This is a genomic window from Spirillospora sp. NPDC048911 (genome assembly GCF_043198015.1).
Classification (GTDB): Bacteria; Actinomycetota; Actinomycetes; order Streptosporangiales; family Streptosporangiaceae; genus Spirillospora.
On sequence record NZ_JBICUD010000003.1, the window covers coordinates 788908 to 904250 of the forward strand.

Sequence of the window (115343 nt, forward strand, 5' to 3'; positions counted from 1 at the left end):
GGCCAGGATTCCGATGATCTGCTCGGGACCTCGCGTCATGACCAGGCCGACCAGCTCGTCCCGTCCGACGCCTTCGCGCCGGAGCCAGGCGGCGGCGTGGCGGGCGTGCGCGAGGAGTTCGCCGTAGGTGAGCGTCTGGCCGGACGTGATGATCGCGGGTGCGTCCGGCGTCCGTTCGGCCTGGGCCAGGAAGGCGTCGGGGAGCATCTCGCCGGAGGGCTCGACGGTCGTCGCGTTGGCCTCGTCGCGGCGGGCGCGCTGGGCGGGCGGCAGCAGGTCGAACGTGGTCGCCGACCAGGCGTCAGGGGTGAGGAGCCGGTGCAGGAGGGTCTCGTAGCCCTGGACGAGATCGGCGAGGAGGTTGTCGGGGAAGAGCTCCTCGACGCCGTCCACCTGGACGACGAGGCCGCCGTGCTGCTCGAACGCGAAGACGTTCACCCAGACCTGCGGGGTCTGGCTGACGGTGAAGACGCGCGGGCCGAAGAGCTCGAACGCCGAACCGTCAAGGTCCTTGTAGGGGTAGCCGATGGCGCTGTTGAAGGTGAACGGCATCCGGGCCTGGACGGGCCCGTAGCGCCTGCCGATCTCCCGCATCACCTCGATGCCGGAGAAGTGGCGGTGGTCGAGGTCGCGGCGCAGCCTGGCCTGGAGGGCCTGGGCTCTGCCGGCGAAGGTCTCGTCGTGGTCCAGGGCGACCTCGACGAGCATCGTGTCCGAGAAGGCCCCGATCGTGTCGAGGATGTGGGGGTGGATCGGCGGGCGGTCCGCGACCGTGGTGGTGATCGTGAAATGCGGCCCGGCGCCCCAGGCGGCGAGCGTCTCGGCGTACGCGGCGAGGAGGAGGCCGGAGGGGGTCAGGCCGTGCTGGACGGCGTGTGCTTTCAGGCGTTCCCAGGACGTCGCGTCCAGCCGGACGGTGCGCGGGACGAAGGTGGGCGCGGCGATCTCGGCCGGGCTCGTCCGGAGCGGGAGATCGGGGTGCGCGGGGAGATCGTCCAGGCGTTCGTACCAGTACGCGCGTGAACGTTCGGCGGGCGGGCGGGTGCGCGCGGTTTCTAGGGCCTTGATGTACGACTCGAACGGGGCGGCCTCATGCTCGGTCGGGTCGCCGTTGCAGGTGTCCCACCATTCGCGCATGAACAGCATCGCGCTGATGCCGTCCATCGCCAGGCCGTCGTTGCTGATGTGCAGCACCATCCGGTCGTCGGCGAGGAGCGTCACGTCGACCGCGACGAGGGGCGGCCGGTCGAGGGGCAGCTTGCGGTGCGAGAGCTCGTCGCGGAGGCGGAGGAGCCGGTGCCGCTGCTGGTCTTCGGTGAGGCCGCGCAGGTCATGCCGGGGGATCTGGAGGGCCGGTGCCTTCTTCTCCTCGATCTGCCCGTCCGTGGTGAACGTGGTGCGCAGCATTCCGTGGCGCTGGACTACCGCGTTGAGGGCTGCCTCCAGGCGGTCCAGGTCCCAGTGGCCCTCGATCTCCTGGTAGACGTGGTTGGCGACGTTGCCCATCTCGAAGATGTCGTCGCGGCCGAGGAGATAGACGCGCTGGAGCTGGGTGAGGGGGAAGCGCCGCTCGTCCGCCTCGGCCCTGGCGGCGAGGTGCGAGATGAGCTCGGCCTTGTTGGCCTTGATGCGCCCGATCAGCTCCGGGTCCATGCGTTCGCGCGGGCCTTGGAGGCGCAGGTCGGAGCCGGTCGCGGTGATGCGCAACCCGCGCGACTCGATCTCCTCGACCAGGCCGGCCTGGCTGGGGCTCATATCCGCATCGCCTCCGCTCGGTCGTCCAGGAGGACGGCGAGGGCGGTCACGTCGGCGGCGCCCATGAGCTCCTCGCCGGTGATGTCGACGCCGAGCTCTTCGAGGATCTGGTACTGCAGTGCGACCGTTTGCAGCGACTCCAGGCCGAGCTCGTTCAGCGGCCGGTCGTCGTCGAGCGGTGCCTGCTCGGGAAGCTGGAGGGTCGTCCGGAGGAGTTCGCGAAGCCATGGAAGCAGCGGCGCATCCGCGGGCTCGCTCGCGTGGTCGCCGGGGCCAGAGCGTTCGCTCCCGTGGTCAGGGGGTTGTGCGCCGAAGAAGGTCTGCCGGGCGAGATCGAGACGGGTTTCCTGAGGTAGGAGCGGTACTTGTGATGGCCAGGCCACCGGCGCCGGCATGCCCAGCGACGCGGCGAGTCGTTCCGAGAAGCGAGGCATGACGGGCGCCGCGCAGTGCGCGAGCAGGTTGACGGCGGCGAGTTCGAGGGCGATCGCCGTTCGGGTCTGGTCGGCCCATCGGGTGCTTCCGGCGATCGGTCCCTCTTCGCGGGCGAACCGGCGGGCGTCCTCGACCAGGCGGTGCAGCTCGTCCGCCGCCCGGTTGAGCGAGAAGCCGTCCGGTCCGAGGCTGCTGGTAAGGCCTTGAAGCCGTTCACCCAGCCGGGTTTGGAAGGCTCGATGCTCAGGGGTCCAGTCGCCTGGCGCCGGGGCGATGCCGCCGTACAGCTTGTCGACGCGGGCGCCCAGATCGTTCAGCCAGTGCTGCCACTTGCCGATCAGGTCCTCGCGCAGCGCGGTCTCGTACGCGTCGCGCGAGAAGTTGGTGCGGCGGCCTTCGGGGCGGGAGCGGGAGAGGAAGAACCGCACCGCGTCGACGGTGTCCGGGCTGAGGATGTCCTTGCCCCAGATCGCGTGGCGCCTGCTCGTCGAGAACTTCTCTCCTTCAAGGAGGTAGAACTCGTTGACGTGGTAGTCGATGTCGGGCGACCACTCGGGATGGGCCAGCCGGTACAGCACCGGATAGAGAATCGCGTGGTAGAAGCTGTTGTCGTAGCCGAAGAAATGGACGATCTTCCAGTCGGGGGAAGGCGCGTCCGCTCGCCATCCGTCCTGTTCAAGCCGTGCGCCGAGGGCCTGGATGCCGTACAGGAAGCCGTACGACATCTCCGGCCACACCCAGATGACCTGCCCGTCCACGTCCGTCGTCTCAATGGGTGGTACGCCCCAGCTGGACGGATGCGTGATGGGGACGTCCAAGCGTTCTCTGTGGAAGAGCCTTTCGGCCAACTCCTTGAGCCGCACGGGGACGCGACCGCTCGCGTGGTGCTCGGCGACCTCGTCCGCGAACTCGTGGAGCGGCAGCGAGTAGCGACGCTGAGATCCCGATCGCGGCGGGGCGTCGGACTTCCCTGACCGCGGCTCCAGGAGGTCGGCGCAGAAGTTGGGCTCGCCGCACTCCTCGCAGATGTTGCCGCCGGCGGGCGCACGGCAGGTGGGGCAGCCACCGGAGACGTCGACCTCGTAGAGATAGTCGCCGGTCTCGGCGTCGAAGAGGGCCTCGTTCTCGGCGGGCCTGATCCTTCCTGAGGCGGCCAACCTCGAAAAGAACGCCTGGAGGCCTTCGCGGTAGGCGGACGCGGTGTTCGTCACCGTGTACTGGTCGGGCCGGATGTCCATGAGCGCGAGCGTCTCGGCGATCTCCGCGCTGTAGTGGGCCGCGGTCTCGGCCGGGCCGCGCCCGTCGCGCCGGGCCCGGTCGACCACGTAGCTCTGGTAGTCGTCGCTCCCGGTCAGATGCCAGGCGTCCGCGCCGTTCATCCGCTGGAACCGGACGAACGCGTCGGCGCCGAGGTACGGGCCTGACAGATGCCCGAGATGCAGATCGCCATTGGGGGTCGGTGGAGTGGAGAAGACGAAGATCGGCTTACTGGTGCTCATGCATGCCTCCGTCCCGGCGGGCGGATGTCGATGATGTCGTCAGTGATGCGCGGGCTCTCGCGTGGCGGGCTCGTCGGGGGCGGCGGGTTTGTCGGACGCGGCGTCGAGGGCGTCGAGGGCTTCGGCCGCGAGACCGGGGGCGAGCCGCACGCCCGAGCCGGAGCCGCCGCGCACGACGGCGAGCCCGGGGCGTTCGGGTGAGGTCGTGACCACCGGCAGCCGGTGATCGGTGTAGAGGTCGCAGAAGGCCCGGCCGCCCGTGGCCGCCGCGGCGGCCACGGGGCTGCGCCGGCCCAACGCGGCCCGCCCCTGTCGCAGGTCATCCGCATTGGGCCGGCCGTCGCAGGATTCCGGATCGGTGTCCCATTCGTTCCGGTAGAAGCTCACCAGCGCCACACCGGCGGTCAGCGGCACCAGGAAGAGGTCATCGTCGACGAAGTAGACGAGGGGGTCGTCCAGGCTCACCGGCAGCCGGGCATGCAGCGCCGCGATCCTCTTCCGGCGCGCGCCCGGGGCGTCCGGCAGTCCGTCCACGGGCGGCGTCCACGCTCCGCAGGCCATGACGACGCGGCGCGCGTTCCACTCACCGTGCTCGGTCCGCAGCCGATAGCCGTCGCCGGTCGCCTCGACGCCGTCGACGCGCTGCCCGAGCTGGACCTCGGTGTGCCCGGCGGCCTCGGTGACCAGGGCCTCCGCGAGCGGACGCGCCGCCACGACGAAGCCTTCGCCGTCATGGGTGACCATGACCTCGTCCGCGTCGATGCGCAGGTCGGGCATCATCCCGGTGACACGTTCGCGTTCGTCCGGCGTGGTGGGGCGCAGCGTCGTCCCGACGACGCGTCCGCCGAACGCCCCCAGCCCGCTCCCGCGCATCACGTAGATCATCCGCACGGGCCGCAGGAAGGGGCCCGCGGCACGATCCCGCAGCGCCGCGTACCGTTCACGACCTGCCCGCACGAGCTCGCGATGCTCGGCGGTGGCGGCGAGCGGAAAGCTCACCCCCGCCGACCAGGCCGTGGCGCCCGCGCCGATCGCGGCCCGCTCCAGCAACACCACCCGCCAATCGGGGTGCCGCCGCAGCGCCTCGTGCACCACGAACGCCCCGATCACCCCGCCGCCGACCACGGCCAGATCCGCGGTCACGCCGCCGCGTTCCGGGGCGGTCGCGCCGCCTTCCGGGGCGGTCGCGCCGCCGGCGGCCGGGCCGGTCACGAGGCGGCCCACCAGACGCTGAACAGCCGCAGCCGATCCTCGCCCGTGTTGGTGATCTGGTGCGGCACGCGGCTGGCGAGGTAGACCATCTCGCCCGGCCCCACGTCCATCCGCGCGTCTCCGGACACGACGGTCCCGGTGCCTGACCGCACCATCCAGAGCTCCGCGACGTCATGCAGGTCGAGCTCCGACGTGCGGCCGGGCGGCACCTCGAACCGCGAGGCCTTGAACGGCCACTCCCCCACGGCGGCCTCCTCGATCACCATCCCGCTCTCGTAGCGCTCGGGTGTCCGGTAGCCGATCCTCTCCGGCTCGTTCACAGGGCCCGCACCTCCGGTTCGTGGGCCGCGGGCCCGCCGGCGCCGGGAACGTGCCAAGCGAGGGTCGCCTGCTCGTCCTCGATCCGGTACACCGTGCGCCCGTGGATGGAGTTGATGATCCGCGCGCTCCGCCAGGAGGCGAGGCTCAGGTTGGCGTCGGCGATGCCGTGGCTGCCCTCGGCCGCGTTCTGGACGTAGAGCCGCAGGTCGCCGGGCCCGTCCCAGTCCAGCGAGTAGTCCCGCCGCACCCGCAGCCGGCCGTCGCCGTCGAGCAGCCGTCCCCGCAGAGGCTCCAGGTACTCGGGGAACTCGGACCGGTAGCCCGTGCAGCAGATGACCACGTCCGCGCCGAACGTCTCGATCGCTCCGGTGTCGTCGTCCTGCAGCGCCACCACCAGGCGGCCGTCGTCCTCGCGCAGGAGATCGACCATCCGCCGGCAGGCCAGCAGCCGGTGCCGGAACCGTGCCGGCATCAGCACGTCGAGCTCGTACAGGCGCCGGTAGATGTCGCGCAGCAAGGATTCGGTGACGCCGTCGCTCGCCATTCGCTGCCGGGCCAGCAACATGCTCCGCCGTTCCTCCGGCAGCCCATGGAAGTGATCAACATACGCCGGATGGAACCACTCATTGGTGAACGGCGAGTCGTCCAGCGGCAGAAAACCGACCCGGCTCGACACCCAAGTCAATGAGGCCGGCAAGGCATCAATCGAAAGCAAATGATTGACGACCTCCGCCCCGCTCTGCCCGCCGCCGACCACGACGACATCCCGTCCGCCGACGACCGGCGCGGCGTGAATCAGCTCGCTGCTGTGCAGGACGGACGACCCCCGCAACTTGGCGGCGAAGGGGGGCATGACAGGCTTGCGCCCCGAGCCGAGCACGACATTGCGAGTGGCGACCGGCTCGGCGTCGGCGCACCGCACCTCGAACAGCCCGTCACGCAGATCCACCCGCTCCACACGATGCCCCCACCGGACACTCTTGAGCTGATCGGCGGCCCATTGGTAATAGCGCTCGAACTCCTGCCGCGAGCACCGGTCGGCATTCGCGATGAGGAACCGGTAGAGCCGGCCCTCCTGCGCGAGGTAGCCGAGGAACGAGAGGGGGTTGCTGGGATCGACCAGCGTCACGAGATCCTTGAGGAAGGAAACCTGCAGTTGAGCGCCCGGGACCATGATCCCGCAGTGCCACCGGAACGACTCCTCCGCCTCGAAGAAGCGGGCCCGGAACTCCAGCGGTTCGGCCAGGGCGGCCAGGCTCAGATTGGACGGCCCCAGCCCCGCGCCGACGACGTCGAACTCCTCCACTGGCCACCCTCCATTCCGCAATTCGTGGTCGCCCGGATACCGAGCGCGTTGAACGCAGCGACGAAAGTGGGTGGGAAAAATCTGGCCAAAATCATCGACCTGTGCATGTCTTTCTACCTCCATGGGAGGGACACAGGCGTCACTCTGACATGCGATACGGGCCCTGAAAACCCCCTCCGCCACAACGACGGGATTCCTCCACCGATATCCCCGTCTGCTAATCAAACAATCAACAACTGCACGTTTAGCACTGCCTATGCCCACCCGCCCCAAAAGGCGAAAATCCGCCTCGTCACATATAAATGATCAACGCGATGACCTGGGGGTCATCACGCCTTACCAGATGTCAAGCTCTAAAAATTTCCAACGCAAAATTATCGAGTCTCAACCATGACCACCGTCGATTGTGTAAATCCTCCATATGGCCGGGGCGGACGCTGGCTGCTAGCAACAAACGCCGGTCACAGAACCGAACCAGGCCATTACTCGGACTGCCGGACCCCAAAAGCGGCCGGCCACCCCGAACTCATATCCAACTGGATATCGATCGTTGACCAATACCAATATTGGACATCAAGCGAGCCCCTCTGGTCTGCTGGGACACCATGCAGCACATCCGCTCCCAGCGGCTCCGGGCCAAGCTGGGCATCTCCGCCATAGCGATATCGACGATGTTCACCGGCGTCGCCTGCACCGCACAGGACACCACCGCCACGCGCACCGCGAGCAGCAGCCAGGCCAAGGTCGATGTCACCAAGGAACTGAAGAAGCTCGAAGAGTCCTACAACGGGCGCATCGGCGCGTACGCCATCGACACCGGCACGGGCAGGGTCGTCTCCTACCGGGCGAACGAGCGTTTCCCGAGCGACTCGACGTTCAAGGCGCCCCTCTGCGGCGCGATCCTCCAGAAGGCCCGCACGTCCGACCCCGGCCTCCTCAACCGGATCCTGCGCTGGACCAAGGAGGAGACCGTCGCCAACTCCCCGATCACCAGCTGGGGCAGGAGCCCGGTGGGCGGCCTGACCGTCTCGCAGCTGTGCCAGGCGACGGTCACCACCAGCGACAACACGGCCGCGAACCTGCTCCTCAAGCAGATCGGCGGCCCCGCCGGAATGACCCGCTACTACCGTTCGCTGGGCGACAAGGTCAGCCGGCAGGACCGCTACGAGCCCGACCACAGCTACTGGAAGGTGGGCGACAAGAAGGGCACCATCACCCCGGCGTCCATGGCGAACGACCTCCGCCAGCTGACCCTCGGATCCGCCCTGGCCCCGCAGGACAGGCAGCAACTGCTCAACTGGATGCGAGGCAACTACACCGGCAACATGCACATCCGGGCCGGCCTCCCGAACACCTGGCTCATCGCTGACAAGACGGGCCACGGCTCCTACTACGGGACGGGCGGAGACATCGCCGTCGTCCAGCCCCCGTCCGGCGCCCCCCTGATCATCGCGATCTACAGCCACCGCGACGCCGAAGACGGCGTCTCCGACCCCAAGATCTTCGGAACCACCGCCGCCATCCTGACCCGAGCCCTAGGCAAAACCTCCTAAAACACCCCGGCCGGGCACCCCTCACCGGTGCCCGGCCACCACTCAGCGCGCTCACCGTTCCTGACGCCACAACAGTCTCGGTTTCTTCTTCACGCTCAACGCCGGAGCGGGACCTTAGAGACGAAAGGGACGGTTCGAGCGGGAGGTTCGCCGGTGGCGCAGCCGGATGCGGCAGGTCCGCCAGGCGGGGACGCCCCGGCGTCCTTCGAGGACTTCTACCACCGGCACTACGCCACGTTAATCAAAGCGGCCCTGGCGCTGGGGGCCACCTGGGACGAGGCCTCCGAGACCGTCGACCAGGTCATGCTCGAGGCGTGGAAACGATGGGATGACCTTAGGCAGCCCCTCGCATGGGCGCGTCGCGCAGCCTTCCACGATCTGCTGAAGATCAAACGGCGCGAGCAGCGGCACCAAGCCGACCCCCTCGATCTCTGCCCGGAAGAGCAGGGCCACGAGGCCTCCATGAACATCTGGGCGGACCGGCAATGGGTCCTGCAACTACTTGAGCGTCTGCCTCCAGCCCAACGGGAGGTCATGGCGCATGTCTTCGACGGCCTCACCCCGGCTGAGACCGCTGAGTATCTGGGCAAGACGCAGCCGAACGTCCGCAAGAATCTGCAGCTCGCCCGAGAACGACTCAAACGCGAACTCCGCAAGGCAGGCGACCATCCGGCGTGCCGCCAACTGTGGGAGGAGGAATCCGGTGAGTCACGATGACGAGGTCTTCCGCGCGTCGCTCCACGAGAAGACCCGCGTTGATGCCACCGACGGCCTTGATCTGGCCGACCTTCTCTCTGACGTCCTCGACCTAGTCGATGACACCGTGGATCCCTGTCTGGGCGATGCCGAGGTACAGCGCCGCCTGCACGAGCTGGTCGGTGGAGATCAAATCCTCCAATTCCCGTCCAGGGACGGAACCACATCATGCACGAGCCAGGCACCGGTCACCGGGAGTCGGGCTCTCGCCGCAGCCGAGCCCGTTCCCGCCATCGTCCCCTGGATCGACCGTCCACACCGCGTCGGTCCGACGGTGCGTCGCATGCTGGTGGGTTCACAACTGCGCATGTTGCGGAAAGCACGCGGTATCTCCACGACGCACGCCGGTCTCGAAATCCGCAGCTCACCCTCCAAGATCAGCAGGATGGAGGTGGGCCAGATCGGGTTCAGGGAACGCGACGTCGACGACCTGCTGACGCTGTACGGCATCACCGACTCCACAGAGCGAGCGGCCCTGCTCGATCTGACGGCAGAGGTCGACAGCCCAGGGTGGTGGCATCACTACAGCGAAGTGCTGCCCTCCTGGTTCGAGGTCTACCTCGGCTTGGAGGAGGCCGCCTCGCTTATCCGCTCCTACGAGACGCAGTTCGTCCCCAGCCTTCTGCAAACCAGGGAGTACGCCCGCGCAGTGCTACGGCTCAGTCACCCGAACCTCACCGACGATGACGTACAGCGCCGCCTGCAAGCACAGATGGCCAGGCAGGAACGCTTCCCGAGGCTGTGGGCGATCGTGGACGAGGCGGTGCTGCGCCACCCGGTCGGTGGACGCGACGTGATGCGCGGTCAGATCGAGCACCTCATCATGATGCTCAACCGAAGGAACGTCGCCCTTCAGATCATGCCGCTCTCAGTCGGCCGGCATGCGACCACGGGCGCCCCTTTCACGATTCTGCGGTTCGCCCATCCCGGGCTCAACGACGTGGTCTACGTCGAGCAGCTCACAAGCGCGCTCTACCTTGACAGATCGGAAGACGTCGACGCCTACGTACAAGTGATGAACAAGGTATGCGTCACCGCCATGAGGCCGGACAAGACCCTGAAGACGCTCACCGAAATCCTCGGCCAGTTCGATTCCCTTCCGGAGGGCGCCTGATGCCGGGGCGCCGACGCATCGCGAACGGCCAGGAGGCCCGAACATGAGCTGGCCAATCCTTCCTCCGACCGGACGAAGCCTCGTCGCCGCCACCGCACTCCTGGTGCCGGCCCTGCTCGCACTGGCTCTACTTCCCTCGTTGCTCGTCTGGCCCTTCCTGACAAAGACTCGCCAAGATCGACTCACCGCGATGCTCAACCTGGTCCTCGCATCGACCTCAGAAATACTCACCCGGGCCAAAGGAGCAGCGCCCTGATCGTTCGTGAACGTTCGAGGTGCCCCTGCTCGGCTGCTACGACCGAACGCCCGATGTGCCATGGTTCACCGGGTTGAGAGGAGACTCCAAGAGTCGCGCATCCCGGCAGCGCTCATTGTCCGGACTGGAACCGGGTCAGCACACGCTCGGCTTGGTCCATCATCTCGCGGACGATTTCGGCGGCGGGCTTGATGTCGTGGACGAGCCCGACTCCTTGGCCCATCAGCCAGGGCATCTCCTCCCAGTCGGCCTTTGTCTCGGGTGTCGGCGGCAGCACGCTGAACTTGCGCAGCACGGTCTCGGCTCCGCCCAGCACCGTCGTGCCGACCTGTTCGAGCGCGTCGCGGTCGGTCGGCACCTCGTCCAGCCGGTCGTTCCACTCGGCCACCACACGATCGCGCTGCACCCGCATCGGATTGAACTCCGGCCATTCCGGGCCGAAGATCGAGCTGAGCACCGCGTCCTCCCCCGACGACGAGAGCAACCGCCGGTGGTGCTCGGGATTGACGTTGGCCTCCGCCGAGGCGACCAACCGCGTCCCGACCCAAACACCATCGGCCCCCAGGCACAAAGCCGCGGCGACCTGGCGTCCGTCCGTGATCCCGCCTGCGGCCAGGACCGGCACGTGCTCCCCCACCGCGTCCACGACGGCGGGAACGCCGACCATGGTGGGCAAGCCACCGAGGTTATGCCCGCCGGCCTCCCACCCCTGAGCGACGATGACCTCCACCCCGTCGTCGACGGCGAGCTTGGCCGCGTCCGCGGAGCCGACCTGCTCCCACACCGAGACCCCGGCCTCGCGCAGCTGCTTGAGCTGATCGCCCGGCGGATGCCCCCAGTGATAGGAGACGATCGGCACCCGCTCCTCGGCGCACACGCGAACGAGCTCGGCGTTGTCGAAGTACGTGATCAGGTTGACGTTGAACGGCGCCGCTCCGACGCCCTCCCGGATCCCCTGGATGATGCGCCGCAGCACGTCCGGCGGAGTGAGGCCGGCCCCCACCGCGCCGATGCCGCCCACGCCGGTGACCGCGACCGCCAGATCAGGAGTACCGCCCGCGAAGGCCATCCCAGCGCAGGCGAACGGGTACGCGATGTCGAACTTCTCGGTGAACCTGGTGGACAGTACGCTCATGACGACTTCTCCCCTGAAGCGCGGAATGCGCCTACGCAGACTCCCACCGAGCGGCGGTACGAGCCAGGGGACGGGATCTCAGCCGCTCCGGCTCCCGCTCGCCCGCCACTCCTCGGCGTCCGCGGTATCGCGGTATTCGAGGAGATGGTTTCCGGAGATCTTGGCGAGCTTCGCCCGGACCTGGGCCGGAGTGGCGTAGAAGAACTCGCGCCGCAGATTGACCTGGTTCACCCTCTGCCGGGCGAACGCCTTGTGCAGCTCACCTTCGAGCCCGACCGCGTCCTCGCTGAAGATCATGGCGTGCACGTCGAACCGGAACGGCACCGACGCGTCGCCGAGCTCCCGTACCCGGTCCATCGGCTCCAGCCGCCGCGTCATCCCGATCTTGACCATGTTCTCTCCGAACGCGCCATAGTTGGAGATCACATAGACATAGCCCGCGCGGATGTTCGCCTCGCGGGCTTCAACGTCGGTGATCGCGCCCCCGAGCTCCTCCAGCTTCGCCCGGATCTCCGCGACGCCCGCCGCGCCTGGCTCGAGTCTCTCGAGCGCACGCCGCAGATGCGCCTGCTCCTTGAGCAGCCGTTCGCGCTCTCGCTCCAGCTCGCGCTGCGCCTTCTCGGCTTCCCGCTGGGCCTCGCGCGCGGCACGGTTTGCCTCTTTCTCCTCCTCCACCTTCGCCTGGTAGTCGGCCACGAGCTGCAGTTCACGGATCCGGAGGCGGTGGTATCCGCGGTCAACCTTGATCATCAACATGGCGCCGAGCTTCTCGATGGCGGTCACGGCCTTGTCGAGACGCTCGCGGGATGAGGCGAGCTTGTGCGGCCGCATCGTCCGTACCAGGTTGTCGGCTTCGGCGTTGTACGCGCGCAGCATGAGTTTGGAGAACTCTTTGACCATCTTGCGGCCCTTGGCCGCCGACCCGTCCACGAGCCAGTTGTTCGTCGCGGTGACCGCGTCTCCTTGCCGCACCATATTCTTCATGTCGCGCCGAAGGCCGGCCAAAGCGTCCTTGTAGGCGACGGCGTCGTCGAGCGGATGCTGGAATTGGTACACCCCCGCCGACTGGAGCAACGCGATGTCGTCGGTTTCGACGATGTCCTTTCGCGCAGCGGACAGCTTGCGCTCCAGACCGCGAACCTCTTCTTGGAGATGCGCCTTCTGGCGAGAGAGATCCGCGAGCTCCGCGGCCAGTTGCGCTTTCGCCGCATCCCGTTCCCTCGCCTGCCCGGCCTGCGCCTCCGCCCACCAGTGGGCGATCTGCTGGTCGGCCCCGGCGCGCATGGCCTCGGCCTCAGCCCGCAGCCGCTCGATGCCCAAGGCCACGTCCCGGTACTGCATGACGCCGACTCGATCGATCCATGCGTTCAGCTGAACGTTGTCATTGTAGAGAGCCTGGTTCTGAGCTCGGAGGTGATGGACTTCGGCTTCCACGCCCTGAACCTGACGTCCTTTACCAAAAACCATGACAGGCGCCCCTCTGTGCCGCGTACCGAAGGCTCCTGACATCTAAGCACTCAATAGGGCCGGTCGTCCGAGAATTGCCAAGATCAGCAATTCGCGCCACTCGACGCCATGCAGAGGGCCGGGATAATTGTCTATCAATGAGCTGAGCCACTTGTGGTCACGTCTCGTGTCAACGGTTCCGCTGAGCCATGCGTCCGCGCTGTCGCGGCTGGCGGAGGGAGGCCATCGTTGGCCGTTGTGGGGGTGATGCATGGCCCTGCCGCGTGATCCCAGGCAAACTCGGCGTATCCACAGCGGTGGCTCTGGGACGGGGTGACGGAGTGCGGACGCCGATGAGCGACCCCCAGCGGGTGGGGCCATACAAGATCATCGCACGGCTCGGGTCGGGCGGGATGGGGTGGGTGTACCTCGGCCGGTCGCCGGGCGGGCTCGACGTGGCGGTGAAGGTCGTGCGGCCCGAGTACGCGTCGGATCCGGCCTTCCAGAAGCGCTTCAAGCGCGAGGTGAACGCGGCGCGGTCGGTGAGCGGGGCCTTCACCGCGGCCGTGGTGGACGCCGATACCGAGGGCGATCCGCCGTGGCTGGCGACCGAGTACGTGCCCGGGCCGTCGCTGACGGAGGTCGTCCAGGCGTCCGGGGCCTTCCGGGAGCCGGTCGTGCGAAGGCTGGGGGCCGGTCTCGCGGAGGCGTTGCTGGCGATCCACGCCGCGGGGCTGGTGCACCGGGATCTCAAGCCGTCGAACATCCTGCTCGCCGACAACGGGCCGCGGGTCATCGACTTCGGGATCTCGCTCTCCGATGAGGACACGCGGATGACGCGGGAGGGCCTCATCATCGGCACGCCGTCCTATATGTCGCCCGAGCAGATGAGGGGCGGGCAGGTGACCTGGGCCTCGGACGTCTTCTCGCTGGGCGGCGTGCTGGCGTTCGCGGCGACCGGCAAGACCCCGTTCGGGGAAGGGACGAGCGCCATGTACCGGATCGTTCACCAGCCGCCGTCCCTCGACCAGGTGCCGCCGGGGTTGCGCGACCTGATCGGGCGCTGTCTCGGCAAGGCCGCCGCGGAGCGGCCCAGCCTGGAAGATCTCTTGGACGAGTTGCACGGCGAGGCGGCCTGGCCGCCGCCGGCGGTCGCGGAGCGGATCCGGACCCGTACCGAGGAACTCGCCGCCAAGGGCGGCTCGCAGGCCGGGACCTCGATGCGCTCCCTGCTGTTCCTGCATGCCCAGGCGCTCCTCGACGCCGGGCTGACCGACCAGATGGTCAGTGAGGCGGTGTCGCGTGGCAGGTCATGAGGCGTTCGGCGGGCAGGCCGCCCTGGAGGTGGGCGCGCACTGGCAATGGATGATCGAGAATTGGGCCACGCGCAATGGCATTCGCGCCACGACCGAATCGTCCTCGGTCAGCGTGGAAATCGATCTTCCAAAGGCGGACCGCGTCGCCACGATGCGATTCACGACCGCCAGCAGATTGCTCGTCGCGTTCATCACCGACGACCGTTCGCTCGAACGTGATCGATTGGCGCTCGCGGCGGCGGCGGCGAACGCCTGGAACACCGAGCAGCTCATCCCGATGCTCTCCGTGTGGGACGTGCGCGGGCCCCATCCCTTCCTGGCCGGGGTGTGCGTATTGCCGCTGACCAGCCAGATGAGCCAGCCGGTATTCGACGATCTCGCGGATCACTGGCTGTCCCAGGTGCGGCAGATGTTCACGCGGTGTCATCAGGTCTTCGGGCTCTAGAAATTCGTGCCGAATGCGGGAAACTGATCAGGCGCATTATGTAGGTCTTGTCGTACAATCAGGAGCCTTCACGACCCAAAGGGGGCACCATGGGTCAGGGGATCTTCAGCACTGCGATCCGGGGGACCTTTCTCGCAATGCTGATCTTCGCTCTGCTGCCACCCGGGAATGCCGTGTCGGCCTCGTCGGCGGACGACTGCGGGGGCGGCTACAGCGCGCGGCTGCCCTGCCTGATGAAGCAGGCGTCGGACGCGAAGGGAAAGCCGGTCACCGCCACCCTCACGGCACCGCTGCCGATCGACAAGCCGATCAGCGATCCGAACGCCTGGCGAGAGTTCAAGCAGAACCTCAAGGACGGCAATTTCGGGGTGCAGTTCCCTGCTCGCGGCAAGGACGACCAGGCCCCTCCCCAGCCGGGCCAGCCAGGGCAGCCGGGGCCGGCTGCGGAGACCGGTGCCGGCGGGACCGTTCTGCTCGTGCTCGCGAGAAAAGAGAATCGCCTCGTCTCTCCTGACATCACGGTCAGCGCGCTTCCCCCGGACGCGATGAAGGCGCTCCAGGACGCCAAGCTCTGTGACCGCATCTGCGACGCCATCGGCAAGAACCCCCGGCAGTCAGGGCAGAACCTCATCGAGGCCGGTCTCGCCACGAACATCCTGGACAAAGGGCCGAGTGAGAGCCAGGGCCGGGAAGATGGCGGCGGGCATTCCACCTTCTGGTTCCTGGTCGCCTTCGGGGTCGTCCTGGCCTTGCTCGGGTGGCTGCTCCTCATGGTGCGCCGAAACTCGGGAAGTGCCCGCCGTCCCGCCTATGCCACCGGTACGGAGACCACGACACATCAAGGGCGCCTTCCGCCCGCGATGCCTATGAATCCGGCCTCCCACCTTGGACCGGCCCCGGCTCCGGCCGTCCCGGCCCAATGGGAGAGCCGCCGGATAGCGATGCCGCCCGGCCCCAAGCGCACAGCCACCGTGCGCACCGCGCTTCACCCCCAGGGCTACGTCGAGCTCGACCAATGCCTCTACCGCGCCGTCTGGGCCGACCGGGTGGCGCCGCCGCCCGCGCTGGGCGACAACGTCGACGTCGTCGAGGGGACGGGCCAGGACGCCGAGATCCTCTTCGCCTTCGCACGTCCGGCGCGAACGCGATCAGGCCCGCGGCCCGGCGACGGCCCCGGTCCCGGCCGGCGCATCGACCACCGCCCCATAGACCAATGACCACCGGACGACGATCGGCCGGCCGCCCAGCCGAACCAGGAGCGATCAGCCGCCCAGCGGATCGACGAGCGATCAGTCGCACAGCGGACCGAGAAGCGAGCAGTCGCACAGCGGACCGAGAAGCGAGCAGACGCACAGCGGACCGAGGAGCGACCGGCGGCACCGCGGAACGACAACGGAACACGGGGAGTACAGCACATGCGACGTGACCAGCAACCTCACGGCGGCCGCAGCCAACCGCAAGGGCCGTCAGGGGCGCCGGCGGACTTCGCCCACATCGAGATCGGCAACAACGCGCAGCGGCTCCCGCTCGTGCTCTGCCTCGACACGTCCCATTCCATGCGCGGAACCCCCATCGAGTCGCTGAACGAGGCGCTCCGTTCCTGGACGCGCGACCTGCGCGACGACGTGAGCCTCAGCGCCAGCGTCGAGATCGCGGTCATCACGTTCGGCGGCCAGGGCGTCAACGCCTGGCAGGGGCCGTATCCGCTGCCTCCGCAGGCGCGGGTCAGCCCGTTCGTGTCGGCCGGGGCCTTCCAGCCGCCGCAGCTCATGGCGTCCGGCGTCACGCTGATGACCGAGGCGCTGGAGCTGGCGATGCAGATCGTGATGGCGCGCAAGCAGGAGCTTCGGCAGTCAGGGCTCCAGCACTTCCGCCCGCAGATCTGCCTGGTGACCGACGGCATCCCGACCGACCAGCAGGGTCATCCGACCGACCGCTGGCGGCGGCTGGTGCCCGTCCTGTCGCGCGAGCAGGACGAACGGCGCTTCCGGCTGTACGCCATCGGCGTCGGCGGCGTCACGTCCCATGGCGCGCAGGTTCTGGAGGCCCTCGCGCCCAAGTTCAACGCGCGGCTTGAAGGTTTTCCGTTCCGGGATCTCCTGCAGATGATGTCGGCCAGCGCCAGTGCCGAGCAGAAGGGCGCGGGCGACGAGGTCTTCGAGAAGATCTTCAGCCGCTTCACCCAGCGGCCGGCCTGGGAACACTGAGCCGGGAGGCCGGGAACGTGAACGGACGCGGCGAGCGGCGTACGGCATGGCGGGTGCACGGCCTGAGTGTCACGGGCTACCGGCACCGGCGTGACGGCGTGCCCTGCCAGGACGCCTGGAACGCCGACGACAGCGGGCCCGTGACGGTGCTGGCGGTCTCCGACGGCGCGGGGAGCCGCCCCCGGTCGGCCGAGGGCTCCAAGATCGCGGTCAAGCTGGCCACCGACCACTTCGGCAGGACCGTGTCCGGCCGCCGCTCGGACGCCGCGACCGTTCACGGGCTGCTGCGCACGGCCTTCCGCGACGTGCGCGACGAGTTCCTGCACGAGACCGCCGAAGCCCCCGACGACTTCGCCGCCACGCTCACCGTGGTGGTGATCGCTCCGACCTGGATCGGTCACTTGAGCGTCGGCGACGGCTTCGTCGTGCTGCGCGCGGGCACCGAGGACGGCACGCCGCAGTTCCATCTCCTGCCGACGGCACCGGAAGTGAGCGAATACAGCAACGAGACCGTTTTCCTGACGTCCTCTGACGCCGACAAGTGGGTGCGTACGGCGTGCGTACGTGACACCGGCGTCGACGGGGTTCTGCTGTCCACGGACGGTCTGGCCCAGGCAGCGCTGACCAACTCCTACGGGAGGTCACAGATTCCGAACGCCTCGTTCGCCTCGACCATGCTCGCGTCCCTGGAACGCGCGGGAGACGATCCCCACGGCGATACCGAGGCGCTGGCCGCCTTCCTTCGCTCCGACAAGGTGACCGCCGTCAACGCCGACGACAAGACCCTCCTGCGGGCGGTGCGATCATGACCGGGCCGGTGGGCAGCACACCCGTGACCGGGCCGGGCCCCGCGGTGCTCCTCAACGGCGAGCCGGCGAAGCTCACCGACCGTCCGCTCAAGGCCGGTGGCCAGGCGGCCGTGTTCCCCGTCATCTCGAACGAGGGCATCGTCGTCAAGCTCTACCGCGAGCCGCCCGGAGCCGACCAGGAACGCCGCCTCGAGCGGATGCTGACCATGGCGCCCCTGGGCGGCCGCCCCACTCACTCGTCGCAGCCCCCCGAATTGGCGTGGCCGACGCAGGTGGCCCGTAGCCCAAGCGGCCAATTCCTCGGCTACGCCATGCCGAAGTTCGGCGAGCCCGACCATGTGCAGCTGGTGGCATTGTTCGGGCGCTCGACACGGCTCCGGCACTTCCCGCAACGCGCCGACTGGCGATTCCTGCTCGGCATCAGCTGGAACCTCGCCTTCATGGCGGCCCGCATGCACCAGGAGCACCTGGTCATCGGTGACTTCTCCAGCAACAACGTCGTGGTGGACGGCGACGGGTTCGTGACGTTCCTCGACTGCGACTCCATCGCGTTCACAGATCCGGTCACGAGCGAATACTTTCCCTGCCTCATGCAGACCGCCGACTACAGTGCCCCTGAACGGCAGAAGGGCAGCCCGGCCTCGCCTGCCACAGATGACTTCGCCCTGGCCGTCCTCATCTATCAGTTGCTGACGGGCGGCAACCACCCGTTCGGCGGGGTACGCAGGGACAGCGACTCGGAGGCAACCGTCGCGGACAACATCGCCGCAAGCTGCTCCTACGTCGTGCTGCCGCAGCAGGTCATCGTGCCGCGCGGCGTCATCGATCCCGTGGTTCTGCCACCGGCGCTCCTGGAGCTGGCTCGCGCGGCCTTCGGAGCGGGCGTCATGAACCCTGCCGCAAGGCCCACGGCACGTGACTGGCTACGCGCCTTGGACACCGAACGGAGCCGCGTCCAGATCTGTAGGGATCGTCCACGCCACACCTATGGCTCGCACCTGCAGGGCTGCCCGTGGTGCATCCGTATCGCCGCGACCGGGCAGGACCTCTTCAACGAGGAGCCCGTCCTCGCGTCTGCGCAACCCTTCCCTCCCGCACAGGGCGGCGGCCTGAGCCTGGATCCGACGACCCGCACCGCGTTGATCGTGGTCGGTATCGCCGCGGCGGTGCTGGTCTTGCTCGCGCTCCTAGTCCTACTCGCAGGCGCCTGAGCCTGAGCCCGCCGCCGAATCCGTTCCGGGTCTTCGAAGCGCCCAGAGCCTTCGGAGCTTGCCGGGCCCTACGAGCTTTCGGGGCCTACGAGCTTTCGGGTCGCCACTCGCCAAGGTGCCGGTCGTAGCGGAGCGTCCCCTTGCCCAGGCTCGACAGATCCGCGGAGACCAGCGCCGCGTACGCCTCGTCGGGCAGGTCGGCCTCCAGCGCGATCTGGAGCCGCGTATCGGGATCCTGCAGGACGAGAACGGGCGCTTCGTCAGCCACCTCGCGGCGCCCTTGAGGCCCTTGGCGTCCTTGGCGCCCGCCGATCGCCTGCTTTACCAGGCTCTTCAATCCGAGCGTGGCCTCCTTCGCCAAGGTCGTTCCGATCCCGCTGAGGAACGCGTGCAGGGGCAAGGCCGCCAGCACGAGCCATTGCAGCTCTCCCGGCCCCCGTCGGACGGGCACGACCCGTACCCGCGACTCGACGCCGAGCTCCGCGAACGCCGACGCCACGGCGCGTTCCTCGCCCTCCTCGAACTGCGAGCTGACCAGGATCTCGGCCGTGATTCGCCCGTCACCAACCATCGCCGGCATTCCCCTCCGTGATTCGCCAGATGTGCGCGGTGCTGTCACTTCCGGCGGTGGCCACCCGGTGCCCGTCCCCGCTGAACGTCACCGCACGCAACGAACTCTCGTGGTGGAGCCCGAAGAGCTCCCGCCCATCACCCGCGTCCCACACCCGCGCCACGTTGTCCCACCCGGCAGTGGCCAGCCGACGCCCTTCCGGACTGAACGCCACCGCCCGCACCGAACTGTCGTGCGTGAGCCGCAGCAACCGCTCTCCGCTGCGCGCGTTCCACACTCGCACCGTCTTGTCCTCGCTGGCCGTCGCCACCCGGCGCCCGTCCGGGCTGAACGCCACCCCCGGCACAGAACTCTCATGCTCCAGCCGGACGACCAGACGTCCGCTCACCACATCCCACACACGCCCAATGCCATCCTCACTGCCCGTCACCACCCGCCGGCCATCCGGGCTGAAGGCGACACTCCGCGCCGAGGCGTCGACTGCCAGCCGCGACAACTCCTGGCCGGTGACCGGATCCCACAACCGCACCGACTTGTCCTGGCTGGCCGTCGCGACCGAACGCCCGTCCGGGCTGAACGCCACCCCCGCCACCGCACCCTCATGCCCTAGCCGGACGACCATACGTCCGCTCACCACATCCCACACACGCCCAATGCCATCCTCGCTACCCGTGACCAATCGCCCGCCGTCCGGGCTGAAGGCCACCGAGGTGACGACGTTGAGCCAGCCCGGATGCTTGAACGTCAGGGCCTTCCGGCCGCTGCTCGAATCCCACAACCGCGCCGTGCCGTCACTGCTGGCCGTGGCCAGCCATTGCCCGTCCGGGCTGAACGCCACGCCAATGACGCTCTTGCGGTGCTGGACGGTCAGCTCATCCCGGAACCGCCACTGCGACCGAGCCGAATCCGGGCTGGTAGCCGAAGTCTGTGTCTGCCCCGAGGCCCCTCGTGGCTCCGCCGAGCCGACCTGACTCTCGTCCAAGGCCGCCCGTGCCGAAGCCATCAACCCATCGGGATCGCCCGCATCCGCTTTCTCTTCGGCAGAATCCACGCGGAGCGTGTACGTCGCATGCGGAGGGCGACCCTCGGTAGAGAAGATGCGTCCATCCGTCTCGTCCGTGGCGCGCAGGTAGAGCACCGGAGTGCCCCACTCCAGCGTGTCCTTCTTCACCCGCCGCATATACCGCCGCGCACGCATCACGCTGACGTCCACAGGCAGGCCCTTGGCCACGTACTGGTAGAACATCGTCGCGAACTGGATCGCCGCCGGGTCACTGATCGCGAACTGCATGGCGACGACCGCCTGGATTCCCCTCCGTACAGCCGCCCCCGCCGCGCTGGAGAAGACATCGAGAGCGCTGCCGCGTCCGGTGTCGCAGGCGTTCAGCACAACGAGCCGCAACGTGGGGTGCTCTCCCAAGAGGCGGCTCAGATCGTCCGCCCCGACCTGATCCGTCCCGCCCTGCTCGTTCGCCAGGGAGATGGTGCCCTCGCCGCTTTCGGAATCCCATCCGCCGTGGCCGACGAAGTGGAAAACGTGCCACGGCCCCTGGTCCAAGGCGTCCTCAAGGTCGCCGTAGGTCTGCCCGTCCACCCACGCGAGCTCGACGAGCCCCTCACGTTCGAGCCCGGCCAACGCGTCGCACAGCAGCCGCTGCTCTTCCTTGACCTCCAGCGCGACCTGGTCGCCGGGCCGCGCCACCATCCCGAGGACGCGCAGCCGAGCCGGAACCGGCAGGGGCGGACGCCCCGCCAGCACATGCGGGTAACGCACCAACGGCTGGCTCAGCCCCAGATAGTCATGCCTCACAGGATCGAACAAGAACTCCCAAGGCACCTGCGCGAGCTCGGGTGCCCTGATTCGCAACACCAGTCGCATGACCCCGGCCGCATGAAGATTGTGCGTGTAAAGGCCGTGAATCCGATCATTGATCAGCGCCTCGAAAAGCTGCCGCCCCAATTTCTGCACCGGCTCTTCGTCCTTGGACGCCAGCCGGCGCGTGATCGCCGACGACGCCAGCACGAATCCGCTGATCGCCTCAAGCTCATGATCCAATTCCGCGAGCGGCAACGGCAGCCGCATCGTGGTCTCCGCGTCCCCGCTGGGCGTGCGGACCCGGACCGGATAGATCTCGCCGTCCCCCGGGCTGATCTCGATCTCGAAATTGCGCGTCTGCATCCTCGCCCCTCGGGCGACTACCCCCGCAGTCTCAAATGCGAGCCCTGACCCTGATCGTACGTAATCGCGTAATGAACCGTCACGCGATTGGCACGGATCAGACAGCCGCTTACCCCGCCCACTTTGACCGACCGTACGCTGGCCCTGTGACGAGCATCGACGACCTCGCCGAACGCCTGCGCGCCTTCGCGGCGGAACGCGACTGGGAGCAGTTCCACACGCCCAAGAACATCGCGATGGCACTGGCGGGCGAAACAGGCGAGCTCCTGGCCGAGCTGCAATGGCTGACTCCCGAAGAGTCGTGGAAGGTCATGGACGACCCGGCCGCAGGCGCTCGCCTGCACGCGGAGTTCGGCGACGTCTTCCTCTACCTGATCCGCCTGGCCGACCTCCTGAACGTCGATCTCCTAGAAGCCGCAAACGCGAAACTCCAGCAGAACGCCCGACGCTACGACGCCGACACTTACCGAGGCTCAGCCCGCAAAGCCCCACCCCTCTAGAGCCACTCCCCCACGAAGACCGCAGTGACCGTCCGCCCGTCCTCGTTCCCATGCCAGCTCCAACTGGCCGCGATCGACGCCACGGTCTTCAGGCCACGCCCGGACTCATCGAGTTCGCCCGCGTCCCGCACCACAACCCCTCCCGGACCACCCTGATCAGCGACCGAGACCGCCACACCATTGGCGCCGCGCATGACCTCGACGGTGAACGTCCCGCCCTCGCCCGATTTCGTATGCCGGATGGCGTTCACGACCAGCTCATCGGCGGCCAGCAGCACGTCGTCGAGATAGGGACAGCCGTCCAGCAGGCAGGCGGCGAACCGCCGTACGGTCCGGGCCTGCTCGGGGACGCCGGGAAAGGAGCGTCGCCAGAACAGCGGCACGGGCCCCGCCGCAAAGACCATCGCCGTGGACATGAGCACTCCTGCGGATCGTGCGGAACCGGGGTTGTTCCGCAGTTCCATCGTCACAAGAGGCTGCCATCCGCTCACGAGAAGTAGCCACCAAAGGCCACCGGCACCTTTGATTCGCACAAGCGCCCTCAGAACGTGCGCGCCCCGCACGTCCAGCCCCCGCACATGCCACTCCTGAACGTGCGGAAAAATCTTGAAGCACCACCCCGACCAGCACATTCTCCCTATTCCTGTCCGGATCCGGCCACTCCATTGCCACTGGACGCCGGTTGCAGAAAGTTATTGATCCGTACACATTGTGATCGCGGCTCGTTCAAGGGAGAACGGCCATGCCAAGCCCCTATGTCCGCCGTCGCCGGCTCGCGGTCGAGCTGCGCAAGATCCGTGAAGACCGTGACATGACGGCGGACGGGCTCGCCCGCTTCGTCTACCAGTCCCGCACCAAGATCACTCGCCTGGAGACCGGCGCGGTCCGCCCGGACCTGGCCGAGATCATGGACATGCTCGAACGCCTGGGCGTCACCGGCTCCCACTACGACAAGGTCGTCCGCCTGGCACGAGACGCCGCCCAGAAAGGCTGGTGGGATTCCTTCGGCGACTCCATGGGCGCCCGCCAACGCCTCTACGCCGACCTGGAGTCCGGCTCCGACACCATCCGGGGTTACAACCAGACTGGCTTTCCCGCGGTCTTGCAACTACCTGATTTCATCAAGGCCTTGGTTGAGCTCGATGAGCACCAAGGCCCACTCGACTATCGGCCCGAGCGGATGGCGGACGCTAGGGCACACCGTCAGCGCCGCCTTCTGCAACCGGACGGCCCCTCATACGAGACCGTCCTTGACGAGTCCGTTGTTCACCGTTTGGCGGTGCCCCCACTGTTGATGGCCAACCAGCTTCGCCACTTGGTCGGCGTGATCACAGAGGAGCCGCGCATCTCCATCCGGGTCTTGCTTCACAACTCTCGTGTTCCCGGAGGTTTGCTACCCAAGTCGTCGTTCTTCCTCTACACCTTCCCCGAGCCAGCCGACCCGACGATGGCGGTCGTCGACACCGTCACGACCGATCTTGTTCTCACCGACCGACGCGAGGTGGCCCGATACACCAGGCACTACGAACGGCTTCAAGAAGCCGCACTCTCGACAGCTGACAGTCTTGGCTTCCTCAGTCGGGTAGCCGACCGGCTGACAAACGAGGCAGGATCGGGGGCATGACCAAGCACTACACCGGCTGGCGCAAATCAAGCCACAGCGACCCCAACGGCGAGTGCGTCGAAGTCGCCAATGGCCCGGACGGCAGCATCGGCCTCCGTGACTCCAAGCAACACGGTAACGGCCCGATCATCGAGTTCACTCCCACGGCATGGGCCGCCCTGCTCGGAACCCTCCGCACCCACTGAGCGGGATAGGTTGCCGAAATCAACTGTTTCAATGCGGAGCTCGCCCACCGCCGATGACATCGCCCTCGGATGGCCTGTTCTGTCGAACTCACCGCAAGCTCGCAGCGCGATCCAGAGCTTCGTGGCCGGCGTTCCGCCACGTCCGTCAGCGGGCGGGTCGTCTGTCGCGGTAGAACCCTTGTCATGAACGATCATCGCGGCCGGGCACTCATGCGTGATTCGCTGACGGGGCTGTCCGTCGGCGACGCGTTCGGCGACCAGTTCTTTCTGCACGCCAACCGTCATCTGACCGCCGCAGATCTTCCTGGGGCGCCGTGGGAATGGAGCGACGACACCGAGATGGCCTGTTCGGTCGTCGCCTGCCTGCACCGTCATGGACGCATCGACCAGGACGCTCTCGCGACGTCGTTCGCCACTCGTATGGACATGGGCCGCCGCTATGGCGCTGGTGCCTTGGAACTTCTTGAGCGAATCCGCGACGGGCACCCTTGGCGGGGCGCTTCAGTTGAGTCGTTCGGCGGCAATGGTTCGTTCGGCAATGGGGCCGCCATGCGCGTGGCTCCTCTGGGCGCCTACTACACCGGTGATCCGGCACGCGCGGCCGCCGAGGCCTCTCTGCAAGCCGAGATCACTCATGCGCACGCCGAAGGGATCGCAGGCGCGGTCGCGGTCGCCGTCGCAGCTTCCCTTGCCACCGTTAGTACTCCGGAGGAGTTGTTCGAGGCGGCACTCGATCACACCCCGGAAACCTACGTCCGCCGGGGTATCCAGCGAGCTCGCAAACTCAAGACACCAGAGCAGGCGGCGCAGTCGTTGGGAAATGGATTCCGGATCACCGCCCAGGACACCGTTCCTTTCGCGCTCTGGGCGGCCGCCCGGTACCTGGACGACTACCCGGCTGGGATCCGTGCCTGCGTCGCGGTCGGCGGTGACATGGACACCACCGCCGCGATCGTCGGTGGCATCATCACCGCCGGAAGAGGTGGCGACGGCATCCCGGCCGAGTGGCTCGACGCCCGTGAACCCCTTCCCGGATGGCTGGACGAAGCACTGGGTTGAACGCCGTCACTGGTCTTCGATCACTACCAGCCGGGTGAGCTTCTCTCGCCACGGCTGCGGCTGCGTCATCCCCCACAGCAGGCTCGCCGGAAGCTGGACAAGAACCACGCCTCTCGGCGGGAAGCCCGGCAGCACGTTCAGGGCGGCGTTGAGCAGCAGCGGCCCTGGGCCGGGTGGAGCGCCGGTACGCCCGTCCACAACTCGCAGGCCCATCGCCCGCTGCCCGAGAGTGCGGCCGTCTGAGACTCCACCATCGCTTCGGCTGCCGGGGCCACGCTTCTGCCAGGCTCATGTTGGGGTCGTTGTCGATCGTCACTGCGGGCATGACCGGCAGGATGCCTGCGGCATCACGCTTGATCGGCGCTCGCTGCGACTGGGCGTCCACGCGTCGGAATTCCCAGGCCACAAGCGGCGCCAGCGGCACGAAGAGGATGAGTGTGTCAATGCAGGCCGCAACGCGCCGTGACGATGCGGGAGCTCGCACCACTGCGCTGGCCATGACCCCATGAAACCACTCCATGGGCCTGCGGGCGATCGCTCTGTTTTCCGTTCGATGCCCGGGCGCGGGGCTGACCTCGTCCTTTTGTTGAGAGCGGACGTTCAGCCGCGAAGAGGGCAAGCCTGGCGAGGATAGGGGCTTATCGAAGGTTCTTTCCGCGCCATTTCAGGTACCGGTTGGTTGGGCCGCCACGCGGCCCAACCAACCTCACATAGCTAGGAGAAGTGGGCGGTCATGGTGGTCGTGCCGGCGGTGCTGAACTCGATCACGCGGATGTCGCGGATGTGGACGGGGATCTGGATCCGGCTGCCCCAGCCGTGGGTGCCGCCTTCCGATTCGTAGGGGTTCAGGGTGTAGCGGCGGCCGTCTTTGACGATCATGGTGACGGTGTAGCGGCCGGGACGGGTCGGCTGGCGGAAGATGGCGTACACCCAGGTGGGGACGCCCTCGTAGGCGAATATCGTCGCTATCTCGGTGGAGCCGGTGGGGACCAGCGGGGCGGCGCGGAAATCCTTGCCGTGTGCGATGTGCAGCGTGTGCCGGTAGTTCGCGGCCAGCTCCCGGTCGTCGGCCGTCTGCCACCAGACGGCGCCCGCGGCGACGGCGGCGGCGGTGATCAGTGCGGCGGCTCCGCGGGCTGTTCGGCGGACGCGGCGGCGCCGTGCAGGCGTCCTGAAGCCCGGCGGCTCCAGGGCCAGCCGTTCCAGGGTTCTGGCCTCGAAGCCGGGCGGGGTCTGCTTCTCGGGAGCGAGCAGCGTCAGCCCGTCGAAAAGGTCGGCGGTCTCGGCCAGCTCGCGCCTGCACTCGGCGCACGCGGTCAGGTGCTCCAGGGCGCGCGCCCGCTCGTCGCCGGTGGCCACCCCGGCGGCGATCTCCGGGATGAGCTCGCGCACCTCTGCGCAGGGCTCCCGCTCACTCATCGGTCACCTCCAGAACTTTGCGCAAACGTGCCAGGCCCCGGCGGATCCTCGTCTTGGCCGTGCCGAGCGGGATGCCCTGGTGCTGGGAGATCTCCTTGGCGGTCATGCCATGTAAGACGAACAGCACGATCAGCCGTCCCTGCTCGCCCGGCAGCGCGCGCAGGGCGTCCCGCAGCCGCTCCCGTTCCTCGAAGCCGGGGCCCGGCCGGTCCTCGCCGGCCGCCAGCGTCCGCAGCAGGAGGTCCGGGTCGGTCGGGGTCTCGCCGCGCAGGCGCACGGCGTCGATGGCGAGGTTGCGGGTGATCGTGAGGATCCAGGTCGCGGCCCGGCCCTTGCGCGGATCGTATGCGGCGGCGTGCCGCCACACCCGGAGGAACGTCTCCTGGGCGACCTCCTCGGCGGTGGCGGACGAGCTCACGATCGTGACGGCCAGCCCGAACACCCGCGCCTGGTAGCGGCGCACGAGGGCGGCCGCGGCGTCGGAGTCTCCCGCCGCCATCCCGGCCAGGAGCGACTCGTCGGTGAGGGCCCACAGGTCGGGGACGACGGAGTAGCCCTCGTTCTTCACCGGAGTCTCACCGCGGCTTGTGCCGGCACTGGGACCAGCGCCGAGGCGCGGGCGCGGGCGGACCCGTTGCAGAGCGCCGACGTACCGGTGAAGATTTGCTCGGTCGAGCAACCTTCGTTGTCGGTGACGGTGACCGTGACCTTGTAGGTGCCCGGGCCCGGGAAGCGGTGCGCCGGCCGCGGGCCTCCGTCGAGTCGCGTGGTGCCGTCGCCGAAGTCCCAGTCGTACCGGACGACGCGTCCGTCCGGATCGGAGGAGGCCGAGGCGTCGAGGTGGGCGCCGCCGGTGACGGAGAGCGCCGCCACCGGTCCCTGGTTCGGCCGGACGGCGATCGACTGGAACGCGGGCTGTTCGCCGCCGGTGGGGAACGGGCTGCCGGCGATCTCCGTGAGTCCTCCTCCGGGCGCGATGCGGAACGCGGAGACGTTGTCGGAGTCGAGGTTCGACACGTAGAGGTTCCGGCCGTCGGGTGTGACGGCTCCCCCGACGGGGCTGTCGCCCGCCGTGACGTCGGCGTCATGGACGAGCGAGCCGTCGTGGCGCACGGTGTAGGCCGAGACGTGTTGGCTCCCGCTGCCTATCAGCCCGCCGTCCGTGACGTAGAGGTTGCGGCCGTCGGGGGTCATGGCCGCCGCGATCGGGACGTCCGGGGCGAAGAACGGCGAGCCGGGGACGGACGTCAGATCGCCGTTCGAGCCGACGCGGAAGCCGAAGACCTCGTGGGAGGCCGAGCACGGCACGTACAAGTATTTGCCGTCGGGGGTGAGCGCCATCGCGCCGCCCGCCGCCCCGATGCCTGTTTGAGCGATCCGGGTGAGGGTTCCGTCGTCGGCGTGGACGGCGAAGGTGATCAGCTGGTCGGGGGCGGTGTCCAGGGGGTTGCCCGTGCTCACGAACACGAAGCGGCCATCGGGGGTGGTCGCGATCCCTCTGGGGTTTTCTCCTCCGACGGGCACGGTTTTGCCGGGAGAGGTGAGCGTCCCGTCGTCCTTTATGGGGAACATCGACACCGTTTCGGCCGTCCGGTTGACCACGTACAGGCGTCGCCCGTCCGGGGAAACGACGGCGTCGTCCGGGTCTTCGTCGGTGGGGGTCGGCGGGGGCAGCGCGGTGAGGCCGCCGTCGGTGCGGATCCGGTACGCCGTGATCGTGCTCGCGATCCCGTTGGCGACGTAAGCCGTGCGTCCATCGGGCGCGACCGCGATGCCGCGCGGGGAGGCGTCGGTGCGCGTCCGCTCCGGGCTCAGCTTCAGGCCGCCGTTCGGCTGGATCGCGAAGGTAGAGATGTCGTTCGACACGATGTTGGTGACGAAAACCGACCGCGCCGGTGCCGGAGCCGCGTTCGCGGCAGTGCGAGCGGCCAGCGCGCTGGCGCTAGTGCGGGCGGGGGTCGGCGTGCCCGCGGCGGCGTTTCCAGCGGCAGGGGTCACAGTGCTCAGCGGCAGGCTGATCAAGGCCAGCGCGAGTCCGAGCTTGATCATCTTACGTTCACCGTCCTTGCCGTCCGGGCCGCAGCAGAGCCGTTGCACAGGGGCGATTGGCCGGTGAACACCACGCGCGTCGTACAGCCTTCGTCGTCAGTGACGGTGAGCGTCACGCGGAAGGTGCCGGGCCGCTGGTAGACGTGCACGGGCTTGGGCCCGCCATCGCTCGCCCCGGTGCCGTCGCCGAAGTCCCAGTCGTACCGGACGACGCGTCCGTCGGGATCCGACGAACCCGACGCGTCGAACGCCACCCGCAGATTGCGTTCGGCCAGCGCGGTGAACGAGGCCGTGGGTCCCTGATTGGGAAGCACCGAGACCGACTGGAACGAGGGGCCTTGGCCACCCGTGGGGAACGGCGAACCGGGAACTGCCCGAAGCACACCGCTCGGCTGCACGTCGAATCCCGAGACATCGCCGGAGTCGAAATTGCTGACGTACAGATGCCTGCCGTCCGGCGTGGGAGCGACGCCGACCGGTCCGTTACCACCTCGGAACGGAGATCCCGGGACGGGACGCAGCGTCCCGTTCTGCCCGACCGTGTAGGCCGACACCGCGCGCGCGTCGTCAGGCCGCTGCGAACCGGGGCTGGTGACGAACATGAGGCTCCCGTCAGGGCTCGGCGCGGCCCCCTCAGGAAAGTCTGCGGCGGGGAAGGGCGACCCGGGCAACGACGCCAGATCTCCGTCCCGGCCTATGGCGAAGCCGGACACCTGGTCCGAGCCGGTCGAGACGACATAGAGGAAGCGTCCGTCGGGAGACACCGCGACACCGTTGCCGCCGGAACCGACCCGGGCGGGCGTCCCGGCGCGGGTCAGCGTGCGGTCGGCGTTGACGGCGAAGGTGACGACGACGTCGTCACGGCCCTCCGCGGGCCGTCCATGGCTGACGAAGACCCGCCGCCCGTCGGGAGATACGGCGACGCCGCGCGGACTGTCGTACCCGGTGGTCACCGGTTCGCCGAGCCGCACCACCCGGCCGTCGGGCTGGATGGCGAACACCGTCACCGTGCCGGAGTCGATGTTGGTGACGTACAGCGCCTTGCCCGCCGGATCGATGGCGATTCCGAAACCGGTGTCCCCGCCGGTTCCGACGGGAGCGCCGAGCGGAGTGAGCCCGCCGTCCCCGGACACGGTGTACGCGGAGACGGTGCCTTGGGCTGACACGGAGTCGTCGCCGTTCACCCCGTAGGCGTGGCGGGCGTCGGGAGAGAAGACCAGGCCGCGTGGCTCGTTACCGGTGCCGGTCCGACCGCCGGCCGTGGTCAGCCGCCCGTCAGGCCCGATCTTGAAGACGGTGACATCGTCCGTCGCCCTGTTGGTGACGTACAACGTGCGTCCCTGCGCAGGGATGGCGGAGGCTTGCGGAGGCACGGCAGAGGACGAGGCCGCAGTGACCGGGAGCAGAGCGGCGGCGGCTCCTACCGCGAACAGCGCCTTCATGACTACGGTGTTTGGGAGCGTGCGAGGGACCATCTCGGTTACCACCTTCGCTGTCTAAGACAGGTCCGGCGGTAATACGGCGAAATTCCGCAACGAGATTCACCCAGGCCCCTCGAATCCAGTCTTATGAGGACGCGCAGCACAAGCACCCAATCGACAACCCCGCCAAGCGCAGGCGCGAGGCACGTAGGTGCTGGCAGGGGATTTCAGACGGCCTCGCATGTGCCGCGTGGCACGTCTTCTCCGCCCTCGATCTGCCCGAGAGCAGCAACTTCAACGTCCTTGAAGCCCTGCCAGCGTGTGGGCTGCGGGGGTGAGGGCGGCGGTCAGGCGTTCGTGGTCGGGCTTGGGCAGGCCACCCAGCTCGTCATCGAGGTCGGCGAGCAAATCGGACACCACCTCGGCGGCCAACGCGGCGGCGTCGGCGGCTGGGCCGAGTTTGCTGCGGGCCGCGTCCACTCTCGGCGGGGTGAGCCGCTCCACCGCGGACGCCAGCAGCCAGGCCGGCACTCCGCCGGGCGGCGGCACGAACGGCCGGGCACCGTTGTAGCGGGCGTCCTCGGCGAAGTCGGGATGCTTGACCTTCAGCACCGGCCGCGGCCCCCGCTCGCGCGTGTCCCAGGATCCGGCGGGCTTGAGGACGTAGCCTTCGGCGCGGTTGCCGGGCAGTTCCGGGAGGCCGAGCGCGCCGGGCACCAGCGTCGGGAAGTCGAGCGTCAACTCTCTCAGCTTCTGCCGGTGACCTTGACCCACGAGCGGCACGCACTTCAAGCCCACACCGGCCGCCAGGTCTGCCAGTTCCGCGCGGCCCATCCAGCGTGGGCCCGATGATGTGCGGACGGCGCCGTCGAACGCCAGCCACACCAGGCCAGGGCTGTACCACACGCCGGTCTGCACTGGACTGATGGTGTCGACCGGCGGTACCTGCGGGTGCGGATAGCCTCCTCCGGCCAGTTCGCCGTACAAGACCATGTCCTGTCCGACTGTTCGGGCCGCTGCCGCCGCCGCTGTCGCGAGTACCGGCCACAACCGTGTCACGCCGAAGAACATCTCGAGCCGATCCTCGTCCAACAGCCCGCGCCGCCCGGCGGCTTTCGCCGTCCGGCCATCGCTGACCAGCGCGAAATGCGCGCCGTGCACCTTCTCCTCGGCGACCCAGCTGCCGCCGGGCAGCGGCCCGTCGCCGAACCGCTGCGGGATCTTCGGGTACCACACGACCCCGCCCTCCGTTCCGCGCCCGGACGCGCCGCTGGCGGGCAGCTTCTCCAACGCCCGCCTGAGGATCAACTCGTTTTCGATCGGTTCAGGGGTTGTGCTGGGCGGCGGCGAGAGCAGCGAGAGCGCGGATGCGGGCGTTCTCGTGCGCGGTGTGCCAGAGAAGGCCGAGTTTGACGGGCGGCAGGTCGTCGATCGGGACGAACACCACGTCCGGGCGGGCCACCAGCTGCCGCATCGACGTGACGGTCACGTGCACCGCCTTGCCCCACGCGACATGGCTTAACGCCTCGCCCATGGTGTTGACCGTCCGCAGGCGCAAGGCCCGGCCCGACAGAGTGCGGCTGGGGACGAACCATGGATCGCCGGACGGACGCCGCAGCGACGGCATGTCGATCAGGACGTAGTCGGCCAGATCTTCCAGGCGGACGCTGGTGCGGTCGGCCAATGGATGCCCGGCGGCCACCATGACCACCAAGGCGTGCTCGGCCAGCTGCGGCCCCAGGGTGAGCTCGGGCGAGTCGTAGAGCAGCCAGTTGACCAGGACGTCCACCTCGCCGCGGTGCAGCGCGTCGTACGGCGTGGTGATCGGCACCTCGTGCAGGCGCACCTCGATGTCGGGGTGAGCGCGTTCGACGGCGCGTACCAGTGCGTTGAGCTCCTCACCGCCCGTGGTCACCGTGAATCCGATGCGCAGCGGCCCGGCCGCGGCTCGCGCGGACGTCCGAGCCTCCTCCATCGTCAGGGTGAACTGGTCGTGGGCCGAACGCAGGCCGTCGCGCAGCTGCCGACCAAGCGGGGTGAGCGTGACCTTACGGCTGGTGCGTTCGAACAGAACTCCGCCGACCTGCCGTTCAAGCGCCTGAATCCGCTGAGTGACCCGCGCCGGCGACACCTGCAGACGTTCGGCGGCATGCCCGAAGTGCAGTTCCTCGGCGACCGCTAAGAACGTCTCCACATCGGCCAATTCCACGCCCACACACCCAGTCTCCCCGATCGTTCAACGACACTGAATGCCCGATGAGCAAACGGCCATTGATCGCCCCCACACCACCCGACACCCTCGAAGTCCAGGCCAGGCGACACCGTCCGAGCACTGGAGAGGGACGTTCATGGACCTTCATTTCCGATCGCAGGTCCGGTTGTCGGAACCGGCCGGCCGCTGGCTTCTCCTGATCACGGCGGTCGGTTCAGGATTGGTGTTGCTCGAATCGACCGTCGTCAACATCGCCTTGCCCGCACTGCAAACTGATCTGGACGCGTCGATGTCCGAGTTGCAGTGGACGGTGAACGCGTTCACCCTCACGCTCTCCGCACTCATCCTGCTGGGCGGCAGCCTGGGTGACCGATTCGGGCGCCGGCGCATCTACCTCATCGGCGTCATCTGGTTCGGTCTGGCGTCCCTGCTCTGCGGCCTCGCACCGAACGTCGGCGTATTGATCGTCGCCCGCGCCCTCCAGGGGGTCGGAGGCGCGCTCATCGTCCCGGGCTCGCTCGCCCTGATCCAAGACTCCTTCCACCCCGACGACCGCAACCGGGCGGTCGGCTGGTGGGCGGGAATCAGCGGCGTGGCCGGCGCGGCCGGCCCGCTACTAGGCGGCGGCCTGGTCGACGCGGCCGGTTGGCGCTGGGTATTCCTCGTCAACATCCCGCTGGCCGCGCTCCTCTGCGCACTCCTGCTAATCCACGTGGCAGAGAGCCGCCGCTTCGAGCCGACGCGCCAGTTCGACGTATGGGGTGCCGTGCTGGCCGCCGTTGCACTAGCCGGACTGACTTACGCCCTCATCGGAGGCAAGTGGACGATGGCAGCCGGGCTGGCCGGCCTCGTCGCCTCCATAACGTTCCTACTGGTCGAACAACGCAGCCCAGCACCAATGCTTCCACTGCGCCTCTTCACCTCACGACAATTCAGCACCGCGAACATCGTGAGCTTCCTTGTCTACGGCGCCCTAGCCGGCATGTTCTTCTTCCTGCCGATCCAACTCCAGGTCACCGCCGGATTCTCAGCCTGGACGGCAGGCCTGGCGATGGTGCCCCTAACCGCCCTCACCCTGTTCCTGTCGCCGTACGGCGGCGAGCTCACCACCCGCCTGGGCGTCCGCAGCGTCCTCGTATCCGGATCGCTGATCTGCGTAGTCGCCCTACTCCTAGCGACTCGAATCGGCCCCGACGCGTCCTACCTCAACCACGTACTCCCCGTAGTAGCCCTCACCGGAATCGGCATCCCCCTCATCACCCCCGCTGTCACCACGGCCGTCCTCAGTGCCGTCGACGACCGCAGCGCCGGGATCGCGAGCGCAGTGAACAACGGCGCCGCCAGAGCAGCAGGCCTGATTGTCGTAGCAGCACTCCCCCTGCTGGTAGGTCTCCCGCACGGCACCGAGATGAATCCAGCAGACCTCAACCACGGATACGACCTCGCCATGGCGATCTGCGCCGCCCTCTTCCTGACCGGCGCCCTGGTCGCCTGGCTAGGCCTGCCCAACCCCACCGCACAACCCGTCCGCCTGCTAAGCCGCCGACACGCCTCACACACCTGCCCACAACTAGAACCACCCCAGCCGAGCTGGGAGAACACCCGGCACGAAGACCCGATAGTCGAGGCTTGACTGCCAACGTGACCCGAAATGTCGTTGATCGTCGATAGTCTTTCGCCCTAACCGAGATGCGGACCGCCGGACTTCCACCGATCTCCTGATCACGGACACGTCCCCAATACCGCACGAGATCTTCGTGCTGCCTGGGGGTAGGTCCCGTGACGGTCTTCCGTCGCACCGCGCAAGCTCTGCTGTCTCCGCTCGAACAGCAGCTCAGCGTCGTCCTGGCCGAACATCTGAAGATGGCCGCGAACCTCAACGTGTCCGACTCGGAGAAGCGGGCCTGGGACCGGAGTCTCCCCGTCCTCGCCCACGACCTCATAGAGGCTGGGCTGGGTCAGGTCGAGATGCTCGTCGAGTATCAACTCCCCCTGACGAGCAAGCGCGCCGACGTCATCCTCGCCGGAGTGGACCGTCGCACCGGCGGCGACGCCTACGTGGTGGTCGAGCTCAAACAATGGAGCCACGCCGAAGTCTGGGAGGACGACCAGCGCCGCGTCCTCGTCCAGAACATGACGGGCAGGCCCAAGCTGCACCCGTCCCTTCAGGCCAAGGGTTACAGCGAATACATCCTTGATTTCCTCGCGGTGCTGGCCGACCATCCCGACGCGCTCCACGCCGTCGCCTACCTCCACAACGCGGCACGCAACGACGTCGCCGACCTCTACGACGTGGTCGAGGACAACCGCACACGCCTCTTCACCCAGACCACCCGCGGCGCGTTCGTCGATTACCTCCGCGACCGCTTCGCCCCCGCGCCTGGCGCGCCAGCCGCGGATCGCCTCCTCGCCAGCGAGGTGAAGCCGTCCAAGCAACTCCTCAAGCTCGCCGCCGAAGAGATCAGAAACCGCGAACAATTTACTCTCCTGGCCGAGCAGCGCCTCGCGTACGAAATGGTTCTGCACGCCGTCGACAAGGCCAAGCACCAAGACCTCAAGACCGTTGTCGTCATCACCGGTGGCCCAGGCAGCGGTAAAAGCGTCATCGCCCTCTCCCTCCTGGGCGAGCTCTCCCGCCAGGGCTATTCAGTACTTCACGCCACCGGCTCCAAATCGTTCACCCAGACCATGCGGCGCTACGTGGCCAAGGGCTCCTCCAAGACCAAGGCCATGTTCAAGTACTTCAACAACTTCATGGAGGCCGAGAAGAACGGCCTCGACGTCCTCATCTGCGACGAGGCGCACCGCATCCGCGAGGTCTCGGCGAACCGTTACACCTCCGCCCGCCTGCGCACCGGCCGCCCCCAGGTCGACGAACTCATCGACGCGGCCCGCGTACCGGTCTTCCTCCTGGACGAGCACCAAGTGGTACGCCCCGGGGAGATGGGCACCGTCGACCAGATCCGAGACCAGGCCGAATCGAAGGGCCTCACCGTCCACCATGTCTCCCTGGACGAGCAATTCCGCTGCGGTGGAAGCCGCAAATACGAAGAGTGGGTCTTGGCCCTTCTCGGCCTAGATGGCGGCGTCCCCACCCCATGGGAAGGCGACGACCATTTCGACGTCACCCTTGCCGACTCCCCGTACGACCTGGAAGCCCAACTCAAGACGCAACAATCCCAGGGCTACTCCGCCCGCATGACCGCCGGCTTCTGCTGGCCCTGGAGCGACCCCCAGAAGAACCACCTAGACCAGCCCAGCACCCTGATCTCGGACGTCGTCATCGGCGAATGGGCCCGCCCTTGGAATGTCAAAGGCGACCGCTCGATCGGCGACGCCCCACCGAGCGACCTCTGGGCGACCCATGAAGGCGGCTTCGGCCAGGTCGGCTGCGTCTACACCGCGCAAGGCTTCGAGTACGACTGGAACGGCGTCATCCTGGGCCCCGACCTCATCTACCGCGACGGCCGCCTGATCACCGTCCGCGCCGCGAGCAAAGACCCGGCCCTCCGCCCCAAGACGGTCACAGACGCCCAGGCCAACCGCCTGATCCGCAACACCTACAAGGTCCTTCTGACGAGAGGCATGGCCGGCACCATCCTCTACTCCACCGACCCCGAAACCCAGACCCACCTAACAAACCTCCTCCGCCCCGACCGCTGACTCACCCGTCGGAATTCTGGGCCGACTCAAGAACGCCACCCTTGGGATGTGGTGGTGGCGGCCATGGACTGGTTCGTCGACCAGATACGGACTGACCGGGCACCGAGCTGATCGGCCCCGGCAGCCTCAGAGCCCAGCGCCGCTGGTGCAGCCGGGCATCTCCGAACACGCTCGGCGACGTCCCACCATGGGTCTCTTTGAGTGACCATTGAGTGCGTTGTCACCGTTGACACCCTGAGTTACCGTCGCTTCGGGGCTGAGTCATACCGAACGATCGGCGGGAATCGTCATGGCGCGTGGATCGGGTGGATACGGATCATATCGAGAGTACGAGGCCGCCCGGCGGGCCGAGGCACGCGCGAAAGAACAGGCGAAACGCCAACGCGAACAGGAGCGCAAGGCCGAGGAGCGGGATCGGCTCCAGAAAGAGGCCGCAGCGCGCGACCAGCAAGCCGCCAAGAAGAGCCGCGAACTCGAAGAGCAGATGCGGGAACTCGAAACCCTGCTGATCTCCTCGCTCGACCGGGATCCGCACATCTCGCTGGCTCACCTGCGCCATGAGGCGCGGACTCCCCCGCTGGATCTGGGGCGTCTCGACCGACCGAACCCCGAACCGGCATGGGACGACTTCGAGCCCGATCCTCCACGCGGCCTGAACAAACTGTTCGGCGGCGCGCAGCGCTATGACGAGGCGCTGCGGTTCGCCGAGCAGCAATTCGATCTCGCGCGTCGCGAACACCAGCGGAAGGAAGCGCAGAGGCAGAAGCAGCTCATCGACGCCAGGCGCTCATACGAACGCAAGCTGGCCGACGCCAGGCACGAGGCCGAGCGGCACAACCGTCGCATCGACGCGCTGGCGACAGGGCTCGGCGAGGCGGATCGCCATGCCGTCAGCGAATACATGGACATGGTGCTTCAGCGTTCGCCATATCCCAGAGGTTTTCCCAACGAGCGCAAAGCCGGTTATGTGCCCGAATCTTCTTTGCTTGCGGTCGAATGGTTCCTGCCGCCGGTGGAGATAGTGCCCGCAGCCAAGGCGTTCCGCCATGTCAAGACGCGCAAGGTCGTGGAGCCGACCGCCCGTCCATTGGCCGAGATTCGCCAGACGTACCAGAAGGTCATCGCCCAGATCGCGCTGCGCACCCTGCACGAGGTCTTCAAGGCCGACCGCGACCAGCTCATCACCACGATCGTCTTCAACGGGCGGGTGCATGCCGTCGATCCGGTCACCGGCCAGAGAGTCCAGCCTCACCTGGTGACGCTGCGAGCCACCCGCGAGCAGTTCGCGAAACTCGTCCTCCATGAGCCACGATTCAATCCCGTGGAGTGCATCCGGAAGCACTTCTTCGCCGATGTCTCGCCTCATCCGGACGAGCTGACGCCGGTGGAGCCGGTCATGCCGTTCGACATGGCCGATCCCCGTGCCGTGGATCCCGTCGACGTCATCTCAGGGATCGACAAACGACCAAATCTCCTCGACCTCAAGCCCAAGGAATTCGAGGCGTTCGTCCAGAACCTCTTCGCCAAGATGGGCTTCGACACGCAGCTTTTCCAGGCGAGCGGGGACGGCGGGGTCGACTGCGTCGCCTTTGACCCTCATCCGATCACCGGAGGCAAGTTCATCATCCAGGCCAAGCTCTACACCAAGACGGTGGAGCCGACGCACGTGCGCGACCTTTGGGGAACGGTGCAACACGAGGGCGCGACCAAGGGGATCATGATCACCACCTCGGGCTACGGCCCGGACAGTTTCAAGTTCGCCAACGGGAAGCCGCTCAATCTGATCGACGGGCATGGGCTCCTTGCGATCTGCCACCAGCACGACATCCCGGCCCGGATCCTCGGAGCCAAGAAGAAACGTGCTTCACGCCGGCAGCCCGGAACCGCCACGGGTAACTCGTCTGGTGAGCTCTGAGCCCGCGCACAGATCACCGTCGGCCCTACGGCTCATCAACTGATCGTCCGTGGTGGGCACGGGTGAAGCTGAGTGGGTTCGCTGTTAAGGCGGCCTGTGCTTGGGCTGGTCGATGAGGGTGTCCTTGCGTTCGACCAGGCCGTCCTCGTCTTCAATGACCCACTCCGCGCTCGCGTCAGGAAACCCCGCCGCGGCGCGCTGGGCACCGAACATCATCCCCTCGTCCTCGTCCTCGTCCTCGCCCTCGTCCTCGTCCTCGCCCTCGTCCTCGATCTCGAACGCTCGACGGCCACGGGGCAGCGGTCAGGCCAGCCAGGGAAGGTTGCGGGGAATCCCGCATACTGGGCCACCTGTTCCACCGACGGCGGCGTCTCCTCCCAGTCCGCGTCGAGCGTGGGCGGCGCCTCGCCGTGGACGATCGTCACCCGGACGCCAGGCAGCCACCGTTCGAGCAGCCGCGCCGCGGCCGACAGGGGGTCGTCCAGCATCGCTCGTCCTCACCAAGATCACAGACAGGGATCACGCGGATGCCTCAACCCAGCTCACATGCTCAGCCGCCGACATCACCTTCTGGGGTGCGGCTCTTCTTTGGGGTCGTGGAGCTGGGCGGTTGAGTTGCCGAGTTCGACGTTGGTGAGCTTGGCAATCAGCCCTCGCAGGCTTCGGTGAGGTACCAGGCGCGGTCGTCGTCGAGTTGCATCCAGAGCCGATGGTCTCGTCCGGTGACTCGATGAAGGCGCGTCGGCTGCGATCCGTCAGGAAGGGTCAGGACTCGTCTCTCGGCCATGTCGACGACGCCGTCGGCCCGGTCACAGCGGACGATGGTGACGCCGTCGAAATCGGTGTCCTGGTAGGAGTTGATGAAGACGACCTCGTCGTCTGTGACCGCCAGCCCGCGCGCTCCGCGAACCGAGTTGCGATTGATGGTCCGGACGCCGGTGTCATCGATGGTGACGAGCGGAAAGTTCGTGTAGGGGCAGGCCCAGGCCCGGTCGGCTCCGACATTCAGCGCGTAGCAGTCCATCCAGCTCAGCTTGACCGGGTCGTCGCCGGCGCTCCAGGCGGGCATGCCGTTCACCGACCAGCGGATCAGGCCAGGGAGTCGAATCTTGGTCCTCTTTCCGCGGTACTGCGGACGATGTCGTACGTGGGCCGGGGCCGGTGTCCAGACGGACGACTCGTCGAAGTAGCCGATCCAGATGTTCTCCCTTTGATCCGTCTGGAGCACTTCGATGGCGTCACCAACGTGAAAGGCCGAGGTGGGTGACCCATCGGCGTCGAAAATGGTTGCGTTCAATGGCAGGAGCAGCTCTGTTTCGTCGAGATAAACCATCTCCCAGGGGCTGACGTCTTCGGGCATGCTCGGAAGCCCACACCGGCTGTTCACCAGGATCAGGCCGTCGGCGAACGCGTCGATTTTGGGCCACCGGTAGTCGAGGTTCTTGAGCTCGATCTCCTGATGACCGGAGTCTTCGACGATGACGGCGATCGCCTCGTAGGGCAGCCGTACCTTCGCCGCCGTCCGAGCCGGCCTGGCGAATCCGACTTCCGGCGATGCCAGCAGGGCGATCATCCTGCCTTGCGCGTCGATGGTCGTGGTCACGACATCGAGATGGCCGTAGCGCTCGGGGAGCGTCCTCCATCGATGGACCTGTGTCTCGTGCACGATCGGCTCCTGGGTTGTTCCTATCGGCTCCATGACATGCGGTGCCAGGGATGTTCGGGGCGGCGAAGGGGTCGTTCAATGCTCTGAGTCGGATGAGGTCGTCCACCGGGTCGAATCGCGCTCGGAGGGAACGGCGGGTCGCTGATGGCGCTGCGCGCGTCGAATGGGCCGCGCCCATGGCAGACAGGGATTTGAGAGGACGTGGGCCGGGGCAATTGGTACGGAAGGGACGCCCAGATCATGAACGCCGAGAAGGCGGCCACGGGCCAAAGATGAGTATGTTCTGACCGACGATCTTGAGCGGTATGCCATCGGTGACGAGGGGCTTCCTTCGTTGCCGACGGCCGGTCGCCGCTCGGAGGGGACGCCTACGCGGCATTGCCCTTTCGGCTGATCAGCATCAGCTGATGATGGGGGCATCGGAACAATGAGTCAATCGGTTAACGGAGCGGCTCTGTCGGTTCGATCATTGAGTGCCGCCAACATCAAGCCCCGCGAGCAGTGTGGGCGAGACCCAGAAGGTGGGCCTCCGGCTTCGCTGGGCTTCGGGCGAACGGCGGTGCGGCCGACTACGCCGACGCGGCCATCCCGGCGAACGTCCGCCGCGCCCGAGGCCTCAGACGAGCGACGGCATTCGGGTCGTCGGCGTCACGCTCGTCCCGGGCTTCCGCGAACTGATGATCAGGAAACGAAGGGGCTGCTCTGATCGTTTGTCGCTACGATGGCCGACCTCGGCGAACGAAAGGCACGTTTTGATTATCTTCGGGCTCCAGGTCGTGTACTTCACCCTGAGCAAGGGCGTCTTCCATTGCCCCGACTGCGGCGGTGACCGGGAGTACCGGCGTCGGCAGGGCCGCAACTTCTTCAGTCTGTTCTTCATTCCGGTGATCCCGCTCAACAAGACCGGTGGCGAGTTCGTCCAGTGCGGCACCTGCAAGGGCCGCTGGAACATGGCGGTTCTGGAGGCGCCGACCACCGCCCAGCTCGCCTCGATGCCCGCCCTGCTCATGCGGCTGGCCTCCGCCCAGGCGCTGCGCTCGGGTGACGTCACCCACCCGGGAGCCCGCGACCACGCCGTCGCCGTCGTCCGCCGGGCCGGTGACCACGCCTATGACCACGCGGCGCTGGACTACGACCTGTCCCGCCCGTTCGACCAGATCCGCGTCGAGATCGCGAACGCCGCCGGAGCGCTGGCGCCCGAGGCCCGCGAGAACATCCTCGGCGCCGCCGCCGAGATCGCCTTCGCCGACGGCCCGCTCAGCGCCTCGGAAGAGGAGACCCTCGCCGTGATCGGCGCCGATCTCGGTCTCACCCGCGTCCAGGTCACCGGCGTCCTCTCGCTCGCCCGGCAATCGACGGGCAACTGAGCCGGACGTCTTCATCGGCCTTGCGCCAGCCGGTGGCCACGTCACGGCATGATCGTGACGTGGCCACCGGCTGGATGTGGCGCCGTGGTCAGGCGATGCGGGTGGCGAAGTCAGAACCCGCTTCAACGTCCTCGTCGAAAACGGGGAGGCTTTCGATGGAAAGTGCCTTCATCAGGGCGATCGTGGAGACCTTGTAACGCCATCCCAGTCTCATGACCGGGCATGGGAACGCCTCGTTGTGCACGAGTTTGTAGGCCGTGTTCAGGCTGACCCCGACGGCTCTCCCTGCGGTTGCCAGATCGACGACCGTCGGGAGCTGGAAGAGCTCGGGAAAGGTCACGGGTCTGACATGTCCGCGGCGCTCGCGTCGCCGGCCCTCACCATTCGTGAATTGGCTGATCACGCGGCGCCGTCCGTTCGGCTGGAGCGCCGCATCTGCACTGCCCGGTGTCTCTCGGTGCCTGTCACACGCGGAGACGGGGGTGCGAGCGCAGCGTCGTTGTCGATGAGCAGGTAGCCGGCCAAGCGGCCCTCGGCGCGGGCGCGGCGTCGGTGACAGGCCTGATATCGCAGGCCCATTCTTTCGGCGACCGCGCCGAGGCGTTCTCCCTCGAGGCGGGTGCGGTTGATGAGGTCGGCTTCGCCCGTTGACAGTACGCCCTCATGTACGGCGCCGGCGAGCGGGTGAGTTTCGTGGTCTTGGTGAGCCCGCCTGGCGGTGAACAGGGTCAGTTCGTCGCTGGGAATCTCCTGAAGCATGTGCGTACGCGCCTTGCAGCCGTGGCGGTACGCCGCCCACCAAAGGTGTGAACCGAGCCGCGGGCGAGTCGCGTCCGCCTTGTGGAGCGCCTCCAGGAATCCCGCGACAGTCTCTGCTTCGATTTCCTTGGCATCGGCGATCAGGCCTCTGGAAAGCTTGCTGACGATTCCGCGGAATCCAGGAAGCATCATCCAGAGCGCTGCGAGCTGCCACTGCCCCTCATGGCTTTGCGCACGCATCACCAATGCCGTCCACACGGCGTCTCGGAAGGCAGGCTCGGATGCCCCGTCCAGCATGAGGGTGCGCGCCGTTCCCAGCCGCACCGGCTCTGCCGACCGTCCCCGAACCGGCTCACCTTCGAGAAGAATTGCCGACTCCAGGGATGCTTCCTTGAAGTGCGCCTCGATCGCGTCGAGCAGTCGTTCTGAACGCAAGCAGGACAACGCCTGCCCCCTTTCCTCAGGCGGGCATCCAACGCCACAGAGGTAAGCGGCTCTGTTTGGACGGTCCCGCGAACTTCTACACAGAGAATCAAGGGACTTGGGGCAGAATTTAACGGGCAGGCGAACGATATGACCTGTAATTGCCATCGAGGCCGGGCCGGTCACACCATCAAGCAAGGCGATCATGTCGTTCTAAGTGACTAGTTCGAGGGAGGAATTTCCTTGTATTTCTCTCAATTCCATAATGCCCGACATACGGCGATCAATCCGGCCACCGGCCGGAGCTTGACACCTGGGACAAGCCGACGACCATCCCGGGCGCTGCCCCCCGTCTACCAACCGGGCTTGGTCGGAGTCGCCACGTGCGGCTCACGGACGCGGCGACGGCACCTTGCCCCGTTGTGCGGGACCGGCGCGAGTTCAGCGTCAGGATCCACCGGGCGTCACCTGGTCTCCGGGTTGCTCGTTCACCACACAAAATTTCTGACCGGGGCCAGGGGAACACTAGAGAGTTTCTAGACTTTCCGGCATGGGTCAGATCCTGGTCGGCACCGCGTCCTGGACCGATAAGACATTGCTGGAGTCGGGGTGGTATCCGCCCACGGCGAAGAGCGCCGAGGATCGGCTGCGGTTCTACGCCACGCAGTTTCCGCTGGTCGAAGTGGACGCGACGTACTACGCGCCGCCTGCGGAGCAGACCGCGTGTCTTTGGCGCGACCGGACTCCCGACGGCTTCACGTTCAACGTCAAGGCATTCTCGCTGCTCACGCAGCACCCCACGAAGGTCAACGCGCTCTACAAGGACCTGCGCGGGCTGGTGCCGGCCAAGCAGTCGGTCTATCTGAAGGACGTGCCCGATCACGTTGTCGAGGAAGTGTGGGAACGGTTCTTGAGCGCGCTGTGGCCGCTGTATGAGGCGGGCAAACTGGGAGCGGTGCTGTTCCAGTTTCCGCGCTGGTTCCCGTACGGCGAACGGAACCGTGCCTACATCCTTGACGTGAAGGAGCGTTGTGCGCCCGTACGGATCTGCGTGGAGTTCCGCCATCACAGCTGGCTGAACGAGGAGAACCAGGCCGCGACTCTGGATTTCCTGGCTCGGCATGACCTGCCGTATGTGGCTGTGGACATGCCACAGGGACACTCCTCATCAGTGCCGCCGGTGCTGGCGGCCACGTCCGATCTGGCGGTCGTCCGTTTCCACGGCCATAGCGCCCGATGGGACAGCCGCAACATCTACGACAAGTTCGCCTACCTCTACAGCGAGGACGAGTTGCAGGCATGGGCGCGCCGTCTCAGTGAGCTGGCCGGGGACGCCGCGACGACGCACGTGGTCTTCAACAACTGCTGCGCCGACCACTCCCAGCGCAACGCGGCGCGGATGGCCACGCTGCTGAACGGCGCTCCCCCACCAGGGGCCTGACCCTCTGCGGGACGGCTGCTCGCGGGAGCGCCCCTGGGTGTTGCCGTGGGCGCGCCACTGCTGTTGCTGGGCGCACCCCTTGCTGCTGTTGCTGGGCGCGAACCTCGGTGCTGTCGTGTGCGCCCCGGGCTCCCCGGACGTGGCGAACGTCGACGACGAGTGAGGGGCTTGGGCTCGGCAAGGGCTGAATAAGCGGAAACCATCATCTCTGGGTGTTCGTAGCCCTACGCTTCGTGACTTGTGAGGTCTACGCACGGGATTCGCGAGGAACTGGCAGGGCGCGCCATCGAGCAGCGTTCACCTCGGCGGACCTATCTGAATGACAGCCAGGACCACGGTCGAGTCCTCATCCCCGCGGTTCGGATCGCGGGAGCGGACGAACTGATCGCCGCGGTCAGGGGATCGGCCCTCTTCGGGGTCGTGACGTCACAGATCGAGCGGGCTCGGTCTGGCTTCGAGGTGGACACCGACGGGGAGCCCACGGTCGCGAGCTTCACCGAGCTCCTCGGCGTCCTGGACGAAAGCGACCAGCGCGCCGTCCACGAGTCGGAGGAGAAGACGAAGGCGGCGATGCGGTTCTGGGGGCTGCTGACCCGGACCGGCATCCTGCACGTCGACCAAGCACGATCGCTGGCCTGGCCAGGGCCTGGCGCGGTAGCCCTCACCAGCGGTGACGACGAGGCGGCGCTGGCGGCGTGGCGGACGTTCCTCATCGCCATGATGGATCACTGGAGCCTCTCCGACCACGAGGAGTACGAGGAGATCGGGCTCTGCACCAACATGCTCGTCTTCTTGTACACGCGGGACGGGCGGATCACGTATGAGCACCTGACGGCGTCCCCAGAGGCCAGAGCCCGAGAGTGCGTTCGCGTCCATGTCAGCCTGCTCCTGCAGGCGGGCCTCGTCGAACAGGACGGCGTAGGAGTCTGGATCACGCCGCTGGGGAGGTTCGTGTGCCACGCCATGCTCGAAGAGGCGAGCGGGATCACGATCCCCACGGTCGGGTCGTACGCCGACGCTGACGCGACCACGCTGCTGGAGGCGCTCTCGGTCTACCGCGTCGATCACATCTCTGAAGAGGTGCGTGCGTGGCTGTGCGGGCGTTCGGTCGAGGGGGGCGCCGAGGAGATCCGGGGTGCGCTGCGCCGAGTGGGCCCGATCGCGCGCCGCGCCGGCTTCGACCTGCTGGCCGGGACGATGGACGACGTGTTCGGGGAGACCGGCCGCAGCGTGCTCGTCACTCTGGTGGCCGACCCCGAGCTCGGCGCGCTGGCGCACAACTTCCTTACCGCGGAAGAGAAGGAGCAGGTATCCGTCCCAGGTAGAGCCGCGAGCACCTGGGCGCTCGTCGACCTGGCGGCGATGAGCCTTCAGGCGGGGACGCCCGCACCCGAGATGATCGAACGGCTCGGGTACGTCGACCAGGAGCCCGGCAAGATGGCCAAGCTGATCTCGCTCTTCGGCGACGTCGACCATCCATGGAGCGCACGCGTCCTCGAGGTGATGGCCGCGCACCACCCCCAATCACCGGTAGTCGAGGCGGCCCGCCTGGCCCGCGACCGCCTCGTCCCCACAACGGAATCCCCGCGGCCATAAGCAGTGGGGCTCAGCCGCCACGAACCGGCTCGCGCCAAGCCGCTCGCGCGAGCCGGTCGCGCCGCGAAAGTGACATGCAGCAGATCCGTTCACTCTGCCAGAGTCGGCCAGCCAGAATGGCGACGACCCTAGGACTCCGTGAGGCGATCAGCCTATGCTTTTACAGAGATCGTCGAACTCGGTGCATAAGGCGGTACGGATGCCCCCTCGTCCTGGCTTGTTCCTTCCCAGCCAGGTCCTCCGGACCGCCGCCGTGGCCGGGGTCTCACCCGGAACGCCGCAGGCACCGCTCCGGTTCATCAACGCGGCGAGATGGGGCTGTCCTCCGGCGGTCCGCTGCGCCAGGGTCACTGGGACGCGATGGGGCCCGCGGTCCGCGAACGCCTGCTCTGGCGAGCCGGGACCGTCATCGAGTGGTGGGCCAACGAGGACGAGTCCGTCCCTGACCGCCGGCCCTACGCGGTCGTGTTCGGGGACCGCGGCCTCTTCATCGCCGAGCCACGGCTCAACACCGAGCATCGCCCCGTCTATGCGCTGTCGTCGTACGAACTCGACCCCGCGTCGTTCCGGCACATGACGGTGGACCATCGCCCGCCTCCGCACGCCGCAAGGGCCACCGCGTCCAATGACGCGGCTCCGGCGAGCACCGACCTCGGGCTGTCGGCGACCGCCCGTGGAGTGCTGGGCAACCTTCCGCCGAAAGCCCAGGAGCTCCTGCAAGCACCCTTTCTCTCCGGAGAGCGCGTACTGCGCTGCGACTGGTACTACGAAGGCCATGAACACCACCTGAAGATGTTCATGATCTACCTCGCTGGCCCCAAGAGCGTCACCGCCGCCAATGGCGCCAGAATCATTCCTGCAGGGCACTCCACCGCCACGGCGCATTGGAACCTGGAATGCCGGCGCGCCACCGTGACGCGCCGCTCCGGGAAATGAGCCGCCCGAACGCGACCGGCCGAGACTGGGGGTTGGACGGCCGCGACGCCTACGACGTGTTCGGCATCGCCCCCGACACCTCGACCGCGGAGATCAAGCGCGCCTACCGTCGGCTGACCCGTACGCACCATCCGGATGCACGAACGGCCAACGGCTCGGAGACGACCGAGATCTTCCAGCTCTGCGCCACCGCCTACGAGATTCTCGACAAGAGCCGCGCCGAATACGACGCCCACCGCACTCGCCTCTCCGAGCCGGAGCAGACCGACGAAGAACCGCCGGACGAGCCGGAGGTGATCTTCGATCCCTGGGACACCGCCCAAGCCGGAGCCGCGCCGCCTCCCCCATGCCCTGGCCGACACCACCGTCTCCCCGACTACCGCCGTATCCTCCTCCTTTCGTCCACCACCCGATCCGGCCACGCCGCGGATACCGTGTGGCGAACAAGATCGGAATCGGCTGCGCCGCCGCGTGGGTCCTGGTGGTTGCCTTCATGGTGCTCTCCTTCGCCGTCAGCGCCCTTTCCGGGGACGAACCCGGGATCGGCGCCGCGATACCCGAGACGTTCGCCGGGACATGGAAGGGCACCTACGGGAAGCCCGGGGACGTCGAGATCAAGGTCACGCTCGTCCTGCGCGCCGGACGCGTCCGCGGTGAGGTTCTCTACCCGGGCAGAAGTTGCGGGGGCTCGGTGACGCCGACCTCGTACACCGGCGAGGTCCTGTGGCTGCGGGAGCACGCGGACAAAGACCAGGGCTGCGACGACGCCGACATCGGCGTCACGCTCAAGAAGGGCAGACTCCACGTCGCGTACCACCACAACGGGGCAAGTACCCCACAGACAACCGGCATCCTGACCCGCGTCCCCAACCCCGCCTCATCGAGGCGAGCCGGTCCGACCTCCTCCATCAGCGCCCATCGATCATCCATGGTCGTCGATCGTCGGTCGAGGTCAGGCAGTCGCGGAACCGCACAGAACCGTGCGTCGTGCTAAACCAGATAAGGCCTGGGTCGGGATTTCTTAGACGAGGCATGACTACATTTGTCAGAATCTCAACTGTTCGTCTTTGCAAACGTGACGGGGCGAGGAATCAGTGGCTTATCGAGACTGGCAGCACGAGGTGCTGCAGGAACTCGGTGTTTTCGAAGCGGGTCTCATGTCGCCGTCTCCGCGTCCCTTGCTCCACCCCGCGCCCGCATCCCGAAAAATTGCTCCGTTCGGCATCCCCTCAGACCATGCGCGCGGGACAACGGACACCGCCTCCATGGGAATGTCCATCGGGGGCGGCTCCGCTACTGCGACCTTCGGCCTTCCATCAGAGAACGGCGGGTCGGCCACGTTCAAGGTTCCGAGCAATGAGAGTCGGCAGGCATCGACTCCGCAAGCGCCGTGGATCGCAAGCGAGCTGGCCATGCGTTCTCAGCAGCCCCAAGATCAGCCGCCCCTCCCAGTTCCTCGGCTCGAACACGAAGTCCCGCGAACAGTGCCCGTCGACCTCGACCCTCCGACCAGTTCGGATGCATACCCTTCCGCTGACCACACCTCGGCCGACGAGCTGGTACGGCGCAATCCGCACGGCGATCCGATGGGGCGACGCATTCGTAGCAGCGTTCGCAAAGTTGCCGGAGCATCAGCTGCCTCCGACGTACGTGCCGCCGCCCAGCTGACGGCGCTTCTGGGCCGGCCGGTACCGTCATGCCGCAGGATCGTCGTGACGAGCATCCGCGGCGGCGCAGGCAAGTCGAGCATGGCAACGCTCGTCGCCGACATCATTCGCCAACATCGGCAAGACAGGGTACTCGCGATCGACGCAGACCCAGGGCTCGGCTCGCTCCCCCTCCGCCTGGGTGCCGCGCCGCCAAGGTCGCTCCGAGAGCTCGCGACCGCTCGCCCGTCTTCGTGGGACGAAGCATCCAGCTACCTGGCTCGTACGCCGCGAGGCCTTTGGCTGCTGTCCTGCAATTCGGGCGGCCAGGTCGGGTCTGAGCTTGACTACCCCGCGTTCCAATCAGCGACGGGCGGCCTGAGCCGCTATTTCTCGGTCTCGGTAATCGACTGCGGCGCAGGTTTGATCACGGGTCTGCACCGCGGAATCCTGTCTTCGGCACACGCGCAGATATTCGTGGCCCCCGCCACCGCGGACGGCGCGCTGAGCACACGGGCGGCCCTTCGATGGTTTGCCGAGAACGGCTTCGTATCGCTCCTCTCCCGTACCACCGTCGTGCTGGCCACCCAAACACCCAACCCTGACACCGATCTCGAGCGCGCCCGACACCTGCTCGCCGCCGGCGGCCGTTCGGTCGAGGTCATGCCGTACGACAGGCATCTCGCCCCGGGCATCACTATCTCTGCCGACCGGATCAGCGCCACCACCCGCGCCGTCGCCACCCGCGTAGCCGCACAGGCATTCGTGAGCAGCACATCATGAGCCGGGAGTTCGTCGCCCTGATCAGAACGCGCCCGGAAATCCCCCATCTACTCGAACTCGTCGAACTCCCCCATGGCCTCCAGATGGGAACGAGGGCCGGCGCCATCGAACTGTTCGACGAGAACGGCCACATGCTGGTGGCCATTCGAGACCCGTTCCTAGTTCAAGTGCCCGGCGAATCAGAACGCCTGCTCGGCATCGCGACGGCGACACCCGCATGGTGGGTCGAGATCCAGGCAGCGGCCACCAACTCTCTCGCCATCGAGATAGCCGAACGTTGCGCCCGAACAGCAGCCGACCTTTACGGCGGAACCGTCTGGCCCCCCGCCGACCAATAAACACCATGTCCACACGCGTTCGCCGAACGACCCTCAGCCCTCCTCACCGATCGGCCGGTCGTCACCCAGAGCGAGACCTCGTCGAATGTGCCGTAGTGTCCGCTCACCACCGGGGCATAGCCCAGAGCCCGCCGCGCGCCCTAACCGCAATGCCGATTAGTTAAGGGCCGGGGGCTGCTGTCAACTCGGGTTCGATCAGGACGTTGATGGTGATGGTGGCCTGGTGGTTGGTGCGGTCGATGGTGCCTTTGGCTCGGTGTTTGGAGATCGCTCGTTTCACCACGCGGGGACTGATCCGGGCGCGGCGGGCGGGCATGGGGTCGGCCAGCACCGCCCGGCCGATGCGGCCGGGCAGGTCGATGGTGGTGTCGGCGATGATTCCGGCGGCGTGGACGACCTGATCGCGGGCGGTCTGCAGCGCGGTGGTGAAGCTGGCCCGGTCGGCGGGCAGGCCGGTGCCCAGGGTGGCGTCGGCGATGGCGGTCCGCAGCGTCTGGTAGGCGGTCAGCAGGGCGTAGACCTCCTGGTCGATCCCGGCCGGGGTGCGGGCCCGCAGCACCCGGCCGCTCAGGGTGGTGGACTTGATCTCCAGATAGGTGGTCTCGATCTCCCACCGCTGGTGGTAGAGCTTGACGAGCTCGGCGGCGGGGTAGCGGTGGTGGTCGGTCAGTGTGGTGACCAGCCGGTAGCGGCCGGTGCGGCGTCCGCCGCCGTTGAGGGTGGCGGTGATCTGCGCATCGATCACCCGGACCCGGGTACTGCCGAGCATCGCCACGAACGATCCGTCCGGCAGGGCGGCGATCCGGGGCAGCCGGCGGCCGTTCTTGCAGCGGATCAGCAGGTCCGAGCCGGTCACCGAGAGCTTGCCGATCAGGTCGGCGACCGCGAAGTTGCGGTCGGCCAGCAGCAGCATGCCCGGTCGCAGGCACCTCAGCAGGGCGGGTGCATAGGCCAGCTCACCGGTCGCATACGGGCCGAACACCGCGTCGATCACAGTGCGGGTGCCGCACGCCACCACCGTCACCACCGCCACCAACCGCAGCATCGGGTATCCCGATCCGCCGTGGCTGCCGCTCTGCCGCCCGTAGTGGGCCAGGTTGGCCGGGCTGTCGGGCACGAACATGCTGGTGCCGTCGATCGCGCATAGCAGCAGACCCCGCCACCGCACCGCCCCGGCCGGTGGCCCGGCCAGCAGCTCGAACAACGCCTTCAACGGCGCCACGCCGACCCGTGCACGAGCCTGCGCCAGTGCCGAGGAGGACGGCGGCGGCCCGCGATGATCCAGGCCCGCCACCAGCCGAGCCCACACCTGCCGATAGCCCAGCCCTTCGAACAACCCCGCCGCCAGCAGCAGATACACCACCACCCTGGGCGGCAACGCCCGGACCCGGGACGGGGCCCGCCGCGTCCGGGACAGGACCGCGTCGACCATCTCAAACGGCACAATCTGGGTGAGCTCGCCCAAGTGACCAGGGGCGAACACGCCCGCCGCCACAGACACCGAGCGTTGGACCGTCATCATGGCCGCAGCCGCGGCCGACCTGGCAGACTGAGACACAGCGGAGATCTGGTTGGTGAACGGACTGGTTGTGAGAGATCACCCGTTCTACCGGATCTCCGTTCTCACGTCCGGGGACCAGACCGATCCGCTTGACGCAACCACCACCGCCCTAACTAACCGGCATTGGCCCTAACCGGGTCAACGGACGACAACAGGTCCGGGTGAAAGACGCGGGACAAATCCCGTAGCGATGGGACGACCAAGATTCATTTGGTCGCCGATAGCCGGCGCCGCCCGATCGGGTGGCCGGCGTGAGACATACACCGCTCAGCCCGGAGTCTTCGGGGGAACTCAAGGCTTCCAACCTGGTCCGCGGGCGGAGCACCGACGTTGAGCGGCTTGCCGTACTCGCTGAAGTAAGAGGTCGAGATGAACCTGCCGCTAAGCGACTTCATGGTCGAACGCGTCACCTGCTTGCGCGGCAGACTGTCCGTCCCGCCCAGAGGTCGACCTGAGCACCGTCGCCGCCGCCCAGCGACCCGGTTCCCGCAGGATCGTGACAGTCACCAGGGGGCCGATGAGCAGGTCTGCTATCCGATGCACGCCGAGCCATAGAGCCCGGCGCGCCGCAGCGGCTCGTCCGAGAAGCCTCCAGCCGGCCCGACACAAAACCGCGACCGCCACTTCGACACCGTGTTCCACGACCTCCCGGCCCTCTCGGCAACCTGGGCGATCGTTCCAGCCTCGGCACACAGCAGCACAATCCTCGCCCGCAACCCAACGCCTGCGAGGTCCTGCGGCGGCGCACCCTTCCGGTCAGCACCGACGCTCCTCGTCGGACAACACCACCGGATCCAGCTTCGGGCTCGGCATCCCCACAGCCTACCGACTAACAACGAACTAACGTCTCAGAAAACTATTCCCGTGGACCGTCTCGAGATAATGGTGAACTGCGAGTCAGTCAATATGTTCTGCTAGTACCTCGTCAAGCGCCAAGACGATTTTGCTCCAATCACCTTCCGCAGAGCTCTGTGCCCAAGAAAAGACTACGTCTCGGCCCGCTTGGTAGGAAAATCCGAAACTAGAGGCGTTGCCCAGCTGAGCTTCACCCTGCGCGTTCTTAAGAGGCTTGATGAAGCCTGCCGCCCCCCCGACCGACAATCCCGAGACGACAGACTTTGCAGCGTGCTCATCACGCATACGCAAAATCGCAATCTGCCCAAGCTGTCCGTTGCTTCCATGGTACAACCCACGAACCAACTGTGTGCAGCCAGCTGTAGAGAGTGCACCGACGAGTGCCTCGCCCCACACTGCGCCAACACATGGCTTGTCTTCGCGGGCCCCGATCAAAAACAAGGAAAGCCCAGAATAGGTGACCGTCCTGACGGACTCCGAGAATACGTCACGAGAGGTCAGATCCTGCAGAGAACGGGAGCGATTGGTTCTGACCGATGGCGGAAGGACGGCATCCACACTCCCTAGCCGCGTCGGCGCCGCAGTGTCCGTTGACTGTTCTAGTTCTCTAGGCGGGTTCGTCGCCAGGGCTCGATACTCACGTTCTCCCCACGAAACAACATCGCTGGCGACCGCACCAATGACGAGCAACACGACAACGAGCAAAAATGCTCGGTAACGCTGTCGTCCAGGAGACTGACGCTTGCCCACCGCTTCACCGCCAGGATTGTCCATGGCCCTGCTCACTTGCGCGACTTCGGATCCACCTTACCCCAATTACGCCAGTCTCCTGTCGCCTCGAAAGGCAATTCTGGGGCGTATTGCGGAATCTGCACTGGAATTGGAAGGCCAGGCGCCACGCCTCTCTCATACGACACGAGATCCTTGCTCAACAGTCGCAGATCTCGGAGGCTGGTCGTCAGCTCCGAAAATTTCTCGTCTCCCGACGAGTAGTAATCATTGAGTTCCTGCACAAATTCCCACACTGCCAGTGCGACGATGGCAAGACCGCCTTCAGTGCTTCCTTTGACGGCAACAAAAGTTCCCCCGACGGCCCCGATCAGCCACAAAGCCATTGCACGCAGGTCCGACCGCATCGACTCCACAACTTGTTTTGCCTGCTCAAGTTGGGTGCCGATTTGCCAAAAACTGTCCTGAATGCGTTTCGACTGTTCACTGAGTTCGGAGATCCAGTCGGTATAGGCAGTCTTGGCCTTACCACTCCAGTGATCGCCATCAATGGCTTTACTTTCGTCACCGAGTTTGCTCACCACTTGGATAGAGGCGGCCACGGACAACTCTTTCCAGAACTTGGCGCGATTCTCGATATGGCCGACATCTCCCCATAGCTGGGAGATGAGGTATTCAGCAGTCCACGCGGCGCCGCCAGGGACTTTCCTGATTATATCAAGGGCTTGGTGAATCTCAGGGCTGTAGTCTTCGGCCATGTGCGACCTCGCAATTTCTTAGGGAAGTAGCTTTTCTATCCCGCCGGATCCCGGGGATCGCGGCGTCTGAACTTCTTTCATGCGGCGAGCGACTTCGGCTTCGGCCAGGCCATAGGTTCGGGCTACGAACTCCAGGGCGGCGGACCCCTGGACCAGAGCTTGTTTGACGCCAGCGATGTATGTCAGATAGTCGGTTACTAGAGCGTTATAGGCCGAAACGAAGTCACCGCCAAAGGCGGTGAATGCCTCCTCCTTCACTTCGGATCCGCCTGACAGAATCTTGTCCTGGACGGTGCTCTTCCAGGCGTCATGGTATTCGTCGAGCTTGGCAACGTGCTTCCTCAGGATGTTCCGCTCAACATTATATCCCGTCATTATGTCCCGCCCTCATCGTTCTGTCCGGCGCCAAGATATCTCGGGCGAGCTTCCCTACGTGGCTTCCCAAGCGGACACCCTCTACATAGACCGAGTTAAGTGCTTCGTATCTCCGTGACTCAGCATCGTCCTCGACGTCTTTGATAGCCCTCAGTGCATACTCGGCAAGTCGTTCGCAGCCAAGGTCCTTGACCGCATGGCGAGGTATCTTCAGGTCGAGCGCACCCGTCGCCTCGGATCTCTCGACCTGTACGGCGCCTCGGCCGGCCGTCTTTGTCGAGCGCAACGATGTGATCTCGAGCGCAACTCTGGCTATGGCATGACAGGTCTCCATATTCGATGCAATAGCGTTACGCGCTTTCGGCGACTCGGCTCGATCTAGCGTAATGAAATCTACGCGCTCCGGCAGAGCAGTAATTGATTCAAATAGACTGGCGTAACTGTCGTCCGTGGGGAGGTAACTCTCTCTGGAGGAACGCCCTTCAGTATTTGCCGTGCGACGAGCTTCTGCGACGGCTTCAGCTATTTTGGAGCCGAGAAGATGAGGGCGGGCTCTAACAGATTCGTTGATTTGGAGATCAACGAGTTCACCAAGGCCATCCACGGTTGCCTCGACATCGCCGTCACTATCGGTCTCAACGAAACGTTCCGCAGTGAGGTATGCAATCCGTTGGCGCACACCGGCTCGCATATACTCTAGTTTCGATTTGATAGCCGCACGGATTTCGTCCGCTTGGAAAGATCCTTCATGCTCAACCGGATACCCGCCACTTCTTTGTATCGGTGTGGCAGCGAAGGGTCTTTCAGAACTGCTGGTCGCTACCCTATCGCCGAATGATGGGGTGGCTTCGGCCAGAATTCCGTCTCCACTTTCTCGAGTACTTGGACTTGCACTTTTTCCAATTTCCACATCGGCGGCCGTCACTTCTCGCTTCCTCAGTCGTCGACCAGCCGCGCGGATACGGTCTTCGATCTCCTGCGTGGTCTCCGGAGCACTGGGGGCGCTCGTGTTGAGTTGGGCCTTTAGCTGATTATCTTGATCGGTCATATCACGCCTTTTTACTTTTCCGAAACAGGCCATAACCTGCAAGTACCAAAATTACCGCTATTCCAACGACTCCCATGGCGGGAAGGACCCACTTGTCTCTTGACACCTGTTCCTCTGTCGACGTCGGCACTGAGGTGCGCTTTTCCGCTGACGGACGAACCCCGGGCGGCTTCACAGAGGCCTTTTGGTGGGCCCCGTTGTCGTAGATGGGGTTGGGGGCGTTGGTGGGGACCTTGTCGACGAGGGCTCGGTAGGGGCGGACCAGACCGTAGCCGGTGACGTCGTCCCAGCCTGGTTTGCCCACGTCCCTGGATGTGGCGAGCAGGCGCTGCACGACCTCGCGGGCTGGCATCTTCGGGTACTTGGAGCGCACGAGGGCGACGACGCCCGAGGTCAGCGCTGCGGCCTGGCTTGTTCCTGCATGACCTCGCCATTCGAACTGCCCGCCGCCGTCAATGCTGCCAGCCTCGACCGAAGGCGCCGCGACCATGACGTACTCGCCGGGAGTCGACTCCGACCACGGTCGGACGTGACCGTCAAGACCACCGACGGCCAAGACACCGGCGCAGTTAGCCGGGAAGCTTCTCCAGCCGCCGCGCCGTCCCTCGTTGCCAGCCGAGACGACGACCACGACATCGCGCTTCACGGCATATGAGATCGAGTCCTGTACCTCACCTTCGCACGGCTGAAAAGCCGCAGACCCGCGGGACATGTTGACGACCTTGACACCGTGATCGGCCGCGTAACGGATGGCCTTGGCCCAGCCGTCATCGAAATAGGCCACGAGCGGTAGCACCTTGGCTCTCGGGGCCACGCCTACCATGCCGGTGCCACGCCCCTGTCCGACGATGAGCGCCGTCATCGCCGTGCCATGTCCGCCGTTTTCGCGATCCGGCTTGACGCGAACGGCGTCCATGCCGATGTTCGGGAGCACGGCACCCTGGAGGTCAGGAAGGCCGCGATTCACCTCGTCGTCTATTACGGCGACCGTGACGCCTTCGCCCATGGTGATCGGCCAAACCTTCTTTTCGAGCTCCCACCAGTCGAACCAGTAGAGCTCCTTGCGAGGCTTAGGCGCGCCTGTGGCGGGCATCGGAGTAAGCAGGACGAGCGCCATCACGGCGACCAGTCCCGCACTCCATCTTCCAGTCGCCTGCACAGGGCTCCTTCCGATCATTCCGCCGGTCCCGCTCGGTTCAGCGGATCACAGGTGGTGCCGTACCTTCGTCGTCAGTCCAGACGTCCTCGTCTTCAGAGAGCCACGTCGATTGTTCGCCCGCCTCATCACGCATACGAGAGCCTGGCGTGCCACCCGCTCTGCGATGCGCGGGTCCCGACCCAGCATTTGGCTGCCGAACACCGGCCCCAGGTTGCCGACCGATCACGCCGCCGCTCCCCGAGCGTGGAACCGCAGAAGACTTGGTCGGAGAGCCGCTCACGCTGTTTCCGCGCGATCCAGAACTCCGGGCTCCGCCAATGGGTGTAGAGCCGATCGCGCCCCGTCCTCTGCTCCCGAATGCCAGGTTGTTCGGCGCGGGCCGGCCACCGCCACCTGGGGCGGGAATCATGGACCCAGAACCGATAGGGCCTGGTTTGATGCCCCCCGAACCCGGATTGAACGGCCTCAGGTTCGCGCCACCGGGGCGGGATGTCAGCGGGGCCGGACGTGGCGTACCTGGGTTGGGTGTCAAAGGACCAGGTCCCAAGCCGCCCGGGGTCGGGCCCAAGCCGCCGGATCCCGGACCACCTTGACCCGCCCCTCCAGGGCTTGGACTGCCTCCGTGACCGGGACCAAGTCCACTGGGAGGCAGGTTGGGAACCTCGGGCTTCACCCCTTCAAGATTTGTACCACCGCCACCTCCCGGACCACCACCGGCACCAGGACCACCACCGTCTCCTCCGCCAGGCAGCGGCGGAGACGGCTCGATTGGTGCAGGGGGCGTTGGAAACGGAGGATCTTCTGGAAACGGGCCCGGACCTGGCAGGCGGCGTCCACCAACACCGTCATTTCCACCGCGTCCCCCGCCCTCGGGAGCGGCCCCTCCACTTCCCGGGACCCCGAAACCTTCGCCTTCTCTTTGTCGCCGTGGGAAATCGAGCGAGATTGAAGCAGGAATGACGGAGTAGACGTCCGCGAGGGTTTGGTTCATCTTGGCCATGTACTGCTGGGCCTCGCGGTCTTTGGCGTACTTCTCCATCAACAACTCGGTCTTGGGATCCTTGGGCCGTCCCAGGAGGTCAGTGGGCTCCGAAGGAACGTTGCTCTTGAACATGTCAACCTGGGTACCTGCCTCTTTCAAGGCGAAGCCGAAGGCCAGGCTGGCCGACGCCAGTTCGTTCGCGACGTTCTCCAGTTTGTTGAGTTGTCCCTGCGCCGCCTCTGAGGAGGGACCCTCCGGCCAAGCTGTTTTCAAGCGGCCACGGTGGAAGGCCAGATCCGACATGGCCTGGTCGAGCAGCTTGCTCAGCGAGTCGTAGGTATCGCTGAGACTGTGGAGACCACCGGACTCAGAAGCCTTGATCTTCTGGATGATCTGGTGATAGTCGAACTGCTCTGGGTTACCAGCGCCGATCGAGCCACGCCTGAGCGGGTAGGACTGACCACCCATACCCATGTCCCCCCTAAGGAACCGTCGAAGTCTAGTTCTGGCTCTCGTGCGTGGCTCGCGGCTCTATGCCTCGGCCCGCTCTGCTCGCCGCGTCCCTGGCCGCCAGATCGGACAGATCGAAGTTTTTCGCCGAGGATTCGATACTCGCGATCACGTCCTCATACGCCTTCGCGAACAGGGTCACGTAGCGAAGCATCGACTGATGAGCAGTGCCCACTCGTTCACTCAACTGCTCTGGGACATCCCACGCGCCGACGGTGCCCACGTTGCCGGCGTGTCCGGCTGAACCTGACCTCAGCTTGTCGAGCTCTGCGCGCATCGCTCGGGCTACTTGGCGCATCTTCTCTTGGCTGTGCTCGCTGTCCGGACGTGGCGTCCCGGTAGTCCCCGCTCCCAGCGGCATGGTCTTGTTCGCTCCCGTCAACCGCCGAAGCTGGCGGCGTTGCGGTTTTCGGTGGTGCGGTAGCCGTCGTGGGATTCGCCGATGGCGGCACCCATGCGGTTGACGACGTTGCCGAGCTCGACGCCAGCCGCGTTCCACTGCGACTGCATGCGGTGGTACGCCTGCTGGGCGTCGCCTTCCCACTCGGCGAGCGTCGACTTGACCTTGCTCTCCAGCTCGTCGAGAGCGGCCTTGTATTCGCTCAGTGCCTTCTGGAAGCTCGCCTGGGCCTGCTGCATCGAGCCGAAGTGCACTCGGGTCAGATCACTCATGGTCTCGGTTCTCCGATGTCGTCTGGTGGGGAGCTCAGTCGTTGATGAGGCCCTTGAGGGCGTTCACGCGGGCGACGGTCTCGGACTCGTTGGCCGCGTAGGTGACCCTGGCGTCGCCCAGCTTCTGCTGGATCGTGTTGAGGTCGGTCAGCACCTTGACGAACTGCTGGTCGAAGCGCTGGAAGACGTTCACGAACGCGGTCGCACCTTCGCCCTTCCAGGTGGCGGCGAGGGCCTTCTGCTCGGCGTCCAGGCGGGCCCGGGTCTTGCGCAGCTTGCCCTCGGCATCTTCGATTGCGTCGGCGCCGCGCCGCATGCCTTCCCGGCTGTGCGCTGACTGCTGTGTCATCTGCTTGCTCCTTGCGCCTGGGGGTTCGGAATTGATCACGACGCGCCCTGCGCAAACCAGCTGATGTCTTCTGTAACGCCGGTTAAGCGACACACCCCGTGACACTGCAATTCGGATCGTAGAGAAGTAAGAGATTTACTGTCCACCAGTCATATGAACTGTCAGGGTGAGGTTGTCGTGTTTGGATCTATTGTCTCGCCAGGTTGTACGTGCTCAAGGACTTGAATATTCAAATCCTAGGTGGCCGGAACCGGCCGGACCGCGGCGGAGGACGTCAAGGCAGGGCCTGGACGGAAGAGCTGGAGGATGTTGGCGGGGACCTGGGCGGATGAGGCTGCGGAATAGCCGAGTTTCGTTGCGTCCTCAGGGGTGGGGATCGGGTAGCGGACGCCTTGCTCGGTGATGAGCGAGAAGGACTGGGGTTGCTGGTTGGGGGCGGTGAGGGTACCGGCGAACGTGGCTCCACCGGGCAGGACGATCTGGTCGATGGTCGAGCGGGTGGCAGGAGGTGGCGGGAGAGTGCCGCCGATGGTGAAGCGTGCGTCCAGGCTCCTGTCGCTGTAGACCGCGCAGAGGGGCTCACTTGGTTCATATGGGAGAGCCTTGGGCGGGCTCTCTGGGAGTTGGCGGTTGAAGAGGGTGGTGTTTGAGATGTTGGTGGCGGCGGCTGGAGTGATGTCGATGGCGGAGCTGGCTCCAACGGTGAAGAGGAGTAGGACGGCTTGGGTTTCTGAGATGCCCGAAAGGCCGTCGAAGAGTTGCACGTACCAGCGTGCGGCTGATCCCGCGATGGGCGGGACTCGGTAGACCTGGCCGATGGTGGGGATGCGACCGTCTGGGGTTGGTTCTGCGCGAGCGCCTCGGTTGGGGATGAGGGGCGCGGCGTAGTCGGGGCCTTGGGGAAGGCCGTTCAACCAGCGTTCGTCGACCTGGGGTGGTTGCGCGTTGGTGAGGGTGCGGACTGATTGGCGCGAGATCCGCATGCGGGTGTTGCGCCAGATGAGCCAGGCTTGGGAGCCGCCTTGGACCAGGACCGCCTGGGTGTTGACCAAGGGACGGCCGGCCACGTCTCGGCCTCCTATGAGGGAGACGGTCGGGGTGGCGATGGTGCTTGAGGGTGGGGTGCGGACGCAGAGGGACCAGGGGGCCCGGACCAGTTTGGATGGGTCGGGCAGGGACTCGGGTGCGTTCGGGATGCCGGTCAGGGAGCCGCGCGTGTATTTGGCCAGGGAGCGGCTTGAGACCAGCTTGCGCTGGATGGTGTTGCCCGACATGGCCAGGCGGGCTGACGTGTAGTTGAGGAACGGGATTAGGCGTTTTTGGTCGGCGCTGTAGGAGTATGCGGCGCCGGTTTCCTTTTCGATGAGAACCAGGCCTGGCTGTTCCAGGTTGCGGGCGCCTCCCTTGAGGAGGAGGCCCGTGATGCCGAAGCCGGCTGCTACAAGGACTACCACCATGACGCCGCAGAGGGCGCCGACGCCTGTGCGGCGGAGGGGGGACTCGGCCGCGCCTGGCTTGCCCTGGAGGAGCGCGAAGGTGACGCGCTGAGTCATCAACTTGTGGGCCTGGTAGAGGTCTTTCTTAGTCTGCATGACGTTAGCCAGCCAATCCGCGCAACCAGGTGTAGAGGTTGAGCAAAGCCATGGCGAACGGGAACAGGCTGATGATGAGCGTCAGGTCAAGGATGTCGCCTGCCCGGCCCCAGAACGGTGAGGGCTTGTGGGTTGGGGGGCGCAGGGCCATCACGAGCATGATGGTTACGGCTAGGAGCATGGGGACGGCGGCCGCAAGGACGGTTTCGCCGGGTGAGGAGTTTGTGCCCCAGGAGACGCCTAGGAGCGCTAGGCCGGTCAGGCCGCTGCCAAGGAGCCAGAGGCGTTGTGTGCGGCCGTGGAAGACGCGGGCGCGGAGCAACAGGACCAGTGAGATGCAGAGGCTCATGGTGGTGACGAGCCAGGTTCGTTCGGTGAGCAGGAAGAACTGGGCCCCTAGGGAGACTAGGGCTACGCCCGCTACCAGGCCCGTGCTGTAGCGGTCGGCTTCCTTAGTACGGCGGAGGAGAGTTGGGCCGTCGAACGTCTGGGCGCTTCGGAGCTCTTCGGCGGTCTCCGGTACGGGCGGTAGCGGCAGTCTTGCCAGGCGGAATGCCAGGGATGGGATGAGAGCCGTCAGGACCAGGCAGAGGGAAGCTGATATCGCGGCCATGCCGGTCGGGTCTGCGCCGAAGCCTTCTACCAGCGCGGAGGTCAGGGCTCCCAGGAGCGCCGCGAACGCTACGCCTAGGTAGGTCGGGAGGCCTTCCATGATGGCGAAGGCGGCTATGACTGCGGCAAGTGCGGTTGTGGCGGTGGCGGACAGGATGTGAGGGGAGCCCAGATCCGAAAGGTCCACTGAACGGGCGGGTGCTACAAGGCCGCTCAGGAACGCGTATGGAAGCGCGCTGAAGCCTAGGACCGCTCCAGCGCCAGCGTCTGAGAGTGCACGGGAGAGGACTACGCCCGTGACGAGGAGGACGGCGGCGATGGCTCCGGCGGCGATCGAGATCAGGGGCCAGGGTGGACCCGAGAACGCCAGGCCGACCGCCCCTGAGACCAGGAGCGAGGCGCTGGCGACAAGGCCGAAGCGGCGGGTGTGTTCGGGCTTCCAGCGGTCGGAGTGTTCGTTGATACCCGTTGCGACCACGTCCGCCACGTCGTCGAAGACCACTTCGGGCAGCTGGGCCATCTCGGGGCGGAAGTAGAGCAGTTCGCCGTCTCGGACTCCTAGAGCGCCCAGGGACATCGACTCGTCGAAGGGTGGCTGGTCCAGGCGTTGCAGCACCCAGCCTGAGTGCGCGAGGCCCGCGTTGGCCAGGTCGCGGCCTGCGGCTTGCAGCAGCGTGGGCAGCATGTGAGCGAGCGGGACGTCTGCGGGGAGGGAGAGGTCGACGCGGCGACCTGGTGCTACCAGGGCGACCCGGCAGAGGTCGGCTCCGGTGGCGGGGTTCATGCGACCTCCGATCTGTTCGCCGGGTTCGATGGGTTCGCGGGCTCGCCGGTTCCCTGGGCTCGGTGGTCAATTAAGCGATCATGGACGCATATTGACTACCAGCCCGACAGGAGTTACGGCAACGTTCATGAACGGGTTCGATGGTTACTAAAACGACATTTCAACCACTTGAACCTCGGCGCCACGAACCGTCGTACGACCTTAGCCAGGTTCACCGAGGGAATGGTGATTACTAGGATGACCGGTTGTTGACTGCCGGTCACGGTGGTCTGTGCTGACGATCGAGAAGGGTCGGAGCGGTGAGCATCGTTCTCGTACGTCGTCCGGAACGGCGTCCACCTCCACAGATGCCCGAGGGCGAGATCATGCTGGAGCCGCCGCCGGAGATCCCGGAGGCCGTCAACCAAGGCTTCGCGAACGCGCTGATGTACCTCCCGATGGCGGCCGGCGGCGCGGCCATGGGGCTCATGTTCATGGGCGGCGCGGGCGGCGCGAACGGCGGCAACCCGATCATGTGGGTGGCCGGCGGCCTGTTCGTGTTGTCCATGGTCGGGATGGGTTTCGGCCACGTGGGGCAGAGCGCGGGAGAGCGCAAGCAGCAACTCAACACCTCCCGCCGTGACTACTACCGCTATCTCGACCAGATCCGGTCACGGGTAAGGAAGGCCGCGAAGCAGCAGCGGGACGCCTTGGAGTGGACCGGGCCCAGCCCGCGGACGCTGTGGTCGATGGTGATGAGCCACCGGCTGTGGGAACGGCGGCCGGCGGACGAGGACTTCGGGCATGTGCGGATCGGGCGGGGCAGGCAGCAACTGGCGCTGGAGCTGATCGTCCCGGAGACCAAGCCGATCGAGGACCTGGAGCCGATGTGCGCGGGTGCGCTGCGGAGGTTCCTGCGGGCGCACTCAACCGTTCCAGACCTGCCGGTGTCGGTCTCGCTGCCCGCGTTCGCGCGCATCATGACGACCGGCGGTTCCGGGGCGGCGCGTGCGATGGTGAGAGCGATGGTCGCGCAGATGGCGGCCTTTCACGCGCCCGACGACCTGCGCATCTCGATCTGCGCGTCGCCGGAACGGATGCCTGAGTGGCAGTGGGCCAAGTGGCTCCCGCACTGCCTGCATCCCGCACGGCATGACGCGGCGGGGGCGATCCGGTTGCTCACCCACTCGTTGTCGGCGCTGGAAGAACTGCTGGGAGAGGAGATCAAGGACCGTCCGCGGTTCAGTGCGGGAGTCGGTCCGCAGGACTTGCCGTACCACGTGGTCATCGTGGACGGGGGCGTCGTCACGCCGGACTCGCAGCTCGGGGCGGACGGCATCAAGGGCGTGTGTGTGATCGACCTCAGCGAGTCGGTCGCGCCTACGCCGGATGCGACGATGCTGCGGTTGCAGGTCACGGGTGATGGTCTCGAGATGCTGGAGCGCGACCGCACTGGGAAGGACGTCGCCACTCCGCTGGGCAGAGCCGACAGCCTCACGCATGTGCAGGCGGAGGGGTTCGCGCTGCGGCTGGCACCGTTGCGGGCGGGAGCGCGTGAAGAACCTGAGCAGAACGCGTTGGCGGCCAACCTCACGTTGACCTCATTGCTCGGACTGCGCAGTCCGTACGGCATCGATCTGGCGCGGAGCTGGCAGGTTCGGGCGCCGCGCAACCGGCTGCGGGTTCCGATCGGCGTGGACGCGGACGGGCGGCCGGTGGAGCTCGACATCAAGGAATCGGCACAGGGCGGGATGGGGCCGCACGGGCTGCTCATCGGCGCAACGGGGTCGGGCAAGTCGGAGTTGTTGCGCACGCTCGTACTCGGGCTTGCCGCGACGCATTCGCCGCAGACGCTCAACTTCGTCCTGGTCGACTTCAAGGGCGGCGCCACGTTCCTTGGGCTGGACCGACTTCAGCATGTCTCAGCCGTGATCACCAACCTGGAGGACGAACTCCCGCTCGTCGACCGGATGTATGACGCGTTGCACGGCGAGATGGTCCGGCGGCAGGAGATGCTGCGCGCGGCGGGAAATTTCGTGTCGCTGCGGGAGTACGAGAAAGCTCGCGATCAGGGCGTCTCGCTGAAGCCGATGCCGACATTGTTCGTGGTCCTGGACGAGTTCTCGGAGCTGCTTTCGGCCAAGCCGGAATTTGCTGAGCTGTTCGTGATGATCGGGCGGTTGGGACGTTCACTCGGAGTCCATCTGCTGCTGGCGTCGCAGCGGCTGGAAGAAGGCAAGATGCGGGGCCTCGACACGCATCTTTCATATCGGATCGGTCTGCGCACGTTCTCGGCCATGGAGTCGCGGGTGGTGCTGGGCGTGCCGGACGCTTACGAGCTGCCGTCGGCTCCGGGCAACGGGTATCTGAAGGTCGACGTTACGGACATGGTGCGGTTCAAGGCGGCGTACGTATCCGGGCCGGTGAACGGGGAGCGGCAACAGGCCAAGGCTCAACTCGGCCACGTTCAGCAGCGCCGGATACTGCCTTACGGTGTTGGCTACATTCCGCTCCAGACCGTTCAGCCGCCCGACCCCCAAAGGGCTGCGGCGAGCGAGCGGGAGTCGGAGGAAAGTCTCTTCAGAGTCGTCATCGGCCAGCTTGAGGGGCACGGGCCGGCCGCGCATCAAATCTGGCTGCCCCCGCTGGACGTGCCGCCGACGGTGGACCAGCTGGTGCCGCCGCTGTCGGCCTCGCCGCAGTACGGGCTGACCACCACGGAGTGGGAGGGCCGTGGCAAGCTCGCGGCGGTGGTCGGAGTCATCGACCGGCCGTTCGACCAGCGGCGCGATCCGTTCTGGGTCGATCTCTCGGCGGCGGCCGGCCACGTCGGTATCGCCGGTGCCACGCAGACCGGCAAGTCGACGATGTTGCGTTCGATGATCGCGTCGCTTGCGCTGCTGCACACGCCGGCGGAGGTGCAGTTCTATTGCCTCGACTTCGGTGGCGGGACGCTGGGCGCTCTTGCCGGCCTGCCCCATGTCGGGGGCGTGGCGACCCGGCTCGACTCCGATCGGGTGCGGCGTACGGTCGCGGAGATCTCCACGTTGCTGGACGAGCGCGAACGGGCCTTCGGTGAACGTGGCATCGACTCGATCGCCACATACCGGCGGCTGCGTGCCTCCAACGCGATGCCGAGCGATGGTTTCGGCGACGTCTTCCTGGTGGTGGACGGCTGGATGACGCTTCGCCAGGAGTACGAGCAGCTTGAGGAGACCATCACGGATCTGGCGGGGCGCGGTCTCGGGTATGGGATCCACGTTGTGGCGACCACGGGCAAGTGGTCGGAGTTCCGGATGGGCATCCGGGATGTGTTCGGCACGCGGCTGGAGCTGCGCCTCGGCGACTCGTACGAATCGGAGATCGATCGACGCCTGGCAGAGAACGTTCCCGAGGGACGGCCCGGCCGTGGGCTGACACGGGACGGCCTGCACTTCCTCGCCCCGCTTCCTCGCATCGATGGGCGCGGCACCACCGACGATCTCACGGACGGTGTCGCCGCCCTGGTCGAGTCCGTCGCGAAGGCGTGGCGTGGTCCCAAGGCTCCGCCCGTACGCCTTCTGCCCGACCTTCTGCCCACCGAAGCCTTGACCGATGCTCCCAGGCGGCGATGGCGGGTTCCAATCGGCATCGACGAGAACGCCCTCGCGCCCGTTCTCGTCGATTTCCAGGCCGATCCGCACTTCGTGGTCCTGGGAGACACCGAGTGCGGCAAGTCCAACCTGTTGTGCCAGATCGCGGACGGTATCGTCGCGCAGCACACGCCCGCCGAGGCAAAGCTGATCTTCATCGACTACAGGCGTTCGCTGCTCGACACCGCCGATACCGAGCATCGAGTGGGATATGCGGCTTCGTCGACGGCGGCCGCGGAGCTGGTGGACAACCTCGTGGACGCACTGAACGACCGCTTGCCGCCCGCCGACCTCACCTCCGAGCAGCTGCGTCATCGGTCCTGGTGGAAGGGCAGCGACGTCTTCCTCTTCGTCGAGGACTACGATCTCGTGGCCACAGCGTCCAATCCGCTGCTCCCGCTCGTGGAGCTCCTGCCCCAAGCCCGCGACATCGGCGTTCATCTGGTCCTGTCACGGGCCATGGGCGGGGTGAGCCGTGCGTTGTACGACCCGGTGATCCAGCAGCTCAAGGACATGGCCACCCCGGCGTTGATCATGTCGGGGAGCAGCGAGGAGGGCCCGCTCTTCGGTGAGGTCCGCCCGGTCCCGCGGCCACCCGGCCGCGGCACGTTCACCGACCGGCGCACCGGCGCCCGCCTGATCCAGACCGCGTACCGCGAGAACTCCCCGCAGCAGACCACCTGACGAGCCGCTCCGGCCGTCGCGCCACCGCCGTCACCTCAGCGGCCGATGGTTCCGTGTTCCACGTCGAGGGCTTCAGCCGTGTCCTCGTCTTTCTCGAAGTGCAGCACTGCGCGGCCGGGGCGCCAGCGGCGGCGACGGCCCAGAGGGAGGACGATGCCACCGACGGCCGCCAGCGCGGCCACTCCGAGGGTTCCCCCTGCAACGCCGATCGCGATCCTCTGGGTGCGGTGGTCTGCCGGCTCTGGGGCAGCGAAACGAACCGGGGCCAACGCGTTCGGAGGCGTGGCGGCGGAGCCCTCCTCCGGAAGCAGGGCGGTCACGGCCTGCAGAGGATTGACCATGCCGTGGCCGGTGCCCTCCCCCACGTTGCCATCCGCGGTGGCCAGCATCCGATGCACCACCTGTTGCGGATTCAGCCCTGGATGACGGGCACGAACCAAGGCCACGACTCCCGATACATAGGCTGCCGCGAAACTCGTTCCCTGGGCACCTAGGTTGTAGCCACCACGGGTCCATGCCGTCGAGACGTCTTTGCCTGGCGCGGCCAGGTCCACTTTGGAACGGAGGCCCGAGCTTTCGGCCCGGGCACCGTCCTGCCCCAGCGACGCCACGGAGATGACGCCCGGGTAGGACGCCGGATAAGCCGGGCCATCATCGCCGTCCCGCTCCCGGACGTTGCCTGCCGCCGCAACGACGACGGCATCGTTGGTCAGCGCGAATTGGACGGCCGCTTTCAAGCGAGGTGAAGGGTCGGCACTGATCGAGATGTTGATCACCTGGGCCTCGGCAATGACCGCCGCCCTGATCGCCTCGGGCAGCCGGTCGCCGCCCGCCTGGTCGCGGTCCTCGTTCTGGTTCTTGATCACGTAGAGGTCGCATGCCGGCGCGACACCGCTCAGCGGGAGACGGCGATCGCTCATGTTCCGGCCGCCGATCAGCGCGGCGACGGCGGTGCCGTGGCCTACGCAGTCGCGCTCGCCGGTTCTCGTCAGATCAGTGATCCGCGAGTCGGACAGCCGGCCGGCCAGCATCGGATGGCTTGGTTCGACACCGCTGTCCACGACCGCGACGGTCACGTTCTGGCCCTTGGTCAGGGGCCATACGCGTTCGAAGCCCAGCCGCTTCTGCGCCCACGACTCACCGACCGGCCCGTGATAACTCCGTGGCGGATCACAGTCGGATGGGGCGGCCGCCGACGGCGAAGCTGCCGGCGGCCTCGTCGTGGGTGCTGCTCGGGGCTTCGACGAGGAGTCAGCCAAGGCGGGAACGCTTACGAGTACGGCGGTCGGGGCCAGCATCAGGAACGCGACTGCTGCTGTAAGTCCAGCCCGGTGCATCTTGCGTCTCCCCGAGTTCGTCGACCTCGGCGCACGACGATAGCGTCGCTACCCCGTAAGGCGGTACGTGCCCAGACCGCTGCGCGTTCACGGTTTGCTGGCCAGGCCGCCGTAGTCGTCGATGGGGCTGGGCTCCTCGTCGGAAGGTTCAGGACGCCAGAGGGTCGTGGGGACCACGCCTGGCGTCATGAGTTCCAGCGCGTCGAAGAACCCGGTGATCTGGGCGGGGGTACGAAGGGAGAGCCGCGGAGAACCACCGCCTTCATTCCACTGGCGAACGGCTTCGTCCATGCGCGCGCCACGTACGACGTTGGTGGGATGCGTCAGAACCATGTAGCTGCCAGAGGGAAGAGCGGTCAGAAGGCTGCTCACTATTGAGTTGGCCTCCGCGTCGTCTTCCACGAACTGCATGATGCCTACGAGCAAGAGGGCGATGGGCTGGGAGAAGTCCAGGGTCTGGGCCGCGGCCTGGACGATCGCCCCGGGGTTTTCGACATCGGCGTCCAAGTAGTCGGTCGCGCCTTCCGGAGTGCTCGTCAAAAGCGCACGGGCGTGCACCAGAACCAGCGGATCGTTGTCCACGTACACGATGCGGGATTCGGGGGCGATGCGCTGGGCGACCTCATGGGTGGGGTCGGCGGTCGGCAGGCCCGTGCCGATGTCCAGGAACTGCCGGACGCCGGCTTCGGCCAGGTGGCGGACCACCCGGCACAGGAACCGGAGGTTGCCCCGGGCATTCTCGGCGATCTCCGGGAAGAACTCCATGATCTGGTCGCCCATGGCCTTGTCGACCGGGTAAAAGTCCTTGCCGCCCAGCCAGTAGTTCCAGATCCGGGCCGAGTGCGGCATGGTCGAGTCGATCTCCACCATGGGGAGCAAAGAGATCGCATGCGTGGAGGGATCCGCAAGCCGGGCGACCGGTGCCGGTCAGACCCGACGCCGTGCCGGTCAGGGTTGACGCGGTGCCGGTCACGTCCGACGCGGCGAAGGAGCGATTGGATTACCGCCTTATCCAGCCAGAAGAGGACTTTTAACATCTATGGGTTTTTCTACGAGAATCGGTCGCGTTCTCTAGCGTCATGGGCATGCGTACACGACTGATCACAACGGGGGCCGCGGTGTGCGCGGCTGCGACGGTGCTGGTGCCGACGCCGGCGGAGGCCGCTTCGGCGGTCCAGATCTACAGGGTCTATTACGACTCCCCCGGCAAGGACACCCGGAGCAACGCCAAGCTGAACGGGGAGTGGGTGCAGCTGGTCAACAAGTCTCGCAAGGCGCGGCAGCTGAGGGGCTACAAGCTGCGCGACAAGACCGGTTACACCTACACCTTCGGCGCGTTCGTCCTGAAGGCCGGCAAGACGGTGACCGTTCACACGGGAAAGGGCCGCAACACCTCGACCCACCGGTATTGGGGTCGCGGCTGGTACGTCTGGAACAACACCGGCGACACCGCCTACCTGCGGTACCCGAACGGGAAGGCGGCCGACTCTTGCTCGTGGGGCAGCAAGGGCGACTGGAAGTTCTGCTGATCTGCTGATGTATGCGCTGAGCCTCGGGGAGCAGCGGCTCTCCGGGGCTCAGCGCGTTCTCGAGTTTCCCCTGTCGGTCGGCGGGCTTGGGTTCGCGGAATCTCCGTCGGCACCGATGGAGAGTGAGCGGGCGCGCAATGCCAGTGCCATTTCGAAGCGCCATTGGGGATCGTGCAGCCGGTCGCCGAACAGTTCCTGGAGTTTGCGCATCCGGTAGCGGATGGTCTGCGGGTGCAGTGCGAGCCGGACCGCCACTTCCGGAATGGACGATCCGGTGCCGATCCAGACGAGCAGTGTGTCGGCGAGCCGGTCGAACTGCTCCGGGTTGAGGCCCCAGTGATCGCCGAGCAGCCGCTCGGTCATGATCTGCAGCGTGCCCTCGTTGCTCAGCAACAGCAGGGTGGGCAGGTGGTCATCGCAGTGGAGGCGGCCTTCGGCTCCGATGATGCCGCGCTGCATCAGCGACAGGCCCTGGCGCGCCAGCCGCAACGACAGCGCCGCCTGTCGCAGCGGGACGCTGGGGCCGACGGCGAACGGGGTGCCGTGCAGGCCGTGACGCAGGGTGTCGGCCCGGCCGGGCCCGTCTGGATCGGGCATCAGCAGGAGGGGGTCGGGGCGTTCCAGGTCGATCAGCACGTCGTTGCCCAAGGCCGGGGAGACGACGTGGGTGTCGTACCAGCGTTCGGCCAGCACGATCACGGCTACGGTGCGGGGAAGCCGCCATTGAGCCTGCTGGGCGAGCTTGGTGAGGCTGTCGGGAGAGGCGACGGCGGGGTCGGCGGTGAGCAGTTCCAGCAGGCGCTGACGCACTCGCCTCATTGGGTCGGTCACCTGTGAGCGGAGTTCGGAGTAGGCCTCGACCGAGTGTGCCGACACCTGTTCGATGTAGGAGAACACCGCTTCGGCCAGGATGTACATCCGCTCGGCAGGAATGCGGGCGGCCTCACCGATCGCACAGAAGCGACGCCAGGCGACGCGGGCACCGATGCGGTAGGCGGCCTGCAGCGCGTCCAGGCTGCGGCCCTCCAGGAACTCGCCCTTGCCCAGCGCCCGGCACACCTCCACCACGCGGAGATGCGGCGTCTGGGGGGCGGCGAGCTGCTCGACGAACTGGCGGAGTCCCTCCTCCACGCCGAGCCGGAGGCCGGCCCCGAATCGTCCCTGCAGGGGCAGCGCGTACTCCGGGACGTCGAGCCGGATCTGCTCGATGATCTCCTCGGCGAGGACTGCCAGCTGCGGACGGAGCAGACCGGCCAGATCGGCCAGATCGGCCGCCGAGGGAACGAGCTGTGCACGGGACACGGACGAATGGGTCATGTCAACCTCGATGATCATGCCATGGAGTCGTTGACCCGCGCCCTGCTCGCTCCTCTTACCCAAGCAAGCACTTGGCCGGAGGCGAGTGCCGTCACGGTAACCCCACCGGCCCCTCGCGTCAACACCGTTCGCGGCGGAGCGCGCCGGCGAGCCACCCCTGGCCACCCGACGGCCCGGAGACGACGTTTCGCCGACCAGCGCGCCCCTCCCGGCGTACCCTCGACCGGGAGCACGTCGACTGATCAGACGACAAATCACTACATGGATGGACCTATCGCCAAAGTGGCCACAGGGCATTGTGCGGGCAGGTGAAGAGGTGGACCCATGACGCAGCCCGTCGCACCGAGCACCTACTACGACCCGAGGCTCTCCTTCCCCCTCGAGGTCGCCGAGTTCGGCATGGCGACGCTGGTGTTCGACGTTCCCGCCGAGGTGGCCGGGGCGCTGGTGCCCGGCACGGCGTTCGAACTGGTGCGGACGCGTGCCGGGGCTGCGCAGTTCATCCTCAGCGTAGGCGACTACCGGAGAACGCAGTGGGGGTCCTGCCACCAGCTCACCTTCGCGATCCTGGTCCGGCCCGCGGACGATCCCGCGGGCACGCCGGGGCTGTTCGTCCATCGCACACCGGTCGACGACCTGCTCACCTGCGCCATCGGGCACGGCTCCATGGACTACCCCGTCAGCATCGAGCTCATCGAGATCGATTACAGCCCCGACCTGGTCAGTGTCAGCCTCGTCGTCGGCGTGCAGCCGACCCTGGAACTGCGCATACCGCGCGTCCCGGCGAAGTCCCTGGGAGGACGTCTCCGGACCATCGCGTACTCCTACCGCAACGGCGTGCCCTATGCCATGCCCGTGGACACGGATCTGTCCTCCGCGCAGCACGTGGACCCCGCGTCGATCGGCATCACCCTCGGGTCCGGCCCCGTGGCGGACGAGCTGCGCAGCCTGGGCCTGCCCAAAGCCCCGTCCTCCTGCATCTGGGGAGAAGGCCTGACCGCGACCTTTCACGAGGGCCGGCCGGTGCGCCTTTTCCCCGACGGCCCGTCCGACACGTAGACCGCCTCCCGCTGTCGCGTTCACACGCCGCGGAGCGTCACCCGCGCAGAATCGCCCCCGCGGTGATCAAGTGGCGGGGGCGGGATCGCGGGTGAAGAGGTCGCGGGCGAAGAGGCGGAGGAGCCCCGGGGTGCGGTAGGTGTCGTGGCCGCCGGCGTCGATGCCGGCGTAGTCGATCAGCCCGGCGTCGGCCAGGCCGTCGATCTCGTCCTCGGCCTTCTCCAGGGAGGCCTCCAGGACCTCGGCCGCGACGGTGGCGCAGAAGCGGCCGCCGGTGTGGACGCCCAGCAGGCGGAAGGCCTGCCGGGCGGACGGGCGCAGGGCGACATGGGAGTCGGCGAACACCGCTCGCAGGTCCAGGTCGCCGGCCTTCAGCTCGTCCAGGCGGCGGTCCTCGTCGCGCATCCGGTCGGCGAAGCGCTCGATCCGTGCGTGCGGGCGCGCCGCCAGGCGGATTCCGGCGATCCGCAGCGCGAGCGGGAGGTGGCCGCACAATTCGGCGATGCTCGCGGCGGCCGCCGGCTCGGCCCGCACCCTTTCCGCGCCGATGATGCGCGCCAGGAGCTCCACGGATTGGCCGGCGTCGAACAGGTCAAGGTGGACGCGGTCCGCGCCGCCCAGGCCGGTCAGGCGGCTGCGGCTGGTGACCAGGACGGCGCAGCCGGGGTCGCCCGGCAGCAGGGGGCGGATGGAGCGTTCCCCGCTCGCGTTGTCGAGGATCACCAGGGACCGGGATCCGGCCAGCCGTCCCCGGTACTCGCTGGCCCGATCCTCCAGGGAGTCGGGGACGCTCCCGGCCCCGAGCTGGCGCAGCAGCCGGGCGAGCGCCTCCGCCGGGTCGCCGTCGCGATCGCGCAGGTCGAGATGGAACCGGCCGCCGGGGAAGTCCGCGGCCAGGAGGTGGGCGGCGTGCAGCGCCAGCGCCGACTTGCCGACGCCCGGCCCGCCGCTGATCACGCACAGCGCGGGCGCCGACCGGGCGGGATCCCCGGCGAGCACCCGGCGCACCGCCGCGAGCGGGCCGTTCCGTCCGGTGAAGTCGCCGGTGTCGGCGGGCAGCGGCGAGCGGCCTCGCGGCGGTGCCGCGGCGGGCGGCGGGTTCAGGACCGGGTCGCCGACGTGCACGGCCCGCTCCAGCCGCCGCAGGTCGGGGCCGGGCTCCAGGCCCAGCTCGTCGCGTAGCAGCGCGCCGCCCTCGCGGAACACCGCCAGCGCCTCCGGCCGGCGGCCGCACCGGTAGAGGGCGATCATGAGCTGGCCGCGCAGCCGTTCGCGGAACGGATGGCGCCCGACGGCCGTCAGCAGCTCTCCCACGAGATCGCAGTGGCGGCCGAGGGCGAGCTCGACGTCGAACCACTCCTCCATCGCGGCCAGCCGCCGTTCCTCCAGCGCCGGTCTCACCCGTTCGACGAAGTCGTGCGCGGCGCCGCCCATCGGGGTGCCCCGCCATAGCGCGAGCGCCTCGCGGAAGGCCGCCGACGCCTCGTCCAGGCGTCCGCTCGCCGTCGCGGCGCGGGCGTGCTCGACCCGCCGGGTGAACACCTCCAAGTCGAAGTGCTCCCGCTCGACACGGATGACGTAGCCGGTGCCGCGCCGCAGGATCGTCGGCCTGCCCAAGGCGGCGCGCAGGCCCGAGACATGCTGGCGAAGTTGAGCCATCGCCGTGGCGGGCGGCACCGACCACAAGGAGGCCAGCAGCGCCTGGTCCGAGACGACACGGTTGGCCTCCAGCAGAAGCGTCCCGAGCACGGCCCGCCGCAGAGCGCCGCCCAGCCGGCACGGCCCGTCGTCCCCGTCGGCCTCGATGGGCCCCAGGACAGCGAATCTCGGCATGAGCGACACCTCACATCCGGGGGGCCGCCTGGGCGGCGGGAGCCGTCGAGCGGCGGCGGTACAAGATCAATAAATAGCTCAATACCCGTTCCATGAACAGTCCCGTCAAGGATGGCGACCGTCCGACACACCCGAGGGAGAGGACTTCCCATGGTCGCCGTCAAGAGCAGTGTCAAGCAGGTCCGCTACGTGATGGGCGCGATGACCGCCGTCTTCTTCGGTAGCTGCAGCGGTTCCTGACCGCGCTGGGGGCGGGCGTGCGGAGAGCGACTCTCCGCACGCTCGCTCCCGTCCGTGGACGCTCACTCACACGACGCTCACTGAGACGAGGAGGCGCGGGTGCTGGAGACCGGGATCCGGCAGGTACGGGTGGCGCTGGCCATGGTGCTGGGACGCCCGTTCAACGTCCGGGTCGTCGAACGGCTGGTGGACGACGCGCTGGCGACGCTGCACGAGTTCGGGGAGCCGGGCGACGACGTGAACCAGCTCATCGAGGGCCCGTTCGCCGACCCCGACGACCGGCGCGACCTGCAGACCCGCGCGTTGCAGCGCACCGCCCGCCGGCTGGCCCGGCGATCGCCGTTCTACAGGGAGCGGTTCGCGGCGGCGGGGGTCGATCCGGGCAAGCTCACGCCGGAGACGCTGCGGACCGTCCCCGTGACCGTCAAGCACGACCTGGTGACGCGCAAGCGGGACTTCCTCTGCGGCACGCCGCAGATCATCACCCAGACCACCGGCACCACCGGGAGCCCCGCGCAGGTGTGGCTGTCGCGGTACGAGATCGAGCTGTGGCCCGCGCTCATCGCGCTGTCGATGCTGCTGCGCGGCGAGGTCCGTCCCGGCGACTGCATGCAGATCAACCTGAGCTCGCGCGCCACCGCCGCCGTCCAGGAGGACATCGACATGCTGCGGCTGGCGGGCGCGGCCAGCCGCGTGGTCGGGCAGGTGCCGCCCGACGAGTCCCTGGACCATCTGCTGGACGACGGCGGCGCGGTCCCGACGATCCTGAACGGCTACCCGAGCTACATCGGGCAGCTCGTCACCGCGGCCCGGCGCCGCGGTCTCGGGCCAGGCGACTTCACGCTGCGCGCGCTGTACGTCGGCGGCGAGACGTTCTCCCCGACCCTGGCCGAGGCGGCCCGCGCGACATTCGGCGTCGAAGAGATCAACGACACCTACGGCGTGACCGAGCTGCTTCCGGTGGGCGGACGCACCTGCGGGCACCGGCACCTGCACATCGACCCGAACATGGGATATGCCGAGGTGCTCGACCTGGAGAGCGGCGAGGCCGCCGAGCCCGGCGCGCTCGGCACGCTGACCGTCACGCCCTACTTCCCCTACCGCGAGTGCATGCCGGTGCTGCGCTACGACACCCGCGACGTGGTGCGGGCGCTCCCCGAGAACCTGGACTGCGAGCTGGCCGCCGTCCCGGCGGTGTCGGAGATCCTCGGCAAGGAGAGCCGGCTGCTGCGCACGGGCGACGGGATCGTCACGCCCCGCGAGGTCGTCGAGACCCTCGACGCCCTGCCCGGCGTGGACTGGCCGGTGCGCCACCGCGTCCGCGTGGCGGACGGGCGGCTGCACCTGACCGTCGTCGCGCCGCACCTCGTTTCCGGCGACGTCGTGGGCGCCTTCGCCGGACGCGGCCTGGACGTGACCGCCGAGATCGTCGACCTGGACGAGCCGGAGGCGCGGGCCCTGTGCCCGCTCCGCTGCGACCTGCGCGAGGAGACCTTCGTGAGGGGCGCCGCATGATTCACGGGAGGTGCCGTATCAACTCCGGGCGTCTTCAGGAAGGCAGGGCCGTATGAAAGGCAGGGCCGTATGAAGGGCAGGGCCGCATGAGCTCCGGGCAGACGCTGTTCCTCGTCGGGGTGACCTTCTGTTACGCGCTGGCGGCGCCGGTCGGGGCCGTGGTCTACTTCCGGCGCGTCCGGGTCACCCGGCCGCCCGTGGGGACGTTCAACGGCCGCGATATCGCGGTGATGATGGGGTTCGTCCTGACGCTGCCGTTCTTCTACCTGGCGCTGCCCGGCCCGGCGCTGCCCGCCGTGCTCGCCCTGGTGTTCGCGGGCGGGCTGAGCGTCGGCTACCAGCCGATCCTGGCGCGCGGCCGCGTCCGCTGGGCCGCGATCGGGACGCTGCTGGCCGCCGATCTGGCCGCCCGGCTGCTGCTGGGCCCGGTCTCGCCGGTGTTCTGGCTGGCCAACAGCGCCGTCGTGGGGCTGATCGTCGTCTCGGCGACCAACCTGAACGTCCAGGGCGGGATGAAGCTGAAGCACGTCGCGTGGTTCATCCTGCTGCTGGCGGTCTACGACCTGACGTTCGCGACCGCCGTCCCGCTGACCCAGGAACTTGCCGACGCGATCCAGGGCTACCCGTTCGCGCCCTCGGCGGGCCTGCGGATCGGCGAGGAGTACGGCGCGGTGATCGGCATGGGCGACCTGCTGGCGTACGCGCTGTTCACCACGACCGCCTACAAGGCCTACGACCGGGCGGGGCTGCGCACCGCCCTCGCGCTGGTGGCGGTGTTCGGAGCGCTGGCCCCGACCCTGTCGCCCACCGTCATCGAGATGGTCACGGGAGACCGGCCCGAGCTGATCCCGGCCCAGGTGTTCTTCGGCCCCGCCGGGTTCGCGGGCTACCTCCTGCTGCGCCGCCGCCTCGGAGCCGAACGGCGCATGGCCGACATCCTCGGCGCGCCCCAGGTCGCCCCCGTGGCCAGGCGCCTCGACCGCGCCCCCGCACCCGCCGTCCCAGTGCCCGCAGAGGCCTGAACCGCCCTTTCTCTTCAGAAGGGAAGGTTTCTTGCCCCCTCCAGGCGGGTGCCGATGAAGAGTGTGCCGGGGACCTTGGCGTCGGTCAGGTCGGCATCGGTGAGGTCGGCGTCCGTGAAGTCGGTGCCCTCCAGGTCGGTGCCGATCAGCTTGGCGCCGGTCAGGTCGGCGCCTCGCAGGTTGCTGCGCGAGAGATCGGCGTAGGAGAGATCCGCGCCGCGGAGGCAGACGTTCGGGATCTGGGCGTCGGTGATGGTGGCGCCGCGCAGGTCGGCGTTCGAGAAGTCCAGCTTCTCGCCGAAGATCGCCGTGAGGTCGGCAAGGGGGAGGACGAAGCCGCGCAGGTCGGCGCCGGTCTCGATGGGCTCGTTCCGGATGCTGGCCTGGAAGCCGTCGTCCCCCGCCGGGCCGTTGTAGATGGCGAGCGGCAGGCCCGCGGCGATCAGCACCTGCCAGGACCAGCCCCGGCCCATGGCCTCGCCGCCACCGGTCGCGAGCCAGCGAGCGTGCTCTTGGGCCAGGGCCGCGAGGGCGTCCCGGGTGAGCGGCTCGCCGGCCTCGGCCATGGCACGGATCCGCTCGGGGTCCAGTTTGTCTTCTTCGAGTTCCGGGGCGTACTCCGCGACCGGATCGGGGGCGTCGGCAACGGATTCCGTGTACAGGTCCCGAGGCGGCTCAGCCGGGAGACCGATGCGCATGACGCGGACCTCGCCCTCCTCCGAGTCGTCGCTGACGGTCGCGAGCAGCCAGTCGTCCTGAGGCGACCAGGCGAGCCGAGTGATGTACGGGCCGAGGACGTGACTCGTCACCAGCTGATGGTCGCGGACGCGGATGATGGAGACTTCCTGCTCGTCGCCGTAGGCGTCGACCCTGGGGCCTCCGACCGCGAGGTAGGCGCCGTCGGGGCTCACGTCCATGGACCACACGCGCTTGGTGACGTTCTCGAAGACGTCGAGGATCTGGCCGGTGGAAGGATCCAGGGCGTAGACGTCCTTGGACATGCCGGCGGCGTAGAGACGGGACTCGTCCCTGGTGAAGGCCACGCTCTCAACAGTGAACTCCTTTGAGCCAACCGTGACGTGGCGGGCGGGTGCCCCTCCTACAACGAAGTCCAATCCGTCGGCGACGCCGTATTCCACGCGGTAGCGCCCAGTGAGAGAACGGGCGAAGCCCTCCTCGGGCAGGATTTCCACCATCGCGCGTGCGTTCACGTCGTACGCCTGTTGCGGGGAGTCGGCAGGCTCTGTGCCTCGGAACGTGATGACATGGCGTCCAGGCACCCACATCAGGCGCGGCATGAACGCGTCGGCGTCGACCGGGATGCGGGAGTGCTCGGTCCAATCCGCGGTCTCGTACACCACGAGGTCACCGTCACCGGTGGAGCCCGCCAGGTAACGGCCGTCGTCGGAGAAGGCCAGTCGTTCGAGCACGGTGGTCCCGAAGGGAGTCAGGGCCGCTGCCGGGTCGCGCAGGTCCGGAACGTGCGGGGCCTCACAGGAGATCAGCTGGTCCGAGCGGAGCGGGTACCACGTGGTTCCCCAGGCGTCGCCAGGCTTCAGGTGCCGCATCCAGCGCGCGTCGGTCACCCGTACGACATAGTCGGCTTGAACGAGCTTGTCCTCGTCCTGCCAGCCCCCGTCGCGTTCGTAGTAGAAGTCGTGCATGCCCTCCCAGTCCGGAGGGTCGTTGCGCACGGCCATCCGCTCGACGCGTTCGACGAACCAGCGTGCGCTGGTCGCGCGCCATTCGTCGTCGAGGATCTCCTCGACGGTGACGGCCTTCCCGATGGGGCCGTCCCACCGCCCCGTCTCCCACAGGAGGCCGAAGAAGAAACCCGGGTCGCGCTCGGGTGGTGCGAGATAGTCCTCGCTCGACGTCTCGTAATAGACGGTGAAGACGCGGAGTTCGACTTCGCGGCGGGAGGGGTCGACGCCCATGACGCGGGCGCCGAAGATGTCGGTGGACATTGCGCGTCAGCTCCAGACCTGGCGGCGGGTGGGAGCGGCGATCAGGTCGCCGACGATCAGGGCCGAGCGCTGCCAGGCGTACGGCATGAAGATGGCGAACGCGACTCCGGCACGGTGTTCCAGGTCCACGGTCACGGCCTCGACGGCGCCGGGAGGCGTCTGCGCCGTCCTGTCCTGCCAGTCGGTCGACCGCCGCATGCTGACGTCCTGGGGGCCGCCGCCGTCGGTGGGATCCTTCATGCGCACGTAGTAGTTGAGGGCCATGCAGCGGAGGTCCGCGGCCTCGGCGAGGATCTCTCCGAACATGTTGTTGAGCGCCTTGTCCACGGCCTCGTCGTCGTAGGCGAAGTCGACCTCGTAGTCGGCCAGGACGTTGAGGGACCCGGAAGCGCTCAGGGACACGCCGACGGGGGTCAGCATCGAGGAGCCCTGGCCCGGGCGGAGCTTGTTCTCCGCGGCCTGCAACGAGGCTCTGAGGCATTCGTCGAGGTCGACGTGTACTTCGGGGGGCAGGCGGCCGCCCAGGAACGACAGGTCGACCGTTTGGAGGGGCTGCGCGAACGTGGCGTCCGGCCCCTCGACGGATGCGTGCCAGGAAAACATGATCAGGAACGATAGTGGCCACTCGCGGCCACTTCAGGCCTTTCGGGCAACCCGGTAAGCCGGGTAAGGACGTGCTGACGCCAAGGTCAGCCGCCCGACAGCCGCACTCCGGCCGCACTCCGGCGGCCCTACGACGGCCCTACGGCGTTCTCGTCAGGCGGTAGATGCGGACGGTCCTGTCGTTGCCGCCGCTCGCCAGAAGGGTTCCGTCCGGGTTGAACGCGACGCTGTAGATGCGGCCGGTGTGGTCGGTGAGCGTCGCGAGCTTCCGGCGGGCGGCGACGTCCCAGAGGATGACCTTGCCGTCGTGACCGCCGGTGGCCAGCAGCCTGCCGTCCGGGCTGAACGGAACGGACTCGACGTTGGCGGAGTGACCGTCCAGCTTGGCCAAGGCCTTCCCGTTCGACGGATCCCAGAGGCGGACCGTGTGGTCGGTGCCTCCCCCGCCCGTCACCAAGGTCTTGCCGTCCGGGCTGAAACCGACCGCGAATACCTTGTCGGTGTGCTCCTTGAGCGTGAACTTGCTGGCCTTGCTCTCGATGTCCCATAGCCGGACCGTCTTGTCGTGGCTGGCGGTGGCGAGGGTCTTGCCGTCCGGGCTGTAGGCCACGGATTCGATCGGGCCCTTGTGGCCTTTGAACGTGGCGATGCTCTCCTTGGTGTCGGCGTTCCAGAGCCGCAGGGTCTTGTCCTCTCCCCCGCTGGCGACGGTCTTCCCGTCGGGGCCGTACGCGACGGCGAAGACCCGGCCGGTATGCCCGGAGAATGTGCCGGCGACGCGTCGTCGCTTCACGTCCAGCAGTTCGACCGTCGGATCGCTGCTCGCGGCCAGGTATTTCCCGTCGGGGCTGTAGGCCATCGAGAAATACGGCCGGGATTGCTGCGCGATGACGGCCGACGGGCCTTGGAGGGCGTTCTTCCACAATCGGACCGTGCCGTTATAGGTACTGCTGCAGAACGCCTTGCCATCAAGCCCGAACCGTACGGTCTCGACATTGCTCGTGTGGTTCTTGAGGGTCCGGACGAGAGATGCCGTGACCTTGAGCGGGCCCGCGGTCGTCGGCCCGCCGCTGCCGCTGCTGCTGCCGCCCTTGCCGCCATCCCCCTGGTTGGACACGAGATAGGCACCGACCGGGATGGCCAGCACGACCAAAGTCCCCATCGCGGCGAGGAGCACGGTCAAACGGTGAGGATGCTTGGACCGTCCCCTCTCTGCGGACAGCTCCGCCACCGCCAAGGCAGGCACCGGCACCGGCTCTGACGCCGGTTGTTGCGTCACCGGCTCAGCGCCATCCTGCCCGAGCAGAGACAGCAATGCCTGCTGCGCCGTAGGCCGCTCCCCCGGCTCCTTGGCCAGGCACGCGGTGAGCAGCCCACGCAGGGGCTCGCCCATGGCGACGCCCAGGTCCGGTGGCTCGTTCAGGATCCGATACGTGACCGCCGCGATGTTGTCGTTCCCGAACAGCGACCTGCCCAGCGCCGCGTACGCCATGGTCGCCGCCCAGCTGAACATGTCCGACGGCGCGCCCACGTCACCGGCCAAAATCTGCTCGGGTGACATGAACGCCGGGGTCCCGAGGGCCCCGGTCGTCTGCATCGTCGTGGCGTCCAGCACGCGGGCGATACCGAAGTCGATCACCCTGGGCCCGTCCGGGCCGCACAGGACGTTGCCGGGCTTGAAGTCCCGGTGCACGATCCCGGCCTGGTGGATGGCCACCAGCGCCGTCAGCGTCGCGATCGCGAGGCGCTGGAGGGCACCGGGGTCGCGCGGGCCCTCGTCCATGACGAGACGCGCCAGCGAGACGCCGTCCACGTACTCGCTGACCACGTAGGGCCGGTCACCGCTGGTGTCGACGTCCAGGACCCGCGCCGTGCAGAACGGGCTGACCCGGCGGCTCGCGTCGATCTCCCGGACGAACCGGTCGCGCGCCCGCGGATCGCCCGACAGCCGGACGTGCAGCACTTTGATCGCGACTCGTTCGCCCGTCGGCGACTCGCCCAGATAGACGACGCCCTGGCCGCCGGACCCCAGGCATCCCAGGAGCCGGTACACGCCGACCCGGTCGGGATCTCCAGGTTGCAATGGAGCCGGGTCAGGCACGCGCACCCCCCGAGACGACGGCCCAATGACGGACACCTCGACGATAAATCACGGGGCCCGTCCCGATGGCGAATCGCCAGATCCGGTCACGCCCGGCGCTCGGAGCCCGCGTCTTGATAGTGGTCTCCGGAACACCGCCGGGCAAGGAGGCTGGAATGGACGAGGTCACCGGTCAGATGGAGCTTGACGCGTCGGCGAGATCCATCATCGACGCCAACCAGTACATGACGCTGGCCACCGCGGACAGTGAGGGGCGTCCCTGGGCGTGCCCGGTCTGGTTCGCGCACGACGACTACACCGACTTCATCTGGGTGTCGCGTCCCGAGACTCTCCACACGCACAACCTGCTCGCCCGTCCCGAAGTCGGCATCGTCATATTCGACTCCACACGTCCGCCGAGCAGCACCCAGGCCGTCTACATCAGCGCGCAGGCCGAAGAACTCACGGGGCAAGAGCGTGAATTGGGAATCGTCGCCTTCTCACGCCGTTCCCAAGCAAACGGGCTCCGCGAATGGCGGCTCTCCGACGTGACCGGCCCGGCCTCGCACCGCCTCTATCGGGCCAGGGCGCTGGAGCAGTCCCTTCTCCAGCCCGGCGACCAGCGGGTGACCGTTTCGCCAGGCGACCAATGAACGAAAGACGACCGTGACATGAATGCCCCGCAGCCGTGTGGGGCGGCTACGGGGCGTTCATGGTCGTACGCGGGCTGTGTGGCAGGGTGTCGCACAGTCCGCGTACGGTCCGGGAGGGCCGGCTCGGACGCGAGTCCGGCCTAGTGGGGGACGGCCTTTTCCGCGCCCGCTCCGGTGAGGGAACGGACCTCGATCTCGGCGTACTTCTGCGCGTTGTACTCCTTGCTGAGCATCGTGCCGAGCCAGCCGCAGAGGAAGCCGAACGGAATGGAGACGATGCCGGGGTTCTCCAGCGGGAAGTAGGAGAAGTCGGAGCCGGTGAAGAGCGCCTTGGGGGTGCCCGAGACCACCGGCGAGAAGATGACCAGAATCACGGCGGAGCCCAGGCCGCCGTAGATGGCGGCCACGGCGCCCGCGGTGTTGAACCTCTTCCAGAAGAGGCTGTAGAGGATCGCGGGCAGGTTGCCGGAGGCGGCCACGGCGAACGCCAGCGCCACCAGGAACGCCACGTTCAGCTTCTGGGCGTAGATGCCGAGGACGATCGCGACCGCGCCGATCACGAACGCGGAGATGCGGGCGACGCGGACCTCTTCACGGTCGGTGACGTTGCCCCTCTTGAAGACGTGGGCGTACAGGTCGTGGGCGAACGACGACGAGGAGGCCAAGGTCAGGCCCGCCACGACGGCGAGAATGGTCGCGAAGGCGACGGCGGCGATGACGGCCAGGAGGATCGTGCCGCCGACGTCACCGAAGACGATCTCGCCGATCTTCTCGGCCAGCTGGGGCGCGGCGGTGTTGCCCGCGGGGTTGGCCGCCGCGATCTCCTTCGTGCCGACGAGGGCCGCGGCGCCGAAGCCGAGGACGAGGGTCAGCAGGTAGAACGAGCCGATGATGCCGATGCCCCAGAGCACCGATTTGCGGGCGTCGCGCGCGGTCGGGACCGTGTAGAACCGGATCAGGATGTGCGGCAGGCCGGCCGTGCCGAGCACGAGGGCCAGGCCGAGACTGATCAGGTCGAGTTTGCCGGTCAGCCCCTGGGCCTCGGTGGCGTAGCGCAGGCCGGGCTCCAGGAAGTCGCCGCTCTTGCCGCTCTGGTTCGCGGCGTCGCGCAGCAGCGTGGAGAGGTTGAAGCCGAACTTGCCGAGGACGAGGACGGCGGTCAGGGTCGCGCCGCCCATCAGCAGGATCGCCTTGACGATCTGCACCCAGGTGGTGCCCTTCATGCCGCCGACGACGACGTAGACGATCATCAGGATGCCGACGAGCACGATGGTGGCGCCCTTGGCGAACTCGCTCTTGAAGCCGAACAGCAACGCCACCAGGGCGCCCGCGCCGACCATCTGGGCGAGCAGGTAGAAGATGCTGACCGTGATCGTGGAGACCCCGGCGGCGGTGCGCACCGGGCGCGGGCTCATCCGGAACGCCAGCACGTCGGCCATCGTGAACTTGCCGGAGTTGCGCATCAGCTCCGCCACGAGCAGGAGCGCGACGAGCCAGGCGACCAGGAAGCCGATCGAGTAGAGGAAGCCGTCGTAGCCGTAGAGCGCGATCAGCCCGGCGATGCCGAGGAAGGACGCGGCCGACATGTAGTCGCCGCCGATCGCCAGGCCGTTCTGGCCGCCGGAGAACGAGCGGCCGCCGGCGTAGAAGTCGGTGGCGTCCTTGGTGTGGCGGCTCGCCCAGACGGTGATGGCGAGCGTCCCGGCGACGAAGGTGAGGAAGAGGATGACGGAGAGGGTCTCGTGGCTCATACCGAGATCTCCTCTTCGGTCTTGGCGCGCAGCTCCGCCGCGAGCGGGTCGAGCTTGCTCTCGGCGCGGCGCGAGTACAGCCAGGCGATGAGGAACGTGGTCACGAACTGCAGCAGGCCGAAGATCAACGCGATGTTGATGGAGCCCACGACCTTCGTGCCCATGAAGTCGCGCGCCCAGCCGGACAGCACCACGTACAGCAGGTACCAGGCCAGGAACGCGGCCGTCATGGGGAACGCGAAGGCACGGAACCGGCGCTTCAGCTCCTGGAACTCGGGCGTCGCCTGCACCCGTTCATACGGGGTTCGGCCGGCGCTGGGGTCTTTCTCGACTGTCACGGGCCCCTCCTCAGACGTGACCGGGATCACGTCAACGTAAGAAGCCCCGGGCCCGCTGGCGAGAGGCCGCGGACCGGGGTGCGCCGAGGCGCAGGACGGACGCGCCGACGCGCGCCGCCCGTCGATGAGCGGTCGATTCCGTGCGCCGAACGGAAGATCCGTTCGACGGCTCGAACAGCCCGGGCGGAAGGCCCGCTCAGCCGCCTTTGGGCCGCCAGGTGCCACGGTCCACGTCGAGCGATTCGGGGACGTGGAGCCGCACCATGGTGCGGGCCACCCCGGCCGGGACGCTGCGCGGCGTGGCCAGCGAGACGCCGGTCATCACGGCGAACGCGATGGGCACCGACCAGGCGGCGGGCTGGGCGAGGAGGGCCCCCGCCAGGCCGCTCGGCGGGCCGCCGACGATCGTCCAGAGCACGGCTGCCCCGGCGAGCCCGCCTCCGGTCACCAGCCCGGCCAGCGCGCCCGCGACCGTGAGGCGCCGCCACCAGATCCCGAGGACCAGGAGCGGGCAGAACGTCGAGGCGGCGAGCGCGAACGCCAGGCCCACGACGTCGGCGACCGACAGGGCGCGGGCGGCCAGGGCCAGCACGAGCGGGACGATGAGCGCCAGCACGGTCGCGGCCCGGAACGAGCGCACGCCGCCCCGCAGCAAGTCCTGGCCGATCACTCCGGCCACCGAGACCGTCAGGCCGGACGAGGTGGACAGGAAGGCGGCCACGGCGCCGCCGGTGACCAGCGCGGTCAGCAGGTCACCGGCCACTCCCCCGACGAGGCGGCCCGGCAGGGTGAGGACGACGGCGTCCGTGCGGCCCGTCATGAGCAGTTCCGGCGCGTAGAGCCTGCCCAGCGCCCCGTACAGCGCGGGCAGCATGTAGAACGCGCCGAGCAGCGACAGCACGATGGCCGTGGTCCGGCGCGCCGCCCGCCCGTCGGGGTTGGTGTAGAACCGCACGAGCACGTGCGGGAGCCCCATCGTGCCGAGGAACGTCGCCAAAATCAGCGAGTACGTGGCGTACAGCGGGTGCTCGCGGCCCGACAGCGGCATCGCCCACTGCCGGTCGGTCCGCGCGGGGAGGCCGGCGACGTGCGGGACGGCGGCGCCCGCGGGGAAGATCACCTCGCTCTCCTCGGCGATCCGGTGGTCGCCGGCGGTGAGGACGAGCGGGGCGGCCCGGTACGGGCGCCAGTCCACCCGGCCCGTCACCACGACCTCGACCGGGCGTTCGACCCGGACGGTCACGTCGGTGCTGACCGCGACCGCCGTGCGTTCGGTGAACGCGGGAGGGGCGTCCGCGCCGAGCCCCGGCACGCCGTCGTACCGCCACGCGAGCACCAGGAAGATCAGCGGCACCGCCAGCGCCGTGAGCTTGAGCCAATACTGGAACGCCTGGACGAGGGTGATGCTGCGCATTCCGCCCGAGAGCACGTTCACCATGACGACGACGGCGACCAGCACCCCGCCCGCCCAGACCGGGGCGCCGACGACCGTGCGCAGCACCAGCCCGGCGCTCTGGAACTGCGGCATCAAGTACAGCCAGCCGATCAGCACCACCAGCACGCTGGTCACGCGCCGGACCGCCATCGACTCCAGGCGCGCCTCGGCGAAGTCCGGCAGGGTGTAGGCGCCGGAACGGCGGAGCGGAGCGGCGACCAGGACGAGCAGCACCAGGTAGCCGCCGGTCCAGCCGACCGGCAGCCACAGCATGTCGGCGCCGTAGGCCATGATCAGCCCGGCGATGCCGAGGAACGAGGCGGCCGACAGGTATTCGCCGCCGATCGCCGACGCGTTGCCCAGCGGCGACACCGACCGCGACGCGACGTAGAAGTCCGAGGTCGTTCGCGAGAACCGCAGCCCGAAGACGCCGATGAGCAGCGTGGCCAGCACGACGACGGACACCCCGGCCAGCCCGTACGACGCGTTCACGGCCCCGCCCGCCCGCGCGGCGCGTTCAAGACGGCCGGTCCACCAGGTCGGCGAAGTCGCGCTCGTTGCGTTCGGCGTGCCGGACGTACCACCAGCCGCACGCGACGAACGCCGGGTAGATCACGCCGGCCAGCAGCAGCCAGGCGAGCGGGATCCCGAGCAGCGACGGCTCGCGGAGACGCGGCGCGAGGACGAACAGCAGCGGCAGTCCGCCGACGCCCGCGCCGATCGTGGCGCAGACCAGCAGCGCCAGCCGCAGCTGGGCGCGCATCAGCGAGCGCATGTACGCCTCGCCCAGGCCGGTCTGCTCGTCGATCTCCTGGGTGACGGGGGGCCGCGGCCGCCGGGCCGTCCTCGTCCGCGGGCCGGTCACCAGGACCCGCCGGCGCTCGGGGACCGGCGCGGGATCGGCGGCGCTCATGGCGTGCGCCGCGCGTTGCGGACGAGCCGGTCGCGCAGCTCGCGCGTGTGGCGGCGGCTCACCGGGAGCTCGATGCCGCCGACCTGCACGGAGCAGCGGCCGGATTCGATGCGCAGCTGGTCGATGTGCTGCAACGCGACCAGATGGCTGCGGTGCACGCGGACGAACCCCGCCCCGCGCCAGCGTTCTTCGAGCGCCGCCAGCGGGATGCGCACCAGATGGCTGCCCGAGGCGGTGTGCAGGCGGGCGTAGTCGCCCTGCGCCTCGACGTACCAGACCTCGGCGGCGGACACGAAGGTGGTGACGCCGGCGAGCTCCACCGGGACGGGTTCGGGGTTCGGCTCGGGTTCGTGACCGGCCGCGGCAGACCCCGTGCCCGCCACGGCGTCCTGGCCCGCCGCGGCCGGGGACGGCTCGGCGACGCGGCGGATGGCCTCGGCCAGGCGTTCGGGCCGGACGGGCTTGAGCAGATAGTCGACGGCCTTGATCTCGAACGCGTCGACGGCGTGGTTCTCGTACGCGGTGACGTAGACGATGCGGGGCGGCCGGGCGAACTGGGCGAGCAGGCGCCCGAGCACGACCCCGTCCAGGCCGGGCATGCGGATGTCCAGGAAGACCGCGTCGATCGGGCGGCCCGCGGCCAGCGCCCGGTCCACCTGGCGCAGCGCGGCGGCCCCGTCCCGGGCCGTCAGCAGGTCGCCGACGCGTGGATCGGCGCGGAGCATGTACGCGAGGTCGTCCAGAACGGGCGCCTCGTCGTCCACCGCCAGCACCCGCAGCCCCGAGCCCACCGCAGCCTCCCCGTGCCCCGAGTCACATTTGCCCATTAAAGGGTGCTTAACCAGGCAAAAGAAGTCAAGAAGTCAACTGCGCGGCCGGGCGGCACCGGCTAGGACGCGGTGACGCCCGGCTGGTACTTGGGCACGCGCAAGGTCACCTTGGTCCCCGCGCCCGGGGCGGTCTCGACGGTCAGGCCGCAGGCGTCCCCGTACACCTGGCGGAGCCGCAGATCGACGTTCGCCAGCCCGATGCCGACCGAGTCCGGCGCCTCGCCGTCCTCTCCCCCGGATCCGCCGGGCCCGCCAGGCCCGTCTTCCAGGATGCGGCGCAGGCGCTCGGGGTCCATGCCGATCCCGTCGTCCTCCACGCTGATCACGCAGTCCGAGCCGGCGTCGTCGGCGATGATCGTGACGCGGCCGTGCCCGGAGCCGTCCTGGAGGCCGTGCCGCACGGCGTTCTCCACCAGCGGCTGGAGGCACAGGAACGGGACCGCGACGGGCAGCACCTCGGGCGCGATCCGCAAGGTCACCTTCAGCTGCTCGCCGAAGCGCGCCCGCTGCAACAGCAGGTACCGGTCGATCGACCGCAGCTCCTCGGCGAGCGTCGTGAAGTCGCCGTGCCGCCGGAACGAGTAGCGCGTGAAGTCGGCGAACTCCAGCAGCAGCTCCCGGGCCTGCTCGGGATCGGTGCGGACGAACGAGGCGATCGTGGTCAGCGAGTTGTAGATGAAGTGGGGCGAGATCTGGGCCCGCAGCGCCCGGACCTCCGCCTCCATGAGCCGCGTTCTGGAACGGTCCAGATCGGCCAGTTCCAGCTGCGCGTCGACCCACCGGCCGACCTCCTCGACGGCGCGGATCAGCCCGGCCGACACGTCGGCGCCGTACGCGGCCAGCGTGCCCACGACCCGTTCGTCGGTGGTGAGCGGCACGACCACGGCATGCCTGACCAGGCAGTCGAGCTCGTCGCAGCCCACCGCGTCGGCGCCGAGGACGGCGGTGCGGCCGTTGCTCATGGGCCCCGCGGCGTGCTCGACCGCGGCCCGCGCGTGGTGGCCGCCGCCCGTGCCGTCCCAGGCCAGCAGGCGCTCCCCGTCGGTGATCGCCACCGCCGCCGAGCCGAGCAGTTCGAGCAGGTGGCGGGCCGCCTTCTGGGCGCCCTGCCCGGTGAGCCCGCCGCGCAGGGGCGGGGCCGCCATCGAGGCGGTGTGCAGCGTCTGAAACGTGGCGCGGTCGACCGGGCTGCCGAGGTCGCGCCGCCTGCGCGCGGCCAGGCGCAGCACCAGCGCCAGCACGGCGGCGAGCGCCACGACGGCGGCCACGGGCACGATCACGTCCATAGCCGTCACCGTAGCGCCGTCGCCATGGCGCCATCAGCCCATGGCGCGCGGCGATCCGTTGTGATCAATTAGCCGGGTGGTCATCTGGGACACCTCCGTGCGCTGTGTGACTGGAGTTTCCTGGGCCGGCCACACCTCACCCCTGGGGAGCCCTGCTCTAGGTAATCAAGGAGGCGCCCGTGCCCCTGCTGAGATCCATCGCCCGTCCCGCCGCCGCTCTCGGCCTGGCCGGGACATTGATCTTCGGCGTCGCGCCGCCCGCCCTCGCAGCGCCGCCGGATCCCGCGGCGCCCAGCGTCCGCGACGTCGACCGGTTGCTGCTGCCCGCCACGAAGGCGGTGGCCGGGACCGCGCTCGAGACCGACCGCCGGACGCGGCCGGTCGCGCCCGGCACGTCGCTGACCTCGTTCGACCGGCTCGACGACAAGGGCTGGCTGCGCGGCGACCTGCTGACGGTCGATCTCGGCGCCAAGATCCGGGCCGGGTACCTGTCGCCCGGGAAGGTCTCGGCCGTCGAGCCGCTGTCCGAGCAGGCCGGCCGCACCGGCGCCATCGCCGGCGTCAACGGGGACTTCTTCGACATCAACGGCACCGGCGCCGCCAACGGCGCGGCCGTGGACGCCGGCAAGCTCCTGAAGTCGGCCAAGCCCGGCTGGCCCACGGACACGGTCGGCGTGGCCACCGACGGCCTCGGCCAGATCGCCCAGATCCTGCTGGACGGCGAGCTCACGCTGCCCGGCGAACGCAAGGTCGCGCTCGACCAGCTCAACGCCCACCTCGTCAAGAAGGACGGCATCGGCGCGTTCACCTCGCTCTGGGGAACGGGCGGCCGCGGCCGGTCGATCGCGGACGGCGCGCAGCGCGTGGCCGAGGTGCTCGTGACCGACGGCAAGGTCGTCTCGGTCGGGGACACGCCGGGTTCAGGGGAGATCGCCGCGAACAGCTTCGTCCTGGTCGGCCGGGAGGCGGGCGGCGACACCCTCCGCACGCTCAAGCCCGGCGACCCGGTCGGGCTGGCGTACCGGCCGCGCTCGTCCGGGAAGTCCGCCGGGTTCGCCGTCGGCGGCAACCAGATGTTGATCAAGGACGGGCGGGTCCTGCCGCTGCCCGACCCGGCCGCCCATCCGCGCACCGCCGCGGGCTTCACCGCGGACGGCCGGAAGATGATCCTCCTGACCGTGGACGGCCGCCAGGTCGACAGCCGCGGCGTCACGCTCGCCGAACTGGCCGCGCTGATGAGGGAGGCCGGCGCGCACAACGCGATCAACCTCGACGGCGGCGGCTCGTCCACGATGCTGGCGCGCGAGCCGGGCCAGGCGCGCGGCCAGGTCGAGAACCAGCCGTCCGACGGCGCCGAGCGGCCGACGCCCAACGGCATCGGGCTCTACGCCAAGGGCAGCGGCAGGCTCACCGGATTCCGGGTCGAGCCGGTCGCCGACCCGCTCGCGGCCCCGGGGGTCGGCCCGACGCGCGGAGGGCGTCCCGACCGGGTGTTCCCCGGCCTGACGCGCAAGCTGGTCGCGCGCGGCCACGACGAGGCGCAGGGCCCGGTGCGGGCCAGGCCGCGCTGGGTCGCGCACGGGAACGAGGGGATGGTCGGCCGCGACGGCACGTTCAAGGGGCGGGTCGCCGGCGACATCACCGTCTCGGCCGTCCAGGGCCGGGCACGCGGGCAGGTCGGCCTCACCGTCCTCAACCCGCTGGCGCGCGTCGGCGCGACCGTCGACCGGGTGACGATCCCCGGCCAGGACGGCGGCGGCGCGTTCGGCGTCGTCGGCTTCGACAAGGAGGGCTTCACCGCCCCGATCGAGCCGTCCGACACCAGGCTCACCTACGACACCTCGCTCCTGGACATCAAGCCGGGCGACGGCGGCACGTTCACGGCGACACCGCGCAAGGCCTCCGGATCGACGCTGGTGACCATCGAGGTCAAGGGCGCCAAGACCGCGCTGCCGATCAGCGTGGGGCTGGAACAGAAGACGATCGCCGACCTCGACGACGGCGCGAAGTGGAAGTTCGGGTCGGCGCGGGGCACGGGCAAGATCGAGCCGGTCGCCGAAGGCCACACCGGTGCCGGGCTGAAGCTGTCGTACGACTTCACGCAGTCGACCGCGACCCGCACCGCCTACGCCTACCCGCCGCAGCCGATCGAGGTGCCCGGGCAGCCGCAGGCGCTCGGCGCCTGGGTCTACGGCCACCAGAAGGGCGAGTGGACGGCGTTCACGGTGACCGACGCCAACGGCCAGAGCTACTCCCTCTATGGGCCGTACATCACCTGGGAGGGGTGGCGCTACGTCGAGATGGCCGTGCCGCCGTCCGTCGCGTACCCGATCAAGGTCAACCGCTTCTACACGATCGAGACCGGCGCCGACCGGAAGTACACGGGCGAGGTGCTGATCGACGACTTCGTGGCCAAGGTGCCGCCGTCCGTGCAGACACCACCGGCGGCCCCCGCGGCCGCCGACCCGCTGGTGATCCGGGACGGCACCTCAGCGGACGGGAGCACGTGGCGGTTCGCGGTGGTGTCCGACGCGCAGTTCGTGGCCGCCGACCCGGACAGCGCCTACGTCGAACGCGCCCGCCGCACGCTGCGGGAGGCCCTCGCCGCCAAGCCCGACTTCCTCGTCATCAACGGCGACTTCGTCGACACCGGATACGACGCCGACTTCGCGCTGGCCAAGAAGATCCTGGACGAGGAGCTCGGCGGGAGGCTCCCGTACCACTACGTGCCGGGCAACCACGAGGTCTACGGCTCCGGTGACATCGGGCCCTTCCGCAAGGTGTTCGGGGAGCCGTCGCGCACGTTCGACCACAAGGGCACCCGCTTCGTCCTGCTCGACTCCTCCACCGGCACCTACCGCACCAGCTCGTTCGAGCAGCTGCGGATGCTGAAGAACGCCCTCGACGGCGCGCGCCGCGACCCGTCGATCAGCGCCGTCATGGCGTTCGGCCACCATCCGGCCCGCGACCCGCTGCCGAGCAAGAACAGCCAGCTCGCCGACCGCAAGGAGGCAGCGCTGCTGGAGCAGTGGCTCGCGGACTTCCGGCGCTCGACGGGCAAGGGGGCGGCGATGGTGAACGCCCACGTCGGGGTGTTCAACGCCTCCCGGGTGGACGGCGTGCACTCGTTCATCAACGGCAACTCCGGCAAGAACCCGGACGCGCCGGTGACCAGCGGCGGGTTCACGGGCTGGACGATGTTCGGCGTCGACCCGCTGACGCGCGGAGAGATCGAACGCACGCGTCGCGCGCCGTTCCTCCCGGCGCCGCAGTGGCTGCACGCCGAGGTGCGCCCGCACGTGGACGACCTCACGCTCAAGACGCCCGTCTCAGTGAAGGCGGGCGAGAGCACCGAAGTCCCGGTCGTCCTGCGGCAGAACGGCCGTGACATTCCGCTCACCTATCCGATGAGCGCCGGCTGGAACGGCTCGCCGAACCTGCACATCGGCACGCCGAAGACGGCCCGCCCGCGGCACGTCGCGGCCTTCGACCCGGCCACCGGCCGGCTGAAGGCGCTGCGCCCCGGAAAGCTCACGATCACCGTGACGGTGAACGGCGTCTCCCGGCAGGCCACGATGACCGTGACAGCCGCCTGACGACGCCGCCAGAGAAGGGCCGTCCTCCACACGAGGGCGGCCCTTCGGCCGCACCGGTCAGCGAGAGGACTTCATCCGCGTGCTGACCGCCGCCGCGAGAGCCGTGAGGCCGCCTCTCGCGCTGGCGGTGAGGAAGGTGGCCCAGTCGAAGTAGTCGCGCCAGAGGACGATCTTCTCGTCCTCGACCTTGAAGGTGCCGCAGACCCAGAACTCGGCCCTCCAGGCGCCCGCCTCGAGGACGTCGGTGCGCTCGGTCAGGACGACCGGGCCGTTGGCGGCGATGTTGTGGATGCGCGCCTCGAAACCGGTGCCGTACCGGCCCATGGTGCGCAGGGTCCGCTCGACGGCCTGGTAGCCGCGGGCGGGCGGGAGCGGGACGTTCTGGTAGACGATCTCGGGCGCCGCGTAGGTGAGGGCGCGGTCGATGTCGAGATCCTCGAGAGCGGCGAGGAAGTCCTGGACGGTCTTGATCTCGGACATGGCAGGCTCCATGGCTCGGATACCCCCACGCTAGTAGAGAATCGGGACCATGCAATTCGGCATCCTGGGGCCGGTCGAGGCCCGGCGGGACGGGCGGCCCGTGCCGGTGGGCGGGCCCCGCGTGCGGGCGCTGCTGGCCTTGCTGGCACTGGACGCCGGGCGGCTGGTGCCCAGCGAGCGGCTGATCGACGGGCTGTACGGCGAGGAGCCGCCCAGCGGGGCCGCGAACGCCCTCCAGTCCCAGGTCTCGCGGTTGCGGCGGGGCCTGGGGGCGGCGGAGCTCGTCGAGGGGCGGACCACGGGTTACCGGCTCGCGATCGATCCGGAGGACGTCGACGTTCACCGGTTCGGACGGCTGGTGAAGGAAGGGCGGGGCGCGCTCGCGGGTGGAAATCACGCGGCGGCCGCGGAGCTGCTGCGGGAGGCGCTCGGGCTGTGGCGCGGGCCCGCGCTGGCGGATCTGACGGCTCCGTTCGTGGCGGGACAGGCGGCGCGGCTGGAGGAGCTGCGGATCGCGGCCATCGAAGACCGGGCCGAGGCCGAGCTGGGTCTGGGCGATTACGCCGTCCTGCCCCTGCTGCAGGAGCTCGTGGCCGAGCATCCGCTGCGAGAGCTGACGCACGGGCTGCTCATGCGGGCGTTGTACGGGAGCGGGCGGCAGGCCGAGGCGCTCTCGGTGTACGAGGACGTGCGGGAGCGGCTGGCCGAGGAGCTGGGCGCGGACCCGTCGGCGGAGCTGGCCGAGGTGCATCTGGCGATCCTGCGGGGGGACGTCGCGCAGCCTCCTCCGGCCGCGGTGGCCACTCTGCCCGCGCAGTTGACCACGTTCGTCGGACGCGAGGAGGAGCTCGCGCGGGTGGGCAAGCTCCTCGGTGAGGGACGCCTGGTCACGCTGCTCGGGCCGGGCGGGACGGGCAAGACGCGGCTGGCGATCGAGGCGGGCGGGCGCGAACGCGGCGAGGTCCGCTTCGTCGACCTCTCGGCGGTGGTGAACGGTTCGGATCTGCCGCAGGCACTGCTCGGCGCGCTGGGAGTGCGCGAGCACGGGCTCCAGGCCACACCACTGGAGCAGCAGCCCGAGCCGGCCGAACGGCTGGTCGCGGCGGTGAGCGACCGGAACCTGCTGCTCATCCTCGACAACTGCGAGCAGGTGATCGAGGACGCGGCGAGGCTGACCCATCGGCTGCTCACCGCGTCCCACGGGTTGCGGGTGCTCGTGACCAGCCGCGAGGCGCTGGCCGTCACCGGCGAGGCGATCCTGCCGTTGCGGCCGCTGGACCTCCCGCCGGCGGGCGCCGGGCTGGCGGACGCCCTCGGGTCGCCGGCGCTGCGGCTGTTCGGCGACCGGGCGGCGGCGGTGCGGCCCGACTTCGAGATCACCGCGGCGAACCTGGACGCGGTGCTGCAGATCTGCACGGCGCTGGACGGGTTGCCGCTGGCGATCGAGCTCGCGGCGGCCCGGCTCCGGTCGCTGCCGGTCGAGGAGATCGCGGCGAGGCTGGACGACCGGTTCCGGTTGCTGTCGCGGGGCAACCGCACGGCCGCGCCCCGGCACCAGACGCTGCGCGCGGTGGTGGAGTGGAGCTGGGGCCTCCTCGCGAACGACGAACGCGAGCTGGCGCGGCGGCTGACGGCCTTCTCGGGAGGTTTCACGCTGGAGGCGGCCGCGCGCGTCTGCGGACCGTCCCTGTACGAGGTGGACGATCTGCTGGCCGGGCTCACCGACAAGTCGCTCGTGCAGAGCGACGGCGGACGCTACCGGATGCTGGAGACCGTGCGGGCGTTCTGCGCCGAGCGGCTGGCCGAGGCGGGCGAGGAGGAGGAACTGCGGCGCGCGCACGCCGCGTACTTCCTCGACCTGGCGGAACGGGCCGAGCCCGAGCTGCGGGCCGCCGACCAGCTCGACTGGATGGCGCGGCTGGCCGCCGAGGGCGGCAACCTGCGGGCGGCGCTGCGCTGGGCCGTCCGGGCCGAACCCGCTACGGCGATGAACCTGATCGGCGCCCTGTCCTGGTACTGGTGGCTGCGCGGCGTGCGCAGCGAGCTCGGGCCGCCCGCCGCCGAGCTGCTCGGGCACTACGGCACCGAGCCGCCGGAAGGGCTCACCGAGGAGTACGTGCTCTGCGTGGTCCACGCGGGCGCGAGCGGCGCGCTCGGCGACGGCGTGGCGGCCTACATGCGCGCCGCGGAGTCGGTGATGGACCGCGTCGGGATACCCGCGATGCCCAAGCGGGTGAGCGTGCTGGTCCTGTGGGCGATGTCCAACCCGATCCCCGACCGCGCGGAGATCGACGAGCGCCGGCGGCATCTGATGATGAACGCCGATCCCTGGCTGCACGCGCTCGACGGCTTCAGCTCCGGCTACCAGTGGATCTTCGGCGGGGAGTTCGAGGCCGCGCGGCCCGCGTTCGACGAGGCGCTGACGCGGTTCCGGGCGCTGGGCGACCGCTGGGGCATCGCGAACACGCTGGACGGGCTCGCCATGATCGCGGAGCTGGGCGGCGAGCTGGAGCGCTCCCTGGAGCTGCTGGACGAGGCGTTCGCCCTGGTCGAGCAGCTCGGCGTGCTGGAGGACATGGTCGACCTGCTGCGCCGGCGCGCGGAGGTGTTCATCCGCGGCGGCGACCTGGCGGCGGCGCGGGCCGAGTACGAGCGGGCGGCCGAGTTCGCCGGCCGGTCCGGCTCACCGCAGAAGGTGCGGACCGCGCGGCAGGGGCTCGGAGACGTCGCGCGCCTCGACGGTGACCACGCCACCGCGCGCGAGCTGTACGAGGAGGTGCTGGCCGGCTCGGGTGCCGACTGGGGCTGGACGGCCGAGATCGGGGCGCGGGCCCGGCTCGGGCTGGGGTGGCTCGCCGTCACGGAGGGCGATCTCGCCGCCGCGCGGGCGCACTTCGTCGCCACGATCGACAGCGAGTACGAGCACGTCTACGCCCAGACCGTGGCCGAGGCGGTGGCGGGCATGGCGGCGGTCGCCCTCCGGGAGGGCGACGCGGTCCGGGCGGCGACGCTCATCGGGGGGACCAGGATCATCCGGGAGTCCGCCGAGACCGCCCACGACATCATCCGGGTCACGGCTGAGATCCGGAAGCACCTGGACGACGACGCGTTCGAAGCGGCCAGGGGTAGGGGGCTGGCGATGACTCAGCAGGAGGCGCTCGCGCTCGCCCGCGCCTGACCGAGCGAGCGCGCCTCACGGCCGGGCGCGGCTGGGGGCGCGGCTGACCGGACGGGCACGCGACGGTCAGTGGACGGTGCGCGGGTGGTCAGCGCCGTCTCCCACGCTGACCGCATGAACTCCGCAACCCCTCGGACGGACTCCGCTCCGCTCTCCAACGCACGCAAGTGGGGCACGTTCGCGATCTGCGTCCTGCTCGCCCTCGTCCCCAACATCGACCTGACCGCGCTCAACCAGGCCGTCCCGCATCTCACCGCCGACCTGAACCCGTCGGCGACCCAGATCCTCTGGATCGCCGACTCCTACGGCTTCGTGCTGGCCGGGCTGCTGATCACGATGGGCGGCGCCGGCGACCGGATCGGGCACAAGAAGCTGCTGCTCATCGGGACGGTGCTGTTCGCGGCGGCCTCCGCGGTGACCGCCTACGCGCCGAACGCCGAGCTGCTCATCGCGGCGCGGGCGCTGCTCGGCGTCGCCGGCGCCACCCTCATGCCGTCGGCGCTCTCGCTGATCCGGCGGGCGTTCACCGATCCCAAGGAACGCACGATGGTGGTCGGGATCTTCTTCGGGATCGGCGGGCTGGCCGTCGGGCTCGGGCCGGTGGTCAGCGGCGCGCTGCTGGACCACTTCTGGTGGGGCTCGGTCTTCATGATCAACGTGCCGATCATGGCGCTGGTCCTGGTCGCCGGGTCGTTCGTGCTGACCGAGTCCCGCGAGCTGGTCGCCGGCCGGCTCGACCTGCTCAGCGTGCCGCTGTCGATCGCCGGCATCCTCGGCCTGGTGTACGCGGTCAAGGAGGCCGCGGTGGACGGGTTCGCGCAGGCCGAGGTCGGTGTGGCCGCCCTCGCCGGCGCCGTCGCGCTGGTGCTGTTCGTGCTGCGGCAGACCCGGCTGGCCGAGCCGCTGATCGACGTCCGGCTGTTCCGGCGCGGCGCGTTCACCGGCGCCGTCAGCACCAACATGTTCGCGATGTTCGCCCTGGTCGCGCAGTCGCTCATCTTCTCGCTCTTCTTCCAGCTGGCGCTGGGCTGGTCGCCGCTGAAGGCGGGCCTGGCCGGGCTGCCGGGGGCGCTCGGCGCGATGATCGGCGGCGCCGCGCTCGCCCCGCCGCTGATCGGCGCCCTCGGCCGGGCCCGCGTCGCCGCCGCCGGGCTCCTGATCTCGGCCGCCGCGTTCGCCGGCTTCGTGCTGGTCGGGCTGGACACCGCCTACCTGGCGATGGTGCCGCTGATGGTCCTGTCGGGTCTCGGCATGGGCATGGCGATGACCGTCACCGCCGACACCGTGCTGGCCTCGGTGCCGAGGGAACGGTCCGGCGCCGCGTCGGCGATCTCCGAGACCGCGAACGAGCTGGGCGGGGCGCTCGGCATGGCGATCCTCGGCAGCGTGCTCAACGCCGTCTACCGGAGCTCCGTCGATCTTCCGTCGGGGTTGCCCGCCGACGCCGAGCACGCCGCCGGGGACTCGCTGGCGGGTGCCGTCACGGCCGCCGGTTCCCTCCCGGCGCAGCTGGCCGCCCAGGTCACCGATGCCGCCAAGGCCGCGTTCACGGACGGGATGCACGCGTCGATGATCTGCAGCGCCACGTTCGCCGGGCTGGTGGCGGTGAGCGCCCTCGTCACGCTCCGGAACGTGCCGAAGGTCATCCCGGAGATCACCGACGAGGAACCCGTCCGCGCCCCTTCTGGAAAAAGTGATATCACTTTGCTAGATTGATGCCATAGGCCCCCCGGCCAGCGAAGGAGCGACCATGACCGAGCCCACCCTCGACCCCGCACCCGTGGACATGCCGGCACCGCAGATCAGCGAACGTCTCGCCGGCGGGAAGAACGGCTGGGTGATGGTGGCGCTCGCCCTGCTCCTGTTCGGCGGCGGCGTGGGGCTCGTCGTCCTCGGCTTGGTCCGCATCGCGTCCGGCGGCGGCAGCGACGCCGCCGGCGCCGCCGCCATCGTGGTCGCGATCATCGCCGTGATCGCGAGCCTCGTGGTGGCGGCCGGGCTGACGCCGGTGGCGCCGAACGAGGCGCGCGTGCTCCAGCTGGTCGGCGCCGGGTACGTCGGAACGCTCCGCGCCCCGGGGCTGCGCTGGGTCAACCCGATCACGCAGCGGCGCCGGGTCTCGACCAGGATCCGCAACCACGAGACCGGGCTGGCGAAGGTCAACGACCTGGACGGCAACCCCATCGACATCTCCGCGGTGGTGGTGTGGCAGGTGGAGGACACCGCCCGCGCCATCTTCGAGGTGGACGACTTCGTGGAGTTCGTGGCCTTCCAGACCGAGGCCGCGGTGCGCCACATCGCGGGCAGCTTCCCCTACGACTCCGCCGAGCGCATCTCGCTGCGCGAGAACGCCGACGAGATCACGGGGAAACTGTCGGAGGAGATCGCCGACCGGGTGGCCTCCGCCGGAGTGAAGATCATCGAGTCGCGGATCACCAGCCTGGCGTACGCGCCGGAGATCGCCCAGGCGATGCTCCGCCGCCAGCAGGCGGGGGCGGTCGTGGCGGCCCGCCAGCAGATCGTCGAGGGCGCCGTCGGCATGGTGCACGCCGCCCTGGCGAAGCTCGCCGAGGAGAACGTGATCGAACTCGACGAGGAACGCAAGGCCACGATGGTCAGCAACCTGCTCGTGGTGCTCTGCGCCGACCGGGACGCGCAACCGGTGGTCAACGCCGGCTCGCTCTACCACTAGTCCGTGGCCACCGAACGCAAGAAGATCCTGCTGCGGCTCGACCCCGCGGTCCACGACGCGCTGGCCCGGTGGGCGGGGGACGAGCTGCGCAGCACCAACGCGCAGATCGAGTTCCTGCTGCGCCACGCGCTCGCCGACGCCGGGCGGCTGCCCGGCGGGGTGGGGCGGATGCGGCGCCCGGGACGGCCCCCCAAGCCGGCCGACCCGCCCCGGGCGACCGACCCGCCCACGACGATCGACAACGTCGCCGGCCATGACGAGGACGAGGAGTAGCCCATGGTCGAGGTACCCGATTCCCTGCCGGCCAGAATGTTCCTGCTGGCCTACGACGTGACGAAGAAGCGCATGACGGCGCGTTCGCGGCTCGGCTACGTCCTGCGCGGCGCCGCGCTGACCGAGCTCTACCTCGACGGCCGGCTGGGCGAGAAGAACGGCAAGCCCTGCGTCGAGACGGCGGGCGACGACCCGTACGGCCTGCTGCACCAGATCTCCGGCTCGCGACCGCGCTCGTGGCAGCACTGGGTGCGCAAGGACCACCGGGCGATCGTGCGGGCCGTCCAGGCGGAACTCGCGCGGGAGGGCTGGATCCGCGTGGAACAGCACCGGGTGCTGGGGCTCTTCCCCGCGACGCGGGTCACGGTCCGGGACACCCGCGTGGTGAAGGCGCTCTGGGGCGGCGCCTCCTCGGCGCTGCGCGGCACCCCGGTCGCGCACGTCAACAGCTGGGACGCCGCCGCGGTCGCGCTGGCGGCCGCCGGAGACCTGAAGGCCGTCCTCCCGCGCTCGGACCGGCGCCGGTACAAGCGGCGCATCGAGGAGCTGACCGCCCGCAGCGGCCCGGCCGCCAAGGCCGTCCGCAAGGCCGTCGACGCCCAGAACGCGGCGTCCGGGGCCGCCGGGTGACCCTGGCACGGCGGTGCCGCCTCGCTCACCCTCCATTGACAGCCGCCGCGCGCCGGGCGAGGGTGGAAGTGATCTAGAACCGAGCTCTAGAACGGAGCGCATGGGGCGGGTGAGCGCACCGGCCGAGCCCGCCCTCGGCCGGCCGGAGGGCTCCGGGCCGTGGCGGGTCCTCTCGGTCGTCACGCTCGGCACCCTGCTGCTCGTGGTCAACATGACCACGCTCAACATCGCCCTGCCCGTCGTCGCGGGGCATTTCGAGGCGGGCGCGTTCGCGTCGAGCTGGCTGGTCCTCGGCTTCATGCTCGTCCAGACGTCGCTGCTCATGGTGTGCGGGCGGATGTCGGACGTCTTCGGGCGGCGGCGGATGTACCTGTCCGGGCTCTCGATCTACACGGTGGCGAACCTGCTGGCCGGCTTCGCGCCCACGATCGAGGTGCTGATCGCCCTGCGCGTGCTGGCGGCGTGCGGCGGGGCGGTGCTGCTGGCCAACGGCACGGCGATCATCGCGCACGCGTTCGGGCCGCGGCGGCTCAGCGAGGGACTCGGCGTCTACTTCGGCGTCCTCACCGCCGCCCCGCTGATCGGCCCGTCGGCGGGCGGGCTGCTGGCCGAGGCCGCCGGCTGGCAGTGGGTGTTCTGGTTCAACGTGCCGATCGGCCTCGTCGCCCTGGCCTGGGCCGCGCTGTCGCTTCCCCGCGTCCCGCCCAGCACCCGCGAGCCCCGTCTCCCGAGGGGGGACGACCCCCCGCACCCCCCGGAGCGGCTTCGCCGCGAGTCGATCGACGTTCTGGGCGCAATACTTCTTTGCGGCTGGCTCGGCGGGCTGCTCCTCACGCTCCCCGAAGGCGGCTCGCATGGGTGGGCCACGCCGATGTCACTTTCGGGCGCCGCTGCGTTCGTAGTGCTGCTGCCCGTGTTCGCCATGCGGCAGGGACGAGCCCGGTATCCCCTGGTGGAACTGAAGCTGTTCACCGACAAGCACTTCTCGCTCGCCAACCTCGCGGCGTTCTGCAACAACCTCGGCAGGTTCGGCAGCATCCTGCTGATCGCGCTCTTCCTCCAGGCCGTGAACGGGATGACACCGGCGGAGGCGGGCGTGGCCGTGCTGCCCGGACCGCTCGCCGGGATGGTCGCGGCGCCGATGGGCGGCTTCCTCGGCAGGCGCGTCCACTCCCGGACGATCGCGGCCGCCGGTTCGGCGACCGCGACGACCGGGATGCTCCTCGCGCTCCTCGTCCTGGACGAGGACACGCCCTACCCGCTGATCGCACTGTCGCTGGTCCTCGTCGCCGTCGGCGGCGGCGTGTTCACGACCGGCAACACCGCCGCGGTCCTCGCGACGGTCCCGTCCGAACGGCTCGGCGTCGTCAACGGGCTGCGGATGACCCTGCTGAACGTGGGGAACGTGATGGGCGCGGCACTCTGCCTCATGCTCGCCACGTCGGCGCTCGCCGCGGCCGACCGGCGGCTGCTGTACGGGGGCGCCGCCGCGAGCCTCTCCCCCGCCGAGCTGGGCGGCCTGATCACCGGCTACCACCGCGCGTTCACGGTGCTCTTCCTCGCCTCGCTGCTCGCCACGTTCGCCTCCCTCACCAACCGCAGCATCAGCGACCACACGACCGGGTGAGCGCCAGCACCTTGTCACCGATAGTGAGAGCCCGCGGACGTTGCGCTCATTAGCCTGGCCGTATGAGGAAGCTCTCCCTGCTGCTCGCCGCGACGCTGGCGCTCGGCGGCTGCGGCGGACCGGACGGCGGCTCGGGCGATGGCGCCGCGACCGTCCCGCCGGCGCCCTCCGTGACCCCGCCCAGCGCCACGGCACCCGGCACACCGCCGCCGTCGGGCCGGTTGCGGTCGATGCCGGAACGGCTGAGGTTCGAGGGGACGACGCTGGACGGCGAGCCGTTCACCGGGTCGAACCTGGCCGAGCGCCCGGTGGTGTTCTGGTTCTGGTCACCGGCGTGCTCCGCATGCGGGCCGGAGGGCCGCGCCGTCGCCGCGGTCGCCGGACGCTACCAGGGGCGGGTCGCGTTCGTCGGCGTCGCGGGGCCCTCGACCGGCAAGGGCGAGCTGCGGAAGTTCGTGGCGCGGACCGGCACGGGAGGCATCATCCAGCTCGACGATCGCACCGGTCGGCTGGCCAGGCATTTCAAGGTCACCGCACGGTCGTCGTTCCTCCTCATGAAGCGGGACGGCTCCGCGCGGGGCGTCCCGGGACCGCTCAGCGAGGGCGAGCTCGACGGGCACGTGCGGGCCCTCGCGGACGGATGACGAAAAAGCCGGTGCTCTGACCAGGCTGATCATCCTAGAGTGTCCAGAATGTTCCGCAGGCGGCGGCAGGCGAGCCCCATATCGATCTTCGAACACCTCAGCGCGCACCTTCCGGCGGCGGAGCCGGGGCTGCGGGAGGGCGGCGAAGCCCTGCCCGACGAGGGCGCCGGCACCATGTGGGCGCCGGGCGCGCAGGACGGCGTGCTGCTCTACCACTGGGGCGGCGCCGCCGAGCCGCGCGAGGTCGAACGGCTGCGGGAGGCCGTGACGGCGGCCGTGCGCGGGCGGGCGGGGTACGACGAGCTCATCGAGACCGTGCGCGAGGCGCGCGTGATCTCGGTCGTCGACGACCTGCTCGGGTGGGTGCGCGGGTCCGGGCTCGATCCGGAGGCGATCTACCAGCTGGCCTACCGGCTGGCGACCCGGGCGGGCGACCGCGAGGCGGTGAAGCTCGGCATCGCCCTGCTCGGCCTCTACTCCGCCGACCACCACCGCGACGAGCTGCTCACGCTGGGGCGCCACGACGAGTTCACCATCTTCGCGATGGTGGCCCTGACCAACAGCGACGGCGACGTCGAGGCCGACCTGTGGGACCTGGCCCGCAACGTCACCGGGTGGGGCCGCATCCACCTGGTCGAACGCCTGGCCGACACGGGCGACCCCCTGATCCGCGACTGGATCCTGCGCGAGGGCTTCCGCAACGACGTCATGGACCAGTACCTGGCCGGCGTCGCGGCGACGGCCGGCGACCTGGCGGGACGGCTCGCCGACGCGCCCGACGACGACCTGCTCATCGCCGCGAGCGACCTCTTCGACGTGCTGTGCGAGGACGGCGGGCCGGTCGAGGGCATCTCCGGCTACGACGACGGCGAGCGGGCCGCCGGGCTGTTCCTCGGGCACATGGCGACGCGGGCCGACGACCTGCGGCACTACTTCGCGGTCCGGTCCCTCCAGACGTACGCGACGGAGCACTGGCCCCATCTCGCCGACCGCTGCGCCGAGATCCTCCAGCGTCCGCTCTGGGCCGACCTCGCCCGGCTCGGGCTCACCTCGGACGACGAGGCCGAGTTCTACCGCGCGTCCAGGGCGTGCCGGATGCTGGGCGTCCCGACGTTGCAGGCGCATCTCGACCGCGTCCGGGACAAGCCGTACGACCTGCGGCACTGGCACCTGTCCATGCAGGAGGCCGACACGGGCACGCTCGGCCAGGTGCTCGCCCTGGCGGCGGACCTGCTGCCGCTCAGCGGGATCGGGACCGGCCCGGCCGAGGAGGACGGCCACGGCCCGGATTTCGCGCCGCACCGCTGCCTGGACGCGTTCCTGCCCAAGCTCGGCGAATGGCCCGGCCAGGGCTGGCCGATCGTCGCCGCGGGCCTGGCCAGCCCGGTCGTCCGCAACCGCAACATGGCCATCCGCACCCTGGCCGCCTGGGACCAGTCGGCCTGGCCCGGTCAGGCGCGCGACGCGGTGACCGCCGCGCTCGCCCGCGAGCCGGACCCGGACGTGCGGGAACGCCTCCGCCTGCTCCTCGACGGGGACCCCGTCGACTGACGGTCAGACCATGTACTGGTCGTGGCGCAGGTAGATGTCGTTCCACTCCTCGTCGCTGAGCTTGCGGCCGCTCGCCGCGACCTCCGCCAGCTCCTCGAAGTAGCCCTCGCGCGGAGCGCCCGGCGCGAACAGCAGCAACATCGAGGCGGGCCCCTCCGGGTTGCGGAACGCGTGGATCCCGCCCGGCGGGACGAAGAGGAAGTCGCCGGGCGCGGCGTTCACCCAGTGGTCGCCGTCGTACAGGCCGACGACCCCGGACAGCACGAAGAACGACTCGGACATCGTCTTGTGGAAGTGCGGGCCGGGACCGCCGGGCTGCTCCCCCATGTCCCACCGGTACAGGCCGTACTGCCCGCCGGTGGACCGCCCGGTCGCCAGGTAGTGCACGTCGGTGCGGCCGCCGATCACCAGGTCGGGCGCCGAGTCGCCCTTCCACAACGTGCCGCTGACCTCGCCCTGGTCACCGTGGTAGAGCTCCGCCGGGTACGACATCCGTTCCTCCTCGTGTGCGGCCTCTATTCGATCACGAGTTCGACGGGGATGTTGCCGCGGGTGGCGTTGGAGTACGGGCAGACCTGGTGCGCCCGCTCGACCAGCTCACGGCCGCCCTCCAGGTCCTCGGGGAGCTCGACGCGCAGCACCACGCTGAGCCCGAAGCCCTCGTCGACGCTGCCGCCGATGCCGACCTCCGCGGTGACCGACACGTCCTTGACGTCCTTGCGCTCGGCGCGCGCGACCGCGCCCATCGCGCTGGCGAAGCAGGCCGCGTAGCCGGCGGCGAAGAGCTGCTCGGGGTTGGTGCCGTCGCCGCTGCCGCCCATCTCGCGCGGCGGGGCGAGGCGCAGGTCCAGCTTGCCGTCGGAGCTGACGGCCCGGCCGTCCCGGCCACTGGCGGTGGCGACGGCGGTGTAGTGCACGCTCATGATCTCTCCTCAGACCCGTTTACTTGGTACGCAACTTAACATAGCACAACTCAATTGTGCACAATAGAGTTGTAGGATGGAGAACATGACCACGGCATCCGAGGAGCTGCTCCGCCTGGACAACCAGGTGTGCTTCGCCCTGCACGCGACCTCGCGCGCCTTCGACGCGACCTACCGCCCGCTCCTGCGCGACCTCGGCCTCACCTACCCGCAGTACCTGGCGATGCTCTCGCTGTGGGAGCACGGCACGCTGACCGTGAAGGAGCTCGGCCTCGCCCTCCGGCTCGACTCGGGCACGCTGTCCCCGCTCCTCAAGCGGCTGGAGGCCGCCGGGCTCGTCCGCCGCGAACGCAGCGCCCGGGACGAACGGTCGGTGGTCGTCACCCTGACCGCCCAGGGCGAGGCGCTCCGCGCCAAGGCCGCCGCCGTACCGCGCCGCATCCTCGATTCCACGGGCCTGAGCGAGCGGGAGCTGATCGACCTGCGCCGCTCCCTCGAACGCGTCACCGCCGCCCTCGACGCCGCGTCGGCCCAGCTCTAGCCCGCCCGCCCGACCGGCGCCACCGCCGGACGACGGTCCCGCACGCCCTGGGCAAGCGTGGCCCCCTACAAGATCTGCCGCGGGGATGTTGTATCGCGCGGGCAGCGTGCCCGCCGGGCCGCGCTCTCTAGCGTTTGGGGCATGGACGCCGAACGCCTTGTCTACCCCCTGATGAAGCACGTCGTGCTGGGCCCGCCGATGCGCCTGGCCTTCCGCCCCCGCGTCACCGGCCTGCGCAACGTCCCGCGCGGCGGGCCCGTCATCCTGGCCGCCAACCATCTCGCGTTCATCGACTCGTTCGTGCTGCCGCTCGTGGTGCCGCGCCAGGTCTTCTTCCTCGGCAAGAACGAGTACTTCACGCGGCCGGGCCGGCCGGGCCGTGCCCAGGCGGCGTTCTTCCGCGGCGTCGGGGCGATCGCCGTGGACCGCTCGGGCGGCGCCGCCGCCGAGGCCGCGCTCGACGCCTCGGCCGCCGTGCTGGAACGCGGTGACGTCTTCGCCATCCACCCCGAGGGCACCCGCTCCCCCGACGGCCGCCTCTACCGGGGCCGCACCGGCGTGGCCCGGCTGGCCCTGCGCACCGGCGCGCCCGTGGTCCCCGTCGCCCTGCTGGGCACCGACCGCGTCCAGCCGCCCGGCAGGGCGGTCCCGAAACCCGGCCGCATCGACGTGCGGATCGGCGCCGCGCTCGACTTCTCCCGGCGTGCCGAGACGTCCGTGCGCGCGGTGACCGACGAGATCATCCGCTCGATCCAGCAGCTGTCAGGCCAGGACTATGTGGACGAATACGCCCGGCGCGGCGGCTCCGCCGGCCGCCCCCGTGATTAAGGGGGGCGCTCGGGGGGACAAGGTGGCCAAAGAGTCGTCCAACGGAGTCGGTGTTGCTGTTCAGTCTCGAACTGCAGCTCCCGCGCGACGCGGCGAGCGTACCGGTGGCACGAGGATTGCTGGCCTCCTCGCTGGAGGCCCTGGGGGTCGACGACACGATCCAGATCGACATCGAGCTCATGCTCACCGAGGCCTGCACCAACGTCATCCGGCACGCCGAGGCGGGCGACGCCTACACGGTGCAGACGATGATCACGAGCACGCACTGCGTCATCAGGGTGCTCGACGCCGGTAAGGGCTTCGACGCCGAGGGGGCCGAGCGGGAGCGCGCGACGGAGACCGGCCCCGCCCGCGAGCACGGGCGGGGCTTGATGATCATGAAGTCGCTGGCCGACGACATCCGGTTCCGGGTGCTTCCCCGCGAGGGCGCGCTGGTGTCCATGGAGAAGGAGCTGCGGTTCAAGGCGGACGCGCTCGGGCCGAAGCTGGCCGGGATGGAGTCCGCGACCGAGCTGTTCGACCTGGCGCGCGCGGGCCAGACCGAACAGCTCCTGACCCACGTCGAGGCCGGCGTCCCGGTCGACCTCCCCAACGACAGGGGCGACACCTTCCTCATGCTGGCCGCCTACCACGGCCACGCGGACACCGTGCGGGCCCTCGCGGCGCGGGGCGCAGATCCGGAACGGGCGAACGAGCGGGGGCAGCGCCCGCTGGCCGGCGCCGTGTTCAAGCAGCAGGCCGGGGTGGTGCGCGCCCTCCTCGACGTCGGCGCCGACCCGGCCGCCGGCGAGCCGTCGGCCGTGGACACCGCCCGGATGTTCGGCCACACCGAGTTCCTCGACTGGTTCGGCGAGGCGCCCTAGCTCGTGCCCTGGGGGCGGGCCGAGGTCCGCGGCAGCGCCAGGACTGCCAGGAACGCCGCGGCGGCGAAGACCGCGCCTCCGGCCAACGCCGCCGTGATGCCCTCCACCATGCCGTCGTGGGCGCCGAACACGGTCAGCATGACCGCCGATCCCAGGGAGCCTCCCGACCACAACATCGTCTGGGCGACGCCGGACGCGGCGCCCGCGTCCCCGGCGGGCACGCGGGCGAGGATCGTCGCGTTCAGCGGCATGATCGAGAGCCCGCCGCCCATGCCCATCAGGAGGAACGGGCCGAGCACGGACGTCGCGTACGCACTGTCGGGGGTCAGCCGGGTCAGCCACAGGAGTCCCACAACGATCAGCGCCGTGCCCGTGGCGACGATGGGCCGGGCCCCGAACCGGGGCAGGAACTTCGGGACGGAACGCACGAAGACAAACTGCATCCCCACCAGCGGGACGAACGCGGCCCCCGCCCGCAGCGGCTCGTACCGCAGCACCTCCTGGAGGTACTGCGTGAGGAAGAAGAACGCCCCGAAGAAGGCCGCGACCAGCAGGAACTGGGCGGTGTAGGCGGCGGCGCGCGCCCGGTCGGCGAACAACCGCAGCGGCATGATCGGCTGTTCGACCCGCGACTCGATGAGCAGGAACAGGCCGAGCAGCCCGGACGCGGCGGCGAACGCGCCGAGCGTCACCCCGTCCCGCCAGCCGTCGGAGCCCGCCCGGATGAACCCGCCCACCAGGGCCGTCATGCCGAGCGTGGAGGTGAACGTGCCGGCCAGGTCGAACCGGCCGGGCCGGGGCGCGGTCTCGGTGATGAAGCGCGGCGCGAGCAGCGTGAGCGCGGCGCCGACCGGCAGGTTGACGAAGAAGACCCACCGCCAGCTCGCCCACTCGGTGAGCACGCCCCCGAGGATCATGCCGATGGCCGCACCCGCCCCCGTCACGGCGGAGAAGATGCTCAGCGCGCGGACCCGGGCGGCCCCCTCGAAGGACGCGGCGATCAGCGCCATCGCGCTCGGCGCCGCGACCGCCGCCGCGGCGCCCTGCAGGGTCCGGGCCGCGATCAGCAATCCGCCGCCGCCCGCGACGCCGCCCAGCAGCGAGGCGAGGGTGAACGTCACGACCCCCGCCACGAAGACGCGGCGGCGGCCGAAGATGTCGCCCGCGCGCCCGCCGAGCAGCAGCAGGCCGCCGAATGCGAGCATGTAGGAGTTCTGGATCCAGGCGAGCCCGCCGGTGCTCAGGCCGAGGGCGGCGCGGATGTCGGGGAGGGCGATGGTGACGACGGACGTATCGACACCGATCATGAGCTGGCAGCCGACGATCACCGCGAGGGCGATGCCGGGGTGAGGGACGCGCGGCGGGCCGGGCGCCGCGAGGGCACCGGTACGCCGCGTCGAGGAATGCCTCGAGAATGTGGACAAGACGGCCTCCGAGGGCGACGATTTAAGGAACGGAAGCGTTCACTGCAGTGGGAATGTATCGCGCATGCGACCAAAAGGGAACGGTAGCGTTCACTATTTTGGGGAGCGCCTGGTGAGCCCCGAGACGCGGCGCCGCGGCAGCGCCCTCGAAGCGGCGATCTACGCGGCGGTCCTGGAGCAGCTCGAAGCGGTCGGCTTCCGCAAGCTCACGATGGAGGGCGTGGCCGCCGCCGCCCAGACCGGCAAGGCCGCGCTCTACCGGCGCTGGGACGGCAAGGAGGAACTCGTCCGCGACGCGCTCCTGCACGCCCTGCCCTCGCCGGAGGACATCGCGGAGCAGGACGACATCCGGTCCGACCTGATGGAGCTCCTCGGCCACTACGCCAACATGATCAACTCCACCAGCGGGGCGGTCTTCCAGGTCCTCAAGGAGGAGGGCCCGGAGAGCACCGGCCTGCTGCACACCGCGATCCGCGAACGGGTCTCCGGGCCGCTCAAGATCCTGCTGCACCGGGCGCTCGAACGCGGCGTCGAGCGCGGCGACGTGCGGCCCGAGGCGGCCACCCGCGAGATCGCCCTCGTCGGGCCCTCCATGTTCATGTACCAGTGCGTCGTCGAGAAGCCGCAGATCTCCGAGGAGTTCCTGCGCATGGTCGTGGAGGACGTCATGCTCCCGATCGTCCGGCCTGACGAAAGTCGGGGGTGACGGCTGCCGATCGACCATGATCGCGGCCCGCGGACGGCCGCCAGGCTGGGCCCATGCACCACGGAACCATGCGACCCAGAACCCTCGCGCTCACCGCGCTTCTGCTTCCCTTGCCCCTGGTCACCGCCGCCTGCGGAGCCGACGCCGCCGCGACGCGCACCTCGAACACCGCGCCGGCCACGGCGGACGGCACGCGGCCCGTGTCGTTCGAGCTCCCCGCCCCCACCGGCAGGCAGGCCATCGGCACGACCGAGCTGCATCTCGTCGACAAGGCCCGCCGCGACCCGTGGGGGCGGGGCAAGAGCCGCGAGCTCATGATCAGTGTCTGGTATCCGGCGCGGGCGAACACGCTGCCGCGCGCCCCCTACCTGCGTCCTGCCGTGGCCGAGCTCGCCGGCCAGGCCGAGGCCTTCGGCATCTTCAAGCCGGGCTCGGTCGACTGGGCGGGCGCCCGCACCCACGCGGCCGAATCCGCCCCCGCCGACCCGAGCCGCGGCGCGCGCCCGGTCGTGCTCTACTCACCGGGATTCGGGGTGCCGCGCGCCGTGGGCACCACCGCCGTCGAGGAGCTGGCCGGCCGCGGCTACGTCGTGGTGACCATCGACCACACCTACGAGGCGTCCCTCATCGAGTTCCCCGGCGGCCGCGTCGAGCAGCAGACGCTCCCGCCGCAGAGCCCCGCGCGGACGCGGACGGCCATCGACACCCGTGTCGCCGACACCCGCTTCGTCCTGGACCGGCTCGCCGCCCTGCGCGCCGGGCGCAACCCCGACGCGGAACGGCGGGCGCTCCCCCGCGGGCTCGGCGCGACGCTCGACCTGTCGCGGATCGGCGCCTTCGGGCACTCGGCGGGCGGCATCCAGGCCGCCGAGGCCATGCGCGCGGACCGCCGGATCGACGCCGGGATCGACCTCGACGGCACGATGCAGTACGCGCCCGGCGACCTCGTCCAGGTGGCGAGGACAGGGCTCGACCGGCCGTTCATGCTGATGGGCGCGGCCACGGGCGGGGAGCTCCAGACCCACCTGACCAACCCGTCCTGGGGATCGTTCTGGAAGAACTCGCGGGGCTGGAAGCGCGACCTCAACGTGCCGGCCGGAAGCCACTACAGCTTCACCGACCTCCAGGCGATCCTGCCCGCCGTCGGCAGGCAGGTCGAGCTTCCCGCCGACAAGGTCGAGAACTTCGTCGGCACCGTGGACGCCGGCCGGATGGTGGCCTCGCAGCGCGTGTACGTCACCGCGTTCTTCGACCGCCACCTGCGCCGTCTGCCGCGTCCCGTGCTGAACGGCCCGTCGGCGCGGCACCCCGACTTCCGTTTCGTCCGCTGACTCCGCTGCGAACTCAGCTGTAGGGCTGGTCGAGGGCCGCCGGATCCTTGGGGCGACCGTTCGCCATGAGGATCTGGCGCGTCGGGAACGGGATCTCGATGCCCTCGGCCTGGAACCGGCGGTGCAGGCGCTTGATGAACTCGTGCTTGATGCGGAACTGCTCGCCGAACTCGTTGATCCGCAGGATGGCCGTGAAGTCGATGCTGGAGTCGGCGAACGTGTGGAAGCGCACCAGGACCTCGGCGTCCTTCACGCCGCCCTCGACCTCGTTCATCACCTCGCCGCCGACCTCGGTCACGACCTTCTCCACCCGCTCCAGGTCGCTGTCATAGGCGACGCTGGCCTGGATCAGCAGCGACATGTCCTGCGCCGGGCGGTGGAAGTTGGTGAGGATCGACTTGGAGAACTCCGCGTTCGGGATGACCTCGATGTTGTCCGACAGCGTGCGAATCGAGGTGTTGCGCCAGTTGATGTCGACGACGTACCCCTCCTGGCCGCTGCTCAGCTTGATGTAGTCGCCGGGCTCCATGGTCTTGGACGCCAGCACGTGCACGCCCGCGAACAGGTTGGCCAGGGTGTCCTGGAGCGCCAGGGCCACCGCGAGACCGCCGACGCCCAGGGCGCCGAGCAGCGGTGTGATCGACACCCCGAGGCTCTGCAACATCACCAGCATGCCGATGCCGAGGACGAGCACCCGGGTGATGTTGCCGAAGATCGTGACCGAGGAGTCCGGTCCCTGCCGGGCCAGCGTGACCGAAGTCACGATGCCCGCGATGAGCCGGGCGAGCGCGAAGGTGACGCACAGGATGATGGCCGCCGAGAACACCTTGGCGGCGATGTTCTTGGTCTCTTTCTCGGGTTCAAGGATCAGCGTCGCGATCCAGCCTCCGCCGGTCAGCGCGACCGGCACCGCCAGGTCGTGCAGCAGCTTGGCCGCCAGGTCGTCCCAGGCCCAGCGGGTGTCGCCGGCCCGGCGGGTCAGCCGCCCCAGCACGATGCGGAGGCCGACCGCCAGCGCCAGCGCGCCCACCACCACGCAACTCGCGGCGATGATCTCGGGCCACGTCGGCTCATGCGTCAACGGATCTCTCTCCCTCTCGGTGACCGCGGCTCTGCCGATAATCACCCGTTCGCGGCATTACTCCCAACCCCGTCCGATGGTAGTGAACCGTGGCACATCGGGGGACTAACCCCGAAGACAGCCGATTACGATCACAGACATGGAAGGCCTGGGACTGATGCGCCGGCTGGGGGTCTCGGCGCTGGGACTGCCGAACGGACCCCACCGGGTGACGATCCGGCGGGACCTCGAGGTGCCGGTCGCCGACGGGGTGACGCTGCTCGCGGACCACTACGCGCCGGCGGACGCCGACCGCGCGCCGACGATCCTCGTCCGGTCCCCGTACGGGCGGCGCGGGCCGTTCGGCCTGATGTGCGGCCAGACGTTCGCCTCGCACGGCTTCCAGGTCGTGGTGCAGAGCGTGCGCGGCGGGTTCGGCTCCGGCGGGGTGTTCGAGCCGCTGGACGAACGCGAGGACGGGCTGGCCACCGTCAAGTGGCTGAAGGAACAGCCGTGGTTCGGCGGCACGTTCGCCATGCACGGCCCGAGCTATCTCGGCTACGTGCAGTGGGCGCTCGCCGCCGAGGCCGGGCCTGAGCTGCGGGCGCTGTCCATGCAGGTGACGGCCTCCACGTTCCGGGACGCGGTGAACGTCGGCGGCACGTTCGCGCTGGAGTCGGCCCTGATCTGGGTGGACGTCACCGCGCGGATGAAGCATCCGCTGTCGGGCATCACCACCGGGATCATGTCGCCGCGCCGGGCCCGCCGGGCGACGCTGTCCGGCCGTCCCCTCGGCGAGCTCGACTCGCTCGCCACCGGCACCACGCAGCGGTTCTTCCAGGATCTGCTCACGAACGGCCCGGACACCCCGTTCTGGGACAAGCGCGACTTCAGCCCGACGGTGTCGCAGGTCGAGGCCCCGGTGAACATGACCGGTGGCTGGTACGACATCTTCCTGCCCTGGCAGCTCAAGGACTACGCGGCGCTGCGCGCGGGCGGGCACCGGCCCTACCTCACCATCGGGCCGTGGTTCCACGCCGACGGGAAGATGATGCGCGACTCGATCAGCGAGTCGATCCGCTGGTTCCGCGCGCACCTGCTGGACGATCCGGCCGAACTGCGCGACGAGCCCGTCCGGCTGTACGTCACCGGCGCGGGCGAGTGGCGCGACTTCCCGGACTGGCCGGTGCCGGGCATGCGGGAGGAACGCTGGCACCTGCAGCCCGAAGGCGGGCTGTCACCGGACGCGCCGCCCGAGTCGGAGCCGGACGCCTACCGGTACGACCCGGCGCATCCGACGCCGTTCCTCGGCGGGCCGACGCTGCTCGGGGACACCCGCCCGCAGACCGACCAGCGCCGCCTGGAGCGCCGCCGCGACGTGCTGACGTTCACCTCGGCCGAGCTCACCGATGATCTGGAGGTCATCGGACCCGTCTCGGCCGATCTCCACGTCAGGTCCGACCGGGAGCACACGGATTTCGTGGTGCGGCTGTGCGACGTCGCGCCCGACGGCACCTCGCTCAACCTGTGCGAGGGCATGCGGCGCCTCGTCCCCGGGCCTCCCGAGGCGGACGGCGCCGGCGTCCGGCGCGTCGCGGTGGAGCTGTGGCCGGTGGGCCACCGGTTCAAGGCGGGCCACCGCGTCCGCGTGCAGGTCTGCAGCGGGGCCTATCCGCGCGTCGCCCGCAACCCGGGCACGGGAGACCCCATCGGCACCGCCACGCACATGGTCACCGCCGACCAGGAGATCTTCCACGCCCCAGGTCACCCCTCGGCGATCGTGCTCCCGGTGCTGCCCGGCTGAGCGGGAAACGCAGCCCTAGGCGGGGGTGCCGCGGCGGCGCAGGGCCTCCAGGGCCTTGTCCGCGTGCGCGTTCATCCGGATCTCGCTCTTGACGACCTCGAGCACCCGGCGGTCGGTGTCGATGACGAACGTCTGGCGCTTGGTCGGCGCCAGCGCGATGCCGCGCTTGACCCCGAACAGGGCCCGGACGGCGCCGTCGGCGTCCGACAGGAGCGGGTAGCCGAAGCTGTGCTTGTCGGCGAACTCCTTCTGCTTGCCGACCGAGTCGGCGCTGATCCCGACCGGGTGCGCCCCGAGCGCGGCCAGCTCCGTCTTGAGATCGCGGAAGTGGCAGGCCTCCGCGGTGCATCCCGCGGTCATGGCGGCCGGGTAGAAGAAGAGCACCACCGGGCCCTGCTCCAGCAGGCCGCTCAGCGTGCGCGGCGTGCCGGTCTCGTCGGGGAGTTCGAAGTCGTCAACCACGTCACCGGCCTTCATGCCGATGAAGTTATCCCATAGGTCCGCTTCCGGGGCCGTGACGACCGTCACCCAGCAGCGCGGCGATCTGTTCGTCCGACCAGGCGCCCCGCGCTCCGGGGCGTTCGGCGAGGTAGGCGGCGGTGCGCCCGGCGGGCCAGCCGTGCGCCTCGCGCAGGCCGTGGCCGAGCATGGTCAGGTACGGGGCGGTGGGCGCGTTCAGCTCGGCGCGGTCGGCTCCGTGGGGCGAGGTGAACGTGAGCATCGGGTGCCCGCCGGCGGCGCCCACGTGCACCACCGTCTCGTACCGGCCGGGGCCGAGCCGGTGCCGTCCGCCGGACGCCAGTACCTCGGCCAGGTCGAGGTCCTCCCCCACTTCACGGCGCATCTCCTGCGACACGACGTCGCAGAACTGCTGCCTGGTCAGCAGGTAGGCGCGGGCGGCGGCACGGCCGGGAAGCTCGGGATCGTAGAAGGCCATGCCGCCGCCCCACGTCAGCGAGGTCAGCGCGAAGTAGATCCCGCCGGACAGGGTGACGGGCCGCTCGGCGCGGGCCGGGCGGGTGTCACGGCAGCCGGTGTAGTGCCGTGCGCCGCCCTCCGGACGGCCGCCCCTCAGGTAACACGCGAACCGCTCGCGGAACAGGTTCGAGCCGTACGCCACGTACCAGAGGAGATCGTCGTCCACCCGCTCAGGACTCCTTCGAAGGATCGGCGACCCGGGCCAGGAAGAGCGGCTCGCCCGTCCTGGTGTCGCGGACGAGCATCAGGTAGGGCCTGTCGAACACGACCTTCGTCTTGGGCCGCGGCGCCGCCGAGGTGACGCCGATCCCGGTCCCGGTGGCCGCGGCGGCCTCGGTGCCCTTCTCGTCGACGAGCAGCGTCGCGGCGTGCCGGACGAACTGGATCTTCTTGGCGTCCGGCGAGATGCCGGTGAGGTCCGCCTGGTCGCCGAACGCGACGCCCATGCCGAGGCCGGTCAGCAGCGGCTTCATGTCGGCCTTGGACTTCAGCTTCGCCTTGGGCAGGCGCAGCTCGACCTGCGCCGGCTTGAGGGCCCCGGTGACCTGCCCGAGCGTCTCGGCGTCCAGGTCGGGGCAGCCGCCCTTGGCGGCGTCGGGCAGCAGGGCGGTCATGCTCAGCCGGCCGCCGGTGTACGGGAGGTCGACGGCCGTCCATCCCTTCGTCCGGGCGTAGCCGAAGGTGCCTCCCCGGCTCATCATGTCGGTGTCGGCCTTCTTGCCCGCGGCGGTCGTGAACGGCCCGGGCGCGGTGTCGGAGCTCTTGAACGGCGTCGCCCACGTCGCCTTGAGGTAGACGGCGTCGGTGAGCACCCAGCCGGTGTCCTTGGTCACGGTGCCGCCGGGCAGCAGGTCGGGGATCTGGCCGCCGGTGGCGTCCTTGATCGCGCCGTTGATCGTCTTGCGGGCGCCCTCGGGGTCACCGGTGATGTCCAGCAGTCTCAGCCCGGCGTCGTAGGCCGTGGCGACCTTGTCGAGATAGGCCTGGCCCGGCTTGAACCGCTGGTCCGACCACACCTGGTCGGTGGTCCTGAACGTCACGTCCTTGCCGCCGACGCCCTTCAGCGCCCGATCGCGGGCGTGCAGGCCCGCTACCGGGTCGCCGGCCGGGAGCGCCAGCGCCCGCGCCATCGCGGTGGCGGTCCGGCCCCGGGCGCCCAGCTGGACCATGCCCAGCCCGCTGGCCAGGCTGCTCGGCGACAGGACGACGTTGGCGGCGGAGTCCTCGCCGCACCAGGCCTTCAGCAGCGCGAGGCCGAACGCCGAGTCGGCGGCGGCATAGGGGCGGGGATCGGCGGCCGGCACCTTGGCGACCGCACCTCGGAGGGTGCCCGTCTCCTTGCTCTCCGAGGCGCACGCGGCGGTCAGAGACAGGGCGGCGACGCACCCCAGTGCTGTGCTCGTACGCAGAAGACCCATGGACGTCCGACGGCCGATCGCACGTTCCGGTTCCCATCTCAGCGGAACTTTTTCCTCCAGATCACCCCAAGAAGGTTTTGTGCACCCCATTTTCGGTTACACAATGGATCGAGCGGGTGTCTAAGACGACGACACCTCCTGGTTGCCCCTGCGCATATCCGGAGGTCGTGTCGTGTCTCGCCCCCTGAACATAGCCCTTGTCTCCGCTTCCACCATGGAAAGCGACGACGTCCAGTCGGTCCACGTCCGGGAACTCGCCCGCGCCCTGGGCCGCCCGACGCCGGACGGGCAGGCCGACCGCCAGGTCACGTTGCACACCCGCCGCCATGACGAGGCGGCGCGCACCCGGACCCGGCTCAGCCCCGGTGCGACCCTGAGCCATCTGGAGGCCGGGCCCGCCCGCCCGCTCTCCGACGACGAGTTGCTGCCGCATGTGAACGAGCTGGCCTCGGGCCTGCACCGGCGCTGGTCCACCGCGCAGGGCAAGCCCGACCTGGTGCACGCCCACGGCTGGATCGCCGGGCTGGCCGCCGTCACCGCCGCGCGCGACCTCGACGTCCCGATCGTGCAGAGCTATCACGGCCTGGGCATGGCCGAGCGGAAGGCCGGCAAGGCCGTGCACCCGGCCCGGATCCGCATGGAGACGGCGATCGGCCGCGGCGCCGACGCGGTCCTGGCCGGCTGCGTCGACGAGGCCGAGAAGCTCGTCCGGATGGGCATCCCGCGCACCCGGATCGGCATCACCCCCTACGGCGTGGACGGCGAGCAGTTCAGCCAGCTGGGCCCGGCGCTGCCGCGCGGCGACCTGGACCGCCTGGTGGTCCTGTCCACCGACCTCGAGGACGGCGGCGTCGCCACCGCGATCCGCTCCCTCGTGCACATCCCGAACGCCGAGCTCGCCATCACCGGCGGCCCCGCCCGCGAGGAACTGGAGGGCGACGTCGCGGTGCACCGGCTGCGGCTGCTGGCCAAGGAGCTCGGGGTCGACGATCGCGTGATCTTCCTCGGCGGGATGCCCCGCAAGACGCTGCCGCGCCTGCTGCGCACCGCCAAGCTGGCGCTGTGCCTGTCGCCGTACGGCACCTCGCCGCTCGCGCCGCTCGAGGCGATGGCGTGCGGCGTGCCCGTCATCGCCACCCCGGTCGGCGGCAGCGCCGACAGCGTGCTGGACGGGATCACCGGGCTGCACGTGCCGCCGGGACGCCCCACCGCGATCGGCCGGGCCGTCCGCCTGCTGCTCTCGGAGGAGACCACCCTGGCCGGGTACTCGATCGCCGCGGCCGACCGGGCGCACTCCCGGTACTCCTGGGACCGCATCGCCGCCGAGACGGCGCGCGCCTACACGAAGATCGTGGAAAGGTGCCACCCGGTGGAATACTCGGACGAGTGGGAGACCGCGGAGACCAGCACGACCTGATCGGACGGCGGACCGAGCTCGGTGAGCTCACCGGCGCGCTCGACCGCGCCGCCGGCGGCCAGGCGGGCGTCGTCCTCGTCAGCGGCGACGCGGGAGTCGGCAAGAGCCGCCTGGTGACCGAGCTCGCCGCCACCGCCCGCCGGCGGGGGGCCGCCGTCCTGATCGGCCTCTGTGCCGAGCTCGGCGAGGGCATGCCGTACCTGCCGCTCACCGACGCCCTGTGGACCGCCGCCCGCGACCCGCTCTCCTCCCCCGCCGAACGCCAGGCCCTCCGTGACGCGCTCGACAGCCGGCCGGTGCTCGCCCGCCTCCTCCCCGACGGCGGCGGGCAGCCGGCCGGCACCGCGCCGGACGTGGCCCAGCAGCAGCTGTTCGGCGCCACGCTGGGCCTGCTGGGCGAGCTCTCCGCCGACCGGCCCGTGCTGCTGGTCCTGGAAGACCTCCACTGGGCCGATCCCTCGACGCGCAACCTGCTCACGTTCCTCAGCCGCGTCCTGCAGCGGGAGCGGGTGTGCCTGGTCGGCACCTACCGCTCGGACGACCTGCACCGGCGCCACCCGCTCCGCCCCGTCGTGGCCGAGCTGCTGCGGCTGCCGAACGTGACGGGGATCGAGCTGCATCCCTTCGGTCCCGAAGAGACCGCCGACTATCTGGCCACGCTCGGCGGATCACCGGGCGGGCCCCGGTTGTCCGCCGACATCGCCCGCCGGGTCTACGACCGTTCCGAGGGCAATCCCTTCTACGCCGCCGAGCTCTTCGCGGCCGCCCAGACGGGCGACGACCTTCCGGCCGGTCTCGCCGATCTCCTGCTGTCACGGCTGGAGCGGCTGTCGGAGGAGGCCCAGGAGGTCGTCCGGGTCGC

102 protein-coding genes and 1 pseudogene (2 of these 103 only partly in view) are annotated in these 115343 nt (G+C 68.9%); 47 read left to right on the forward strand and 56 right to left on the reverse strand.

Annotation, left to right across the window (positions count from 1 at the left end):
- The 5 genes in view from ACGFNU_RS17570 to ACGFNU_RS17590 are tightly spaced (at most 39 nt apart) and all read right to left on the reverse strand, a layout consistent with a single transcriptional unit that may run on beyond the window.
- On the reverse strand, window positions 1–1755 hold the 5' portion of the coding sequence (locus ACGFNU_RS17570; protein WP_392594688.1) for an amino acid adenylation domain-containing protein. Its footprint begins 1545 nt before the window's first position; 1755 of the gene's 3300 nt are visible here — the first part of the coding sequence; the start codon lies at window positions 1753–1755; its stop codon lies beyond the left edge, outside the window.
- Window positions 1752–3689, reverse strand: coding sequence for a class I tRNA ligase family protein (locus ACGFNU_RS17575; RefSeq protein WP_392594690.1), 1938 nt, complete (start codon window positions 3687–3689; stop codon window positions 1752–1754). The genes ACGFNU_RS17570 and ACGFNU_RS17575 overlap by 4 nt, the downstream gene beginning before the upstream one ends.
- Window positions 3690–3728: 39 nt before the next feature.
- Window positions 3729–4901 carry an NAD(P)/FAD-dependent oxidoreductase gene (locus tag ACGFNU_RS17580; protein WP_392594692.1) on the reverse strand — a complete coding sequence of 391 codons (1173 nt, stop codon included), beginning with the start codon at window positions 4899–4901 and terminating at the stop codon, window positions 3729–3731.
- A complete protein-coding gene (locus ACGFNU_RS17585) occupies window positions 4898–5221 on the reverse strand; it encodes a cupin domain-containing protein (protein ID WP_392594694.1) in 324 nt (107 codons plus the stop codon). The genes ACGFNU_RS17580 and ACGFNU_RS17585 overlap by 4 nt, the downstream gene beginning before the upstream one ends.
- Window positions 5218–6528: a lysine N(6)-hydroxylase/L-ornithine N(5)-oxygenase family protein gene (locus ACGFNU_RS17590; protein WP_392594696.1), complete on the reverse strand. Its 1311-nt coding sequence runs from the start codon at window positions 6526–6528 to the stop codon at window positions 5218–5220. The genes ACGFNU_RS17585 and ACGFNU_RS17590 overlap by 4 nt, the downstream gene beginning before the upstream one ends.
- Before the next feature lie 605 nt (window positions 6529–7133).
- On the opposite strand from ACGFNU_RS17590, the gene bla reads away from it, so the two are divergent.
- From bla to ACGFNU_RS17605, 3 genes are all read left to right on the forward strand, one after another.
- Entirely contained in the window at window positions 7134–8081 is a 948-nt protein-coding gene (gene bla, locus ACGFNU_RS17595; RefSeq protein WP_392594698.1) for a class A beta-lactamase, read from the forward strand.
- 153 nt (window positions 8082–8234) lie between these two features.
- Complete coding sequence (locus ACGFNU_RS17600) at window positions 8235–8798, forward strand: RNA polymerase sigma factor (RefSeq protein WP_392594700.1); 564 nt, start codon at window positions 8235–8237, stop codon at window positions 8796–8798.
- Window positions 8785–9951 carry a helix-turn-helix domain-containing protein gene (locus tag ACGFNU_RS17605; protein ID WP_392594702.1) on the forward strand — a complete coding sequence of 389 codons (1167 nt, stop codon included), beginning with the start codon at window positions 8785–8787 and terminating at the stop codon, window positions 9949–9951. The genes ACGFNU_RS17600 and ACGFNU_RS17605 overlap by 14 nt, the downstream gene beginning before the upstream one ends.
- A gap of 368 nt (window positions 9952–10319) precedes the next feature.
- On the opposite strand, the gene ACGFNU_RS17610 is transcribed toward ACGFNU_RS17605, so the two are convergent.
- Both ACGFNU_RS17610 and ACGFNU_RS17615 read right to left on the reverse strand, forming a co-directional pair.
- Window positions 10320–11342, reverse strand: a complete 1023-nt coding sequence (locus ACGFNU_RS17610; protein ID WP_392594704.1) for an NAD(P)H-dependent flavin oxidoreductase — start codon at window positions 11340–11342, stop codon at window positions 10320–10322.
- A gap of 78 nt (window positions 11343–11420) precedes the next feature.
- Window positions 11421–12809: a DUF4041 domain-containing protein gene (locus ACGFNU_RS17615; protein WP_392594706.1), complete on the reverse strand. Its 1389-nt coding sequence runs from the start codon at window positions 12807–12809 to the stop codon at window positions 11421–11423.
- A 332-nt stretch (window positions 12810–13141) separates the two neighbouring features.
- Between ACGFNU_RS17615 and ACGFNU_RS17620 the strand changes: the two genes are divergently transcribed.
- From ACGFNU_RS17620 to ACGFNU_RS17645, 6 genes are all read left to right on the forward strand, one after another.
- Window positions 13142–14104, forward strand: a complete 963-nt coding sequence (locus ACGFNU_RS17620; RefSeq protein WP_392594708.1) for a serine/threonine-protein kinase — start codon at window positions 13142–13144, stop codon at window positions 14102–14104.
- Entirely contained in the window at window positions 14091–14549 is a 459-nt protein-coding gene (locus tag ACGFNU_RS17625; RefSeq protein WP_392594710.1) for a hypothetical protein, read from the forward strand. The genes ACGFNU_RS17620 and ACGFNU_RS17625 overlap by 14 nt, the downstream gene beginning before the upstream one ends.
- Window positions 14550–14686: 137 nt before the next feature.
- Window positions 14687–15766 carry a hypothetical protein gene (locus ACGFNU_RS17630; RefSeq protein WP_392594712.1) on the forward strand — a complete coding sequence of 360 codons (1080 nt, stop codon included), beginning with the start codon at window positions 14687–14689 and terminating at the stop codon, window positions 15764–15766.
- Between the two features lie 198 nt (window positions 15767–15964).
- The gene (locus ACGFNU_RS17635) at window positions 15965–16756 is read left to right on the forward strand and encodes a VWA domain-containing protein (protein ID WP_392594714.1); all 792 of its coding nucleotides are present in this window, start codon (window positions 15965–15967) and stop codon (window positions 16754–16756) included.
- A gap of 17 nt (window positions 16757–16773) precedes the next feature.
- On the forward strand, window positions 16774–17565 hold the full coding sequence (locus ACGFNU_RS17640) for a PP2C family serine/threonine-protein phosphatase (RefSeq protein ID WP_392594716.1): 792 nt from the start codon (window positions 16774–16776) through the stop codon (window positions 17563–17565).
- Complete coding sequence (locus tag ACGFNU_RS17645) at window positions 17562–18776, forward strand: hypothetical protein (RefSeq protein ID WP_392594718.1); 1215 nt, start codon at window positions 17562–17564, stop codon at window positions 18774–18776. The genes ACGFNU_RS17640 and ACGFNU_RS17645 overlap by 4 nt, the downstream gene beginning before the upstream one ends.
- Before the next feature lie 85 nt (window positions 18777–18861).
- Here the strand turns inward: ACGFNU_RS17645 and ACGFNU_RS17650 are convergent, their stop codons facing one another.
- Window positions 18862–19356, reverse strand: a complete 495-nt coding sequence (locus tag ACGFNU_RS17650) for a hypothetical protein (RefSeq protein ID WP_392594720.1) — start codon at window positions 19354–19356, stop codon at window positions 18862–18864.
- Entirely contained in the window at window positions 19337–21526 is a 2190-nt protein-coding gene (locus ACGFNU_RS17655) for a CHAT domain-containing protein (protein ID WP_392594722.1), read from the reverse strand. Before ACGFNU_RS17655 ends, ACGFNU_RS17650 begins: the two co-directional genes overlap by 20 nt.
- 146 nt (window positions 21527–21672) lie before the next feature.
- Here ACGFNU_RS17655 and ACGFNU_RS17660 point away from each other — a divergent pair, with 146 nt between their 5' ends.
- Window positions 21673–22026: a nucleotide pyrophosphohydrolase gene (locus ACGFNU_RS17660; protein WP_392594724.1), complete on the forward strand. Its 354-nt coding sequence runs from the start codon at window positions 21673–21675 to the stop codon at window positions 22024–22026.
- On the opposite strand, the gene ACGFNU_RS17665 is transcribed toward ACGFNU_RS17660, so the two are convergent.
- Window positions 22023–22442 carry an ATP-binding protein gene (locus ACGFNU_RS17665; RefSeq protein ID WP_392594725.1) on the reverse strand — a complete coding sequence of 140 codons (420 nt, stop codon included), beginning with the start codon at window positions 22440–22442 and terminating at the stop codon, window positions 22023–22025. The two genes, ACGFNU_RS17660 and ACGFNU_RS17665, sit on opposite strands and share 4 nt — an antisense overlap.
- 326 nt (window positions 22443–22768) lie before the next feature.
- On the opposite strand from ACGFNU_RS17665, the gene ACGFNU_RS17670 reads away from it, so the two are divergent.
- From ACGFNU_RS17670 to ACGFNU_RS17680, 3 genes are all read left to right on the forward strand, one after another.
- Window positions 22769–23650: a helix-turn-helix domain-containing protein gene (locus ACGFNU_RS17670; RefSeq protein ID WP_392594727.1), complete on the forward strand. Its 882-nt coding sequence runs from the start codon at window positions 22769–22771 to the stop codon at window positions 23648–23650.
- Window positions 23647–23835 (forward strand): DUF397 domain-containing protein, encoded by a 189-nt coding sequence (locus ACGFNU_RS17675; RefSeq protein ID WP_392594729.1) that lies wholly within the window; start codon window positions 23647–23649, stop codon window positions 23833–23835. The genes ACGFNU_RS17670 and ACGFNU_RS17675 overlap by 4 nt, the downstream gene beginning before the upstream one ends.
- Before the next feature lie 183 nt (window positions 23836–24018).
- A complete protein-coding gene (locus tag ACGFNU_RS17680) occupies window positions 24019–24894 on the forward strand; it encodes an ADP-ribosylglycohydrolase family protein (RefSeq protein WP_392594730.1) in 876 nt (291 codons plus the stop codon).
- A 6-nt stretch (window positions 24895–24900) separates the two neighbouring features.
- Here ACGFNU_RS17680 and ACGFNU_RS17685 read toward each other — a convergent pair whose 3' ends face one another.
- The 7 genes from ACGFNU_RS17685 to ACGFNU_RS17715 all read right to left on the reverse strand — a co-directional run bounded on the left by ACGFNU_RS17685 (window position 24901) and on the right by ACGFNU_RS17715 (window position 31998).
- Window positions 24901–25107: a hypothetical protein gene (locus ACGFNU_RS17685; protein WP_392594732.1), complete on the reverse strand. Its 207-nt coding sequence runs from the start codon at window positions 25105–25107 to the stop codon at window positions 24901–24903.
- Window positions 25108–25608: 501 nt separating this feature from the next.
- On the reverse strand, window positions 25609–26313 hold the full coding sequence (locus ACGFNU_RS17690; protein WP_392594734.1) for an anti-sigma factor family protein: 705 nt from the start codon (window positions 26311–26313) through the stop codon (window positions 25609–25611).
- A complete protein-coding gene (locus ACGFNU_RS17695; protein WP_392594735.1) occupies window positions 26306–26881 on the reverse strand; it encodes an RNA polymerase sigma factor in 576 nt (191 codons plus the stop codon). Before ACGFNU_RS17695 ends, ACGFNU_RS17690 begins: the two co-directional genes overlap by 8 nt.
- A complete protein-coding gene (locus ACGFNU_RS17700) occupies window positions 26878–28362 on the reverse strand; it encodes a beta-propeller fold lactonase family protein (protein WP_392594737.1) in 1485 nt (494 codons plus the stop codon). The genes ACGFNU_RS17695 and ACGFNU_RS17700 overlap by 4 nt, the downstream gene beginning before the upstream one ends.
- Window positions 28359–29804, reverse strand: a complete 1446-nt coding sequence (locus ACGFNU_RS17705; RefSeq protein ID WP_392594739.1) for a beta-propeller fold lactonase family protein — start codon at window positions 29802–29804, stop codon at window positions 28359–28361. The genes ACGFNU_RS17700 and ACGFNU_RS17705 overlap by 4 nt, the downstream gene beginning before the upstream one ends.
- A 273-nt stretch (window positions 29805–30077) precedes the next feature.
- The gene (locus tag ACGFNU_RS17710) at window positions 30078–31073 is read right to left on the reverse strand and encodes an RNA ligase family protein (protein WP_392594741.1); all 996 of its coding nucleotides are present in this window, start codon (window positions 31071–31073) and stop codon (window positions 30078–30080) included.
- A gap of 34 nt (window positions 31074–31107) precedes the next feature.
- Window positions 31108–31998, reverse strand: a complete 891-nt coding sequence (locus ACGFNU_RS17715; RefSeq protein WP_392594743.1) for a LysR substrate-binding domain-containing protein — start codon at window positions 31996–31998, stop codon at window positions 31108–31110.
- A 133-nt stretch (window positions 31999–32131) separates the two neighbouring features.
- Between ACGFNU_RS17715 and ACGFNU_RS17720 the strand changes: the two genes are divergently transcribed.
- From ACGFNU_RS17720 to ACGFNU_RS17730, 3 genes are all read left to right on the forward strand, one after another.
- Window positions 32132–33628: an MFS transporter gene (locus ACGFNU_RS17720; protein ID WP_392594745.1), complete on the forward strand. Its 1497-nt coding sequence runs from the start codon at window positions 32132–32134 to the stop codon at window positions 33626–33628.
- A 146-nt stretch (window positions 33629–33774) separates the two neighbouring features.
- A complete protein-coding gene (locus ACGFNU_RS17725) occupies window positions 33775–35658 on the forward strand; it encodes a DNA/RNA helicase domain-containing protein (RefSeq protein WP_392594747.1) in 1884 nt (627 codons plus the stop codon).
- Between the two features lie 289 nt (window positions 35659–35947).
- Window positions 35948–37573 carry a restriction endonuclease gene (locus ACGFNU_RS17730; RefSeq protein WP_392594749.1) on the forward strand — a complete coding sequence of 542 codons (1626 nt, stop codon included), beginning with the start codon at window positions 35948–35950 and terminating at the stop codon, window positions 37571–37573.
- A gap of 84 nt (window positions 37574–37657) precedes the next feature.
- On the opposite strand, the gene ACGFNU_RS17735 is transcribed toward ACGFNU_RS17730, so the two are convergent.
- The 3 genes from ACGFNU_RS17735 to ACGFNU_RS17745 all read right to left on the reverse strand — a co-directional run bounded on the left by ACGFNU_RS17735 (window position 37658) and on the right by ACGFNU_RS17745 (window position 39239).
- Window positions 37658–37789, reverse strand: a complete 132-nt coding sequence (locus tag ACGFNU_RS17735) for a hypothetical protein (protein WP_392594751.1) — start codon at window positions 37787–37789, stop codon at window positions 37658–37660.
- Window positions 37786–38061, reverse strand: a complete 276-nt coding sequence (locus tag ACGFNU_RS17740; protein ID WP_392594753.1) for a hypothetical protein — start codon at window positions 38059–38061, stop codon at window positions 37786–37788. Before ACGFNU_RS17740 ends, ACGFNU_RS17735 begins: the two co-directional genes overlap by 4 nt.
- A 158-nt stretch (window positions 38062–38219) precedes the next feature.
- Complete coding sequence (locus ACGFNU_RS17745) at window positions 38220–39239, reverse strand: hypothetical protein (RefSeq protein WP_392594755.1); 1020 nt, start codon at window positions 39237–39239, stop codon at window positions 38220–38222.
- Between the two features lie 776 nt (window positions 39240–40015).
- Between ACGFNU_RS17745 and ACGFNU_RS17750 the strand changes: the two genes are divergently transcribed.
- The gene (locus tag ACGFNU_RS17750) at window positions 40016–40606 is read left to right on the forward strand and encodes a hypothetical protein (protein ID WP_392594756.1); all 591 of its coding nucleotides are present in this window, start codon (window positions 40016–40018) and stop codon (window positions 40604–40606) included.
- Window positions 40607–40694: 88 nt separating this feature from the next.
- On the opposite strand, the gene ACGFNU_RS17755 is transcribed toward ACGFNU_RS17750, so the two are convergent.
- Entirely contained in the window at window positions 40695–40946 is a 252-nt protein-coding gene (locus ACGFNU_RS17755) for a DNA-binding protein (protein ID WP_392594757.1), read from the reverse strand.
- Window positions 40947–41005: 59 nt separating this feature from the next.
- Window positions 41006–41809 (reverse strand): hypothetical protein, encoded by an 804-nt coding sequence (locus tag ACGFNU_RS17760; protein WP_392594758.1) that lies wholly within the window; start codon window positions 41807–41809, stop codon window positions 41006–41008.
- Between the two features lie 529 nt (window positions 41810–42338).
- Between ACGFNU_RS17760 and ACGFNU_RS17765 the strand changes: the two genes are divergently transcribed.
- From ACGFNU_RS17765 to ACGFNU_RS17795, 7 genes and pseudogenes are all read left to right on the forward strand, one after another.
- A complete protein-coding gene (locus tag ACGFNU_RS17765) occupies window positions 42339–43229 on the forward strand; it encodes a DUF72 domain-containing protein (protein WP_392594759.1) in 891 nt (296 codons plus the stop codon).
- Window positions 43230–43649: 420 nt separating this feature from the next.
- Complete coding sequence (locus ACGFNU_RS17770) at window positions 43650–44825, forward strand: hypothetical protein (protein WP_392594760.1); 1176 nt, start codon at window positions 43650–43652, stop codon at window positions 44823–44825.
- 312 nt (window positions 44826–45137) lie between these two features.
- A complete protein-coding gene (locus tag ACGFNU_RS17775) occupies window positions 45138–45761 on the forward strand; it encodes a hypothetical protein (RefSeq protein ID WP_392594762.1) in 624 nt (207 codons plus the stop codon).
- Window positions 45758–45979 (forward strand): annotated as a pseudogene (locus ACGFNU_RS17780) (J domain-containing protein); the annotation flags it as partial. The gene ACGFNU_RS17775 and the pseudogene ACGFNU_RS17780, both read left to right, overlap by 4 nt.
- Window positions 45980–46197: 218 nt before the next feature.
- The gene (locus ACGFNU_RS17785) at window positions 46198–46755 is read left to right on the forward strand and encodes a hypothetical protein (RefSeq protein WP_392594936.1); all 558 of its coding nucleotides are present in this window, start codon (window positions 46198–46200) and stop codon (window positions 46753–46755) included.
- Window positions 46756–47473: 718 nt separating this feature from the next.
- Entirely contained in the window at window positions 47474–48190 is a 717-nt protein-coding gene (locus tag ACGFNU_RS17790) for a hypothetical protein (protein WP_392594764.1), read from the forward strand.
- The gene (locus ACGFNU_RS17795) at window positions 48187–48528 is read left to right on the forward strand and encodes a hypothetical protein (protein ID WP_392594765.1); all 342 of its coding nucleotides are present in this window, start codon (window positions 48187–48189) and stop codon (window positions 48526–48528) included. Before ACGFNU_RS17790 ends, ACGFNU_RS17795 begins: the two co-directional genes overlap by 4 nt.
- 160 nt (window positions 48529–48688) lie before the next feature.
- Here the strand turns inward: ACGFNU_RS17795 and ACGFNU_RS17800 are convergent, their stop codons facing one another.
- The 13 genes from ACGFNU_RS17800 to eccD form a co-directional block, all read right to left on the reverse strand.
- Window positions 48689–50050: an IS4 family transposase gene (locus ACGFNU_RS17800; RefSeq protein ID WP_392594767.1), complete on the reverse strand. Its 1362-nt coding sequence runs from the start codon at window positions 50048–50050 to the stop codon at window positions 48689–48691.
- Between the two features lie 569 nt (window positions 50051–50619).
- Entirely contained in the window at window positions 50620–50925 is a 306-nt protein-coding gene (locus ACGFNU_RS17805; protein ID WP_392594769.1) for a helix-turn-helix domain-containing protein, read from the reverse strand.
- A gap of 61 nt (window positions 50926–50986) precedes the next feature.
- Window positions 50987–51718, reverse strand: coding sequence for a hypothetical protein (locus ACGFNU_RS17810; RefSeq protein WP_392594770.1), 732 nt, complete (start codon window positions 51716–51718; stop codon window positions 50987–50989).
- A gap of 8 nt (window positions 51719–51726) precedes the next feature.
- On the reverse strand, window positions 51727–52431 hold the full coding sequence (locus ACGFNU_RS17815) for a WXG100 family type VII secretion target (protein WP_392594772.1): 705 nt from the start codon (window positions 52429–52431) through the stop codon (window positions 51727–51729).
- Window positions 52432–52449: 18 nt separating this feature from the next.
- On the reverse strand, window positions 52450–52806 hold the full coding sequence (locus tag ACGFNU_RS17820; RefSeq protein WP_392594774.1) for a hypothetical protein: 357 nt from the start codon (window positions 52804–52806) through the stop codon (window positions 52450–52452).
- Window positions 52793–53854 carry a YbaB/EbfC family nucleoid-associated protein gene (locus ACGFNU_RS17825; protein ID WP_392594776.1) on the reverse strand — a complete coding sequence of 354 codons (1062 nt, stop codon included), beginning with the start codon at window positions 53852–53854 and terminating at the stop codon, window positions 52793–52795. Before ACGFNU_RS17825 ends, ACGFNU_RS17820 begins: the two co-directional genes overlap by 14 nt.
- Before the next feature lies 1 nt (window position 53855).
- Window positions 53856–54971, reverse strand: coding sequence for a S8 family serine peptidase (locus ACGFNU_RS17830; RefSeq protein ID WP_392594778.1), 1116 nt, complete (start codon window positions 54969–54971; stop codon window positions 53856–53858).
- A gap of 711 nt (window positions 54972–55682) precedes the next feature.
- On the reverse strand, window positions 55683–55862 hold the full coding sequence (locus tag ACGFNU_RS17835) for a hypothetical protein (RefSeq protein WP_392594780.1): 180 nt from the start codon (window positions 55860–55862) through the stop codon (window positions 55683–55685).
- A 632-nt stretch (window positions 55863–56494) separates the two neighbouring features.
- A complete protein-coding gene (locus ACGFNU_RS17840) occupies window positions 56495–56782 on the reverse strand; it encodes a hypothetical protein (RefSeq protein ID WP_392594782.1) in 288 nt (95 codons plus the stop codon).
- 101 nt (window positions 56783–56883) lie between these two features.
- Window positions 56884–57177 (reverse strand): WXG100 family type VII secretion target, encoded by a 294-nt coding sequence (locus ACGFNU_RS17845; protein WP_392594784.1) that lies wholly within the window; start codon window positions 57175–57177, stop codon window positions 56884–56886.
- A 34-nt stretch (window positions 57178–57211) separates the two neighbouring features.
- Complete coding sequence (locus ACGFNU_RS17850) at window positions 57212–57526, reverse strand: WXG100 family type VII secretion target (protein ID WP_392594786.1); 315 nt, start codon at window positions 57524–57526, stop codon at window positions 57212–57214.
- Window positions 57527–57762: 236 nt separating this feature from the next.
- The gene (gene eccB, locus ACGFNU_RS17855; RefSeq protein ID WP_392594787.1) at window positions 57763–59118 is read right to left on the reverse strand and encodes a type VII secretion protein EccB; all 1356 of its coding nucleotides are present in this window, start codon (window positions 59116–59118) and stop codon (window positions 57763–57765) included.
- Window positions 59119–59122: 4 nt separating this feature from the next.
- Window positions 59123–60514, reverse strand: a complete 1392-nt coding sequence (gene eccD, locus ACGFNU_RS17860; protein WP_392594789.1) for a type VII secretion integral membrane protein EccD — start codon at window positions 60512–60514, stop codon at window positions 59123–59125.
- Window positions 60515–60813: 299 nt separating this feature from the next.
- Between eccD and eccCa the strand changes: the two genes are divergently transcribed.
- Window positions 60814–64809: a type VII secretion protein EccCa gene (gene eccCa / locus ACGFNU_RS17865; protein ID WP_392594791.1), complete on the forward strand. Its 3996-nt coding sequence runs from the start codon at window positions 60814–60816 to the stop codon at window positions 64807–64809.
- 35 nt (window positions 64810–64844) lie between these two features.
- On the opposite strand, the gene ACGFNU_RS17870 is transcribed toward eccCa, so the two are convergent.
- Together ACGFNU_RS17870 and ACGFNU_RS17875 are read right to left on the reverse strand one after the other, a co-directional pair.
- A complete protein-coding gene (locus ACGFNU_RS17870) occupies window positions 64845–65885 on the reverse strand; it encodes a S8 family serine peptidase (RefSeq protein ID WP_392594793.1) in 1041 nt (346 codons plus the stop codon).
- 348 nt (window positions 65886–66233) lie between these two features.
- On the reverse strand, window positions 66234–67016 hold the full coding sequence (locus ACGFNU_RS17875) for an SAM-dependent methyltransferase (RefSeq protein ID WP_392594795.1): 783 nt from the start codon (window positions 67014–67016) through the stop codon (window positions 66234–66236).
- A gap of 215 nt (window positions 67017–67231) precedes the next feature.
- On the opposite strand from ACGFNU_RS17875, the gene ACGFNU_RS17880 reads away from it, so the two are divergent.
- Window positions 67232–67675: a lamin tail domain-containing protein gene (locus ACGFNU_RS17880; protein ID WP_392594797.1), complete on the forward strand. Its 444-nt coding sequence runs from the start codon at window positions 67232–67234 to the stop codon at window positions 67673–67675.
- Between the two features lie 48 nt (window positions 67676–67723).
- Here the strand turns inward: ACGFNU_RS17880 and ACGFNU_RS17885 are convergent, their stop codons facing one another.
- Window positions 67724–68992, reverse strand: a complete 1269-nt coding sequence (locus ACGFNU_RS17885) for a PucR family transcriptional regulator (protein ID WP_392594798.1) — start codon at window positions 68990–68992, stop codon at window positions 67724–67726.
- Window positions 68993–69316: 324 nt separating this feature from the next.
- Here ACGFNU_RS17885 and ACGFNU_RS17890 point away from each other — a divergent pair, with 324 nt between their 5' ends.
- Entirely contained in the window at window positions 69317–70051 is a 735-nt protein-coding gene (locus ACGFNU_RS17890; protein ID WP_392594799.1) for a hypothetical protein, read from the forward strand.
- 66 nt (window positions 70052–70117) lie between these two features.
- On the opposite strand, the gene ACGFNU_RS17895 is transcribed toward ACGFNU_RS17890, so the two are convergent.
- Window positions 70118–71884 carry a BTAD domain-containing putative transcriptional regulator gene (locus ACGFNU_RS17895; protein WP_392594801.1) on the reverse strand — a complete coding sequence of 589 codons (1767 nt, stop codon included), beginning with the start codon at window positions 71882–71884 and terminating at the stop codon, window positions 70118–70120.
- A 339-nt stretch (window positions 71885–72223) separates the two neighbouring features.
- Here ACGFNU_RS17895 and ACGFNU_RS17900 point away from each other — a divergent pair, with 339 nt between their 5' ends.
- A complete protein-coding gene (locus tag ACGFNU_RS17900; protein ID WP_392594803.1) occupies window positions 72224–73639 on the forward strand; it encodes a phenylacetate--CoA ligase family protein in 1416 nt (471 codons plus the stop codon).
- 86 nt (window positions 73640–73725) lie between these two features.
- The gene (locus tag ACGFNU_RS17905; RefSeq protein ID WP_392594805.1) at window positions 73726–74661 is read left to right on the forward strand and encodes a hypothetical protein; all 936 of its coding nucleotides are present in this window, start codon (window positions 73726–73728) and stop codon (window positions 74659–74661) included.
- 14 nt (window positions 74662–74675) lie between these two features.
- Here the strand turns inward: ACGFNU_RS17905 and ACGFNU_RS17910 are convergent, their stop codons facing one another.
- The 3 genes from ACGFNU_RS17910 to ACGFNU_RS17920 form a co-directional block, all read right to left on the reverse strand.
- Entirely contained in the window at window positions 74676–76628 is a 1953-nt protein-coding gene (locus ACGFNU_RS17910) for a pentapeptide repeat-containing protein (RefSeq protein ID WP_392594806.1), read from the reverse strand.
- Between the two features lie 6 nt (window positions 76629–76634).
- Window positions 76635–77231 carry a hypothetical protein gene (locus tag ACGFNU_RS17915; protein WP_392594807.1) on the reverse strand — a complete coding sequence of 199 codons (597 nt, stop codon included), beginning with the start codon at window positions 77229–77231 and terminating at the stop codon, window positions 76635–76637.
- A 139-nt stretch (window positions 77232–77370) separates the two neighbouring features.
- Entirely contained in the window at window positions 77371–79332 is a 1962-nt protein-coding gene (locus ACGFNU_RS17920) for a protein kinase (protein WP_392594809.1), read from the reverse strand.
- Window positions 79333–79487: 155 nt separating this feature from the next.
- On the opposite strand from ACGFNU_RS17920, the gene ACGFNU_RS17925 reads away from it, so the two are divergent.
- Window positions 79488–79964 carry a pyridoxamine 5'-phosphate oxidase family protein gene (locus tag ACGFNU_RS17925; protein ID WP_392594811.1) on the forward strand — a complete coding sequence of 159 codons (477 nt, stop codon included), beginning with the start codon at window positions 79488–79490 and terminating at the stop codon, window positions 79962–79964.
- 140 nt (window positions 79965–80104) lie between these two features.
- On the opposite strand, the gene ACGFNU_RS17930 is transcribed toward ACGFNU_RS17925, so the two are convergent.
- The 6 genes from ACGFNU_RS17930 to ACGFNU_RS17955 form a co-directional block, all read right to left on the reverse strand.
- Window positions 80105–81715 carry a cation acetate symporter gene (locus ACGFNU_RS17930; RefSeq protein WP_392594813.1) on the reverse strand — a complete coding sequence of 537 codons (1611 nt, stop codon included), beginning with the start codon at window positions 81713–81715 and terminating at the stop codon, window positions 80105–80107.
- On the reverse strand, window positions 81712–82053 hold the full coding sequence (locus tag ACGFNU_RS17935; protein ID WP_392594815.1) for a DUF485 domain-containing protein: 342 nt from the start codon (window positions 82051–82053) through the stop codon (window positions 81712–81714). Before ACGFNU_RS17935 ends, ACGFNU_RS17930 begins: the two co-directional genes overlap by 4 nt.
- Before the next feature lie 196 nt (window positions 82054–82249).
- Complete coding sequence (locus tag ACGFNU_RS17940; RefSeq protein WP_392594817.1) at window positions 82250–83980, reverse strand: cation acetate symporter; 1731 nt, start codon at window positions 83978–83980, stop codon at window positions 82250–82252.
- A gap of 25 nt (window positions 83981–84005) precedes the next feature.
- The gene (locus tag ACGFNU_RS17945; RefSeq protein WP_392594818.1) at window positions 84006–84401 is read right to left on the reverse strand and encodes a hypothetical protein; all 396 of its coding nucleotides are present in this window, start codon (window positions 84399–84401) and stop codon (window positions 84006–84008) included.
- Complete coding sequence (locus tag ACGFNU_RS17950; protein WP_392594927.1) at window positions 84398–85126, reverse strand: LytR/AlgR family response regulator transcription factor; 729 nt, start codon at window positions 85124–85126, stop codon at window positions 84398–84400. Before ACGFNU_RS17950 ends, ACGFNU_RS17945 begins: the two co-directional genes overlap by 4 nt.
- Window positions 85127–85290: 164 nt before the next feature.
- Window positions 85291–86517, reverse strand: coding sequence for a sensor histidine kinase (locus tag ACGFNU_RS17955; RefSeq protein ID WP_392594819.1), 1227 nt, complete (start codon window positions 86515–86517; stop codon window positions 85291–85293).
- Between the two features lie 179 nt (window positions 86518–86696).
- Between ACGFNU_RS17955 and ACGFNU_RS17960 the strand changes: the two genes are divergently transcribed.
- Window positions 86697–90113, forward strand: a complete 3417-nt coding sequence (locus tag ACGFNU_RS17960; RefSeq protein ID WP_392594821.1) for a phosphodiester glycosidase family protein — start codon at window positions 86697–86699, stop codon at window positions 90111–90113.
- Between the two features lie 57 nt (window positions 90114–90170).
- Here the strand turns inward: ACGFNU_RS17960 and ACGFNU_RS17965 are convergent, their stop codons facing one another.
- Entirely contained in the window at window positions 90171–90593 is a 423-nt protein-coding gene (locus ACGFNU_RS17965; RefSeq protein ID WP_392594823.1) for a limonene-1,2-epoxide hydrolase family protein, read from the reverse strand.
- Between the two features lie 49 nt (window positions 90594–90642).
- Between ACGFNU_RS17965 and ACGFNU_RS17970 the strand changes: the two genes are divergently transcribed.
- The 8 genes from ACGFNU_RS17970 (at window position 90643) to ACGFNU_RS18005 (ending at window position 101188) form a co-directional block, all read left to right on the forward strand.
- Entirely contained in the window at window positions 90643–93771 is a 3129-nt protein-coding gene (locus ACGFNU_RS17970) for a BTAD domain-containing putative transcriptional regulator (protein ID WP_392594825.1), read from the forward strand.
- Between the two features lie 114 nt (window positions 93772–93885).
- The gene (locus ACGFNU_RS17975) at window positions 93886–95487 is read left to right on the forward strand and encodes an MFS transporter (RefSeq protein WP_392594827.1); all 1602 of its coding nucleotides are present in this window, start codon (window positions 93886–93888) and stop codon (window positions 95485–95487) included.
- 34 nt (window positions 95488–95521) lie between these two features.
- Complete coding sequence (locus ACGFNU_RS17980) at window positions 95522–96463, forward strand: SPFH domain-containing protein (protein WP_392594829.1); 942 nt, start codon at window positions 95522–95524, stop codon at window positions 96461–96463.
- A 3-nt stretch (window positions 96464–96466) separates the two neighbouring features.
- Window positions 96467–96736: a hypothetical protein gene (locus ACGFNU_RS17985; protein WP_392594830.1), complete on the forward strand. Its 270-nt coding sequence runs from the start codon at window positions 96467–96469 to the stop codon at window positions 96734–96736.
- 3 nt (window positions 96737–96739) lie between these two features.
- Window positions 96740–97366, forward strand: a complete 627-nt coding sequence (locus ACGFNU_RS17990; protein WP_392594831.1) for a GPP34 family phosphoprotein — start codon at window positions 96740–96742, stop codon at window positions 97364–97366.
- A gap of 100 nt (window positions 97367–97466) precedes the next feature.
- Window positions 97467–98993: an MFS transporter gene (locus tag ACGFNU_RS17995; RefSeq protein ID WP_392594833.1), complete on the forward strand. Its 1527-nt coding sequence runs from the start codon at window positions 97467–97469 to the stop codon at window positions 98991–98993.
- Between the two features lie 62 nt (window positions 98994–99055).
- Window positions 99056–99637 carry a thioredoxin-like (seleno)protein gene (locus ACGFNU_RS18000; RefSeq protein ID WP_392594835.1) on the forward strand — a complete coding sequence of 194 codons (582 nt, stop codon included), beginning with the start codon at window positions 99056–99058 and terminating at the stop codon, window positions 99635–99637.
- Window positions 99638–99685: 48 nt separating this feature from the next.
- The gene (locus ACGFNU_RS18005; protein ID WP_392594837.1) at window positions 99686–101188 is read left to right on the forward strand and encodes a hypothetical protein; all 1503 of its coding nucleotides are present in this window, start codon (window positions 99686–99688) and stop codon (window positions 101186–101188) included.
- Window positions 101189–101191: 3 nt separating this feature from the next.
- Here the strand turns inward: ACGFNU_RS18005 and ACGFNU_RS18010 are convergent, their stop codons facing one another.
- Both ACGFNU_RS18010 and ACGFNU_RS18015 read right to left on the reverse strand, forming a co-directional pair.
- Window positions 101192–101680, reverse strand: a complete 489-nt coding sequence (locus tag ACGFNU_RS18010; RefSeq protein WP_392594839.1) for a cupin domain-containing protein — start codon at window positions 101678–101680, stop codon at window positions 101192–101194.
- A gap of 23 nt (window positions 101681–101703) precedes the next feature.
- Window positions 101704–102111: an organic hydroperoxide resistance protein gene (locus tag ACGFNU_RS18015; RefSeq protein WP_392594841.1), complete on the reverse strand. Its 408-nt coding sequence runs from the start codon at window positions 102109–102111 to the stop codon at window positions 101704–101706.
- A gap of 85 nt (window positions 102112–102196) precedes the next feature.
- Between ACGFNU_RS18015 and ACGFNU_RS18020 the strand changes: the two genes are divergently transcribed.
- The 3 genes from ACGFNU_RS18020 (at window position 102197) to ACGFNU_RS18030 (ending at window position 104343) form a co-directional block, all read left to right on the forward strand.
- Window positions 102197–102652: a MarR family winged helix-turn-helix transcriptional regulator gene (locus tag ACGFNU_RS18020; protein ID WP_392594843.1), complete on the forward strand. Its 456-nt coding sequence runs from the start codon at window positions 102197–102199 to the stop codon at window positions 102650–102652.
- 141 nt (window positions 102653–102793) lie between these two features.
- Complete coding sequence (locus ACGFNU_RS18025; protein ID WP_392594845.1) at window positions 102794–103480, forward strand: lysophospholipid acyltransferase family protein; 687 nt, start codon at window positions 102794–102796, stop codon at window positions 103478–103480.
- A 50-nt stretch (window positions 103481–103530) separates the two neighbouring features.
- Entirely contained in the window at window positions 103531–104343 is an 813-nt protein-coding gene (locus ACGFNU_RS18030) for an ATP-binding protein (RefSeq protein ID WP_392594847.1), read from the forward strand.
- On the opposite strand, the gene ACGFNU_RS18035 is transcribed toward ACGFNU_RS18030, so the two are convergent.
- Window positions 104340–105767 (reverse strand): MFS transporter, encoded by a 1428-nt coding sequence (locus ACGFNU_RS18035; RefSeq protein WP_392594849.1) that lies wholly within the window; start codon window positions 105765–105767, stop codon window positions 104340–104342. The genes ACGFNU_RS18030 and ACGFNU_RS18035 overlap by 4 nt on opposite strands.
- 112 nt (window positions 105768–105879) lie before the next feature.
- On the opposite strand from ACGFNU_RS18035, the gene ACGFNU_RS18040 reads away from it, so the two are divergent.
- A complete protein-coding gene (locus tag ACGFNU_RS18040; RefSeq protein WP_392594850.1) occupies window positions 105880–106473 on the forward strand; it encodes a TetR-like C-terminal domain-containing protein in 594 nt (197 codons plus the stop codon).
- 68 nt (window positions 106474–106541) lie between these two features.
- Window positions 106542–107804 (forward strand): alpha/beta hydrolase family protein, encoded by a 1263-nt coding sequence (locus tag ACGFNU_RS18045; RefSeq protein ID WP_392594852.1) that lies wholly within the window; start codon window positions 106542–106544, stop codon window positions 107802–107804.
- Window positions 107805–107817: 13 nt separating this feature from the next.
- Here the strand turns inward: ACGFNU_RS18045 and ACGFNU_RS18050 are convergent, their stop codons facing one another.
- The gene (locus tag ACGFNU_RS18050; protein WP_392594854.1) at window positions 107818–108885 is read right to left on the reverse strand and encodes a mechanosensitive ion channel family protein; all 1068 of its coding nucleotides are present in this window, start codon (window positions 108883–108885) and stop codon (window positions 107818–107820) included.
- Between the two features lie 139 nt (window positions 108886–109024).
- On the opposite strand from ACGFNU_RS18050, the gene ACGFNU_RS18055 reads away from it, so the two are divergent.
- Window positions 109025–110668, forward strand: coding sequence for a CocE/NonD family hydrolase (locus tag ACGFNU_RS18055; protein ID WP_392594856.1), 1644 nt, complete (start codon window positions 109025–109027; stop codon window positions 110666–110668).
- 15 nt (window positions 110669–110683) lie between these two features.
- Here ACGFNU_RS18055 and ACGFNU_RS18060 read toward each other — a convergent pair whose 3' ends face one another.
- The 3 genes from ACGFNU_RS18060 to ACGFNU_RS18070 are packed head-to-tail and all read right to left on the reverse strand — an operon-like array spanning window position 110684 to window position 113064.
- Window positions 110684–111145, reverse strand: a complete 462-nt coding sequence (locus ACGFNU_RS18060; protein ID WP_392594858.1) for a peroxiredoxin — start codon at window positions 111143–111145, stop codon at window positions 110684–110686.
- Between the two features lie 10 nt (window positions 111146–111155).
- Window positions 111156–111812, reverse strand: a complete 657-nt coding sequence (locus tag ACGFNU_RS18065) for a histone deacetylase (RefSeq protein ID WP_392594860.1) — start codon at window positions 111810–111812, stop codon at window positions 111156–111158.
- A gap of 4 nt (window positions 111813–111816) precedes the next feature.
- Window positions 111817–113064 carry a serpin family protein gene (locus ACGFNU_RS18070; protein WP_392594862.1) on the reverse strand — a complete coding sequence of 416 codons (1248 nt, stop codon included), beginning with the start codon at window positions 113062–113064 and terminating at the stop codon, window positions 111817–111819.
- 214 nt (window positions 113065–113278) lie between these two features.
- Between ACGFNU_RS18070 and ACGFNU_RS18075 the strand changes: the two genes are divergently transcribed.
- Together ACGFNU_RS18075 and ACGFNU_RS18080 are read left to right on the forward strand one after the other, a co-directional pair.
- Window positions 113279–114481 (forward strand): glycosyltransferase, encoded by a 1203-nt coding sequence (locus tag ACGFNU_RS18075; protein ID WP_392594864.1) that lies wholly within the window; start codon window positions 113279–113281, stop codon window positions 114479–114481.
- Window positions 114451–115343, forward strand: the start of a protein-coding gene (locus tag ACGFNU_RS18080; RefSeq protein ID WP_392594865.1) for an AAA family ATPase. The gene runs 2098 nt beyond the window's last position; 893 of the gene's 2991 nt are visible here — the first part of the coding sequence; its start codon is at window positions 114451–114453; its stop codon lies beyond the right edge, outside the window. The genes ACGFNU_RS18075 and ACGFNU_RS18080 overlap by 31 nt, the downstream gene beginning before the upstream one ends.

Excerpts from the sequence above, each read along its gene's own strand:
- ACGFNU_RS17575 (WP_392594690.1), bottom strand. The coding sequence starts at position 3,689 with ATGAGCACCAGTAAGCCGATCTTCGTCTTCTCCACTCCACCGACCCCC.
- bla (WP_392594698.1), top strand. The coding sequence starts at position 7,134 with ATGCAGCACATCCGCTCCCAGCGGCTCCGGGCCAAGCTGGGCATCTCC.
- ACGFNU_RS17610 (WP_392594704.1), bottom strand. The coding sequence starts at position 11,342 with ATGAGCGTACTGTCCACCAGGTTCACCGAGAAGTTCGACATCGCGTAC.
- ACGFNU_RS17615 (WP_392594706.1), bottom strand. The coding sequence starts at position 12,809 with ATGGTTTTTGGTAAAGGACGTCAGGTTCAGGGCGTGGAAGCCGAAGTC.
- ACGFNU_RS17620 (WP_392594708.1), top strand. The coding sequence starts at position 13,142 with ATGAGCGACCCCCAGCGGGTGGGGCCATACAAGATCATCGCACGGCTC.
- ACGFNU_RS17630 (WP_392594712.1), top strand. The coding sequence starts at position 14,687 with ATGCTGATCTTCGCTCTGCTGCCACCCGGGAATGCCGTGTCGGCCTCG.
- ACGFNU_RS17635 (WP_392594714.1), top strand. The coding sequence starts at position 15,965 with ATGCGACGTGACCAGCAACCTCACGGCGGCCGCAGCCAACCGCAAGGG.
- ACGFNU_RS17645 (WP_392594718.1), top strand. The coding sequence starts at position 17,562 with ATGACCGGGCCGGTGGGCAGCACACCCGTGACCGGGCCGGGCCCCGCG.
- ACGFNU_RS17650 (WP_392594720.1), bottom strand. The coding sequence starts at position 19,356 with ATGCCGGCGATGGTTGGTGACGGGCGAATCACGGCCGAGATCCTGGTC.
- ACGFNU_RS17655 (WP_392594722.1), bottom strand. The coding sequence starts at position 21,526 with ATGCAGACGCGCAATTTCGAGATCGAGATCAGCCCGGGGGACGGCGAG.
- ACGFNU_RS17665 (WP_392594725.1), bottom strand. The coding sequence starts at position 22,442 with ATGTCCACGGCGATGGTCTTTGCGGCGGGGCCCGTGCCGCTGTTCTGG.
- ACGFNU_RS17670 (WP_392594727.1), top strand. The coding sequence starts at position 22,769 with ATGCCAAGCCCCTATGTCCGCCGTCGCCGGCTCGCGGTCGAGCTGCGC.
- ACGFNU_RS17675 (WP_392594729.1), top strand. The coding sequence starts at position 23,647 with ATGACCAAGCACTACACCGGCTGGCGCAAATCAAGCCACAGCGACCCC.
- ACGFNU_RS17680 (WP_392594730.1), top strand. The coding sequence starts at position 24,019 with ATGAACGATCATCGCGGCCGGGCACTCATGCGTGATTCGCTGACGGGG.
- ACGFNU_RS17685 (WP_392594732.1), bottom strand. The coding sequence starts at position 25,107 with ATGGGCCTGCGAGTTGTGGACGGGCGTACCGGCGCTCCACCCGGCCCA.
- ACGFNU_RS17690 (WP_392594734.1), bottom strand. The coding sequence starts at position 26,313 with ATGAGTGAGCGGGAGCCCTGCGCAGAGGTGCGCGAGCTCATCCCGGAG.
- ACGFNU_RS17700 (WP_392594737.1), bottom strand. The coding sequence starts at position 28,362 with ATGATCAAGCTCGGACTCGCGCTGGCCTTGATCAGCCTGCCGCTGAGC.
- ACGFNU_RS17705 (WP_392594739.1), bottom strand. The coding sequence starts at position 29,804 with ATGAAGGCGCTGTTCGCGGTAGGAGCCGCCGCCGCTCTGCTCCCGGTC.
- ACGFNU_RS17720 (WP_392594745.1), top strand. The coding sequence starts at position 32,132 with ATGGACCTTCATTTCCGATCGCAGGTCCGGTTGTCGGAACCGGCCGGC.
- ACGFNU_RS17730 (WP_392594749.1), top strand. The coding sequence starts at position 35,948 with ATGGCGCGTGGATCGGGTGGATACGGATCATATCGAGAGTACGAGGCC.
- ACGFNU_RS17735 (WP_392594751.1), bottom strand. The coding sequence starts at position 37,789 with ATGATGTTCGGTGCCCAGCGCGCCGCGGCGGGGTTTCCTGACGCGAGC.
- ACGFNU_RS17740 (WP_392594753.1), bottom strand. The coding sequence starts at position 38,061 with ATGCTGGACGACCCCCTGTCGGCCGCGGCGCGGCTGCTCGAACGGTGG.
- ACGFNU_RS17765 (WP_392594759.1), top strand. The coding sequence starts at position 42,339 with ATGGGTCAGATCCTGGTCGGCACCGCGTCCTGGACCGATAAGACATTG.
- ACGFNU_RS17775 (WP_392594762.1), top strand. The coding sequence starts at position 45,138 with ATGGGGCTGTCCTCCGGCGGTCCGCTGCGCCAGGGTCACTGGGACGCG.
- ACGFNU_RS17795 (WP_392594765.1), top strand. The coding sequence starts at position 48,187 with ATGAGCCGGGAGTTCGTCGCCCTGATCAGAACGCGCCCGGAAATCCCC.
- ACGFNU_RS17800 (WP_392594767.1), bottom strand. The coding sequence starts at position 50,050 with ATGATGACGGTCCAACGCTCGGTGTCTGTGGCGGCGGGCGTGTTCGCC.
- ACGFNU_RS17810 (WP_392594770.1), bottom strand. The coding sequence starts at position 51,718 with ATGGACAATCCTGGCGGTGAAGCGGTGGGCAAGCGTCAGTCTCCTGGA.
- ACGFNU_RS17815 (WP_392594772.1), bottom strand. The coding sequence starts at position 52,431 with ATGGCCGAAGACTACAGCCCTGAGATTCACCAAGCCCTTGATATAATC.
- ACGFNU_RS17820 (WP_392594774.1), bottom strand. The coding sequence starts at position 52,806 with ATGACGGGATATAATGTTGAGCGGAACATCCTGAGGAAGCACGTTGCC.
- ACGFNU_RS17825 (WP_392594776.1), bottom strand. The coding sequence starts at position 53,854 with ATGACCGATCAAGATAATCAGCTAAAGGCCCAACTCAACACGAGCGCC.
- ACGFNU_RS17830 (WP_392594778.1), bottom strand. The coding sequence starts at position 54,971 with ATGGCGCTCGTCCTGCTTACTCCGATGCCCGCCACAGGCGCGCCTAAG.
- ACGFNU_RS17835 (WP_392594780.1), bottom strand. The coding sequence starts at position 55,862 with ATGACGGTGTTGGTGGACGCCGCCTGCCAGGTCCGGGCCCGTTTCCAG.
- ACGFNU_RS17840 (WP_392594782.1), bottom strand. The coding sequence starts at position 56,782 with ATGCGCGCAGAGCTCGACAAGCTGAGGTCAGGTTCAGCCGGACACGCC.
- ACGFNU_RS17845 (WP_392594784.1), bottom strand. The coding sequence starts at position 57,177 with ATGAGTGATCTGACCCGAGTGCACTTCGGCTCGATGCAGCAGGCCCAG.
- ACGFNU_RS17850 (WP_392594786.1), bottom strand. The coding sequence starts at position 57,526 with ATGACACAGCAGTCAGCGCACAGCCGGGAAGGCATGCGGCGCGGCGCC.
- eccB (WP_392594787.1), bottom strand. The coding sequence starts at position 59,118 with ATGCAGACTAAGAAAGACCTCTACCAGGCCCACAAGTTGATGACTCAG.
- eccD (WP_392594789.1), bottom strand. The coding sequence starts at position 60,514 with ATGAACCCCGCCACCGGAGCCGACCTCTGCCGGGTCGCCCTGGTAGCA.
- ACGFNU_RS17875 (WP_392594795.1), bottom strand. The coding sequence starts at position 67,016 with ATGGTGGAGATCGACTCGACCATGCCGCACTCGGCCCGGATCTGGAAC.
- ACGFNU_RS17880 (WP_392594797.1), top strand. The coding sequence starts at position 67,232 with ATGCGTACACGACTGATCACAACGGGGGCCGCGGTGTGCGCGGCTGCG.
- ACGFNU_RS17885 (WP_392594798.1), bottom strand. The coding sequence starts at position 68,992 with ATGACCCATTCGTCCGTGTCCCGTGCACAGCTCGTTCCCTCGGCGGCC.
- ACGFNU_RS17890 (WP_392594799.1), top strand. The coding sequence starts at position 69,317 with ATGACGCAGCCCGTCGCACCGAGCACCTACTACGACCCGAGGCTCTCC.
- ACGFNU_RS17895 (WP_392594801.1), bottom strand. The coding sequence starts at position 71,884 with ATGCCGAGATTCGCTGTCCTGGGGCCCATCGAGGCCGACGGGGACGAC.
- ACGFNU_RS17905 (WP_392594805.1), top strand. The coding sequence starts at position 73,726 with ATGAGCTCCGGGCAGACGCTGTTCCTCGTCGGGGTGACCTTCTGTTAC.
- ACGFNU_RS17910 (WP_392594806.1), bottom strand. The coding sequence starts at position 76,628 with ATGTCCACCGACATCTTCGGCGCCCGCGTCATGGGCGTCGACCCCTCC.
- ACGFNU_RS17915 (WP_392594807.1), bottom strand. The coding sequence starts at position 77,231 with ATGTTTTCCTGGCACGCATCCGTCGAGGGGCCGGACGCCACGTTCGCG.
- ACGFNU_RS17925 (WP_392594811.1), top strand. The coding sequence starts at position 79,488 with ATGGACGAGGTCACCGGTCAGATGGAGCTTGACGCGTCGGCGAGATCC.
- ACGFNU_RS17930 (WP_392594813.1), bottom strand. The coding sequence starts at position 81,715 with ATGAGCCACGAGACCCTCTCCGTCATCCTCTTCCTCACCTTCGTCGCC.
- ACGFNU_RS17945 (WP_392594818.1), bottom strand. The coding sequence starts at position 84,401 with ATGAGCGCCGCCGATCCCGCGCCGGTCCCCGAGCGCCGGCGGGTCCTG.
- ACGFNU_RS17950 (WP_392594927.1), bottom strand. The coding sequence starts at position 85,126 with ATGCTCCGCGCCGATCCACGCGTCGGCGACCTGCTGACGGCCCGGGAC.
- ACGFNU_RS17955 (WP_392594819.1), bottom strand. The coding sequence starts at position 86,517 with ATGGACGTGATCGTGCCCGTGGCCGCCGTCGTGGCGCTCGCCGCCGTG.
- ACGFNU_RS17965 (WP_392594823.1), bottom strand. The coding sequence starts at position 90,593 with ATGTCCGAGATCAAGACCGTCCAGGACTTCCTCGCCGCTCTCGAGGAT.
- ACGFNU_RS17970 (WP_392594825.1), top strand. The coding sequence starts at position 90,643 with ATGCAATTCGGCATCCTGGGGCCGGTCGAGGCCCGGCGGGACGGGCGG.
- ACGFNU_RS17975 (WP_392594827.1), top strand. The coding sequence starts at position 93,886 with ATGAACTCCGCAACCCCTCGGACGGACTCCGCTCCGCTCTCCAACGCA.
- ACGFNU_RS17980 (WP_392594829.1), top strand. The coding sequence starts at position 95,522 with ATGACCGAGCCCACCCTCGACCCCGCACCCGTGGACATGCCGGCACCG.
- ACGFNU_RS17990 (WP_392594831.1), top strand. The coding sequence starts at position 96,740 with ATGGTCGAGGTACCCGATTCCCTGCCGGCCAGAATGTTCCTGCTGGCC.
- ACGFNU_RS17995 (WP_392594833.1), top strand. The coding sequence starts at position 97,467 with ATGGGGCGGGTGAGCGCACCGGCCGAGCCCGCCCTCGGCCGGCCGGAG.
- ACGFNU_RS18000 (WP_392594835.1), top strand. The coding sequence starts at position 99,056 with ATGAGGAAGCTCTCCCTGCTGCTCGCCGCGACGCTGGCGCTCGGCGGC.
- ACGFNU_RS18005 (WP_392594837.1), top strand. The coding sequence starts at position 99,686 with ATGTTCCGCAGGCGGCGGCAGGCGAGCCCCATATCGATCTTCGAACAC.
- ACGFNU_RS18010 (WP_392594839.1), bottom strand. The coding sequence starts at position 101,680 with ATGTCGTACCCGGCGGAGCTCTACCACGGTGACCAGGGCGAGGTCAGC.
- ACGFNU_RS18015 (WP_392594841.1), bottom strand. The coding sequence starts at position 102,111 with ATGAGCGTGCACTACACCGCCGTCGCCACCGCCAGTGGCCGGGACGGC.
- ACGFNU_RS18020 (WP_392594843.1), top strand. The coding sequence starts at position 102,197 with ATGACCACGGCATCCGAGGAGCTGCTCCGCCTGGACAACCAGGTGTGC.
- ACGFNU_RS18025 (WP_392594845.1), top strand. The coding sequence starts at position 102,794 with ATGGACGCCGAACGCCTTGTCTACCCCCTGATGAAGCACGTCGTGCTG.
- ACGFNU_RS18045 (WP_392594852.1), top strand. The coding sequence starts at position 106,542 with ATGCGACCCAGAACCCTCGCGCTCACCGCGCTTCTGCTTCCCTTGCCC.
- ACGFNU_RS18055 (WP_392594856.1), top strand. The coding sequence starts at position 109,025 with ATGGAAGGCCTGGGACTGATGCGCCGGCTGGGGGTCTCGGCGCTGGGA.
- ACGFNU_RS18060 (WP_392594858.1), bottom strand. The coding sequence starts at position 111,145 with ATGAAGGCCGGTGACGTGGTTGACGACTTCGAACTCCCCGACGAGACC.
- ACGFNU_RS18070 (WP_392594862.1), bottom strand. The coding sequence starts at position 113,064 with ATGGGTCTTCTGCGTACGAGCACAGCACTGGGGTGCGTCGCCGCCCTG.
- ACGFNU_RS18075 (WP_392594864.1), top strand. The coding sequence starts at position 113,279 with ATGGAAAGCGACGACGTCCAGTCGGTCCACGTCCGGGAACTCGCCCGC.